General features: G+C 41.6%; 88 protein-coding genes. 75 read left to right on the forward strand and 13 right to left on the reverse strand.

What is annotated here, in order from left to right:
• The 12 genes from EP57_RS16895 to EP57_RS01910 all read left to right on the forward strand — a co-directional run.
• A partial coding sequence (locus EP57_RS16895) for an immunoglobulin-like domain-containing protein (RefSeq protein WP_036083678.1) occupies positions 1-200 on the forward strand: 200 nt, incomplete at its 5' end.
• 720 nt (positions 201-920) lie between these two features.
• Positions 921-1586, forward strand: a complete 666-nt coding sequence (locus EP57_RS01855; RefSeq protein WP_036083680.1) for a YveK family protein — start codon at positions 921-923, stop codon at positions 1584-1586.
• Positions 1583-2266 carry a CpsD/CapB family tyrosine-protein kinase gene (locus tag EP57_RS01860; RefSeq protein WP_036083682.1) on the forward strand — a complete coding sequence of 228 codons (684 nt, stop codon included), beginning with the start codon at positions 1583-1585 and terminating at the stop codon, positions 2264-2266. Before EP57_RS01855 ends, EP57_RS01860 begins: the two co-directional genes overlap by 4 nt.
• 7 nt (positions 2267-2273) lie before the next feature.
• A complete protein-coding gene (locus tag EP57_RS01865) occupies positions 2274-3632 on the forward strand; it encodes an O-antigen ligase family protein (protein ID WP_052167479.1) in 1359 nt (452 codons plus the stop codon).
• Positions 3629-4489, forward strand: a complete 861-nt coding sequence (locus EP57_RS01870) for a hypothetical protein (RefSeq protein WP_036083684.1) — start codon at positions 3629-3631, stop codon at positions 4487-4489. The genes EP57_RS01865 and EP57_RS01870 overlap by 4 nt, the downstream gene beginning before the upstream one ends.
• A 3-nt stretch (positions 4490-4492) precedes the next feature.
• Positions 4493-5245: a glycosyltransferase family 2 protein gene (locus EP57_RS01875; protein WP_036083686.1), complete on the forward strand. Its 753-nt coding sequence runs from the start codon at positions 4493-4495 to the stop codon at positions 5243-5245.
• 12 nt (positions 5246-5257) lie between these two features.
• The gene (locus EP57_RS01880; RefSeq protein ID WP_036083687.1) at positions 5258-5920 is read left to right on the forward strand and encodes a sugar transferase; all 663 of its coding nucleotides are present in this window, start codon (positions 5258-5260) and stop codon (positions 5918-5920) included.
• Positions 5921-5923: 3 nt separating this feature from the next.
• A complete protein-coding gene (locus EP57_RS01885) occupies positions 5924-7066 on the forward strand; it encodes a glycosyltransferase family 4 protein (RefSeq protein ID WP_036083689.1) in 1143 nt (380 codons plus the stop codon).
• Complete coding sequence (locus EP57_RS01890) at positions 7063-8493, forward strand: oligosaccharide flippase family protein (RefSeq protein WP_052167480.1); 1431 nt, start codon at positions 7063-7065, stop codon at positions 8491-8493. Before EP57_RS01885 ends, EP57_RS01890 begins: the two co-directional genes overlap by 4 nt.
• The gene (locus tag EP57_RS01895; RefSeq protein WP_036083691.1) at positions 8480-9421 is read left to right on the forward strand and encodes an NAD-dependent epimerase/dehydratase family protein; all 942 of its coding nucleotides are present in this window, start codon (positions 8480-8482) and stop codon (positions 9419-9421) included. Before EP57_RS01890 ends, EP57_RS01895 begins: the two co-directional genes overlap by 14 nt.
• Positions 9418-10737, forward strand: a complete 1320-nt coding sequence (locus EP57_RS01900) for a nucleotide sugar dehydrogenase (RefSeq protein ID WP_036083693.1) — start codon at positions 9418-9420, stop codon at positions 10735-10737. The genes EP57_RS01895 and EP57_RS01900 overlap by 4 nt, the downstream gene beginning before the upstream one ends.
• A 396-nt stretch (positions 10738-11133) precedes the next feature.
• Positions 11134-11706, forward strand: coding sequence for a helix-turn-helix domain-containing protein (locus tag EP57_RS01910; RefSeq protein WP_036083696.1), 573 nt, complete (start codon positions 11134-11136; stop codon positions 11704-11706).
• Positions 11707-11950: 244 nt separating this feature from the next.
• On the opposite strand, the gene EP57_RS01915 is transcribed toward EP57_RS01910, so the two are convergent.
• Both EP57_RS01915 and EP57_RS01920 read right to left on the reverse strand, forming a co-directional pair.
• Positions 11951-13348 carry an MFS transporter gene (locus EP57_RS01915; protein WP_036083698.1) on the reverse strand — a complete coding sequence of 466 codons (1398 nt, stop codon included), beginning with the start codon at positions 13346-13348 and terminating at the stop codon, positions 11951-11953.
• Positions 13349-13540: 192 nt separating this feature from the next.
• Positions 13541-14956 (reverse strand): MDR family MFS transporter, encoded by a 1416-nt coding sequence (locus EP57_RS01920; RefSeq protein WP_036083700.1) that lies wholly within the window; start codon positions 14954-14956, stop codon positions 13541-13543.
• Between the two features lie 225 nt (positions 14957-15181).
• Between EP57_RS01920 and EP57_RS01925 the strand changes: the two genes are divergently transcribed.
• Positions 15182-16219 carry an Abi family protein gene (locus EP57_RS01925; protein ID WP_036083702.1) on the forward strand — a complete coding sequence of 346 codons (1038 nt, stop codon included), beginning with the start codon at positions 15182-15184 and terminating at the stop codon, positions 16217-16219.
• Here the strand turns inward: EP57_RS01925 and EP57_RS01930 are convergent.
• Together EP57_RS01930 and EP57_RS01935 are read right to left on the reverse strand one after the other, a co-directional pair.
• Entirely contained in the window at positions 16212-16679 is a 468-nt protein-coding gene (locus tag EP57_RS01930) for a MarR family transcriptional regulator (RefSeq protein WP_036083704.1), read from the reverse strand. The two genes, EP57_RS01925 and EP57_RS01930, sit on opposite strands and share 8 nt — an antisense overlap.
• A gap of 14 nt (positions 16680-16693) precedes the next feature.
• Complete coding sequence (locus EP57_RS01935; RefSeq protein ID WP_036083705.1) at positions 16694-17845, reverse strand: ROK family transcriptional regulator; 1152 nt, start codon at positions 17843-17845, stop codon at positions 16694-16696.
• 147 nt (positions 17846-17992) lie between these two features.
• Here EP57_RS01935 and yicI point away from each other — a divergent pair, with 147 nt between their 5' ends.
• Entirely contained in the window at positions 17993-20260 is a 2268-nt protein-coding gene (yicI, locus tag EP57_RS01940) for an alpha-xylosidase (RefSeq protein WP_036083707.1), read from the forward strand.
• Positions 20261-20317: 57 nt separating this feature from the next.
• Entirely contained in the window at positions 20318-21703 is a 1386-nt protein-coding gene (locus EP57_RS01945) for a glycoside-pentoside-hexuronide (GPH):cation symporter (protein WP_036083710.1), read from the forward strand.
• 300 nt (positions 21704-22003) lie between these two features.
• Here the strand turns inward: EP57_RS01945 and EP57_RS01950 are convergent, their stop codons facing one another.
• On the reverse strand, positions 22004-23224 hold the full coding sequence (locus EP57_RS01950; RefSeq protein WP_036083712.1) for a chloride channel protein: 1221 nt from the start codon (positions 23222-23224) through the stop codon (positions 22004-22006).
• A 202-nt stretch (positions 23225-23426) separates the two neighbouring features.
• On the opposite strand from EP57_RS01950, the gene EP57_RS01955 reads away from it, so the two are divergent.
• On the forward strand, positions 23427-23831 hold the full coding sequence (locus EP57_RS01955; protein WP_036083714.1) for an LPXTG cell wall anchor domain-containing protein: 405 nt from the start codon (positions 23427-23429) through the stop codon (positions 23829-23831).
• 203 nt (positions 23832-24034) lie between these two features.
• Here the strand turns inward: EP57_RS01955 and EP57_RS01960 are convergent, their stop codons facing one another.
• Positions 24035-24601: a hypothetical protein gene (locus EP57_RS01960; protein ID WP_036083716.1), complete on the reverse strand. Its 567-nt coding sequence runs from the start codon at positions 24599-24601 to the stop codon at positions 24035-24037.
• Positions 24602-24833: 232 nt separating this feature from the next.
• Between EP57_RS01960 and EP57_RS01965 the strand changes: the two genes are divergently transcribed.
• Positions 24834-25319, forward strand: a complete 486-nt coding sequence (locus EP57_RS01965; RefSeq protein ID WP_036083718.1) for a hypothetical protein — start codon at positions 24834-24836, stop codon at positions 25317-25319.
• An 87-nt stretch (positions 25320-25406) separates the two neighbouring features.
• Here the strand turns inward: EP57_RS01965 and EP57_RS17075 are convergent, their stop codons facing one another.
• Both EP57_RS17075 and EP57_RS01975 read right to left on the reverse strand, forming a co-directional pair.
• Positions 25407-27392, reverse strand: coding sequence for a LapB repeat-containing protein (locus EP57_RS17075; protein WP_052167481.1), 1986 nt, complete (start codon positions 27390-27392; stop codon positions 25407-25409).
• Between the two features lie 199 nt (positions 27393-27591).
• Positions 27592-28029 carry a GNAT family N-acetyltransferase gene (locus EP57_RS01975; RefSeq protein ID WP_036083720.1) on the reverse strand — a complete coding sequence of 146 codons (438 nt, stop codon included), beginning with the start codon at positions 28027-28029 and terminating at the stop codon, positions 27592-27594.
• Positions 28030-28179: 150 nt separating this feature from the next.
• On the opposite strand from EP57_RS01975, the gene EP57_RS01980 reads away from it, so the two are divergent.
• The gene (locus EP57_RS01980) at positions 28180-29493 is read left to right on the forward strand and encodes a right-handed parallel beta-helix repeat-containing protein (protein WP_036083722.1); all 1314 of its coding nucleotides are present in this window, start codon (positions 28180-28182) and stop codon (positions 29491-29493) included.
• 135 nt (positions 29494-29628) lie between these two features.
• Here the strand turns inward: EP57_RS01980 and EP57_RS01985 are convergent, their stop codons facing one another.
• Positions 29629-31209, reverse strand: coding sequence for an acetate--CoA ligase (locus tag EP57_RS01985; protein ID WP_036083724.1), 1581 nt, complete (start codon positions 31207-31209; stop codon positions 29629-29631).
• Between the two features lie 155 nt (positions 31210-31364).
• Here EP57_RS01985 and tadA point away from each other — a divergent pair, with 155 nt between their 5' ends.
• The 19 genes from tadA (at position 31365) to EP57_RS02080 (ending at position 58556) form a co-directional block, all read left to right on the forward strand.
• The gene (gene tadA / locus EP57_RS01990) at positions 31365-31838 is read left to right on the forward strand and encodes a tRNA adenosine(34) deaminase TadA (protein WP_036083726.1); all 474 of its coding nucleotides are present in this window, start codon (positions 31365-31367) and stop codon (positions 31836-31838) included.
• 443 nt (positions 31839-32281) lie between these two features.
• Positions 32282-33706: a cytochrome ubiquinol oxidase subunit I gene (locus EP57_RS01995; RefSeq protein ID WP_036083728.1), complete on the forward strand. Its 1425-nt coding sequence runs from the start codon at positions 32282-32284 to the stop codon at positions 33704-33706.
• Position 33707: 1 nt separating this feature from the next.
• Entirely contained in the window at positions 33708-34721 is a 1014-nt protein-coding gene (gene cydB / locus EP57_RS02000) for a cytochrome d ubiquinol oxidase subunit II (protein ID WP_036083730.1), read from the forward strand.
• Positions 34721-36436 (forward strand): thiol reductant ABC exporter subunit CydD, encoded by a 1716-nt coding sequence (gene cydD / locus EP57_RS02005; protein WP_036083732.1) that lies wholly within the window; start codon positions 34721-34723, stop codon positions 36434-36436. Before cydB ends, cydD begins: the two co-directional genes overlap by 1 nt.
• Positions 36436-38175, forward strand: a complete 1740-nt coding sequence (cydC, locus tag EP57_RS02010) for a thiol reductant ABC exporter subunit CydC (protein WP_036083734.1) — start codon at positions 36436-36438, stop codon at positions 38173-38175. Before cydD ends, cydC begins: the two co-directional genes overlap by 1 nt.
• Before the next feature lie 359 nt (positions 38176-38534).
• Positions 38535-43061 carry an LPXTG cell wall anchor domain-containing protein gene (locus EP57_RS02015; protein WP_036083735.1) on the forward strand — a complete coding sequence of 1509 codons (4527 nt, stop codon included), beginning with the start codon at positions 38535-38537 and terminating at the stop codon, positions 43059-43061.
• A 317-nt stretch (positions 43062-43378) separates the two neighbouring features.
• Positions 43379-47593, forward strand: coding sequence for an immunoglobulin-like domain-containing protein (locus EP57_RS02020; protein WP_052167482.1), 4215 nt, complete (start codon positions 43379-43381; stop codon positions 47591-47593).
• A gap of 121 nt (positions 47594-47714) precedes the next feature.
• On the forward strand, positions 47715-48194 hold the full coding sequence (locus EP57_RS02025) for a DUF4352 domain-containing protein (RefSeq protein ID WP_036083736.1): 480 nt from the start codon (positions 47715-47717) through the stop codon (positions 48192-48194).
• Positions 48195-48221: 27 nt separating this feature from the next.
• On the forward strand, positions 48222-49508 hold the full coding sequence (locus EP57_RS02030; RefSeq protein ID WP_036083737.1) for a nucleotide sugar dehydrogenase: 1287 nt from the start codon (positions 48222-48224) through the stop codon (positions 49506-49508).
• Positions 49509-49522: 14 nt separating this feature from the next.
• Entirely contained in the window at positions 49523-50260 is a 738-nt protein-coding gene (locus tag EP57_RS02035) for a YveK family protein (RefSeq protein WP_036083738.1), read from the forward strand.
• Positions 50257-50934, forward strand: coding sequence for a CpsD/CapB family tyrosine-protein kinase (locus EP57_RS02040; RefSeq protein WP_036083739.1), 678 nt, complete (start codon positions 50257-50259; stop codon positions 50932-50934). Before EP57_RS02035 ends, EP57_RS02040 begins: the two co-directional genes overlap by 4 nt.
• A gap of 11 nt (positions 50935-50945) precedes the next feature.
• Complete coding sequence (locus EP57_RS02045) at positions 50946-51596, forward strand: sugar transferase (RefSeq protein ID WP_052167483.1); 651 nt, start codon at positions 50946-50948, stop codon at positions 51594-51596.
• 17 nt (positions 51597-51613) lie between these two features.
• Positions 51614-52360: a WecB/TagA/CpsF family glycosyltransferase gene (locus EP57_RS02050; protein WP_036083742.1), complete on the forward strand. Its 747-nt coding sequence runs from the start codon at positions 51614-51616 to the stop codon at positions 52358-52360.
• On the forward strand, positions 52350-52862 hold the full coding sequence (locus EP57_RS02055; RefSeq protein WP_036083826.1) for an acyltransferase: 513 nt from the start codon (positions 52350-52352) through the stop codon (positions 52860-52862). Before EP57_RS02050 ends, EP57_RS02055 begins: the two co-directional genes overlap by 11 nt.
• 2 nt (positions 52863-52864) lie before the next feature.
• Positions 52865-54106 (forward strand): O-antigen ligase family protein, encoded by a 1242-nt coding sequence (locus EP57_RS02060; RefSeq protein WP_036083744.1) that lies wholly within the window; start codon positions 52865-52867, stop codon positions 54104-54106.
• A gap of 11 nt (positions 54107-54117) precedes the next feature.
• Positions 54118-55542 (forward strand): lipopolysaccharide biosynthesis protein, encoded by a 1425-nt coding sequence (locus EP57_RS02065; RefSeq protein ID WP_241480693.1) that lies wholly within the window; start codon positions 54118-54120, stop codon positions 55540-55542.
• The gene (locus EP57_RS02070; protein WP_036083748.1) at positions 55539-56615 is read left to right on the forward strand and encodes a glycosyltransferase; all 1077 of its coding nucleotides are present in this window, start codon (positions 55539-55541) and stop codon (positions 56613-56615) included. The genes EP57_RS02065 and EP57_RS02070 overlap by 4 nt, the downstream gene beginning before the upstream one ends.
• 277 nt (positions 56616-56892) lie before the next feature.
• Positions 56893-57294 carry a cyclic nucleotide-binding domain-containing protein gene (locus tag EP57_RS02075; protein WP_036083750.1) on the forward strand — a complete coding sequence of 134 codons (402 nt, stop codon included), beginning with the start codon at positions 56893-56895 and terminating at the stop codon, positions 57292-57294.
• Between the two features lie 86 nt (positions 57295-57380).
• Positions 57381-58556 (forward strand): MFS transporter, encoded by a 1176-nt coding sequence (locus tag EP57_RS02080; RefSeq protein ID WP_036083752.1) that lies wholly within the window; start codon positions 57381-57383, stop codon positions 58554-58556.
• Between the two features lie 42 nt (positions 58557-58598).
• On the opposite strand, the gene EP57_RS02085 is transcribed toward EP57_RS02080, so the two are convergent.
• Together EP57_RS02085 and EP57_RS02090 are read right to left on the reverse strand one after the other, a co-directional pair.
• On the reverse strand, positions 58599-59204 hold the full coding sequence (locus EP57_RS02085; RefSeq protein WP_036083754.1) for a cyclic nucleotide-binding domain-containing protein: 606 nt from the start codon (positions 59202-59204) through the stop codon (positions 58599-58601).
• Positions 59205-59357: 153 nt separating this feature from the next.
• Positions 59358-60797: an AcpB/EbpR/MafR family transcriptional regulator gene (locus tag EP57_RS02090; RefSeq protein WP_036083756.1), complete on the reverse strand. Its 1440-nt coding sequence runs from the start codon at positions 60795-60797 to the stop codon at positions 59358-59360.
• A gap of 358 nt (positions 60798-61155) precedes the next feature.
• Between EP57_RS02090 and EP57_RS02095 the strand changes: the two genes are divergently transcribed.
• From EP57_RS02095 to EP57_RS02250, 33 genes are all read left to right on the forward strand, one after another.
• Positions 61156-61821 carry a cyclic nucleotide-binding domain-containing protein gene (locus EP57_RS02095; RefSeq protein ID WP_036083758.1) on the forward strand — a complete coding sequence of 222 codons (666 nt, stop codon included), beginning with the start codon at positions 61156-61158 and terminating at the stop codon, positions 61819-61821.
• 104 nt (positions 61822-61925) lie between these two features.
• On the forward strand, positions 61926-66377 hold the full coding sequence (locus EP57_RS02100; RefSeq protein ID WP_036083759.1) for a toxin Cry1Ac domain D-VI-related protein: 4452 nt from the start codon (positions 61926-61928) through the stop codon (positions 66375-66377).
• A 75-nt stretch (positions 66378-66452) separates the two neighbouring features.
• Complete coding sequence (locus EP57_RS02105) at positions 66453-66950, forward strand: hypothetical protein (RefSeq protein ID WP_036083761.1); 498 nt, start codon at positions 66453-66455, stop codon at positions 66948-66950.
• Positions 66951-66977: 27 nt separating this feature from the next.
• Positions 66978-68396, forward strand: coding sequence for a polysaccharide biosynthesis protein (locus EP57_RS02110; RefSeq protein ID WP_052167484.1), 1419 nt, complete (start codon positions 66978-66980; stop codon positions 68394-68396).
• Positions 68393-69562, forward strand: a complete 1170-nt coding sequence (locus tag EP57_RS02115; RefSeq protein WP_036083763.1) for a glycosyltransferase — start codon at positions 68393-68395, stop codon at positions 69560-69562. Before EP57_RS02110 ends, EP57_RS02115 begins: the two co-directional genes overlap by 4 nt.
• The gene (locus EP57_RS02120) at positions 69559-70830 is read left to right on the forward strand and encodes a nucleotide sugar dehydrogenase (protein WP_036083765.1); all 1272 of its coding nucleotides are present in this window, start codon (positions 69559-69561) and stop codon (positions 70828-70830) included. Before EP57_RS02115 ends, EP57_RS02120 begins: the two co-directional genes overlap by 4 nt.
• Complete coding sequence (locus EP57_RS02125; RefSeq protein ID WP_143812821.1) at positions 70830-71972, forward strand: glycosyltransferase family 4 protein; 1143 nt, start codon at positions 70830-70832, stop codon at positions 71970-71972. The genes EP57_RS02120 and EP57_RS02125 overlap by 1 nt, the downstream gene beginning before the upstream one ends.
• Positions 71944-72546 carry a sugar transferase gene (locus EP57_RS02130; RefSeq protein WP_036083767.1) on the forward strand — a complete coding sequence of 201 codons (603 nt, stop codon included), beginning with the start codon at positions 71944-71946 and terminating at the stop codon, positions 72544-72546. Before EP57_RS02125 ends, EP57_RS02130 begins: the two co-directional genes overlap by 29 nt.
• 12 nt (positions 72547-72558) lie before the next feature.
• On the forward strand, positions 72559-73728 hold the full coding sequence (locus EP57_RS02135) for an aminotransferase class I/II-fold pyridoxal phosphate-dependent enzyme (RefSeq protein WP_036083769.1): 1170 nt from the start codon (positions 72559-72561) through the stop codon (positions 73726-73728).
• A complete protein-coding gene (locus tag EP57_RS02140; protein ID WP_036083771.1) occupies positions 73725-75155 on the forward strand; it encodes a hypothetical protein in 1431 nt (476 codons plus the stop codon). Before EP57_RS02135 ends, EP57_RS02140 begins: the two co-directional genes overlap by 4 nt.
• On the forward strand, positions 75152-75688 hold the full coding sequence (locus EP57_RS16310) for an acyltransferase (RefSeq protein WP_052167486.1): 537 nt from the start codon (positions 75152-75154) through the stop codon (positions 75686-75688). Before EP57_RS02140 ends, EP57_RS16310 begins: the two co-directional genes overlap by 4 nt.
• Entirely contained in the window at positions 75681-76934 is a 1254-nt protein-coding gene (locus EP57_RS02150; RefSeq protein WP_036083773.1) for an oligosaccharide flippase family protein, read from the forward strand. The genes EP57_RS16310 and EP57_RS02150 overlap by 8 nt, the downstream gene beginning before the upstream one ends.
• 19 nt (positions 76935-76953) lie before the next feature.
• Positions 76954-77622, forward strand: coding sequence for a YveK family protein (locus EP57_RS02155; protein WP_036083775.1), 669 nt, complete (start codon positions 76954-76956; stop codon positions 77620-77622).
• Positions 77619-78323: a CpsD/CapB family tyrosine-protein kinase gene (locus EP57_RS02160; RefSeq protein WP_036083777.1), complete on the forward strand. Its 705-nt coding sequence runs from the start codon at positions 77619-77621 to the stop codon at positions 78321-78323. Before EP57_RS02155 ends, EP57_RS02160 begins: the two co-directional genes overlap by 4 nt.
• Positions 78324-78345: 22 nt before the next feature.
• Entirely contained in the window at positions 78346-79335 is a 990-nt protein-coding gene (locus EP57_RS02165; RefSeq protein WP_036083778.1) for a polysaccharide deacetylase family protein, read from the forward strand.
• Positions 79332-80099, forward strand: coding sequence for a formyl transferase (locus EP57_RS02170; protein WP_036083779.1), 768 nt, complete (start codon positions 79332-79334; stop codon positions 80097-80099). Before EP57_RS02165 ends, EP57_RS02170 begins: the two co-directional genes overlap by 4 nt.
• A 168-nt stretch (positions 80100-80267) precedes the next feature.
• Positions 80268-81731 (forward strand): AcpB/EbpR/MafR family transcriptional regulator, encoded by a 1464-nt coding sequence (locus EP57_RS02175; RefSeq protein ID WP_036083781.1) that lies wholly within the window; start codon positions 80268-80270, stop codon positions 81729-81731.
• A 248-nt stretch (positions 81732-81979) separates the two neighbouring features.
• Positions 81980-82660, forward strand: a complete 681-nt coding sequence (locus tag EP57_RS02180) for a Crp/Fnr family transcriptional regulator (RefSeq protein ID WP_036083783.1) — start codon at positions 81980-81982, stop codon at positions 82658-82660.
• Positions 82661-82713: 53 nt separating this feature from the next.
• Positions 82714-83178 (forward strand): DUF4352 domain-containing protein, encoded by a 465-nt coding sequence (locus EP57_RS16315; RefSeq protein ID WP_052167487.1) that lies wholly within the window; start codon positions 82714-82716, stop codon positions 83176-83178.
• A 33-nt stretch (positions 83179-83211) separates the two neighbouring features.
• A complete protein-coding gene (locus EP57_RS02185) occupies positions 83212-84615 on the forward strand; it encodes a polysaccharide biosynthesis protein (protein WP_052167488.1) in 1404 nt (467 codons plus the stop codon).
• Entirely contained in the window at positions 84612-85958 is a 1347-nt protein-coding gene (locus EP57_RS02190; RefSeq protein ID WP_241480694.1) for a nucleotide sugar dehydrogenase, read from the forward strand. The genes EP57_RS02185 and EP57_RS02190 overlap by 4 nt, the downstream gene beginning before the upstream one ends.
• Before the next feature lie 25 nt (positions 85959-85983).
• A complete protein-coding gene (locus tag EP57_RS02195; RefSeq protein ID WP_036083785.1) occupies positions 85984-86664 on the forward strand; it encodes a YveK family protein in 681 nt (226 codons plus the stop codon).
• An 18-nt stretch (positions 86665-86682) separates the two neighbouring features.
• Positions 86683-87351, forward strand: a complete 669-nt coding sequence (locus tag EP57_RS02200; protein ID WP_036083787.1) for a CpsD/CapB family tyrosine-protein kinase — start codon at positions 86683-86685, stop codon at positions 87349-87351.
• 10 nt (positions 87352-87361) lie between these two features.
• A complete protein-coding gene (locus tag EP57_RS02205; RefSeq protein WP_159106405.1) occupies positions 87362-88738 on the forward strand; it encodes an O-antigen ligase family protein in 1377 nt (458 codons plus the stop codon).
• A complete protein-coding gene (locus EP57_RS02210; RefSeq protein ID WP_036083791.1) occupies positions 88710-89189 on the forward strand; it encodes a DUF4352 domain-containing protein in 480 nt (159 codons plus the stop codon). The genes EP57_RS02205 and EP57_RS02210 overlap by 29 nt, the downstream gene beginning before the upstream one ends.
• Entirely contained in the window at positions 89189-90337 is a 1149-nt protein-coding gene (locus tag EP57_RS02215; RefSeq protein ID WP_036083793.1) for a glycosyltransferase family 4 protein, read from the forward strand. Before EP57_RS02210 ends, EP57_RS02215 begins: the two co-directional genes overlap by 1 nt.
• Positions 90338-90364: 27 nt before the next feature.
• Positions 90365-91855 carry a murein biosynthesis integral membrane protein MurJ gene (murJ, locus tag EP57_RS02220; protein ID WP_036083795.1) on the forward strand — a complete coding sequence of 497 codons (1491 nt, stop codon included), beginning with the start codon at positions 90365-90367 and terminating at the stop codon, positions 91853-91855.
• Positions 91855-92970 carry a glycosyltransferase family 4 protein gene (locus EP57_RS02225; RefSeq protein WP_036083797.1) on the forward strand — a complete coding sequence of 372 codons (1116 nt, stop codon included), beginning with the start codon at positions 91855-91857 and terminating at the stop codon, positions 92968-92970. The genes murJ and EP57_RS02225 overlap by 1 nt, the downstream gene beginning before the upstream one ends.
• Before the next feature lie 14 nt (positions 92971-92984).
• Positions 92985-94175, forward strand: coding sequence for a glycosyltransferase family 4 protein (locus EP57_RS02230; RefSeq protein WP_036083799.1), 1191 nt, complete (start codon positions 92985-92987; stop codon positions 94173-94175).
• Positions 94159-94767, forward strand: a complete 609-nt coding sequence (locus EP57_RS02235) for a sugar transferase (protein ID WP_036083801.1) — start codon at positions 94159-94161, stop codon at positions 94765-94767. Before EP57_RS02230 ends, EP57_RS02235 begins: the two co-directional genes overlap by 17 nt.
• Positions 94768-94807: 40 nt before the next feature.
• On the forward strand, positions 94808-95980 hold the full coding sequence (locus EP57_RS02240) for a DegT/DnrJ/EryC1/StrS family aminotransferase (RefSeq protein WP_036083803.1): 1173 nt from the start codon (positions 94808-94810) through the stop codon (positions 95978-95980).
• Between the two features lie 835 nt (positions 95981-96815).
• Positions 96816-100145: a toxin Cry1Ac domain D-VI-related protein gene (locus EP57_RS02245; protein WP_036083805.1), complete on the forward strand. Its 3330-nt coding sequence runs from the start codon at positions 96816-96818 to the stop codon at positions 100143-100145.
• 94 nt (positions 100146-100239) lie between these two features.
• Entirely contained in the window at positions 100240-102621 is a 2382-nt protein-coding gene (locus EP57_RS02250; protein ID WP_036083807.1) for a toxin Cry1Ac domain D-VI-related protein, read from the forward strand.
• A 122-nt stretch (positions 102622-102743) separates the two neighbouring features.
• Here the strand turns inward: EP57_RS02250 and fghA are convergent, their stop codons facing one another.
• On the reverse strand, positions 102744-103574 hold the full coding sequence (fghA, locus tag EP57_RS02255; protein WP_036083809.1) for an S-formylglutathione hydrolase: 831 nt from the start codon (positions 103572-103574) through the stop codon (positions 102744-102746).
• Entirely contained in the window at positions 103567-104679 is a 1113-nt protein-coding gene (locus tag EP57_RS02260) for an S-(hydroxymethyl)glutathione dehydrogenase/class III alcohol dehydrogenase (protein WP_036083811.1), read from the reverse strand. The genes fghA and EP57_RS02260 overlap by 8 nt, the downstream gene beginning before the upstream one ends.
• A 419-nt stretch (positions 104680-105098) precedes the next feature.
• On the opposite strand from EP57_RS02260, the gene EP57_RS02265 reads away from it, so the two are divergent.
• The 5 genes from EP57_RS02265 to EP57_RS02285 all read left to right on the forward strand — a co-directional run.
• Positions 105099-108992 carry a putative mucin/carbohydrate-binding domain-containing protein gene (locus tag EP57_RS02265; RefSeq protein ID WP_036083813.1) on the forward strand — a complete coding sequence of 1298 codons (3894 nt, stop codon included), beginning with the start codon at positions 105099-105101 and terminating at the stop codon, positions 108990-108992.
• A gap of 147 nt (positions 108993-109139) precedes the next feature.
• Positions 109140-109451 (forward strand): hypothetical protein, encoded by a 312-nt coding sequence (locus EP57_RS02270; RefSeq protein WP_052167489.1) that lies wholly within the window; start codon positions 109140-109142, stop codon positions 109449-109451.
• 91 nt (positions 109452-109542) lie between these two features.
• On the forward strand, positions 109543-111072 hold the full coding sequence (locus EP57_RS02275; RefSeq protein WP_036083815.1) for a gluconokinase: 1530 nt from the start codon (positions 109543-109545) through the stop codon (positions 111070-111072).
• 283 nt (positions 111073-111355) lie between these two features.
• Positions 111356-111727 carry a hypothetical protein gene (locus EP57_RS02280; protein ID WP_052167490.1) on the forward strand — a complete coding sequence of 124 codons (372 nt, stop codon included), beginning with the start codon at positions 111356-111358 and terminating at the stop codon, positions 111725-111727.
• A gap of 205 nt (positions 111728-111932) precedes the next feature.
• Positions 111933-112804 (forward strand): lectin-like domain-containing protein (locus EP57_RS02285; protein WP_036083817.1); only part of this gene is annotated, 872 nt, incomplete at its 3' end.

Raw genomic sequence — 112804 nt, forward strand, 5'->3', positions numbered from 1 at the left:
TCACGGGCACATTTGGTTCGGACATCAAGAAAGTACAATTGTTCGTTGATGGAACTTTCGCTCGTCAAGCAGCAATCTCAGGAAATTCATTCACAGTATACGCTGCAGACAAAGTAACATCGGCATCACAAAAAGTAGAAATGGTAGGCTTTGGTGCCTCAGGCACAGAAATTGCTCGCCAAGCAGTTAACGTAAAATAAAAGCAACGCGCCTCACATGGTGTTCACACCGAGTGAGGCGCATTTTTTAATACTAAGTTACTTAAGAAGCATCTATGAAAATTTTTAAATTAAACAACATAATAAGGCCATAAAGATGAAAAAACAGTAATAAAGTATAGCATGTTCACATATTGTTCGGAAAACCTATTCAGCAAGTTAGCATATTTGTGAAACAGATTTTTTCAAAGGTGTTAAGATAAATATATCGAAAGGGAAGTTACTTGATTGAGAAACGACAGCCGAGATATACAGCGTAGATAAGTATGTTATCACAGAATATAATTTTGATATTTATAGAAAGCAGTGAGTACTCATGAATTCAAGTTGAAATAAATCGAATATCAATTAAATGATAAAAAAGTACCATCCATAGCTAGATGCCACAACATCATCCTCAAGCAACAAAACGGTGTGCTGAAAATGCCCCATTCTCCAACAACTTATAGTATTTTGAAAGTCAAACTTCTTTTTTAGCCTCAAAATTTAGCAACAAACGTACGGACATTCTATGATACAACTTACAATTATCAAGAAAAAGCATAAATAGATACACAAAAATATTTTTTGATAATACGTTTAAATTACAATATTCAATAAAATATAAAAATAACAAATCATATTAGAACTATTCCAATTACGAAAACAAAGAAATAACTTGAAACAATAGTTTTAAAGCATGTAGCCACTGGAGGTGCTATTTTGACAAAGATTTCATTTAGTGATTTGGGAAAGGTAATCAAGAAATACATTGTAATCCTGATGTGTATCCCAATTTTATCAACGGGGCTTGTATATACAACGGAAAAAGTACTCCTGCCACAAGAATATACAGCATCTACCCAATTACTCATTACAGCAGATAATAAATCAGAAGATGGCCAATCATTCGACGATTTACGATCAAGTATTCAACTAATAGGAACATTTTCAACGACGATTCAAAGTGACAAAGTTAAAAAAGAAGTAGCAGAAGACTTAGGCATAGAAAAAATAGACGAGAACATCACTGTCATTACCGATCAGAACTCACTTTATTTCACAGTCAACGTTACTGGGCCGAATGAAGAAGAAGCCGTCGATGTTGCCAATAGCCTCGGCAAAGTAGTTACGAAAGATTTTCCAGAGTTATTTAGTGGTATGAGCGTTCATGTTATGGAAAAAGCATCGGATGCGACGCCAAAGCCAATGACATTCCAATTAATTCTAGGATTTATCTCGGGCTTGATGGCCAGCATTATTCTCGCATTCTCCATTCTGCTCTTTAGTTCCATCATCACGAAGGAATCACAATTACGCGATTTAGGCTTAACAATTCTAGGCGACACACCATTTAAAAACCTACGAAAAGAGGATTTTAAAAAATGAGACATGTAAAAGATAATTTCCTACCAATCATTACAGATAAAATAGATCCATTCATGGCCGAGCGATTTCGAGCGATTATGACAAATCTTCAATTCATGAAAACTGAAACAAACGAACCGTTAAAAAGCATTGTTTTCACATCTGCACATAAGAGTGAAGGGAAGAGTTTCTGCGCACTGAATCTAGCTGTTGCTTATGCTAAACAAAATAAGCGTGTGCTTCTCATTGATGCAGATATGCATAAGCCGAAATTATCCAGCCAATTTAAATTACGATATGCAGAAGGCCTTTCGACATTATTGAGCGATACCGAAGATCCAATGAAATACATTGTTGAAACAGAAGATACGAACTTGAGTGTTTTACCATCGGGTGCGATACCGCCAAATCAGCTAGAACTATTGAATACGGAACGCATGCAAGAAATGATTGCTGTATGGGAAGAAGCATTCGATTTAGTTATTTTTGATACACCACCGGTTCTACTTATGAATGACAGCCGGATTTTAGGTAGTTTTTGCGATGGGGTGGTGCTTGTTGTTCGTAACGGTTCGACAAAGGTGAAAGATGTAGAGACATCGATTGATTTATTAGCACGAGCGGAGGGACGTTTGATTGGGACAATTTTGAACGGGAAAAAATATGCAGCTAAAGAGTTGAAGACTTATTCCTACTACTAGACGTTATGTGCTAATCGGAATCGGTTTAGCGATCCTAGCTGCGCTGGCAACGGTTCTCCCATTTGGATTCTTGCTACCGGTTGTAGCTATTGCTGTCCTTTGCCTTTTCATTGTACCACTGGATAAATTACTGTTCTACATGTGGATTGGTATTTTTATCTCAGCATTTTTTGGAGCGTATCTAGGAATACCAGGAAGTGAGAATATTTTCTTATTCCGAATTTTACTTTTACTTCACTTTATCTTGTTTCTTTTTTTACCAGAAAAACAGATAGCGCATATGAAACCGATGCGATGGTTGTTTTTCCTTCTTGCGGCGTGGCTTATTGGCTTTACGATTACATTATTTTGGAGCGAATCGGTTGCCGCAGGATTACGATACATTTACTACATTTTTGAACTATCCTATTTAATTTTTCTATCCGTCTATTATTTACGAACGAAAGAACAATTTTTTACCTTTTCTAAAATTATTACCGTCATTTATGTGTTACAAATTGTGATTGGCTTGGCTGAAGTATTTACAGGTTGGCATTTGCCTCAATCGGGCGCTTTTGTTTACGACACGACAACGAGTGCTTTTCAACCAACCGGGCTATTGTTTAACACGAATGACTATGCGCTATTCTTAACAATCTTTTTGCCGGTAGTCTTCTGGCGACTGACAAAATTACGACAGCCATATCGCGCAATCACACTCGTATTAGTGAGTTTAGTACCGCTTTACCTAGTCATAACAACATACTCACGACTTGGCTTAATCGCATACGTTGTTGTATTGATTGCCTTACTCATCCCCTACGCAAAAAAAATCAGCATCTTGATAGGGGCTTGGATTATGTTTCTCATCACGAATGTATTGCTCATTTTACCAACAGCATTTTCAAAAGTAAATGAGATTGTCGACTCGTCGTTCACAGAAAAAGGTGCTTCCACATCGGATCGCTTAGAACGATACAACACGTTATGGCAAATGATTAAAGATTCAAAATTACTCGGCGTCGGTGCAGGAAATGCGCCGCTGAAGCTAGAGCAGTATCGCTTAGGGCATGAACAAGTACAAGAATTAATTTTAGCCCCGCATAATTTTTGGCTAGAGTTAATTGCGGATGGGGGTATTTTCAGTATTTTCCCTCTCGTATTCTTTATTCTTTTGCTGGGAATGAGCGTTTATTACTGGTGGACAACGCGGAAACATGGCGATGCGTTATTCATGGTCCTACCGATTCTAATTGTGCTCGTATTCGCTGTAGCAGCTGTTGCCCTGAGTACAGTAATAGATAAACGATATTTATGGATTGCAATTGGCATGGCTGTTGCAGCACTGAATATCACGATAAATAAATGGAAGGAACGAAAACAATGATGTTAGGCTTCTGGCTATGTCTCACCGCTATTCTTTTACTTGGTATGAGTTACTTTTTCTTCTACCAAGCAAAAGGGATTTTGCGAATCAAACAGTTGATGGAGATTAAAAGCACATATGCTACACGAACGACAGGTCCAAAACGGATGGTTGTCGGAGGTAGCGACGTATTATATAGCTTTGATACTGATCGAGTAGGACGCGAAACGTCGATGCCTACTGTAAATTTCGGCGTCAATGTGGGTCTTGGTATGGGTTTTCTACTCGATATGGCGCGAGAACAAGCAGAATCAGGTGATGATATTGTGTTGTGCTTGGCGTACTCGCTGTATCATAAACCAGCATATGACGTATTCGCTTATGAATATTACCGCATGTATGACAAACGCAAGCTAAACCGTTTTACATGGAAACAACAAGCATACTATCTCATCGGAAACGTAAAACTGAATATGGGCTACAAACAAAAACAGTTCGATATTGCAGAAAGTGGCGCTTACATCAATGTTTCCGGAGCATTACTACCAGACGAAAAAAACAAACCGTTACAATTTCCAGCCCATTTCACAAAAACAGAAGCCGTTTTGGCATTAGAGGCTTTTTGTGAAGAATGTAAAAGAAAAAATATCCGCGTTCGAATCACGTATCCAAGCACATTAGGCTTTGATATATATCACGAATCAGCCTATTTAGCGGAATTAACCGCATATCTTCATGAAAATTATGAAGTAATCGGTGAACCAAAAAACTATTTTGTACCAAAAACGGCCATTTTCAACTCAGTATATCATGTGAATAGCATTGGCCAACAGGAACGAACAGAACGATTTATCGAAGAACTAACAGAGAGGAAGTAAGATATGTATGACAAAAAGCAAGTGAGTGTGATTATGCCTTGCTATAACGCAGAAGAAGTAATCGGAAAATCTATCGAAAGCGTACTTGCACAGACCTATGAAGATTTACAACTCATTATTGTGGACGATTGTTCCACAGATCAAACAGCAGCCAAAGTTTTACCTTATTTACAAGATGAACGTATTTTATTCATTCAATTGCCACAAAACGCTGGTGTCGCACAGGCACGAAACGTTGGAATGCAACATAGTTTAGGGCGTTTCATTGCTTTTCTTGACAGCGACGACCTTTGGATGACCGAAAAATTAACACGACAAGTCGAACTGATTCAAAAAAATGATGCTCCACTCGTATATAGCGCGTACCAAACCTTTCAAGAAACAACAGACAAAACGCTAAAAACGATTCAAGTACCAGAAACCATTGACTACCAAGGACTTTTGCGAAATACCATCATTGGTTGTCTTACTGTCCTTGTTGATCGCACGAAGACCGGTGATTTCACAATGCCAAACATTCCAGGCGGTGAAGATACGGCAACATGGTTACACATTTTAAAAGAAAACGGTGTGGCATACGGCATCAATCAACCATTGGCATACTACCGTGTTTCAGGTTCTTCTTTGTCAGGTAACAAGTGGAAAATGGCGCAGCGCACGTGGAAAATGTACCGCGAAACCCAAAATCTATCTTTTGTTGAAACATGTCTTTGTTTCAGCTCTTACGTAAAAAATGCAATCAAGAAGCGAATCTAGGAGGAAAATAAAATGGAAAGAAGTCTCGATAGCCAATCTTATGAACGGAAGGCAGGTGCTCTTACAGGATTCATCAAACGCATCATGGATATTTTGCTGAGCCTTATAGGCATCGTCTTAGCATCACCGATTATGCTTATCGTTGCGATTTGCATCAAATCGGAAGATAAAGGCCCAGCATTATTCATTCAAACACGAACAGGAAAAAATGATCAACCATTTTCAATTTATAAATTCCGTTCTATGAAAACCGCGCCAAATCAAGTAAGACCAGCGCGACAATACGAATGGGAAGGCGGCGTTCCAGATGATTTCGTATTTAAACAAACAGACGAAGTAGACCCGAACGTTACCAAAGTGGGCGCGTTTATTCGGAAAACTAGTCTCGATGAATTGCCACAACTTTTCAATGTGTTGCTAGGAAATATGAGTATGATTGGCCCGCGTCCTGAAATACCAGCCATTACCACGCATTATAACGCCCAACAAAAACAACGGCTGCTCGTCAAGCCAGGCATTACAGGGTGGGCGCAAGTCAATGGCCGGAGTGATGTCACGAACGGGGAAAAAATGGCGATGGACTATTACTATATTCAAAACCAGTCGATGGCCCTTGATATGACGATTCTGTGGAAGACGATACAAGTGGTACTTACATCTAAAGGAGCTGTATGACCGATGAATAAAAAGCACATCCTGATGGTGAGTCACGATTTCCTTCCGAATATTGGCGGTATCGCGGTGTATGTCTACGAATTGAGTAAAGCCCTTATTGCTCGTGGCCATCAATTGACAGTTTTGACGCAGTACGCGTCGTTTTCCACGCAAACTAAAGAAGAAATGATGGACGGTATTCGTGTCATTCGCGTGCCAATAGCGCCAATCAAGAAAATCGAAGATATCCAATACCGCAAACGAATGCGCCAACTCATCCGGAAACTGGAAGCTACCGAAACGGTGGACGTGATTCATTGGCAAACGCTGAATAAAGATGCCCAAATGATGCGCGGGTTACGTGTTCAAGCGCTAGAAGTCTACACGAATCATCTTTCGTGGTTTCGGATGCTATATAACGAAGGGAATACCGCGAAAATCCATCAATTGATGCGGGAACCGGATGTGATTATTTGTCCGAGCCGCGAAGTCGAAACGATGACAGCCGAACTTTTTCAAAAAGCCCAGACGGTTTACTTGCCGAACGGCGTGGATGAGTACGTTTTTTATCCAGATGCAGAAACAAGCCAGCTAGTGCGCGAACAATACGGCATTTCCCCACAAGAAACGGTTATTGTATCGACGAATCGAATGGAACCCGTCAAAGGCATGCGCTATTTGATGGAAGCCATCCCGCCGATGCTACAACAGCATGAGAATCTGACGTTTCTAATCGCCGGGGACGGTAGTCAATATGCGGCATTTGAGGCCATGATCGAAAAACAAACGCAAAACTCGCCCAAAGTTATTTTTACAGGGCGTCTGACGAATCAAGATATTCAGCGTGTCGTCAATGCTGCCGATATCTATGTCCAGCCATCCTTGATGGAAGGGTGCAGCATCGCGATTATTGAAGCCATGGCGTGTGGCAAACCAGTAATCGCAGCTAATGTTGGTGGCAACCCCGATATTATTTCCCAAGAAACAGGTATCCTAGTCCCACCTAAATCGGCACAAGCCTTACAAGAAGCCATGACGTACTGCATCCAAGAAGTAGACGAGAGACATCAGATGGGCAGACGTAGCCGGGAGCGTGTGGAACAAGCACTCAACTGGCGCCAATTAGCACAACAAGTCGACACCATCTACGATACGGCGAAACGATGAAAAAAAATTACCTGTACGTGCTTTTCTACCAGTTTATTATTGTCGTCACGCCACTATTTACCACCCCATATGTATCCCGTGTGCTAGGTGCGACCAATATCGGAATCGACGCCTATGCCAATTCCGTGGTACAAATTTTCCTCGTCTTTATTCTACTCAATGTTGGTGTTTATGGCCGGAAACAAATTGCGGAAGCAGAAAATAGGCACGCATTAAAGACCACGTTCGCAGGCATCTATTTGATGCAATGCCTTTGCGGTTTGCTTGTCAGCAGTGTCTACGTTGTTTTTGTATGGATGGTCGGTAGTTATCAGCTGATTTTCATGATTTATGGGTTGATGTTGCTTGCCTATGCGCTGGATATTTCGTGGTTCTTTATCGGTCGCGAACAAGTCAAGCGGATCATGATGCGAAACACCGTGGTTCGACTGTTGAGTATCGCGTGTATCTTCCTCTTTGTGAACGACGCGAGTGATTTGTGGCTCTACGTTTTGATTAATAGTGCCGCGCTTTTAATTGGTCAACTCGTGACATGGAGTGCACTGTTTGCTGATTTAGGAAAGATTCATTTCTCTTTTCGAGCCATGAAAAAGCATGTTGCTCCAATGTTGCTTTTATCTGTTATTCCATGTGTTTCTTTACTCTACACAGCTGTGAACAAAGTCATTCTTGGCAATGTCGCGGGTGCAACGGAAGTCGGTTACTACAACCAAGCATTTAAGCTTTACACCATTTGTATGGGATTTGTGAGTGCCTTATCTACCGTTATTGTCCCGCGAATGGCGATGCATTTTAAAAAAGGCGATCAAGCAAAATTTCGACAGTTCGTTAATTTCTCGATACGTTATGTTAGCATTTCTACCATCCCGCTCACATTCGGTTTGATTGGAATTGCGACGACTTTTGTCCCGCTATTTTTAGGAGCAGCCTTTGCACCAGCGACACACAACGTGATGCTGTTTGCGCCATGTCTTTTCTTAGCTGGAGTTGCAGACATCTTAGGGTTACAAATTTTACTCATCACAAACCAAAGCAAAAAATATACACTATCCATCATCATCGGCTCCATCGTTAGTTTTGCAACAAATATCTTTGTAGTTGCAGCGTGGGGGAGTGAAGGTACAGTCTTTAGTTTCTTTATCGCGAATCTTGTGATTGTGGCATTGCAACTTTATTTTGCTAGAAAACATTACGAATTTCGATATTTCCTCAAGATTGTCGCTAAATATACGTTTTTTAGCATCATCATGTTATTCGCTATGCTGGGTATCAAGTATTTGCTTCAAGGACAAAGCGACATCCTAATCTTAGCCTATCAGTTGATTACAGGTGTTTATGTCTATCTTCTTTGCCTATTCCTCTCCAAAGATCCATTGTTATTTCAAATTCTATACAGAAAAGTAGGTTGGAAACATGTCAAAAAATAAAATTTTAATTACAGGTGGTTGTGGTTTTATCGGTTCGCGCGTGATTGAGTTGCTCGCAGATAGTCCACATGATCTGTATATCATTGATAATTTAAGCACAGGTAGTAAAGAAAATATTCCATTACACCGCGTGGAGCTTGCCGTTTGCGATATTAGAAGCATGGAAGCATATGATTATGTGCAACAAATACAACCTGATTACGTCATCCATCTAGCAGCCCAAATTGATGTGCAAACGTCTATTCAAGCACAACAACACGATGCAGATATTAATATCATGGGAACGCTAAATATCATCCAAGCATGCGTTAGATTAGCAAGTTTACGACAATTTGTTTTTGCATCTACAGCCGCTGTATACGGTAATAACAAGGACTTACCACTAACAGAACAATCCAGTACAATACCTACCTCGCCATACGGTCAATCAAAGCTTGTTGGTGAACAATATTTAGCGCTTACTAACCATCTTCAAGGACTACCTTACGCAGCACTACGTTTTGCGAATGTGTATGGCAAGAAAAGCTATGCCGCAGGAGACGTGATTACAAGTTTCTGGACCAAATTAAAACAAAACGAAGCCCCAATTATTTTCGGTGACGGGGAACAAACACGAGATTTTATTTACGTAGAAGATATTGCAGAAGCCCTTATCGAAGCAATGTACGTCTCAACTAGCGGGGTTTACAACATCTCGACAAACGAGCAAACATCAATTAATGATGTCCTAAATATCATGAACCACCTATTAGACCAAAATATTTCATCAGAAAATAAAGCGGAGCGGGCCGGCGACATAAGAGATAGCAGACTCGCCAATAATAAATTCGTACATCATACAACATGGACTCCCGAACACACATTGAAAACAGGTTTACAAGCGACAATGCATCATAAAAATAATCAAGTGAAGGTGGAAAACAAATGAACACTGTAGAAACATTAATCACAACATTTAAAAATAAAGAGGCAACGATTGCCGTAATGGGACTAGGTTACGTAGGACTACCACTCGCCGTATTATTTGCAGAACAAGGCATGAATGTTATCGGTTTTGAACTTAGTATGGATAAAGTATGCCTAATCAACACAGGTGTATCCGACATTATGGATATCCCGTCAGAACGACTAAAGAAAGTAACAAGTAATGAGCGATTCGTTGCAACAACAGATGCCACAGAATTAGGCGATGCAGATGCCATCATTATCTGCGTCCCAACACCATTAACAGCATCTTATGAACCAGACATTTCTTACATCAACAACGCCGTCGATATCATTCGTGAAAATATGACACCAAACACACTCATCGTCCTAGAAAGCACAACGTACCCAGGTACATCTCGTGAACTTCTACTAGACCCTATTGAAAAATCTGGTTTCACACTAGGCGAAGACTTCTACATTTGTTATTCCCCAGAACGCGTCGATCCAGGAAACAAAACATACCAAACTGAAAATACACCAAAAGTCGTTGGAGGAATTGGCGAAGCATCAACAAATGCAGGTATTGCCTTGTATGAAACAGTTATTAATCAAGTAGTCCCCGTCGCATCAACAGAAGTTGCCGAAATGAGTAAACTTTTAGAAAATACATTCCGCAGTATCAACATCGCGTTCATTAATGAAATGGCAATGCTATGCGATAAAATGGGAATCGATATTTGGGAAACCATCGAAGCGTCAAGCACGAAACCATTCGGCTTTATGCGTTTCAATCCAGGCCCAGGTATTGGCGGCCACTGCATTCCGCTAGACCCAATCTACCTTTCATGGAAAGCCAAAGAAGCGAACTTTTTCAGCCGTTTCATCGAATTAGCCCAAGAAACCAACAGCCAAATGCCAGAATACATCGTCCAAAAAGCAGGAACTGCACTAAATACCGTGAAAAAATCATTAAACGGATCCAATATTCTACTTGTAGGTATGGCATACAAAGAAGACATCGATGATCTACGCGAATCACCAAGCATTCCAATTTTTGAAAACCTAGTAGAACAGGGCGCAAACGTCTCTTTCTGTGACCCACTAGCCACAACATTCCGCGATAAAGATGGAGAAATCCATACAACAGTCGACGTTGACTACGAAAAAATGAGCGAATACGACCTCGTTATCGTATTAACCTGCCACAAAGCGTTTGACAAAGAAAAAATTGCTAAACACAGTTCTTTAATTTTAGACACAAAAAATGTTTTACCAAAGCAGTACAAAGAAAAAACGATTTGTTTCGGTAATAAATAATTAAAAATATGGGCTACTTTCTCTCTTAGTTTTACGGAAGTAGCCCATGATAGAAAGAGAAAGGTGTAGGATATGTCATCAACAGTATCAAGTATGTGGACCTTACTATATTATTTCCAAAAACATAGGAAACTGGTCATTGATAGGGGTTCAGGAGTGCCAACTTTACTGGGAAAATTCCCTCACAAATACATACAGATAACCATTGAGAAATTACAAAACACCGGTTTTATCTGGGTTGTTTACAACAAATCAGGAGAAGTTGCTTTATATATAACACCCGCAGGAAAAAGACTAGCTGCGAGAATCGGGAAAATACACCGACCAATAGATAACTTAGAATAAAAAACGGTAAACACTATTTTAAAAGTAGGTAACCGGCAAGGAGGAAATAACATGTTAACAAAGGGAAACCAAGAGATTAAAGTTATCTCATTGGAGCGGGGAGAAAAATTACACGTCTGCGGAGAGTATCGAATATTACAAGGATACATCATCTGCCGAACAGGAAATCATTTATTGAAAATCTTAAAAGCAGAATCATTTATTATCCCAGAAAAAGATTTAACAGCTGGATTAGTAGAATACCAAGCACAAAGGACTGCACAAGTAGCTTTTATACCGATTATATCAGCGACCGATTTTTTACGGAAACAAACACAAGCGCAACAAGATATAATCCAGTTATTTGCCAATCAATTAGATCTATATGCGCTACCGATCAAAGAACGAGTGATGGCATTATTATACAAACTAGCATGCGAAATAGGCGAAATCAAAATGGATACTTGCCGTATACCTATGATTTTGACACAAGTAGAAATTGCAAGGTACATACATTGTACAAGAGAATATTTAAACAGTGTGCGCAAGGTATTAGTGAAAGAGGGATGGCTAGATTCCGGAAAGAATTGGGTGCTTTTGGACTGGAAACGCTGGGGAGAGCACATGCCGATTTCAGAACGATAAAAAAAGAGACGAGTCTGGGACAAAACTCAAGATAAAGCAAAACCGTCGAGCCATTTACTTTGGGTAGGACGAAAAATTTTGCTTTACACAAATCGAGCGAAAGCGTTTGTATTCAGGGAGTTTGGTGGAAGCCGGAAGCGGAGCATACTCGTGTATGTGAGAACCGGAAGTCCGCCAAACTCCCTGAATGCGAGCGCTTATCGCCGATTTATTTGGGTTATGTCCCAGACTCGTCTCCACTAAATTATTCCGTCACAACCTCCATAGCCTTCTTCTCCCTCGGCACAGTCACTATAATCGCAATCAACGAAGCCAAACAAAAGCCAACATTCGTCAGTAACCCGATCATCGCCGCCAAATCAATATTCCCGCTCGCTGTAATCACACCATAAACCGTTGCCGAAATCGCAACACCAAACGATCCACCGAGCGAACTCGCCATTTTATAAATCCCAGAAGCAACACCAACGCGATCTTCCGGAGCATTCGATACTGCCGTGTCCGTGGATGGCGTTGCATACATACCTAATCCGATTCCAAATAACGAGAAGCCAATGAAAACAATGACCGTGTAAACCATACCTGGCAAGAAAGTAAGCGACGTCAAGCCAATCCCAATCGCCGTAATCAGCGAACCGAGAATCATTGGTTTGCGCGCACCAATCCGTTGCAGAATTTTTTCACCAACACGAATCATTCCGAGAACGCACACGAGATAGCCGATAGACAAAAGCCCAGATTGAAACGCCGTAAAGCCGCGGCCAACCTGCACATATGTATTAGCCACAAGAAGCGTCCCAGCAGCGGCATTCAACAGAAAGTTCGACAACGTTGCGCCAGTATACGCTTTATTTTTAAACAAAGAAAAATCAATAAAGCCATTCAATTGCTTCAGTTCGATGCGGAAGAAGAACGTTGCCGCAAGCAAGAAAACAACGATGAGCGTAAGCGTCGTAACACTAGCCCAGCCAAAAGTCGAGCCGCGCGTGATGACCAAGTTCAAACTCACCATCGCAATAACAAACGTGATTAAGCCACTCAAATCAAATTTCGCTTTTGCACCTGTTTGAGCAACCTTGCTCTCAGGCGTCCCCTTGATTAGAAAAATTCCCAACACCGCGAAAATAATCGAGAAAACAAAAATCCAGCGCCAGCCCATATACGTCGCAATCGCACCGCCAGCAAAAGAACAAATGCCCGAGCCGCCCCACGAACCAATCGACCAGAAACTAAGCGCCCGTTGCCGATCCTTCCCTTCAAAATACGTTTTCATCAAAGCAAGCGTCGCAGGCATAATACAAGCAGCAGAAAGCCCTTGAATCACGCGCCCAATAATGAGCAACACCGCGCCTTGCGTCAAAACCAAACAAAGCGAACCAATAATGCTGAGACCCAGACCAATATACGTCAGCTTCATCCGGCCGAACTTATCCGCCATACCCCCAGCAACCACAATAAAAATACCAGAAAAAAGTGCTGTTAAACTAATCGCAATGTTTAATAAATCAGAAGAAATACCAATATCTTGTTGAATCGCTGGCACAACATTAACGAGCGACTGCGCGAACAACCAAAATGTAATAACACCAAATACAATCCCTGTGATGAGTTTATTCGTTCCTTTATAAGCCACTTGTTCCATCTTGTTTTCCTCCTTTAATTGAAATAGTGCATAAATTCACAAATGATGTTTTCATAAATCACCGCCTCCTTTTACGTATCATTATAGTGCCAGCTTCCTTTTTAGAGTGTACTTTTTTTGTCTAATATAGATCCTATTTTTGTCCTAGCAAAAAAACTTCAAATGGATAGCGCAAAAAAAGACTCAAGTGACTTACTGAGTCTTGGACTGCTTATTAGTTAAGAAGAAGCTCGGGATGAAGATGAGCGCAAGGACCACGGCGGATACTAGAAAACCAGCCTGGAATCCTTTCAAACTCTCGGCGAAAGAGGGATGCAGGACTTGAACGAAACTGGCGACAACCGTTGCGATAACGGCAGAACCAAAACTAGAACCAAGGTTTTCGATAATGTTAATGCCAATACTTGCTTCGGGGATCTGCTTGTTATCAAGACCTGTATACGCATCGGTCGTCAGTGGCAAATTAATACCTCCGATACTTGTACCGCGGATAAACAAGATGATGGAAATCCAAATCATACTCGTTTTATCCGTAATAAAGACAAGCGGAATCGAGCCGATAAGTGAAAGAACGAGACTGACCATCACGACATATTTGGCGCCGAATTTATCAATCATTTTACCAATCACAGGTCGCGTTACAATCATACCAACACCTTGCGGAATCAGTGCAATCGCAGCTTCGATAGGCGTGAAATGGCGGAAAGTTTGGAAGAACAGCGGCATAATAATCATCGGCCCCATAATGGCAATATTCGCGAGGAAAAGCCCGATACTCGATGCCGCAAAACTCTTATGCACGAACAAGTTTAACGGAAGAACCGTTTGATTTTTGCGAATGTGGTTGTAGATGACATAAACGACCGCCAAAACAAGGCCAACACCAACGCAAAGCAATGTTTCGCTATTGTTGAAAGAAGCGTGGCTGGCGGCTTTTGTGATACCGTAAATCAAGGCAACGCTCATACCTGCCAAAGTAACAATCCCGAAAACATCGAGCTTACTATCTTTGTTGAACGGCTGGAACTCAGGAATCGATTTCATCATTAACGGCACCGCGATAAGAACGATAAACACGTTGATGAAGAAAATCCAGTGCCACGAAGCGAAATGAATAATAAAGCCACCGATAACAGGCCCGAGGATTGGACCAAGAATCATTGGCGTCGTAACAATTGCGATGACTCTACCGAGGTTTTCAGGTCCCGCCGTTTTGACGAGAAGTGTTGACATCAGCGTAGTAATGACACCAGCGCTAAACCCTTGAAGCAGGCGGAAGAAAATGAAACTCGAAACATCCCAGCTAAGCCCAGCAAGAACCGAGGTAATACCAAAAGCAACAACTGCTCCGATAAAAATTTTCTTGCCGTTGAATTTATTCATCAGCCAACCAGATATAGGCACGGCGATTGCGAGAGCTAAAACGTAACCTGTAATGGCCCATTGGATCGTATCTAAAGTTGTGTTGAAGTCTTTATTTAGTTGGTCGATGGCGATATTCACCATAGTTGAGTCAAGCATCGGGGCAATGGCTCCAAGTGCGATAGCCCAAGCAGCGACGAGGATTTCTTTGGATAATCCTGAACCTTTTACTTTGTCTTTAGTCATGTGGAAAACTCCTTGTAGATATATTGATTCCTAGGAAACATAATTATCATACAACTATTTGGTTTCCTTGTCAACAAAAGTATAAAACTTACTTTGCAATCAATAAAATTTATGTTATACTATCTGTAATAAACCAAATGGGCTTCTTTAAGCTAGGAAAAAACCTCCAATTTTCATTGGAGGTTTTTTTCTTTATTTGTTATACTGCTTTTAGAGGTGATAATAGTGGTAAATAATCATAGAAAATACAAAGCGGATAAGCCCTTTTTGCCAGTAGAAGATCAAATTGAAAAACTAATCGGTCGAGGTTTGAGTATCGGTTCCAAAGAAAAAGCTAAGCAATTAATAATGACGCATAATTATTATAATATTATAAATGGATATAAAGATATCTTTTTAAAAAGCCCCTTTGAAGGTGATGATAGATATATAGAAGGTAGCACATTTGAAGATTTATATGAACTATACATGTTCGATAGGGATTTAAGAAAAACTATTCTAGCTGTCACAATAGATGTCGAGTGTACGTTCTATACCAATGTTGCCTACTTCATAGGAAAAGAATACGGGCATGAACCTCAGAAATATTTAGATAAATCAAAGTATAATACCGGTCACAAACAAAATAATGGCAAGACACAACGAGAAAATTTACTAGATATGCTGTGGAAAAATATTCACAAGCCAAGAATTGAACCATTGATATACTATAAAAATAATTATAAAAATATGCCACCTTGGATTCTAACGAAAGGTCTTACCTTTGGGCAAGTGTATACTCTTTTTGAATTATCAAAATCTGAGATAAAAGAAGAAATCATCAAGAGCATATTAGGAATTGATCATATTGATGAAAAACTAAAAGAATTTTTCGCTAAAATGATGTCTATCTTTATCAGATATAGAAACTGGTCTGCTCATGGTGGGCGAATGTATAACCATAGATGCAAGCCAGAACTCACTTTTTGGGAGCCTTTATTTACTATGTTCGGCGTGACAAAATCTGAATTTAATAAAGGTCGAGGGAAAAATGATTTATTAGCATTGACTGCGTCAGTCATGTTTTTCTATCAAAGTAATACGGGCTCTACCATTGATTATTTTGTTTTTCTGAATAGTAACATGGATAAATATAGAGATAAGCGGGTTGCTACATACTCGAAAGTTATCACTGAAACAGGCTTGCCCGAAAATACTCATAAGAAGTTTTTGAATTTTATTAGCGATGCTTTACCAATCTTCTTTTTATACTCAACTACTTAATATCCAACCCTTGCTTCCTAATCTCCTCATCAAGATGCTGATTATACTTCTCCATAAAAGCTAACAACATATCATACTGCTCGTCAGTCACTTGCTCAAACACCGCTTTGTCGCGGTCTTGGAACTGTTTGTGGACTTCTTCGTGGATATTGAAAATCTTTTGGCCGTGCTCGGTAAGACGGAAATAGATTTCTTTTTTATTATCAGGTTTTTGATAGCTTTCGATGTAGCCTTTTTTTAGGAGTTTTTTCGTGATTTTGCTGGCGGCGCCTCGGGTCATGTAGAGGGATTGCGCTAGTTTGGTTACGTTGGGGTCGGTCGTTTTTTCAATGGCTTCGATGCAGTGGACCTCAGATGCTTTGTAGCCGTCAAGCCGGACTTCCATCTCGAACTTGTTCAGCCAACCCATCTTATTTAGCAGGTCTCTCACACCGTCCATCACTTGATCTGCTTTATTCATCGTCCATCCTCCCATCATTTCAATTCGAATTTCGGAACTTCTAAAAAATTAGAAATCGTAACAACCGCTGCACCGAATAAAATGGCTTCTTCGCCAAGTTGGGCGGTTTTTAGTTCGATATTTTGCGCAGTCAGGCGTGGTAATCGTTCTTTGATTTGCTCTGGAAAACTTGGAATAAGTCGGCTGATTTCGCTGTGAATCGCAATGACTTTCGGGTTGTAGAGCGCAATCGTGTTGTGAACGGCGATTGTGAGGTAGTCAATCATGTTGTCGATGAGTTGAATAGCTTGGCGATTTTTTGCGACATATGCGCGATATAAATCTGGAATAATCGCTTCGGGATTGCCCGAAATCTCACGGAATGCTTCTAAAATCACTTTCTCTGAACTATACGTTTCCAAACAACCGTGTCCGCCGCAAGAGCAGGGGTTGCCGTTAATATGAACAATCATGTGACCAATCTCGCCGCTGAGCCCGTTTTCGCCAGTGTAAAGCGTGTCGTTCATAATGATACCAGCGCCAAGACCCGCGTGAATGCTGATGCCGACAAGATTATGGTACGCATTGTTCTTAGCATGTTCACTAAGGGCAAGCAAATTCGCTTCGTTTTCAATCAAAATCGGAAAATCAAAATGTTGCGCCAGTTCAGAAGCCAGCGGGAAATCGGCAAAATCATAGGCCGGTGTGAACGTAATCCAATTATTTTGCACAACACCATGAATCGCGATAGTCATACCGATGACGCCAAAAGGTGATTTTGGAAGCTTGGCGGTGATTTCTTGTATAATCGTGACTAAATCAGCGGTAATCGTGTTTTTTTCGATGGTTCGAAAGGGGAGAAGTTTCCGATTTCGGGTCGAACCGTCGAGATAGTGAATCATTGTATCTATGTAATCGTAGCCGATGTCAACGCTAATTGCGAACCCCGCGGCTTTGTTTAATTCAAGCATGATTGGCTTGCGGCCGCCTTGCGTGGTACTCTCACCGATGCCGACTTCTTGAATTAACTGTTGCTCGATAAGCGTTTTGACAATGGCGGAAACACTAGCTTTATTAAGACCAATTTTTTCAGAGAGGTTGGCGCGTGATAAAGGTCCTTCGTTGACGATAACGCTTAGCACTGTGCGCTCATTTGTTTCTCTAATTCCTGTTCTGTTTGCAAACATGACGACACCTCCTGTTACTCATTGTAGCGGTTAACGATAGCTTTGTCCAATGTGCAAAATAGAAAAGTAAGCGCTTGACAAAACAAAGTTGCCGTATTATTATGATGTTAGTTAGTTTATTATGCTAACGAACTAGGAGGGACGAAAATGAAATTTACTGATGGTATTTGGCTCGTAAAAGAAGGCTTCGAGATTCAAAACCCTAAAGAAGTATTCGATTATGAATTGAAAGCGGATTCACTAAAAATTCACGCACCATTTAAAAAAATTAAAACACGTGGTGACACCTTAAACCTTGGCTTGATGACAACGGAAATCCATTCGCCACGAGAAGATGTGATGACGATTCGTTTAACGCATCACGACGGTAGCACAACGAAGTCACCAGCTTTTCCAGTAGAAGATGAGCACGTTGCTTTGAAATCTAGCGAAACAGCCGGCGACATTACGGTAAGCTCAGGCGATTTGCGCGTCGTTATTAACAAAGAGAATTACGCGTTAACATTTTACGGGAAAGACCAATTTTTGACGAAATCAGACGTGAATGGGCAAGGCTACATCACTTCGTCATCGCAAAATTACATACGGGAACGGCTTGACTTAGGCGTTGGCGAGAACATTTATGGCCTTGGCGAACGCTTCACCAATTTCGTGAAAAATGGACAAACCGTTGACATTTGGAATAAAGACGGCGGCACAAGTAGCGACCAGTCCTACAAAAACGTCCCATTTTTCGTTAGCAATAAAGGGTACGGCGTATTTGTGAATCATCCGGAAAACGTATCGTTTGAAGTCGGCTCCGAGCATGTTTCCAAAAATCAATTTAGCGTAGCGGGCGAAAGACTGGAATACATTCTTATTTACGGTCCAAGCATGGAAGAAATTTTGCGGAAGTATACGGATTTGATGGGTAAACCAGCATTGCCGCCAGCTTGGTCGTTCGGGCTTTGGCTGAGCACATCGTTTTGCACGGACTACGATGAAGAGACGGTGAACAGCTTTATCGATGGCATGAAAGACCGCGATATTCCGCTAGACGTTTTCCATTTTGATTGTTTCTGGATGAAGGATTTCGAATGGTGCAATTTCGAGTGGGACAAGCGCGTGTTCCCCGAGCCTGAAAAAATGTTGGCGAAACTAAAAGCGAAAGGTCTTAAAATTTGCGTGTGGATCAACCCGTACATCGCGCAGAAATCCGCATTGTTCGCGGAAGGTAAAGAACATGGCTACTTCATTAAAAATCGAGACGGCTCCGTGTGGCAATGGGATTTATGGCAAGGCGGCCAGGCCATTGTTGACTTCACCAATCCAGACGCATGTGCTTGGTATCGCGCAAAGTTGAGCGCTTTAATTGATATGGGCGTAGACAGCTTCAAAACCGATTTCGGTGAACGAATCCCGACTGACGTCCAGTATTTCGACGGCTCCGACCCAGAAAAAATGCACAACTATTACGCGTATCAATATAACGAAGTCGTTTTTGACTTATTAAAAGAGAAGAAAGGCGAGCAAGAAGCCGTGCTATTCGCTAGATCCGCAACAGCCGGTTCGCAGAAATTCCCAGTACATTGGGGCGGTGACTGCTTGTCCACGTACAGCTCGATGGCAGAATCATTACGTGGCGGCTTATCGTTCATGCTATCAGGATTCAGCTTCTGGAGCCATGACATCGGCGGATTTGAAGAAGGCGCGACACCAGACATTTACAAACGCTGGACCCAATTCGGCCTACTTTCTTCGCACAGCCGCTACCACGGAAACGTCGAGTACCGCGTACCATGGATTTTCGACGAAGAAGCAGTAGACGTGACCCGCAAATTTACAAAACTAAAAATGCGCCTCATGCCATACCTGTTCAAACAAGCCGTAACGGCGCATAAAGAAGGCGTTCCAGTTATGCGACCAATGGTATTAGCTTACACCGAAGACCCAGCCGCCGCAACGCTAGACCGCCAATACATGCTAGGCGAGAACCTGCTAGTAGCCCCAATTTTTAATGACCAAGGTCAAGCCGAGTTCTACCTTCCAAAAGGAAAATGGACGAACATCCTGACCGAGCAAGTTTACGACGGCGGCCAATGGGTTTCCGAACACCACGACTACATGAGCCTGCCACTTTTAGCAAAAGAAAACAGCATTATCGTTCATGGCGCCGAAGAAAATCACGCCGAATACGACTATGCCGAAAAACCAGCCATTCACATCTACGGCTTCGAAAATGACGGTTCCGAAGCAAACACAAGCATTTATCAAGCAACCGGCCGACAAAAAGCAACCATCCAAGTCCAAAACAAAAACAACGAAGTCACCGTCCAAACAGAAGGCCTAACAGAATACACCATCATTTGGCACAAGCAACACAACCCAGCAACAAAAACCTACGAAACAACCGAAAAAACAATCAAATTATCATAAAAACTAATGTTCCTATTCCAGAGATGAGGATAGGAACATTAGAAAGGTGGAATTTTTATGGAGGCAACAGGAAGAATGACGGCAGAACAACCATTGAAAGCGATGGTGCCGTGGAAAGAAAGAATTAGTTATGGTTTAAGTGATACCGCATGTAATCTCGCATTTCAAGTAATTTCAACCTATTTAATGTTTTTCTACACAGACGTATACGGAATTAGCGCCGCAGCAGTCGGGACCTTATTTCTAGTCGCGCGTGTTATCGATGCTTTTGACGGACCAATCATTGGTATTTTCATCGACCGCACCAACACGCGATGGGGAAAAAGCCGCCCGTTCTTCCTTTGGTTCGCCATTCCTTTTGGCTTAATGTGCGTACTAACTTTCACCACACCAGGCTTTGGCGACGCAGGCAAAATCGCATGGGCATACGTCACCTATATTCTAGTAGGTATTTTATATTCTTGCGTGAACTTGCCAATCACATCGATTTTACCAAGCTTAACCAATAATCCAAAAGAAAGAACCGTCCTTGGAACTGTGCGTCAATTCGGCGGCACACTCGGACAAATTATCGTAACCGTTTTCACATTACCAATCGTAGCAGCACTCGGAAAAGGCAACGACCAAAAAGGCTTTTTCCTAACGATTTTAATATTTTCGATCATCGCGGTCGTATTATTACTTAACACGTTCTTCAACACAAAAGAACGCATCGAAAACGTCCAAAAAGTTGTGCGCGTAAAAGACAGCGTCAAAGCAATGAAGCGCAACTGGCCGTGGATCATCATGATTTTGATGAACTTCATTTATTGGATGGCAATGACGATGAAAAACCAGACAACCGTGTATTTCTTCAAATATAACTTAGGTCGCGAAGACTTAGTACCAATGATTATGGCGCTAGCATTCGGCTCCCTGCTAACCTTACTAATGACCCCAGCCGTAGCCGGAAAACTAGGCAAACGAAACACAATGGTCGGCGGACTTATTTTAGCCATTATCGGACAAGTCATTATGGGCGTTGGTGCACATAGCCTGAGCGTTCCAATCATCATCGTCGGCGTTGTCATTAATGCCTTCGGAACAGGCTTCATCTCAGGACTTCTTTCTGTTATGCTTGCCGACACTGTCGATTACGGCGAATGGAAAAGCGGCGTTCGTGCCCAAGGTTTATTAACATCCGCATCAAGCTTCGGCGCGAAGTTCGGAATGGGAATCGGTGGTGCCATGACAGCAGGAATTTTAGCAGCAGGAGGTTACCAAGCCAATAAAACCCAAACAGCCGCAGCACTTCAATCCATCGAATTCAACTTTATCTGGATACCAATTATCGGTTTCGTCATCGCAGGAATCGCACTGTTCTTCTACAAAGCCGACAAACTCGAAAAAATGTACTTAGTTGAACTAGCAGAACGCAATAAAAAACTAACAAATCAACAATAAAAAGAAGCCGTTCCTCACCAAATCTCGTCCTAATTACCAGGAGGAGATTCGATGAGAAACGGCTCTTGTTTTTAATTATTTTACCTGTGCTTCAATGGATAAAGGAGTTAAGCCAGAATCATTCACTATCCCCTCTCATCTCTACTATGTATGAGCTAAACAAAAGCTGTTAAAAAAAGTATACCACATAATTATATCTAAAATTATGAAGAATTCGACAATTTATTCAGGAAAAATATAAAAAAACTGTACATTTTACACGTTCAATAAAAAAATGGCACCGGAGCACCATTTCTTATTTTATGCAGTTGTTGCTGTCTTTTTAAACCATTGCCGACTAACGAGAAATGCTGTAATGAGAATAAAAGGAAAGAACTGTAATGGGAAGATGAATAGCAAAATCGAACTCGTTAAAAGTGGACTACCAACGATTTTCGTGCAACTAGCTGCGGCAAAAATAGTAATCAAGAAAGCGACTGGCGAATCTAACCACCAAGTAGCCACATAACCCATAGCACAACTCGTGAATAGCGCTGGGAAAATCATTCCGCCTTTCCAGCCACTTTGCATACAAAGCCCAACAAGTACAGGTTTTAGCATACCTAAAGCAAGTAAAAATAATACAGAATAGTCATCGATGTTAGATGTTAATTCGACTAGTTGATGTTCCCCAGAGAATAGGAAAAAGTGTGAGAACATCCCAAACACGCCGATACTAGCACCGCCAATCAACGCTAGTATCCACTTATTAGAAATAGGTTTTAGCAGCTTAGTAATAATTTTTTGAACAAATAGGAAGTACATGCCAAAAAGTAAGCCAACAATTAGTGCCGGAATGTAGAGAGCAGCATCCAGCCAAGACCAATCCGTATCCGGTAAGCGAATCGCAAACACGCTTTTAGGAATAGGAAGTACTCCTTTTATATAAATAAATGTGGCCAATGCAGTAACGGAAATTAAAATAGACAACACTAGTTTTGACCATTTCGGCATTTTTTTTCTATTTATATCTTCATCTAAATTCTCAGCAAGACCGTTAAATGGAGCCAGAAAGATAACGGAAAGTATCGCTCCAACACCGAGACTAATCATTTCTTCTTTTCTTTGCACAGTCAACTTCATATGATCGATAACCCACGTTGTGATACCACCGACAATCCCGATTAAAGCAGCTTCTGGACCTAAACTTGCTCCGAACGAAAGAATAACCCAAGCTGCTAAAATAGTATACAGTAAGCGATTTTTATATTCGATACGACCAGTTTTACGCATTTCTGCCATGTTTTCATGCATCGTGTAGGGGAAAGGACCGAGCTTCGTTTGAATCGCCCCAACAGCAACTCCGCCAATTAACCCTATGATTAATGGATAATAAATGGGCGCATGTATTTGGTCCGGAAATTCTGTCCAAATAAAATCGATTGAAATTTGAATAAGTGCTAAGAACAATGCTGCAATCGCCCCAATGGCAATCCCAAGAATAATTGTATATGTAATAAAAGCGATGGATAGTTTTTTCATGTTTGTCGCTCCCTTTTTTCTATATTGTTTGAATCAGACCGCTATGAAATATTTTACCCTAAAATGTAAGATATAAAACGATTGGCTAATCTGCCTTTAAAAATAATACTGTGAATAGGCTGGGACAAACGGATCATATACAAGCTAGCTCAGCGGCTATAGCCCTTGAAAACGGAGAACTCACGAAATAGTAGATAATCCAGTGAATACGAGCAAATCAGGTACGTATGAGATAACATATGAAGTAACAGATAAAGAAGGAAATAAGGCGACGTTCACTCGCGTAGTTGTAGTAACAGAAGCGCCAGTCATCTCTGAAAAAACAGAAGTAAAAATGGAGCAACATGATGATTTCGATGTACTTGCAGACTTAAGTGTCAATGATAAAGAAGCTGGTAATATTACGAAACAAATCAAAATAGTGAGCAATAATATCCAAATCAGCAAACCAGACACATATAAAGTAATGGATAAGGACGTAAGCAAAACACCAAAAGCAAATAATAAAGAACTGCCAAGAACAGGAGACAAGACGTCTCAAACGCTAAGCTGGTTCGGTTTAGCATGTATTGCTTTAGGAAGCCTATTATTCAGACGAAAAAAATAAACAAATAAAAAATGACTACTATCAGTTTTGGGATAAACGTCCAAATTGATAGTAGTCATTTTTGTTTGATGTATGCGATTTTGAGCTAGAAGTCAAGGCAGATTTAATCAACTGTTGATATTTCCAGTCGCTGATCGGTCCAGTGAATTCTAGCCATTGATTCACTTAGAAACGCAGCTTTTTTATAAGAAATGGTCCATGAGTTATTTACCAGACAATTTTAAATCCACTTGGTATTTTTTCGAATTAGTATCATTCACCTTAGCCTTATCAGCCTCCGTGCTAACCGTCCATTCAAGTTTAGCCGTATCGATATTTTTTGCAGATTTCAGTGTTGGAACATAGAACATTAAAATCGCTTCTACGCTACGCCCTTTATCGATAGCTGGTTCGATGTTTGTACTGCGCTCTTTAGAAATTTTGTATTCAGACTTTCCAATTGTCAATTTCGCCTCATTTAGAAAGGTTTGCATCGTTTGCTCCGACGTATTTTGTGTACGAAGTTTGATTCGAACGATTCCTTCATCTTTGATATCCGACGTTTTTATATTGGCATTATCCCGTTTAACGACAGTCACAAGCAACACTTGCGATTTAAGACCTTTCCATTCGTCGCTCCAGTTTGGCGTGAAATATGCCTTTTCATCTTGAACAGCCGTATCAGCTTTTTTAGTCGTATCCGTTTTATCCGTTGCATTTGAATTACCACAGCCTGCTAATCCTGCTCCCAGAATCGCAAAACATAGTAGTAAAATGACACTTTTTCTCATGTCTAATCTCCTTTAAATTGCTATTTTTTCGTCCTCTAACTTAAGTATAGAAGATACAAAAATAGTTTCAAGAAAGGCAGTTTAGGTTTTTGGAAAGAAGAAACTATTTTTTGTGACAGTTTGTTCACATTCTGATGAACGCGAACTAGAAGTTGAGAAAATGAAATCGAATGCGTTATAATAGTGAAAACATGAGCAAAAATGCATAAGTACATCACTAGAAAGGAGAAACATGCTAAAAAAGACATTACTAACTGTCGGAATCCTCTTCGCAGGCCTCTGCGCTTTTCTAGGAATCACATGGCTAAAAGACACCTGGCCAATAGAAAGTACCTCTCTAAAAAACGAAGGAGTCGGCAAACTAGCTATCGGAATGGACGAATCACAAATAAGGCACTATTATCCTGAAATCAGTGATGCAGGCAATTTTATCGTACATACAAAAACAAAAGAAATAATCTGCTTGGAGTTAAGCGATAAGATAGCCGGACAAAATTTTACAACAAAAAGAGGAATCGGTATTGGCAGTAGCCTTGCAGATGTAAAACGAGAATATGGAACGAACTACAGACAAAAAAACACAGAACGCTACGGCAATCTCATTGAATTCCAAGATGACAAAACAAATCAAAAATTGGCATTCGGAATAGACTTGTCGAATGAGAAAGTAACCGTTGTGGTGTTGTTCGATTATAAGAAGTATAATTATCAATATTAACGTTTAAGTAAAAAAATCCAATAGAACCAAAACAAAAAGGCTGGAACAAGGAGCCATGCCACTCCAAACGTTCCAGCCTTTCCTATCCTATCGTTGCATTAATTTCTTTCTACGCAAGAACAGGAACGAAGCACCAATAAACAAGCCACCCAAAATAATATTTTCAAATGGTAAAGAATCTCCCGTTTTCGGCAATTGCGTTTTACTAGATGTTGCGTTTTGTTGCGCGATTGGATCAGTCACATTCAACCCAGCAGGTACCACAAACATAGGGTCAGAGCCTGAACCAATAATGACATCATCAAATGTCGGCACTGAATCGACAGGAATCACTGGATTAGTCGGGTTAATTGGATCAACCGGGTCAACAGGATTCATAGGAACGACTGGATCAACTGGATCGATTGGGTCAACAGGATTCACAGGATCAACTGGATTGATTGGATCAACCGGGTCAACAGGATTCACAGGATCAACTGGATTGATTGGATCAACCGGGTCAACAGGATTTACAGGATCAACTGGATCTGGATCGGGAACCACTGGCTCTTCAGCCGCCTCGACGGTCACCACAATTTGCAAAGCCTCAGCCTTAACGCCATCAGCACTTTCTGCATGCAGCGTAACCGTGTAATCTCCAGGTGTCGTAAAATCAACAGCATCCGCAAAATCACTCGTAATGGCGCTACCATCAGTCGTTGCTGCAGCAATATCTGCTAAGAATTCAGTCTCCGTTTTACTTGCGTCTTTCGCATAACTAATTTTATCCGTAGCTGTAATCACTGGTTTCTGGAGAATTGTGACCTCCACCTGAACCGGTGTTGCTTTCAGACCAACGCTATTTTCCGCATTTAATGTCACCACATAAACACCAGGCGTACCAAAATCAACAACATCCGCGAAATCACTCGAAATCGCAGTGCCATCATCTGTCACTGCTCCAATATCTTGCAAAAACTGTTCTTCCGTCAGCGGTTCGTTTTGAATATATTTAATCGCGTCGTCGGCAGTAATCGTAAGCGAATGCTCAACAGTAAACGAATGCTTATACATAGGCACCGAAATTTTATAATTCGTCGCTGTCATGTGAGCGGGTGCAGCATAAGAACCAGCTGGCATATTAATTCGCGCATTATATGTCATGTCAGTAAGGTTTGCAAAATCAGCTTTAGCAACACCACTCACCGTTAAGCCTTCCGTACTAACTGTCAATCTACTACCATCTATTTGCGTATTATTCAGTGTAAAAAAAGTATCTGTTGCTGTAGTTGAAGTCGTGAAATTAGGAACAAAATCATCAAAATTAACCGTTCTTCCCGTCATAAGCGAAAAAGGAATATACAATGTTTGACCTTCCTCATCATAATTCAGCGCTGAACTTTTGATTCTAGAATTAATCGGAACACCGTAACCAACATTTTGCCCAGTGGCAGTAAAGTATTTTAGCGTCGAGAAAGTCTCGATTCCGTGAAAATCAGCTACACCACAAAATTGGATATTAAGGTCACTAAGCTTAGGCAGCACTTGTAAAGGCATAAAATCCGTTATCATCGAGTTATAGCTAAGATTAATAGTCGACAAATTCGGCAAATTATTAATTTTCGTTAAAATTTCATTGGAATTTCTGCTGCGTGATAAGTCAAGCGTAGTTAAATTAGTAAGGGGGCTAAGATCAGGAATCATTTCTGAGGTAACTTGGCTACCAGAAATCGATAGATAGTCTAGTTTTGTTAATTTCGTGAGGACATCGAAATTGGTGAATTTAGGAGCTGTGCATGAAAATCGAGTGACATTGTGTGCATATTCAAGACCGGTTAAATCCGTCACTGCTAGATTTTGTAAAGAAATAGTAGTAAGGCTATCCATTTGGGCTTCTGTAATCGTTGCGTCACTTGCTTGACCGAGGCGACCATTTAAATAAGCTCTTAGGGCATCATCAGGAATGGCTACATTGTCTTGTGAGGCTGTGACTGAGGCGGTAGCTATAACATTCGTGTGTTGCTGAGCAAAGGGAACAGTAAGAACTGCTAAACAAATCGTGGTCTTAATAATTTTTGGTATTACTGGTGTCAAAAAATCATCTCCATTTCGTATTTTACTTGATTCATTATACACCCAAAATAAGTATTTTACTGTGACAAAAAAGAGAATTTTTTACCTAAAAACCGAGTTATTTATACCAATTTTGCGATTTTAGTACAATAGTATGAGGCGGCTGTAGGCTCCAAAAAAAGAAACGAATCCTAAAAAATTAGAACACGTTTCTTCTTGTTTATAGTATTTTCCCCATCTTGTAATGCCCACCGATTTTAGGTATAACGAACTCCGAGCCAACCGAATGAAATCCCATTTTCTCATAAAAACCAGTCGCAATGACACGAGCATTACACCAAAGCAAATCGGCATCGCGTCGCACGAGTTCTTCTTCTGCAAACACAATCACCGCTTTTCCAAGCCCTTGCAATCGCGCACTCGGATCACTCGCCATCCCGCGTAACCTATACTGCTTCTTACCATCAAACTGGCTATCCGCCTCTTCATAAAAACTCCCAATCGCCACTAAGCATTCCTCATCATCAAAAACACCTACATGAAACGTTGTCGCGTCGTCATCACCAGGGTACACAAGCGCCTCCACTGGATGATCTGGAATCAACACACGGTGGCGCAAATCATGCGTTTGATTAGCCTCTATAAATCGAGTTTCCATCTACACCATCCCTTTCTCTTTGGAATGATTGTACCCAATTTCGCGTGATTTAGCAACGATTAGCGAGTGGTTTCCAGAAGTAATTTTTGGGGAAAGTAATAATAATTACAATCATGGGACTCATAGAATTATGTAAGGGGGAAAGCCACATTGAAAAAATTATATGTATTAAGTATCACTTCACTAATTGTTGTATTTTGTATAATTATTTTAGAAAATTCCATAAAAACGAAAGCTGCTACAGTAGTCGATCTCAAACCACTCATCGAACAAGCTGAATCTGGGAATCTCATTTTAAGAGATAAGAAAGAAGTCACCTACATCGTCAATGAGCCAATCAAAAACATCAAATGTAGCATCCAAGGCGCACCTGGTGGCTCTATCATCAAGGCAAATTTCAAAGGCGCAGGAAACTCAGAAACCCCGTCATTACTCCAATATCAAGCTGGGGCCAACAATATCTCGATTAAAAATGTTCGCTTCGATTTAGCGCTAATCGGTCGAGGCGCAGTAAGCTTCCGCCAAAATACAAACCTCATTATCGAGAACTGCTTTTTCACAGGTTACTCTAAAAAATATGGTTGGCGCGCAGTCGACAGTTCGATTTCCTTCACTGACAGCAAGAATATCACTATCCGCAATAACCATTTCATCAACAACGGCTATCAATATGGTCGGGCGCTCAACGAACTAAACCGATGTATTACAATCCAAGGCAATACAAGCGATAATATTACTATTTACAATAACGAATTCACTAAAGTAAACCAAGCCATCGTAGCCCAGGGCAATAAAATCAACAAGCTCAACATCTATAGTAATGCTTTCAACGCAGTCATTGATAACAGCCTCTACCTAATCAATATCCCCAGCGCGAATATCCACAATAATGATTTCAATAAAAGTAAAACCACCAATTCCCCAGACGAAGGCATTGTTCTTTCAGGAGGCGACTTCAAAATCGCAAACAACAGAGCATACAATGTCCTAAATAAATTCATCGCAATCAATGGTGCTACAAAAAACCTCGAAGTCACCAATAACACAATCAAAAATGAAAAAACAAAACAACGCCCAGCTGTCATTTCTTGGCGTAACAACACAGCTTACATCGTCCAACAACTCAAATTTTCGAACAATAAAATCGATACCGATACCGCGCCAGCCAACTACGATACCATACCGATTGGCAGGGTAAAGAAGCTGATTATTCAAGATAACCAATTTATCGTAAAAGGGCTAGCGAACAATCAGAACTTGTTTAGCTTGCTAGGTCAAGCAGAAATCGTCTCGGTACAAATCACAGGAAACACCGTAAAGCCGCGAGCTGGAAGCATAATTTCTAAAAAAGCTAACTTTTTCCGTGAAAAAACCCCGATCATCCCCCAAATTAGGGTTTTGAAAATTAAAAGTAATCAATTTAACGGGAAATATCCAGCAGTTTTAACAAAGAGGGCATCCTGAATCTAATAATAGCTAACAAACAACTAGAAATAGTATTAAATGAGTAGCTCATACTGTAGAAAACTAGCAACTCCAGTGTGTCAACACAAAAAAGCCATTCAGCAAGGAGTGGCTTTTTGTGTTGCACTTAGTAGCTTAAAATTGAGAAATTTGTGCGAACTCGGCTTCACGTAAAGCGACACGTCGAACTTTACCTGAATCGGTTTTCGGCAAGCTTTCCACAAACGCAATCCGTCGCGGATATTTATAAGGCGCAGTGCGGTTTTTCGTAAAGTTTTGCAACTCGCGTATTAACGAATTGTCTCCGTCATATCCTTCCTTCAATACAATAAAGGCCTTCACGACAGTCCCACGAATCTCATCTGGACTCGCTACAACAGCAACTTCCTTCACGGCAGGGTGGTGCGTCAGGGCATCTTCCACCTCAAACGGTCCAATCGTATAACCCGAACTAATAATAATATCGTCATTCCGACCTTGGAACCAATAATAATCGTCCTCATCACGATACGCGCGGTCGCCCGACACGAAATAATCGCCACGAATCGCTTTTTCCAAACGTTCAGGTTCTTTATAATACTCTTGGAACAGGGCAGGAAAATCTTTGCGCATCGCAATATCGCCAATTTCACCGACACCAACAGGCTCGCCATTTTCATCAATAATCGCCATGTATTCTGGCATAATCGGCTTGCCCATCGAACCCGGACGAATCGGAAAATCAACCAGCGTTCCAATCAGCAGCGTGCTTTCCGTTTGCCCATAACCATCACGAACTTTAATATCAAAATTATCTTGGAAAACACTGATAACTTCACGGTTCAGCGGCTCACCGGCAGACACCGCGCTACGCAAATGACTCAAATCATAGGTGTTCAAATGATCCGCTTTCGCCATCAATCGGTATTCCGTCGGCGTACAGCAAAGCACATTCACTTGCCGATCTTGCAAAAGCTTCAATTGTTTCGCAGGGTGGAAGCGACCATTATAAATGAATCCCGTCGCGCCTTTTCCAAGCACAGACAAGAACGGCGACCACACCCATTTCTGCCATCCAGGACCAGCCGTTGCCCACACCGTATCACTCTCACGAATATCCAACCAATGGTCCGCAGCAATCCGAATATGCGCATAACCCCAGCCATGCACGTGCACCACACCTTTCGGATTTCCCGTCGTACCAGACGTAAACGCCAGCAAACAAGGATCATCCTTACGCGTTGTCACCTTCTCAAAAGTCACCGCAGCACTCTCCATCAACTGCTCATAACTTTGCCAACCGTCAAGCGCACCACCAACCACAATCCGCGTCACAACACTCGGCGCATCCGCAATCTTATCGAACTCCGCCGTACAACTCGCATCCGCAATGACCGCCTTCACGTTCGCATGATGAATCCGATACTCCAAATCATGCGCCTTCAAAAGTTCTGAGGCAGGAATAATAATCGCGCCAGTCAGCCAAATTCCCATATAAACCGCATACGTTTCCAGCAAGCGCGGCATCATCACAATCACATGATCCCCTTTGCCAATCCCAGCATCCGTCATCACATTCGCAAACCGGTTCGCCGTCTCAAGCAACCGATGATACGACCATTCCCGCACTTCGCCAGCCTCATTTTCCCAAACCAAAGCCGTCTTCTCCGAGTCAAACTGCGCGATTTCATCCGTAATATTATAAAATTCAGGTGCAATCAAATTTTCAGACTTCATTTCCTAATCTCTCCTTGATATATCAATTTTTTCAAAGTTTCCGCATAATTAGTACCTAGTATTAATACATGGTACTATATCAAACTAACCAAAGCAAATAAAAGGCATCCATCCCGCCCCTATGCTAAAATAAAGAAGAATTGGGAGGTAACGCGATGAACAAAGAACAATACATGCGCGAGGCGCTACAAGAAGCAGAAAAAGCACGCGAAAAAGGGGAAGTCCCGATTGGCGCAGTCGTCGTGCTAAACGGCGAAATCATCGGCAGGGCACACAACCTCCGCGAAACAACGAACAACGCCATCACGCACGCCGAAATTTTAGCTATCCAAGACGCCTGCCACAACCAAAATGCTTGGCGTTTAGAAGGCGCAGAATTATACGTCACCCTAGAACCATGCCCAATGTGTAGCGGTGCCATCCTATTATCCCGCATCGAAACGGTCTACTACGGAGCCGCCGACCCGAAAGCCGGAACAGCAGGGACATTAATGAACCTACTCCAAGACTCGCGCTTCAATCACGAATGCAACGTCGAATCCGGCATACTAGCCGAAGAATGCGGCGCCATCCTAACCAACTTCTTCCGAGACTTGCGCGCACGGAAAAAGCAACAAAAAGAGTCTTAATACCTATTTTACTTCAAAATATGTCCACTCTATCACTTTATGTGAAAAAATGCGCATTTAGCTGATGCCACTGAATCGAGCCGCCCGTCTCATTTCGCGTCTCCACGTTTTCCCTTAAGAAAATAGAACCAAAAGAACTAAACAAATTTAGGCGGAAATAGGATAGAATAAAGATTAAGTAAGACTTATTTTAATTTGGTCTCGCTGTACATATTTATGTGAAGAAATAGGCATAATTAGAAAATGCGAAAAAAACAAAGCGAAATCAGGGGATTCCGATTTGTTTTTCTTAGCGGCTTTATTTGTGAATTTTAACACAAGTAAACATCTTTATATTCGCAGTTTTTCACAATCATTTAACGTGTATAGTATATAGATGCCAAATTATTGTAACGCTAACAAAACGGGTTAAACGCCCAATATGATCAAAAGGAGGAAAAAAGGTGGATAAACTTTTCTTAGCTAGACTTCAATTCGGATCAACAACCGTGTTCCATTTCTTATTTGTACCACTTTCTATTGGACTTGTATTTATGGTTGCTCTTATGGAAACGTTGTATGTTGTGAAGAAAAAAGAAATCTACAAAAAAATGTCGAAGTTCTGGGGACACTTGTTCTTAATTAACTTCGCAGTAGGGGTAGTAACAGGGATTATTCAAGAATTCCAATTCGGGATGAACTGGTCGGATTACTCGCGATTCGTAGGGGATGTATTTGGTGCGCCGCTTGCTATTGAAGCGCTACTAGCCTTCTTCATGGAATCAACATTTATCGGACTATGGATTTTCGGTTGGGATCGTTTAAACAAGAAGCTGCATTTAATGTGCATTTGGCTCGTTGCAATCGGAACGGTATTCTCTTCGTTCTGGATTTTAGCAGCGAACTCCTTCATGCAACATCCAGTCGGTTTCCAAGAAATCAACGGACGCGCAGAAATGAACGACTTCTGGGCACTTATTACAAACGGGCAACTGCTTGTCGAGTTCCCACACGTTATTTTCGGGGCTTTTGCAACTGGGGCATTCTTTGTCGCGGGTGTCAGTGCCTACAAATTACTTAAAAAACAAGATGTGGACTTCTTCCGTAAGTCATTCCAAATCGCACTTGTTCTCGTTATTATCGGTGGTTTCGGTACGGCCTTCAGTGGTCACCAACAAGCGCAATACCTTGTTAAAACACAACCGATGAAAATGGCAGCAACAGAAGGGATATGGGACGACACGGCTGACCCTGCGCCTTGGACGATGATCGCGGGTATTGATGTGGCTAACCAGAAAAACACCTGGGAAGTCAACATTCCGTACGCGCTAAGTTTCCTTTCCTATTCGACATTCTCTGGTAGTGTACAAGGTATGAAATCACTACAAGCAGAATATCAAGAGAAGTATAAAGATCGCTTCGGGGAAGATATGAACTACATTCCACCAGTAAAAACATCATTCTGGAGTTTCCGTATCATGGTACTTTCCGGAATGCTGATGATTCTTTTCGGCTTGTGGGGAGCTTTCCTTGCTTGGCGTAAGAAATTGACAACATCTAAATGGTATTTACGTTTAATGATTCCAATGATTGGCTTCCCGTTCTTGGCGAACTCGATGGGTTGGATTATGACAGAAGTAGGGCGTCAACCGTGGGTAGTGTTTGGCTATATGTCAACGGCAGACGGGGTCTCACCGAATGTCTCGGCAGGCTCGATATTGTTCTCACTGATTGCCTTCTCGACGATTTACCTAGCGCTTGCAATTGTTCTCGTATGGTTGTTCGTTCGCGAAATCAAAAAAGGGCCAAATGGGCATGATCACGACGATAAAAAAGGCAAAAAAGAAGTCGTGTCTGTCGATCCATTTGATCTAAAGGGGGCGCAGTAAAATGGATTTGAATGAACTATGGTTCCTTTTAGTTGCTGTGTTATTTATCGGTTTCTTCTTCTTAGAAGGATTTGACTTTGGTGTTGGTATGTCCACGCGTTTTGTCGCGCGCAATGACTTGGAACGTCGTGTTTTAATCAATACTATTGGACCTTTCTGGGATGCCAATGAAGTTTGGTTGCTAACAGCTGGGGGCGCGATTTTTGCGGCGTTTCCGAACTGGTATGCGACAATGTTTAGTGGCTATTATATTCCACTTGTGTTCTTCTTGCTGGCGCTTATTGGACGCGGTGTTTCGTTTGAATTCCGCGGCAAACATGAGTCAAAAGCTTGGGTGAAAACGTGGGATTGGGTTATTTTTATCGGTAGTATTTTACCGCCGTTCTTGCTTGGCGTATTGTTCTCCTCACTTGTTGCGGGGATGCCGATTAATAGCGAGATGAATATGAACGCAGGATTCTTTGATTACATTACGCCGTTCTCACTTATGGGTGGTGTGACAGTGACACTTATTTGTTACTTCCACGGCTTGCTTTTCATTACGCTTCGTACGCATGATGAAATTCGTGAACGCGCGAATCGTATTGCAAAACGGATGTGGTTCGTAACGGTTCCTGTACTTGCAATTTTCGTTGTGATGGCGATTTTCTACACAGATATTTTCGAAGCTCGTCCAGTGTTATTGCCAATTATGATTGGTTTGACAGTCGTGTTTTACGTGCTTTCTGCGCTTTCCCTATGGAAGGGCCGCGAAGGTTGGGCGTTTACATTTAGTGGACTTGGTATTGTTGGAACGATTGGTTCGATTTTTGCGGGGCTATTCCCTCGTGTGATGATCAGTTCCACAGATACGCTTTACAATTTAACGATTCACAATGCAGCATCCGGCGATTATTCGCTAAAAGTAATGACGATTGTGGCGCTGACGTTGCTTCCGTTCGTACTTGGTTACCAAGTTTGGAGTTATTACGTGTTCCGCAAACGTGTATCTAGTAAGGAGAAAATGACGTACTAATGGGTAGAGATTTGTTAAAATATCAAGGTATAAAACCAATCCTTGCAATGCTAGCCGTCCTGACAGTGATTCAGGGCGCGGCTATCATTGCGATGGCTCGATATTTAGCGACTGCGATTACGACATTGTTTCACGGTGATCCGTGGGGCGACGCGCTGTTCGATTTAGGTCTCTTTGCGGGGGCTTATCTCGTGCGGCATTTTTTGAATGTATGGAAGCGGAAAATTGTCTATGACTATGCTGCAAAAACGGGAACGTTGATGCGGGAACAATTGCTTTCCAAACTGTTTCTACTTGGGCCGCGTTTTACAAGTGCGGAAGGAACGGGGAAAGTGGTGACGATGGTCATGGAAGGCGTCGCGGATTTCAGACGTTATTTGGAGCTGTTTTTGCCAAAACTGATGAACATGTCGATTATTCCAGTGATGATTTTAATCTACGTATTTATAGAAGATCGGACGTCGGGCACGATTCTAATTTTGACGTTGCCGATATTGATTTTGTTTTTAATTATGATTGGGCTGGCGACGAAGAAGCAGGCGGATCGGCAGTTTGAGACGCATCGCGTGTTGTCGAACCATTTTGTGGATTCGTTGAAGGGCCTGGAGACGTTGAAGTATCTTGGGATTAGTCGCTCGCATGAACGCAATATTGCGAAGGTGAGTACGGATTATCGCAAGGCGACGATGGGGACATTGCGGATGGCGTTTTTGTCTTCGTTTGCGCTGGACTTCTTTACGATGCTGTCGGTGGCGACGGTGGCGGTGTTTCTTGGGCTAGGCTTGATTGAAATGACGATGAATTTACCAATTGCACTTGGCATTTTGATTTTGGCGCCGGAGTACTTTTTGCCAGTTCGGGAGGTCGGCTCGGATTATCATGCGACGCTTGACGGGCAAGAGGCTGGGCGCGTGATTCAAGAGATTATTGATAAAGATGTGACGGAAGTTGCGACGGATCAGACGCTAGATTATGATGCGAATACGCGATTTGCTTTGCAAAATATTACGGTGCAGCATCAAGAGAATGCGCCGACATCGCTTGAAGCGGCGAATTTTTCTGTTTCTGGTTTTGAGAAAATCGGAATTATTGGGGCAACCGGGGCAGGGAAATCGACGATGATTGATGTTTTGAGTGGCTTTTTGGAGCCGACGAATGGGGAATTTATTTGGAATGATGAGGAACGTGTGCAGTTGCGCGATGCGGCTTGGCAGAGTCAGGTGACGTATATTCCGCAACACCCTTATCTTTTTCATGAAACGGTGCGCGAGAATATTCGTTTTTATGCGCCGGAAAGTGATGATGCGGCTGTGGAACGTGCGGCGAATGCGGCGGGCTTGCGTGATCTTGTGACGGAGCTTGATGCGGGATATGATACGCTTGTTGGTGAGGCTGGACGCGTACTTAGTGGTGGTCAGGAACAGCGGATTGCGATTGCGCGTGCGTTCTTGAGTGATCGCCGAATTGTGTTGATGGATGAACCGACGGCGCATTTGGATATTGAGACGGAGTATGAATTGAAGCAGCCAATGCTTGATTTGTTTGAGAATCGCCTTGTTTTTTTTGCGACCCATCGCTTGCACTGGATGCTTGAAATGGACCGGATTATCGTGTTGGATCATGGCGCGATTGTCGAAGTTGGCACACATGCGGAATTGCTTGCAAAAGAAGGCTTTTACGCGAAATTAATTAAAGCGCAATTGGAGGAGATCTGATGAGAAAAAGTAGTTGGATTAGACCGTACTTGAAACAAAATCGGATGCTCTTCCTTTGGGTTATTTTTCTAGGGTTGCTGACGGTATTCTCGACTGGTGCGCTCATGTTCACGTCGGGTTACTTGATCTCAACGGCGGCAACGATTCCTGAGACGATTTTGCTGATTTATGTGCCGATTGTTGGGGTTCGAGCATTTGGAATTATGCGGGCCGTTTCGCGTTACGTGGAGCGCCTTGCGAGCCATTCGCTCGTGCTACGAATTTTGGAGAAAATGCGTGTGCGTTTGTACCGAATTATTGAGCCGCAAGCATTGTTACTACGTTCGCGTTACCGGACGGGCGACATTCTGGGCTTGCTTTCGGATGACATCGAGCATTTGCAAAATTATTATTTGACGACGTTATTACCAAACATAGTGGCGATGGTGCTTTATGGCGGCATTGTGATCTCGCTAGGCGTCTTTTCGATACCGTTTGCGATTCTGTTTTTCGCCTACATTGCGCTACTCGTGCTGGTGATGCCTTGGGTGTCATTGCTTTACGCGCGCGGCAAGAATGCGTACATGAAACAAGAACGTAACAAGCTATATCAGAAATTCACCGACGCGGTATTTGGCATTAGCGACTGGATGTTCAGCGGTCGTGAAAAAAGCTTTATCGCGGGATATGAGGCGGACGAGAAAGAACTGCTTGCGATTGAAACGAAACAAGCCCGTTTTGCGACATTGCGTGATTTTGTTGGGCAATTAATCATCGGCGTGATGGTCGTTTCGATGGTGTACTGGACGAATGAGCAAGTCGTGGACGGCGTGTTCGCTCCGACTTTCATTGCAGCCTTTGTCTTGGCGATTTTGGCATTATCGGAAAGCTTTATTCCGGTCAGCAATGCGGTGAGTGACGGTTCGCTGTATAAAGATTCACTGGCGCGACTGGAACAAATCGAAGACGCGGAACTTCTAACTTGGGAAGAAGAAGGCGCGCTTGAAAAAATCACGATCGATAACGAAAATGTAACACTACGCACGGAAAACTTGACATTCGGCTATGCCGACGCAAAACCGGTCTTGCAAAACTTGGATTTCGAGTTGAAACAAGGCGATAAAATTGCGATTTTAGGACGAAGCGGTACTGGGAAATCGACGTTTTTGAAATTAGTGCAAGGGGCTTTGGCGCTGACATCTGGGACGATTACGTTGAATGGTGAGCCAGTGAATAAGTTGCGGCCACAAATTGCGGAAACGATTGCGATGCTGAATCAGAAGGCGCATTTGTTTAACACGACGGTATTGAATAATATTCGAATGGGTAATCAGAATGCGACTGATGAGCAGGTGGAAGAGGTGGCGCGGCAAGTGAAGCTGCACGATTTCATTATGAGCATGCCGGATGGTTATAAGACGCAAATGACAGAAATGGGTGCGCGTTTTTCAGGTGGAGAACGGCAACGGATTGCTTTGGCGCGAATTTTACTGCAAGATACGCCGATTGTTGTTTTGGACGAGCCGACAGTTGGCCTTGACCCAATCACTGAAAAAGCGTTACTTGCGACAATTTTTGAGACATTGCAAGGGAAATCGTTGCTTTGGGTAACGCATCATCTTGTTGGTGTGGAGAAAATGGACCGAGTATTGTTCTTAGAAAATGGCACTATGATTATGAATGGCACGCATCAAGAACTGCTTGGGCGTGAAGAACGCTATCGCCATTTATATGAATTAGATCGACCAATCAAATTGTGAAAAACGTCATATAAAGTAACAATAACCACAAACTAAAGACCTGTTTTTGTTAAAATTCTTAACAAATTACAGGTCTTTTCTGGTTTAATGAGATAATATGTGCTAATATTTAGGTGTGAATAGGAATAAATGCAATGAAAATAGTATAAAACATAACTTTTCGTCACAATTTCTACATATTTTCGGAAATCACGTTGTTTAGTTTCATGCTAAACACGATTATATATACGACATCTTGTAAATACGCACGATTTGACTCATCCAAGAACCGCGATGAAAGCACTTTGGGCGACCCGAGATTCAGCATGAGATTGCACGCAGCCTAATTGTGCAAATGAATGAAGAAGGGGAATTAAGAGATGAAAAAATTAATGAGTTTGACATTGTTGGCAATGTTGGTGGTTTTCCAATTTGTATCGGTTATTCCAGCGAATGCCAGTGATGCCAGCGGAGATTTTGTTCGGGATGTTAGGATGAAGACGCAGCAGGGGAATTTGGTAGATGAGAACTCGCCGCCAGTCGATGCGAAGGAAGCAGTGACTTTGGTTTACACTTGGGGAAATTTGGCGAATACGACGCCCGAAAAGGATATTACACTTAATATTCCGAATACATTAAAGGTCGAAAAGCAGCAGATAGACCTTGTGAGCTTGACGAAAGAGCATTACGGGAGCGTAACTGTGAATCCTGACAAGCAAGAAATCAACATACGGATAGACAAAGAGATACCTAGTTTTGAAACGGGCACTTTTGAAATTCTGGCTAAATTAAATAATGAGAAAAAGCAAGATGAGATGCTAGTAACGTTGAACACGGGAAAGAACTCCGAGCAAGTGAGAGTTTCGATGAAAGCGCAAACAAAATTAACGACGTTGAAATCAGCAATTACTACCAATATTTTAACTAGTGTAGAATTGACAGACATAAATGGCAAGACATTTACGGAGGAGAATCGACCGAGCGTGGATAGTGCGGCGCGCATTGCGTTTGAATGGGCATTGCCGGACGCGCTGAATGTGAAGGCTGGGGACACGTATTCGTTTCAATTACCGGAGATTTTCACGCTGTACTCGAAAGTGACGGGGACGCTTGGGGATTACGGGACGTTTGTGGCGGAGATGGACGGGACGGTGACGATGACGTTTAATGAGAACGTGGAACTGGACTCGAACGTGGCTGGAACGCTGCAATTTAATACGGGTTTTAATGTGAACAAGAAGGATACGCCAACGACGCAGACGGTGAACTTCCCTGTCGCGGAACAGGACGGATACGAGTTGCATTTCGTGCCGAAGAACGGTGCGGCTGTGACGAAATCGGGGGCGGCGAATCAGACGTATAGCCCGGATGGGGTGAACTGGACGGTGCGCGTGAATGGGAAGGAGAATCTGCTGCGTAACGCGGTGCTGAAAGATACGCTGCCGGCTGGTTTGACGCTTGACGCGGACAGCATTGAGGTGTATCGCCTGAACGTGTTTATGGACGGCTCGGCGCAACTGGATGGCTTGGCGGACGCGACGGAGTACACGGTTGTGAGCGGTGCTGGACGGACGCTGGAAATTCAGTTCGCAGATGGGAATAGCACGGCTTACGAAGTGCGTTACAAAACAGCGATTGAAGATGTGACAAAAACGAGTTTCAAAAATGCGGCGGAGTTCACGAATAATGACGTGAAAGCGACCACTTCTGCCACGATTGCGATTAAACGCGGCGATCATTTAAAGAAACGCGGAACGTTTGATCCGAAAACGGAACGCGTGAAATGGACGGTCTCGTATAATTTCGACGGCAAAACGGTGGCGCAACAAGACGCAATCCTGCATGATTTGTTCGACAATGAGCATCAATTGGTGGACGAATCGATTGTTGTGCGGCACGTGACGGTGGACAAAGACGGCAAAGCCATCATCGGCGCTATTGTCCCAACGACAGACTATCAAGTAACGCCAACTAGCACGGCGACACAAAATGGCTTCGACCTGCAATTTACAGACGGCATTTCGACGGCATACGAAGTCACCTACGAAACCAAACTGTCAGACACGACTGCCAACCCAACAACAGTCACAAACAATGTCGAAACGCCAAACACACCGAAAGAAAGCGCGACGGTCAGCGTCGATTCCCAAAACATCACGAAACGCCTAGTCGACTCAGACTACAGCACAAAAACAATGAACTGGGCGCAACAAATCAACACCAACCAATACAGCCTTGACAACGCAGTCATACGAGACACTTTTGCATCTGGCGGTCTTACTTTACTGCCCGAAACATTGAAACTCATCGACCAAGACGATAGCAACAAAACACTAATCGAAGGCACCGACTACAGCATCACATCAGACACGAACGGCTTTGTCATCACCTTGCTAAACGATTACGCGGTCGACATGACCCACACCCTCAACCTAACCTATAGCACCCACTTCCAATTCGAAGACATCAAAAGCGGCACAGCCATCAAAAACGACACCCGCCTCGAATGGGGAGCCACCGACGAAAAACGCACCAGCACCGATACTACAGACACCGATCTCGACTACTACACTCAGAAAAACGGCTTCAAACTAGGAACCTACAACGCGCAAAGCAAAGAAATTACGTGGACCATCGGCTTCAACTACAACCTCCTAACCATCAACGAGCCAATTTTAAAAGACGCCATTCCTTCCAACCAGAGCTTGCTCCCAGACACGATTGAAGTCCACAAAATGAAGCTCGGCAAAGAAGCCTATAACTATTCCGATGGCGGCATCGTCGACCCAGCGAACTACACACTAGACACAAGCAACAACACCGTCCGCGTCGCCTTCAACGAGCCAATCACAGAAGCCTACTACATCACATTCAAAACGAGCATCGCAGACAAACTCGTAGTCCCAACCTATCTCAATGCAGCCACACTATACGACGGCACCACCGCACAAACCACCGTCACAGGCTTCGTCAACATCCCAAGCGGCGGCAGTTACGTAAACAAAACCGGCGTCCAAAACGGCGACAACATCAACTGGGAAGTCACCATCAACGCAGGCCAATCCACCATCGCCAACGCCAAAATCACTGACACACCACAGTCCAACCAAATCCTGCTATCCGACACAATCAAACTCTACAACACAAAAATCCAAAAAAACGGCGCAATCACACAAGGCCAACAGCTCGTTCCAGATAAAGACTACACACTCACCATCCATACAGACGGCGAAACCGGCAACCAGTCCTTTGAAATCGCCTTCACAGACACGATTCATTCCGCCTACATCCTAAAATACGACACCTACATCGACGCAGGCGACAAAGAAACCGTCCGCAACAACGTCAAACTAACCGGAGACAACCTAACAAACGAACAAACATCCACAAGCTCTGACGTCATCGTCCGCTTCTCCGAAGGTTCCGGCGGCGCCTCAGCAGAACGCGGCACACTCACCATCCGCAAAATCGACCACAAAACAACCAAGAGCTTGCAGGGCGCAGAATTCGGCCTCTACAACAAAGACGGCACAGTCCTCCTGCGCACATCCACAACAAACGAATCCGGCGACATCACGTTCCCAACCATCCGCTACGGCGACTACCTAGTAAAAGAACTCACTGCCCCAACCGGCTACTTCAAATCCGACAGCTCAGAATCCGGCATCACTTTTAAAATGGACCAAAAAGAAGCCTTACTAATAGTAGAAAACGATCAATTCGTAGGCGAAGCCACACTCACCAAAACCGAAACAGGAACCACCAACCGCTTAGCCGGAGCCATCTTTGACCTCGTCCAAGGCGACCAAATCATCCAGACGGGTCTCACCACCGACGAAAACGGCGAAATCAAAGTCATCGATCTAACCCCAGGCGACTACGCATTCATCGAGACCAGCGCCCCAACCGGCTACCAACTAGACCCTACACCACACACTTTCACCATCACAGAAAAACAAACCGAGCCCGCCCAAGTCACCGCCGAGAACAACCTCATCCTAGGCACCCTAATCATCACGAAACAAGACACCACAACAAAACAACCACTATCCGGCGCAACCTTCGAACTCCAAGACACAAACGGCAACACCATCCAATCAGACCTCACCACTGATTTCGAAGGAAAAATCACCATCACGGACCTACCACTTGGCGACTACAACCTAATCGAAACAACCGCACCAACCGACTATCAACTAGACAGCACACCAATCCCAGTCACCATTACCAAAGCAACAACCACCGAGAACATCCACTACCAAACCGTGGACAATACCCTAATCAAAGGCAGCGTCACCCTAACAAAACTCGACAGCGAGAACCCAGAAATCACCCTCCAAGGCGCAACCTTCGACCTCCAAGACAACGAAGGCAACACCATCGCCACCAACCTAACAACCGACACAACCGGTCAAATCATCATCACCGACCTACTCCCAGGCGACTACACCTTCACCGAAACCAGCGCCCCAACAGGCTATCAACTAGACCCGACCCCAATCCTATTCACCATCGAGAAATCCCAAACCGAACCCCTCCACCTAGAAGTCACCAACACAAAAACCAAAACACCAGACCCAATCCCAGACAACCCGACAACACCAGATATTCCAACCAATCCAACGACACCATCGAATCCAACACCAACAAACCCAATCCCATCAAGCGAACCAAACACACCGACCATCCCAACCCAACTAGAACCAGAAACCCCAACCACAGTCCCAACACCACTCCAAATCACAGCATCAACACTGCCAACAAACAAGCCAGTAGCATCTAAGACAAAACCAACCACCCCAGAGTCCAACCTCCCAGAAACCGGCGACAATAACCCAAGCCTTCCAATCTGGTTAGGCACTACCCTCATCATAACCGCACTCTACCTAAGCAGACGCAAGAAATAACACAAAGTACCTATAAAATGCACTTCTTCAGAGAAGTAGTAATTTTATAGGTACTTTTCACATTTTCAATCCCATTACGTAACAAAACGTTCAAATAAAGCCTTCAAAAAATCCCATTCATACCCAAAAGCCCTTTAGAAAAGTAAGATAAGAGGTGTTATACTAGTTTAAGTAAATGACAAAACAAGAAAAGGAGTTGTTTCATGCAGAAATAGGCGCTCTAATTTAATCGGAATACTATAAATAGACACAATTATCTGTCTTTAATTCCGTAATCCCCACATAGAAAAATTCATTTATCAAAGGAGATAATAAAATTGATTAACAAAAAAAGGGTTAACAAAGTAACCAAACTAACAGTAGCAAGTGCTATCGCATTATCAGCCTTAGCACAGCCACTAGGAAACGTAATTACAGTAAAAGCAGCAGCAGAAGCACCAATTGCAACAAAAGCGGAACAGAAGTTATTGACAGCTACACAAGATATACAATTTAAAAATACTCAATTTACGAGCACAGCTACGTCAATTCCAGACTGGAGACCAGTACTAATAAATTCAGGTTCTAATGTTTCAAATTATACCATGTCAGTAGAGAGCTGGGTTAAAAGTGGAAGTTATTTTTTGATTAACCGAGGTTCTGGATGGGTTAAACCAGACGGAAATGGTGGATTTGAAATTCAACATACTGCTGGACCTAGCAGTGAGGGTGTGCAACAGGTAATTGATACAGTACCTGGCGAGCGGTATACAGTAGGTTTTACTAATTCAGAAGTACGGGTGACTGGTGAAATAACAATTTCGTCTGTAAAATTATTTCTAACTGATGAAGATGGTGTATCGAATTCTAAGCTTTTAATCAATAAAGGAGCTACAAATGCAGGGCCTATAAATAACACAGCGACGTTTACAGCAACTTCTACCAAAACAGCTTTGACTTTTGCTTTAGGAAGCGGTCCTAGAGGAGAGATTATGGCAACGGATGTATACCGCTTTTCTAACTTTTCGATAACAAAATCATCAGCAGTATCGATAGCTGCTCCAACAATAAATAAAGTAACTGATAAGGATGAAGTGGTAACAGGTACAGGGACAGCAGGTAAACACATAAGGATTGAATTAGCAGATGGAACATTCCTTACAGGAGAAGTTGGGGCAGATGGTAAATATTCAGTTACGATTCCAAAACAAGCAGCTGGAACAGTTGTCAAGGCTGCGCTCTATGATGGAGAAGGTAATGTAAGTCCTGATGCCTCTACAACAGTAACGGCTAGTACAGTAGCAGCCCCGACAATTAATGCCGTAACAACAGATGATACAGTAGTCAAAGGAACAGGCATTCCCGGCCAACGCGTATATTATAAAGTCGGTAATGCTAACTGGTATGAATATAGCTACGCAACGGTAGCAACTGATGGAACCTACATGTTTTACATTTCGCAACAACAAGTTGGTACACCTATCTCAGTAAAACATACTGTCGGCGGTGTGGATAGCGCCGTAACAACAACAACAGTAACACAAGGAACAGTAGCCGCTCCAACAATTTACGGCGTAAAATCCGATGACACAACCGTCAAAGGAACAGGTATCCCAGGAGCAACCGTAACCGTCACAATCGCAGGCCAAGATCGAACAGCAACAGTAGGCCAAGACGGCAACTACTCCGTTACCATCCCAGCACAAGCCGTAGGAACAGAAATCACAGCGAAACAAACCTTAAATGGCGTAACGAGTAATCCTGTATCAACAACAGTAACCCAAGGAACAGTAGCAGTGCCAACAATCAAAACAGTAACAACGGACGACACAACCGTCAAAGGAACAGGAATTGCTGGAGCAACAGTAACCGTAACAATCGCAGGTCAAGACAAAACAGCGACAGTAGACCAAGACGGCAACTATTCGGTAACGATTCCAAAACAAGCCTTTGGAACAGAAATTTCTGTAAAACAAACACTAAACGGCCAAACAAGTTCTAATGCAAATACAACCGTAACACAAGGCGCAGTAGCCGCTCCAACAGTTAACACGGTTACAGCCGATGACGAAGCGGTCAAAGGAACAGGTATTCCAGGAGCGACAGTGACGGTAACAATTGGAGGTCAAGACAGAACAGCAACAGTAGGCCAAGATGGCAATTACTCGGTGACCATTCCAAAACAACCAAAAGACACAGTCATCTCAGTAACACAAACAGTAAATGGTACAACATCTAGCCCTGGCACAACAACAGTGCAAGCTGGTATGGCAGCAACGACGATTAACTCACTAACAACTGATTCTACAATAGCATCAGGAACAGCCGAGCCAAATGCAACTATCGTTATTAAAAATCAAGCAGGTACGGAACTAGCAACAGGCCGTGTCGGCTCTGATGGCGTGTACAGCGTAACGATTGCTAAACAAGCGAATGGCGCAGTTGTAACAGCAACAGCCACAAAAGATGGTAAAACATCAAGTGCAAGCACAACTGTAACACGTGACAGCATTGACCCAACAACCATCGATACACTAACAGCTGATTCCACAACAGCAACAGGGACAGCCGAACCAAATGCAACAATTGTCATCAAAAACGCAGCAGGAACAACACTAGGAACTGGAACAGTAGGTTCAGATGGTAAATACAGCATTACGATTCCAAAACAAGCCCAAGGCACAGTCGTAACAGCAACAGCTACAAAAGACGGTAAATCAGCGAATGCTTCTACAACCGTAGCAGCTGGACAAGGCATTGCCGCAACAACACTTGGTGCCTTAACAAATGAGTCTACGATTGCTTCAGGAACTGGGGAACCAAATGCAACCATCGTTATTAAAGCAGGTTCCACAACGCTTGCTACAGGAACAATCGGATCAGACGGTAAATATAGTCTAACGATTCCAAAACAAGCAGCAGGAACAGTCGTAACGGCAACCGCAACTAAAGATGGCAAAACATCTAGCGCTTCGGTAACTGTTTCGAAACAAGCATCAGGAACCATCGTTGTTACAGCGCCATACTATGTTGGCTATGACGCAGGAATTAAAGCAACGGTTTCTGGCGACGCAACCAAAGTATACCTTCTTGTAGGCGATACAAAATATACAACTGTTCCAGTAGAAGGAAGTTTCCAATACTATGCGAAAGACAAAATCACAAGCACATCACAAAACGCATACTTGGTAGCCCTAGACGCCTCTGGAAAAGAATTATCACGCGCTAAAGTAACATTAAAAGATGGTAACTTACTACGCGGTACAGTAACACCACAAGATTATATTATCGGTGGCGGCAACTATGTAACAGGTTCATATACAGGTTCTGTAACCAAAGTAGCGATTTCTGTGAATGGAACAGTATACCCATCCGTACCAGTTACAGGAGCAAGCGCTCTACAATACTACGCGAAAGATAAAATCACAAACGAATCCGATGTAGTGAAACTAATCGGTTACAACTCAGAAGGCACACAAATTGCCATCACACCAGTTACCGTTTATGGCTCGGACGCTTTAAAAGGTACTATCGTAGCGAATCCATCAAACTTTGTTATTTCTACAGATTCTTACGTCAAAGGAACATACACTGGAAACGTGAAAACAGTAGCACTTGTTGTCAACGGTGTAGAATTCGCGAAAGTAGGCGTAGTCGACGGTTCAACATGGCAATACTATGCCAAAGGTAAGATTCTAAACCCTTCCGATACCGTTTCTGTCAAAGGATACAACGTTGCCGGAACACTCGTAAGCACTGTAGATTTAACAGTATCTCAAAACCCAGTAGGACAAAGCACACTAACACCAGAAGCATTCAAACTAAAAACAGACAGCTTTGTGAAAGGAACATTCACAGGTAGCGTACGTTATGTAGCTCTTAAAGTAGGCGATGTCACTTATCCTAAAGTTGGAGTTGTAGATGCTACGAACTGGCAATACTATGCAAAAGACAAGATTACAAACACAACAGCAGCCGTTTCTATCCTAGGCTATGACAGCACAGGAACGAAAATTGCAGAATCAGCTGTAACAGTCAACCCAGAAAACGCGTCTAGCTTAACAGCAGATACGTATAAACTAGGCGATGGCAATGTGACAGGAGCATATACAGGCGAAGTCAAGTATGTTGCAGTTAAAGTCAATACCAATTCATATGGTAAAGTCCCTGTAGCAGACGATGGCACATACAAATACTACATCAAAGATAAAGTATCTAGTAAAGATGACGTAGTAACTGTTTATGGTTATGACGCAACAGGTGCAGTAGTTGCACAAAAAGTCGTAACAATCGACCCAGGCGTGGCTCCAACTATGACAGTAAATGACTTTGTTATCGGCACATCAAAAGAAGTAACCGGAACATACACTGGTGGCATCAAATATGTTGCTATTAAAGTAGGCGATTCAAGCTACAGTAAAGTCCCAGTTGCAGATGATGGCACATACAAATATTACGCTAAAGATAAAATCACAAACGCAGCAACAAAAGTAATCGTTCAAGGCTATAATGCAGTTGGCTTAGCCCTAGAAAAAGAAGTAACCGTACGATAAAAACACACGTGTGATGACTAAATCTCATTTAGTCATCACACACTTTTAAAAAATAACCTTGAAAAATAGCTGTTCCAACAAGCAGTTTTATATAAAAAATGAATCACAAAGGAGAAATACAATGCTAAAAAAACTTCTTATCACCGCCATGTTAGGCGCATCAATCCTATCTTTAGGTGCATGTTCATCTACACCATCCAATGAAGAAACACCAAAGACAAAACAAACAACAACATACACTACAAAGACAGTGAACAATATCGAAATGGCGATTAAAAATATCGAAACAACCGAAAACGGCAAAGGTGACAAAAACATCGTCCAATTAACAATGGATTTCAAGAATAAAACCGACAGCAAATACGGCATCGGCGGCAATGATTTCATCTTAAAATCAGGTGACAAAACCTACACAGTAAAAACCGACGCCAATAACATCGGCACCGAAATCGAACCAAATAAAAACGTAACTGGCACAGTCAACTTCGAGTTACCAAAAGACGTCAAATCCGGCGAATTCTCATATCAACCCGTAACATTCGGAAAAGAAAAACCAAAAGTGCTTGCCACATGGAAAATTTCGATTCCAAATAATAAATAATTTTTGCAGTTAGGAGGAGATGATTGTTTGAAAATAGCAGTAATTGGATTGGGATACATCGGTTTACCGACAGCGATTATGTTCGCCAATCACGAGCAACAGGTGGTAGGCATTGACTTGAAGGAAAACGTGGTAAATATGCTAAACACCGGACGTATTCATATTGAAGAGCCAGGGCTTCAAGCAGAATTACACCGCGCACTACAAGCTGGCAATTTCCAAGCGCAGTTAGATGTAGAAGCAGCAGACGTATTCATTATCGCTGTCCCGACTCCCAACCGACCAGATATTTACTTATCGTGCGATTTAACACATGTCAAAGACGCTGTCCGCAAAACGATACCATTCTTGAAACCAGGCAATGTCCTGATTTTAGAATCCACCATCGCACCGCGTACGACAGAAGATGTTGTGAAGCCGATGCTAGAAGAAGCAGGCTTTATCGTTGGCGAAGATATTTTCTTGGTCCACTGTCCAGAACGCGTACTACCAGGCAAAATCATTCATGAGCTGGTGTATAACAACCGCATTATCGGTGGACTCACGCCAAATTGTGTCGAAGCTGGAAAAAAAGTCTACGGCGTGTTTGTACAAGGCGAACTCATCGAAACAACAGCAGGCGCTGCTGAATTATCGAAGCTGATGGAAAACACATATCGCGACGTCAACATCGCACTTGCGAACGAACTAGCCAAAATCGGCGATACGCTTGGCATTAATGCACTAGAAGTCATCGAGATGGCCAACAAACATCCCCGCGTGAATTTACACGCACCAGGACCAGGCGTTGGCGGTCATTGCTTGGCAGTGGATCCTTACTTCATCGTCGCAGCAACCCCAGAAAACACACCACTCATCCAGCAAGCACGCGCAATTAACAACTCGATGCCGCATTTTATTTTAGAAAAAGTAAAAGACTTCATGACAACCATCGATGGCAAAAAAATAACGGTGTGTGGCGTAACCTATAAAGGCAATGTGGACGATATACGGGAAAGTCCAGCCATCGAAATCATACATCTATTAGAACAAGAAGCAGCACTAGAAGTCACAGTATTTGATCCACACGTGAAGGCATCTTGGATTGAACCGGTATTGGAAGAGGCCGTAGCAAACGCAGATTTACTACTCATTTTAACAGATCACAGCGAATTCAAAACATGGACAGCAACACAATTAGCGGGAATGAAACAGAAAAATATATTGGATACAAAAAATGTTATTCCGGAGTTAGAAAAAGTGGCGATTTACAATATGGGAAACTTACACGAGATGCACAGGGGCAATAAGAAGTTAGTTTCAACAACGGAATGAGCCAGGAGGAAACGATGGAAGAAAGTTTAAATGTAAAACAAATATGGGACCTTTTGAAGAAAAATAAATGGGTCATCGCGCTTAGTATGTTCGTATGCGCCATACTCATGAGTGGTTATCTTTTTATCTTCGCTACACCGATTTACCAAAGCGAAACACAAGTATTAATTAATCAATCGGTTCCACAAAATACGATTGTACAATCCCAAGACGTGCAGGCGAACTTACAACTTGTTAATACGTACGCCTCAATTATCACAAGCCCTCGAATTTTATCACAAGTATCAAGCAAAATGGACGAAGCCTACTCCACCAAAGAGCTAGAACAAATGATTACAATCAACAGCACTTCCGATTCACAAGTAATTAAAATCCACGTTGAAAGTGCCAATGCCACGGACGCCGTTAAAATCGCCAATGCAACAGTCGATATATTCAGTAAAGACATATCTAAAATCATGAAAATTGATAATATTTATGTTCTATCAGAAGCCACCTTAGACGCAAACGCAGCACCAGTAAAGCCACATAAAGCATTACTGATGGTCGTATCAATTCTACTAGGCTTGTTTCTGGGCATCGTTATCATGTTTGTCCGAGACCTATTCGACCGTTCCATAAAAACAGCAGATGACGTAGAAAAAACGCTAGGCTTACCAGTTTTAGCATTGATTAGCGAAATAAAAGACGAAGATTTAGTGGATAGCAGAGCCAAAAGAACCAAATCTAATAGAAAGGATAGTGCCCAATGAATAAACAAGATTTCAGTAAAAGAAAGTTAATTGCGGCAACCAATCCCAGCTCTCCAATCGCAGAACAATTCAAAACACTCCGAGCGGGCATCCATTTTTCTTCTGTAGATAAAGACTACCAAACGATTTTAGTCACCTCACCAGAACCAGAAAGCGGCAAATCAACCGTATCAGCGAACCTCGCGATTTGTTATGCCAAACAAGGCAAAAAGACATTATTAATCGATGCAGATATGCGCAAACCAACGAGTCATCGAACATTTGGCATTCATTATAACGTCGGCTTATCTCATTTACTAGCAGACAGTGGAATAGAGCTCGAGGATGTATGCCATCAAACCGAAATCGACAACTTAATGGTATTAACAAGCGGTGCCTTAGTACCCAACCCCAATGAATTACTTGCCTCGAAAAAAATGGAACAGTTAATCCAACAATTTGCGGAACAATTCGATCAAATCATTATTGATACACCGCCAATTTTAGCTTCATCGGATGCACTTGTTCTAACCCCCTATGTCGAAGGTGCAATCGTCGTCCTTCGCAGTGAAAAAACATTAAAAGATCGCGCGAAAACAGCAGTGAAACTACTTCAAAAAACGCATGTTCCAATTATCGGAACCGTTTTAAATCGCGTGAAGAATCATTCCAATAGTTATTATTATTATCAATGAGGGAGATAGCGATGGAGTCAACAAAAACAGTGGTTAAGTCCACAAAAACAACAACGAAAATATATCCGCTAGTCAAGCGAAGCATGGATGTCTTAGGTGCCAGTGTCGGATTACTTCTCTTATCACCGCTCTTTATCTTGTTATTCATGATGATTAAAATCAGTGACTTTCGTGCACCTGTTTTCTTTAAGCAAGAACGGATTGGGAAAAACGGCACACGGTTTATGATGTATAAATTCCGTACCATGATTCCAAATGCGGAGGAAAAACTCGCGGAATTGCTTCAGTTCAATGAAGTAGAGGGCGCGATGTTCAAGATGAAACATGATCCGCGGATTACGAAACTAGGTCGTTTTTTAAGAAAGACGAGTATTGATGAATTACCACAACTAGTTAATGTCCTAAAAGGCGATATGTCTCTTGTTGGACCGCGACCACCATTGGAACGTGAAGTCGCCGTGTATTCGGTTCGCGATTACCGCAGGCTATCGATTACACCAGGATGTACTGGATTATGGCAAGTGAGCGGGCGCAACGATGTAAGCTTTGCCGAAATGGTTGATTTAGATTTGGAGTATATTCAGAAGGTTAGCTTTTCGCTAGATATCCGGATATTACTCAAAACGGTGCGGGTTATTTTTATCCCAAATAGCGCCTATTAAGCAAGAGGAGAAATGCAATGACACGTCAGTTTTTATTAGGTAGTTATGTGGATTCTCTCACAATGGAGGAGACGCTAGATGAAGTGGAGGCGATTATTTGTGCTGGAAAACCAGTACAACATGTCGTGATTAATGCAAGCAAAATTAATTTAATGGCAGAAAACAAGGATTTTGCGGCAATTATTAATCGTTCGCCGCTTATTAATGCAGATGGTCAGTCGATTGTGTGGGCCGCGAGATTTCTCGGTCATCACATACCCGAGCGGATAACAGGTATCGATCTATTCGAAAATCTAGTTCAAAAAAGCGCCGAGAAAGGCTACCGTGTGTATTATTTTGGCGCTGAGGAAAAGACTGTTCAAGAAGTCGTTCGCTTGCATCAGCAGGCGTATCCAGAGCTGGAGATCGCGGGCTACCGAAATGGTTTTTTCGAAGATACAGAATCAGAAGAAATAGCTTTAGCGATTCGAGAATCAAAAGCGGATATTGTTTTCGTCGCCTTTTCTAGTCCGAAAAAAGAGGAGTGGGTTCATGCGTATAAAGAAACGATGGATGTTCCTTTTGTGATGGGTGTTGGTGGAAGCTTCGATGTGATTGCAGGTGTGACGAAGCGCGCGCCGAAATGGATGCAAAAGTCGGGGCTCGAGTGGTTTTATCGATTTATGCAAGAGCCAAAGCGGATGTTCCGACGTTATTTTGTAGGGAATCTGAGCTTTGTATGGAAAGTTGTGAAGGAAAGGTGGCGGAAACAAGATGCTAGCTAAGTGGACATTTTCTATTTTCAATCTGCTTCCAATGCCGAATCGACTCGTTTTTGGTCGGATAATTCGCCAACTCAAGAACCAGATGGCGCGGGTCTTTTTTGGGAGTTGTGCAAAAACGAGTAATTTACGTCCAAAGTTGAAATTACGCCATCCGAAAAATATTCATTTGGGCGATCGTTCGTCGATTGGTGATCACGCGCGGATTATTGCGGCGGCGCCAGTGCATATTGGGAATGATGTGTTGATTGCGCCGGAAGTGGTGATTTTGACAGAAACGCATTGTATTAATGGGAGAGAGAAGATTTTAGATAGCGGGACAATGAAAAAGCCTGTATGGATTGGCAATGATGTTTGGATTGGAACGCGTGTGACGATTTTAGCGGGTGCGGAGATTCCAGATGGTTGTGTCGTTGCAGCGGGTGCAGTTGTGCCAGCTAAAAAATATCCGCCATATAGTGTAATTGGTGGGGTACCGGCGAGAGTGATTAAACAAGAGAGGTAAGGATGACTTTGCTGAAAGAAACCAAAAGTTTTATTTTATTATTTGCGATTTTTCCTGTGATGGATGCGCTAAACGGCTTTGTGCTATCGGCAGGGATTAATCTTCCTATTGGAGTGGCTTATCGACTTATTTGTGTGGCCTTTCTGGTTTTTCAAATTGCGAGGAAGGGATTTCAGAAAAACATCTATACGATTCTGTCGGTCATTCTTGTTTTTAGTGGGATTATGTCGCTTTTTATTCAGACGATTGTGCTGCAAAATGATGCTTCGGCGCTGTTTAATGATGTGACCAATATGATTAAGTTTTTTCTGTGGGTATTGATTCCATATTATATGTATCAGCGTGCCGATCAGTGGAGAGCCGCGAGTTATGAAAAGATATTTTTGGTGATTAGTACTTTTTTTACGTTTGGGTTGCTTATTCCGTATGTGCTGGGGATTGGGAATCAGACGTATGAGGCGGCTGGGTATAAGGCGTTCTTTTTTGCGAATAATGATACAACGATTGGTTTTATTGTTTCTGCGACATTTACAGGTTGGTATTTGTTTAAGCAGGTGAAACAGACGAAGTTATGGACACGGATCTTCCTGGCATTGCTTTATTTAGGGAATTTGCTGGGCTTATTACTTTTAGGAACGAAGACGGGGATTGTGTATGGTGCTTTGTTAACGATTGTGTTATTGATTCGCTTTTTCTTCTTTCAAAGAAGCGTTGGGCTGGTGGCGAAGTGGGGGATTGGTGTTGCTGTTATAGGGATACTGTCGTTTATTTTGCTTCAAGGTCGGGCGTTTATTTTAGAGGCTGTTTCGGGATTACTTCAACGATTAATCTATTTTTATAATTTGTATAGCGGTGATTTAGTGCGGTTTATTACGAGTTCGCGAAGTACCTTTTTGGATACTGCTTTTGATACGTTTACTGGTGGTAATTTGATGACACTGCTTTTCGGATATGGATTCGATTATCGCATGGCAACATGGGGAGTGGGCGGATTAGTGGAAATGGATTTCTTCGATGTGTTGTTCTCACTGGGCTTTGTTGGACTTCTAGTCACATTAGGGCTTTTAATATTCTTCTTTCTATTAGCCTGCAAAAAACGCAATATTTACAGTGCGCTCTTTGTCATCCTCATTGTCTACGGGGCTTTCGCGGGGCACGTCTTATTTTCAGCGCTGTCTTCTACGTTATTTGGGCTTGTTTGTGGCGGTCTATTCTTACAAAAAGAAAGTTTGTGTGAAAAATAATGAGAGCACTTATGAAACGGCTGATGCAATTTGCGATTGGTGCATTCGGGTCAGCCTTTTTGAATTTATTGACCATTCCGATTGTTACCTTCTTTATTTCGCCAGCAGAATACGGAAAAACAAGTATGTTTATGCTGGCGCAGACTTTGTTAATTTGCGTTATTTATTTAGGTTTTGATCAAGCCTTTGCGCGTGAGTTTTATGAATATCCGAATAAGAAAAAGTTGTTTCATACGGCTATTGTTGTGCCGCTTGCGTTTTCTGGTGTTGTGATTGCGCTCATGTGTGGATTTGCGAAGCCGATTGCTACGTTCTTATTTGGGAACGAGATATATTATCAAGTCGTTTATTTTATTGCGGTGTCCATTGTATTTCTAATATTTGAACGGTTTATTTTCTTATATATTCGAATGCAGAATAAGGCGCTTGAATTTTCGTTTTTCAATATTTTGGTGAAGTTCAGTATTCTGATTTATACGGTGCTTTTCCTTTGTTTGTTTTCGCATACGTTTATTACGGTGATTTATGCCACGATTATCGGTCAAATTATTGGTGATGTGATGCTGATTATTCGGAATTTCCCGTTGTTGCGCATTAATCCGATGAAGGTAGACCCGGATTTACTGCCCAAACTCGCTAAATTTGGTTTGCCCGTTGTCATTGCGACGGTGATTTATAGCATGTTTGTTGTTATTGATAAGCTATTTATTCGCTATTTTTGTGACTTTGAACAGTTAGGATTGTACACGGCAGCTTTTAAAATTGCGAGCGCATTGTTGATTTTGCAGACGACTTTTTCGAACTTTTGGGTTCCAACCGCATATGAATGGTATAAAAAGCAAAAACCGATGCGCTATTTTAAGTTGGTGAGTGACAGTATCATGTTTCTGATTGCGGTTTTGTTTATGGGATTGTTGTTGTTTAAAGGGCTTATTATGCTGATTTTGTCACCAGATTATAGTGAGGCGCAGTATATTTTTCCGTTTTTATGTTTTTATCCGTTGATGATGACAGTGAGTGAGACGACGAATTTGGGGATTGTTTTTTTGAAGCGGAGTTCGTTGAATATTTTGGTGTCGATTATTGCGCTCGTGGTATCGATTGGGCTTAATTTTTTGCTTGTGCCGACGTATGGGGCGATTGGGGCTTCGATTGCGACGGGATCAGCGTATATTGCTTTTTTCTTAGCGCGGACGTATTTTTCGATGCGGATTTGGCAAGGATTTTCTGTGAAGCGCCATTTGTTAACGACATTGTTGCTTCTTGTGGCGGCTAGTTTTAATGTTTTAATCCACACAATTTGGGTTATTTCTCTTGTTAATATAGCTGTATTGGGATGTATTATTGCTATTTATATGCCGCTACTTGCTAATTTGTATCGCACTTTTTATATGAAACGGCGTGCTACTACGCAAAAGAAAGGAATAGAACTATGAAAATATTAGTTATCGCGAATATGTTTCCGTCGAAAGAATATCCCTCGTACGGTATTTTTGTGAAAAACCATGTGCATTTGTTGGAAAGCGCAACGGAAGACATTGATACCATCACGATGAAAAAAGAAGTAAGCAGGGTAAAGAAATTATGGCGTTATTTGATTTTTTATTGTCGCATTTTTTTTACGTTAGTATTTCGAAAATATGATTTGGTGTATTTACATTACGCTTCGCATAGCGCGTTACCGATTATTTGGGCTAAATTTTTGAATCGAGACATAAATTTGGTTGTTAATTTGCATGGCAGCGATGTGTTCCCGGAAAACGCCTTCCAAGAGCGTTTGCAAAAATGGGTGACGCATCTGTTAAAACAAGCGAATCATGTAGTTGTGCCATCGGATTATTTTAAGCAGACTGTCGTGGAACGGTATCATCTTGCTTCGGAGCGCGTGCTGATTTCTCCATCTGGTGGTGTAAATCGTGATTTATTTGCACCGCGGGAAATAGACAAAGATGAGGCTGTTTTTCGTGTTGGCTATGTAGGTCGGATTGATGTTGACAAGGGCTGGGACGATGCACTTCGTGGTTTTGCCGAATTTAAGCAACAATCAAATCGGGCGGTAGAGTTGCTGATGATTGGGAGTGGAAAGGAAAATCAGCAGAAAGAAGCACTTATTCAAATATTGGGAATTCAAGCGGATGTCCGTTGTTATGATTTGTTACCACAGGAAGAACTTGTTGGGCTGTACAATGAAATGGACGTCTTTGTTTTTCCAAGTAGGAGAAAAGGGGAGAGTTTAGGGCTTGTTGGCATTGAAGCCATGGCTTGTGGCGTTCCTGTTATTGGCAGTGAGATTGCGGGGATTAAAGGCTACCTCGTCGAAGGGGAGAATGGTTATTTTACGGAGGTGGGAAACGCCCATTCTATCGCAGAAAAATTACGCCAATTCCAAGCGCATAGTGAGGCAGAAAAACAACAATTTAAGCGCAATGCATTTTATTCTGCAATTCCGTATGACAAGTTGCAAGTGCAGGCGGATATGCTAAACATGTTAGCGGTGTTGGTCAAATGACAATAGTCCACCACTAGACGAAACACCCCCAAAATAGGAACACCCAGCCCCATTTCTCGCTTGCCTACTTCATTCCAAAAATATCATCATTTTGACACATTCACCTGCCGAAAAAGCAAGAATAAGGTGAAGAATAGTCCACAAAAACACCATTTCGAGTCCTAATTTTCCATCCAAATTGGTTCATCCGACGCATCTACCACAGCGTCATTCCAAACAAAAAGGACAATTCGTTGTATAATAGAGCCATCAATTAAAGAGATGGAGTGTGGTTAAGATGAAAACCAAAGAAGACTTGTTTGATAATCAAATATTTCAAGAATATTTATTTAATCCTCTCACAAACCCTGTAAAAAGCGAAGTTCGGACATTTCTAAGTGGCGAATGCATCACAGAAGATGACGAATTATATATAATTATTAACGGTAAAATCGCAGAACAACAAAACAGCAAAGATATCCGTTACTACGAACAAGGCGATTTCGTCGGAATAGACCGCTTAGTGTATTACAAACCAGATCCTAAAGTATGTATTGCGGACGGAGACACAACCGTGTATGTGATTAAAAAAATCGATGTGATGCACAAACTAGAATCTGAAACAGTGGGCATTCAACTTGCTATCAAAATCTTAGGTCAACACATTCATGTACTGCAAAATAAACTCACAAAGGATTGACGAATGCGCATTTTTACCTTTACTTTCATGATTACTAACCGCTATACTTAAATAAAGAAACTATACGCGGTGAAAAGGGAGTTTTTATGGAGAAGAAATGGTATTATGCGATTCTGATTATTTTTACGACATGTGGTTTTAGTTTTTCAAGTTGGATTTCGAGGACGCCGGAGTTGCGGGATGCGCTTCATGCGTCCGCGGGGACAATGGGTGTTATTTTATTAGGTTTGTCGATGGGCTCGATTTTAGGATTGGTGCTCTCGAACGTGTTTGTACGGGCGCGCGGTGGACGATTTGCGATTATGACGAGCGCCTTCTTTATGTTTGGCGGGTTTTTGACGCTGGCGACGGGAGCAATGGTGGCTAGCCAAATCGTGGTTTTTGTGGCGCTTTTTATTTTTGGGATGGGCGCTGGGATGTGCAATGTTGCGATGAATCTGGAAGGAACCGAGATTGAATACCGCATCAAAAAGACAATTTTGCCAGTGTTGCATGCGGCGTTTAGTATCGGAACGCTTGTCGGCGCGGGAGTCGGGGTACTTTTTATAAAATTAGGTGTCTCGGTTAGTGTGCATTTAGTGATTGTGGCGTGTTTGTTGTTTGCGATTCTGATGGTTTCGACGCGCTTTGTGCCGGCTGGAATCGGGAAGGAATCGGCGGCGGATAAGAAAGCAAATGCGGAAGAGTCGGCTGCTGATAAGCGATTATGGCTGAATAAACGGACGGTGGCCTTAGCGATTATGGGGCTATGTTTGGCGTTTGTGGAAGGCTCGGCGAATGACTGGATTCCGCTTGCGATGGTGGACGGTTATGATGTGTCGCATAGTTTGAGCACGGTGATTTATGGTGTATTCCTGGCGGGCATGATTAGCGGACGTTTGGTGAGTGGGCGATTGATTGATACATACGGTCGTGTGTTGTTGCTTCGCGTAGCGGTTGCCTTTGCGGCGATTGGCTTGCTACTCGTTATTTTGAAAATTTCGGTCGTTGTTTGTGTCATTGCGATTTTCCTGTGGGGCGCAGGCGCTTCACTTGGCTTCCCAATGGCGATTTCAGCTGCGGGCGATGAGAGCCAGTACGCGGTGAAACGGGTGAGTTTGGTGACGCTGGCAGGATATAGTGCTTCCCTTGCAGGCCCACCAATTCTAGGTTTCCTCGCAAATTCGTTCGGCTTACTAAATGCGTTCATCTTCGTATTAGTAGCGATTTGTGTGGCTGGTATATTTACTGGAAACGTTGCAAAAATCAAGAAAACAGCGTGAAAAAAATGCTAGGCTATCTACTATTAGACGGCCTAGCGTTTTTTAAATATGAACGAGAATAACGCGGCGGCTATGAACAATTTTGCCGTCATCATGCAAGTTGTTTAGAACTTTCGTCAAGCTCGATAATTTAATTCCTGTGTAATTAGATAAAACTTTTTTTGTGAAGCATTCTGGAAGTCGGCAGCTTTCTAAATCTGTAGCACTTTCTCCAAATCTTGATGCTAATGATCGTAAAGACAAGATTAGTTTATTTGTGTTGTTTAATTTTAAAATGCTTATTTTTTTCATGAGACTATCGTGCATGTGCGAGGCGTGTTTGCTATATAATAAGAATCCGTCGTTATTTAATCCGATTTTTGTTAATATATCGCGAAGTTCAAATTTCCAAACGATGGCTGATTTTGTTAAAACTTCTCCTTCGAGGCGTGAATTGCCGTCTGCGTAAAATCCGACAAACTGGCCTATTGATGAAAAGTCGAGGATCATTTCCTCTTTTTGCACTGCGATGATTCCTTCAGAAATTCCATATACATAACGATTCCCAGCATCTTCTAATGGTAGTTTGTCCCCTTTAGTAAGAAGTAGCTGCTCGCTTTTAATCGGCATTATGGCATTATCCAATAAAAATGTTAAAAACTCTAGCATGTATTTCCTCCTTTATTGCATTCCGTTTCTTCATATCTAATGTACCACGGAAAGAAGCAATAATTAGGGTTTTCCAAAAAAATATACAAAAATAAAAAAAATATGTGCAATAAAGCCCCAGCCTCGGTATAGGAGACTGGGGTTTTATTTGCGTTATTTTATAAACTCACGCAGCATCTCAAAATCTAATTCTGTCGGTGGCGAGTTCCAAGTAAGAATATCAATCGAATGCTCTCCAACCATGGGGAAATCCGTAATAATCAAGTCACATTCTACATTACTCGTCGAATAATCATTATTCGAAAACGCCAAAACTTCCTCTGAAAAATGTTGCCGAATTCGGTATTTCAGAAATTCCTCCCACGTATAGCCGTTTTTAGAAATGACTTTTACGTGTAATTTTTCGTGTGATTGGCTTAGTATTGTCGATATGTTAAGCAGTTCGTGAACATAAGGCAGGATTGCTTCCATATTGGCGCGAATGAACTCCAAATCTGCCGCGTAACCACTTACTTCTATTAGTTTGTCTTCGATAATCTGTTTATCAATCCGATTTATTTTATTTTGATTTTCATGTTCCTCAATTTCGATAATATACGCCGACTTCCCAAGAAACGTATACTTCCCAAAGAAACCAAGTAAACTCACCATCACAAAATTCAAATCTTTTGCATCAATAGTAGCGAGTGCCACAAGTTCCTGCGCAGCTTTATACCGCATCGGACGCGACTTCTCATAGTAGGCTAGCACTTTATTCAGCGACTCTTTTTTCGTATACGTAAAGGAAGTCAAAAACAGCGATAAGAAAATAATCGACTTCTCATTTAACGGCAGTTTTTTCGAGAAAATAGCTTCCAAATCAGAGAAATCCATTTGTTCAATATTAAATACCTCGACGGTTTCCTGCCAATACAGCAGTTGTTTTTCTGTTAAATTCAAGGGATAGCCGTTTTTCGCACGTCTTAGTTGCACACTTATCGCAATCGCATAATCCGTTTTTGCAATAGGAGACAGGCGGATGTCCATGAACTGCTCCATTTTATAAATATACGTATGAATCGCTTCGAGCGGAATCTCATCGAATAGCCAACCAGAACGCGGATAAACCCGATCTAATATATGAAAATAAAAGAAACTAATATCGACTTCATTACCTAGAATCTCAATCGGTGTCTTATTTAAAATCAATCGGTTCTCAGCTAACAAATTATCTAATTCATCGAGCTTATTATAAAGTTGCGACTTACTAATGAACTCACTTTGCGCAAAACTAGTCGGCGTTCGCTTTTCATCTCGTAATGTCGATAATATAATTCGAAAAGCCTGGCTATTATAAATCATATCAGCAGTAATAGATGCAAAGTTCGTCTGATTATCGCGCACTAAGAAAATCCATTTTGTTTTGAGCACTTTGATCTCCAGCATGTCTTTAGAAAACAGATTGTTGATGGCGTCAATGTCTTTATTCAGCGTCACTTTATTAATATCAAGATAATCCGCAGCATATTGTTTAGAAACAATTTTATTCCGGAAAAACAGCAAGCTCAGTAAACGCATTTGCCGATAATCCGATTTCGTCAAAATCTTTTCCATTAGACACGCTCCCCTTCATACATAGGTCAATCTATTATAAATCTTATCGAAACCGAAAAGCAAAGTACGTGTTTTCTATAGAAATTACCAAAATAATAGTTTTTCTGGAATATACAGTGTTTTGGTGCATCGTGATGCTATCATAAGGTATAACGTACAAAAGAAAATTCACTGTTTAGACAAAAGTATACCAGACAATGCCGTATTTAGATACATCTAGGTCTAGCTCCCCATGCGACGGAAATTTCCTTTCTAAAAAGTAATGTTTTGTATGAAAAAAGCACTTTTACAGCGCTATTAGTTCATATTTTGAAACTATATACTAAAGAAGGAGTTAAACCAAAAGGAGGTAACAAGGATGGATTTCCTTACAGTCCACGGGCTATTACTAAGAGAACCTAATTTATTAGTATCCCTACTGCAGAAGAATAACTGGAAAAGAAGACATAAATCCTACCATTATATAGAAGTGTTAGAAAACGGGCAGAAAGCATTGTTGGACGAGCCAGGAAGCATCATTCACATCATCGAAGGACAACTGCTTCAACAATTTAGCAACGCCCAATCAGAAAAAAATATGATTAACGCCATCTGGACAAAAGATGATTGCGTCTTCCACAATGTTTTCCAACCAGGAAATTATGAATATATTGCGCTCGGAGATGTCAAACTAGAAATCTACGATGCCAAAGCCGTTTTACAAGAAATCTCGCAACACCCATTTTTTCCAGATTTATTAGTCGATGCAATGAAAAAGCTAGAAGAAAACTTTTTTCAATATTCAAAAATGTTGACGAAAGGAACTGACGAAAGAATTACCGACATGATTCGCAAACTATCCAAAAAAGGAAAAGAAGGCTATCACATTCCGAAATTTGTGAATTATGTCTTGCTTGCGAAATGTTGCCAAATCACACCACGAACCGTAAAAGGTAAGCTGAAAGATTTAGAGAAGTCCAACCAAATTATAAAAATAGAAAACAATCGTGTTCTGCGTTTTGAAACAATTACTTCGGGTTTATAAGTTCCCCCACCCCATAAAAAAACTTAAATTTTGCCGCGGAGGAGACATCGCAGTAATACCATGGGTTTTTAGATACAGAACAGTTTGAAGGGAGAAAAAGAAAAATGTCGAAGAAAACAAAAATGTTTAATAAGTCACTGAAATTATTTTTAGCAAGCGCTATGTTGCTAACAAGTGTTAGTACTTTGCCTATCAATACACTAGCCAATGAGGGGATTACCAATCCAAGCGTAGATGCAGTAGGTGTCTATGTAAGCGACTGGGCTACATTCAAAGCAGAGCTACAAAATGCAACAACAACTGATATTTATTTGCAAGCAGATTTAAGAATGACGGACGCAGATTTCAGCATATCTGTTGATGAGAAGAACATTCACGGTGAAGGCTACACAATTGATATGAATACTAGAAATATCCGTGTTACAAAAGCAAATGCAGTTACTTCTATCAACAATATCACAATCAAAAATAGTGGGACTAACGGTTTCTTATGGAGTACAGTAGCTGCCAAACATACTGTAAACAACGTAACTGGTGATGGAAACAGATCATTTGCACGTTTAGAAGCAGGTACGCTAGTTTTCCAAGGAACGAACAATATTACACAACTTAACGGCAACAATAACTACAACGTTTGGGCAAAAAATATTGAAATCCAAAGTAATGCAGAAGTAAACATCACTGGTGGAGGATATTCCCGTGATCGCGGAGCGCTTCATACTACTAGAGGCAGTGTGTTAACAGTCGCTGAAGGCGCAAAACTTAACGTTACTTCTACTACAGGGCAAGCGATCAGACTAGATGAAGTCAATTTTACAAATAACGGTTTTGTGAAAGCAACTTCATCACGTGACGGTATTGCAACATACAATGCAAGTACTACAACCGTTAATTCAGGCGCGACACTAGATATTAAATCTACAGCAACAGACGTTCAAGGAGCTATGTTTAACAACAGTTCCCTTTTTGTAAAAAGTGGTGCAACGCTAATCGCGGTATCACAAGGTAGTTCCTCTACTCTAACAACAGGTAAAGAGTTAGTTATTGAAGAAGGCGCTAACTTCTCTATCACGAATACAAGAAATGGCGCGTTAGGAAGTGAATCTAATGCGACAACAATGGTTATTAACTCAACAATCGGAATTAGCACATGGGAACGTAACAAAACAACACTAGAAGAGGCAACATTCTCCTATCAAGGCCCTCTAAATATGAGATTCTCACTTAGTGGTTATGCTGGACCGAAACAGACAAGCCTAGTAACAGACAATGCTGACATTACAAAAAACTTTGATACAAGCAAAATCGGTCGTATCGAAGGTGGTTATTTTGTAAAAGATCCTAAACAAATCGAAGCAGAAGACAAAGCACGTGTTGCTGTAAACAACTTGTTCACAAGCCAAAATCCAGCAAACGATGCCAAAGCAGGTCTAACACAAGCAGAAATCGACGCAGCGCAAGCTTTAGTAAATGAAGTAACAGATGCGAAGAACAAAGCGGCATTACAAGCAGACTTAGACAAAGCACAACTACAAGTAAATGCCATTTTAGCAGCTGAGCTAGAAGCACAAAATAAAGCCCGCGCAGCAGTAAACGACTTGTTCGCGAGCAAAGATCCGACTGGTGATGTAAAAACAGGATTAACACAAGCCGAAATCGACGCAGCGCAAGTTTTAGTCGATAAAGTAACAGATCCAGCGAAAAAAGCAGAATTACAAGCAGATTTAGATAAAGCACAACAAAAATTAGACGCACAAGCAGCGGCAGAACTAGCAGCACAAAACAAAGCGCGCGAAGCTGTTAATAACTTGTTCGCGAATCAAAATCCAACAGGCGATACAAAAGCAGGTCTAACACAAGCCGAAATCGATGCGGCGCAAGCACTAATCGACCAAGTAACAGACCCAGCGAAAAAAGCAGCCTTGCAAGCAGACCTAAACAAAGCACAAACACAACTAGACGCACAAAAAGCAGCAGAATTAGCAGCACAAAACAAAGCACGTGAAGCAGTAAACAGCTTATTCGCAAGTCAAAATCCAGCAAACGATGCAAAAGCAGGGTTAACACAAGCCGAAATCGATGCGGCACAAGCACTAATCGACCAAGTAACAGACCCAGCGAAGAAAGCAGAACTACAAGCAGACTTAAACAAAGCACAAGAACAAATTGATGCAGACAAGGCCGCAGAAAAAGCAGCACAAGACAAAGCACGCGCAGCAGTCAACAACCTATTTGCTAATCAAAACCCAACAGGCGACACAAAAACAGGTCTAACACAAGCCGAAATCGACGCGGCGCAAGCTCTAATCGATCAAGTAACAGACCCAGCGAAAAAAGCAGAACTACAAGCTGACCTGAACAAAGCGCAAACACAACTAGACGCACAAAAAGCAGCAGAATTAGCAGCACAAAACAAAGCACAAGAAGCAGTAAATAACTTGTTCGCAAGTCAAAATCCAGCAAACGACGCAAAAGCAGGATTAACACAAGCAGAAATCGATGCGGCGCAAGCTTTAATCAATCAAGTAACAGATCCAGCGAAAAAGGCTGAACTACAAGCGAGCCTAGACAAAGCGCAACAACAACTAGATGCAGATAAAGCAGCAGAACTAGCAGCACAAGCAAAAGCACGTGAAGCAGTCAATAACTTATTCGCTAGCCAAAATCCAAATGGCGATCTAAAAACTGGTCTAACACAAGCCGAAATCGATGCAGCGCAAGCTCTAATCGACCAAGTAACGGACCCAGCGAAAAAAGCAGAACTACAAGCAGATCTAAACAAAGCACAACAACAACTAAATGCTAATCTAGTAGCTCCAAACGCACCACAAGTCAACAACATAACAGACGTTGACACAAAAATTACCGGTAAAGGACAAGCAGGCACGACAGCTGTTGTCAAATTAGCAGACGGAACAGAGAAAACAGGTTTAGTGAACGCGAGCGGAGATTTCTCTATCGTCATCCCTAAACAAGTAGCAGCTTCCACAATTTCAGTCACACTTAAAAACGCATATGGCGTAGTAAGTGAAGCAACAACAGTAACCGTTTCTGGTCTACCACAACCAGTCATTAATCCAATAACAATTTCTGACGTAACGGTTTCGGGAACAATCGACGTGTCACAATATCCAGTGACGAAAGTAAGACTATCTATTAACGGCGCTCCAAAAACAATTCTTACAGTAGGTGCAGACGGTTCATTCTCATACTACACAGGTAACCTAGCTGTAGGAACAACAATCGAAGTACAATACATCGGCCCATCAGGCGCTTATTTAACAGATAGCCTGTATACAGGAACAGCAGTAGTAACAGAACAAGAAGTTTCTCTAGTTTTAAATGACATGACAGTTGCCGATCTTTATATTACAGGAACAACATTAGCTAACCACCGAGTTCGCGTAAGCATTAATGGCTTACTAAAAGCAACTGTAACAGCAGACGCAAGCGGTAATTTTAGCTATCTAAGTAGTTATCTTGTAAAAGGTGACGTTGTCAAAGCAGAAGTTCTACTCGGTGCCAATGTTGCTAAGACAGCAAGTACTACAGTAGCAGAAGCAGCAGCAACAGAACTAGTCGTAAACGAAATGACAATTGCTGATAACACAGTAAAAGGAACAGCAACACCAAACGCGAAACTACGTATCAACATTAACGGCGTAGCAAAAGCAGTTGTAACAGCTGACGCATCAGGAAACTACTCTTACGTAACAGGAAGCCTAGTTTCAGGCACAGAAGTGAAAGTAGAACAGCGCAACGCATTTACAGGCGCATATGACACATCAAAAACAGTTATCGTATCCGGTGAAATCCCAGGTTTACTATTAACACTAAATGACTTGAAAGCACCAGAAGGCATTGTTTCAGGAGAAGCTACAGTAGGTTATACAGTTCGTATCAGCGTAAACGGTACAGTAAGAGCGAACACAGTAGCTGACGCATCAGGAAACTACACGTACAATGTTGGCGTTCTAACTGGCGGCGACGTAGTGAAAGCTGAAATACGCGTAGGAAGCGAATACCTTCTTCCAACAGAAAAAATCGTCAAAGCAGAATTTTCACTGAACCCAATTTTAGATACAGATCGTACAATCACAGGTAAAGCACCAGCAGGTAAAACAGTTCGTATTAGTATCAATGGCGTTCCAAAATCAATCACAGTGGTTGATGCAGCAGGTAATTACACATACCTTATCGGTCTTGTAGCAACAGGCGACGTGATTAAAATCGAACTAAGAAATACAGAAACAGGTAAATATGAAGAATTCGTTGAAAGAACAGTTACAGCAGAATCAGAAGCAGGCCAAGTCACAATTAATGCTCTAACTGACGCAGACACAACGATTTCTGGTAAAACAGTACCATCCGGTAAATTGAGAGTTAGCGTTGACGGCAGAGCTAAAACAGTCATCACAGCCGATGCTGACGGAAATTACAGCTACTTCATCAGCGGTATTAAAGCAGACGAAGTTATCAAAGTAGAATTGAAAGAAAACGGCGTATACGGTCCATTTGCAGAAACAACAGTCACAGCAGCACCAGTAGCCGAATAAAGAAGTAGATGGGAAGAGGTGGACCAAAGTCTGGCTCACCTCGCCCATTCTTATAACTAAAGGAGATACACCAATATGAAAAAAATAGCTACACTTATAGGCACAATCATGGTTACCAGTATCGCCTTACTAGGATGCGCGAATTTAGATGACACCAAAACAAGCGAAGAAACGAAGCAAACAACGCCAAAGAAAGCCGAACTAAAAGCAGACAGCAAAGCCACATACGGTTTTCATGACGTCGTCGATGCCAACGGTTTACGCATCGAATTTACGAAAGCCCAACTACTAGAAGCCGACAACAAAAAAGATGCCATTTTAAAACTTTCCTTCCAATTAGCCAATCCAACCGCAGAGAAGAAAGGCTTCACCGCAATCAACCTAGAAGTAAAGAATAAAGAAGGCGAATCCCTAGACGTCTATCCAGGTGAAAATTACGGAAAAGAACTCGAAACAGGCACAACAGACAAAGGCGATGGCTATTTTATGGTCAAAGGCTCAGGACCGTACAAAGTGACCTACACCGATCCTGACCACAAAGAAGTAACCGCAACATGGGAAATAGCGATCTAAAAATAACATGGGAAAGGTGCAAATCGAATGAAAAACATTCCTAGCACACGAAAAAAAATCCTGATTGTTGGCGCAGGCGAATTAGGCATGAATGTCCTCGCTTCCTTTATTAAAGATTATCCAGAAAGCTACGCACTTGTCGGTTTTTTGGACGATGATAAAGCAAAATGGAATGCAGTTTTTCACAGCTATCCCGTCCTAGGCGGATTAGACGCATTAGACGACATGATTACACAGCTAGACATCCAAATGGTCGTCATCGCAATCTCTGATATGGATATAAAAAAGCGCGACAAAATAGTCCAAACAGGCATGGCAAAACAAATCCTCGTGAAATCAATACCAGGCATCCGCGAACTAATCACACAAAACGATTCTTTCAAAGCACTAGAAGAAGTCACGATGCAAAAGTTGCTAGGCCGTTCCCAAGTAAAGCTAGACGAAGCCCTCCTCGTATCCCAAATCACCGGGAAGAAAGTGTTAGTAACAGGAGCAGGCGGTTCGATCGGTTCGGAGCTTTGCAAACAATTACTAAAACTCGCACCAAAAAAACTAATCGCGCTCGGGCATGGCGAAAACAGTATTTATCAATTGTTAATGGACTTAGAAAGCGACCGTGTAGAACCAGTTATTGCGGACATTCAAGACAGCGACGAACTCTACGACGTTTTCGCAAAGCATAAACCTGATATTGTGTATCACGCCGCCGCCCATAAACACGTCCCACTCATGGAACGCTCATTACGCAGCGCCTTCAAAAACAATTTCCTCGGAACGAAAAACGTGGCAGATATGGCAGAAATTTTTCAAGCTGAAACGTGTGTGATGGTATCTACCGATAAAGCAGTTAATCCTGTCAACAATATGGGGCGCACCAAGCGTTTAGCAGAGATGTATATCCAAACAAAAGCAGAAGATGCAAGCTGTAACTTCTCGGTTGTGCGATTTGGAAATGTACTCGGCAGCCGCGGCAGTGTCATCCCACTTTTCAAAAAGCAGATTAAAGCTGGTGGTCCAGTGACGGTGACCCATTGCGAAATGACGCGCTACTTCATGACAATTCCAGAAGCCGCATCGCTCGTTTTACAAGCCGGTTCGCTCGCCAAAAGCGGTGACATCTATGTTTTAGACATGGGCGAATCCGTCAAAATTATCGACTTAGCGCAGAATCTGATCGCACTCTCCGGCTATTCAGCACAAGACATCGCCATCGTAGAATCAGGAATTAGACCTGGCGAGAAGCTGCATGAAGAACTACTAGACGCCGACGAAATCTACCAAGAACAAATATCCGCAAAAATCCATGTCGGCAAAACCGTACAATTCGACGCCAAAAAGCTTCTTTGCTTATCGGAAAAATACCGCGAGCTAACAGAAACAGAATTATTGAACGAAATATGTATCCTAACTAGCAAACAAGGCATGAAGGAGAGGATGACAAAGTGAATTGGTTATTCGCATATGATCATAAGTTTTACGAAAGTGACGAGAAAGTATTCTCAAAAACAGCTTTTCCGTATGAAACTTGGCAACGTTATTTAACGCATTGCGATACGTTGACGGTAGCTTGTAGGTTATACCCATTTACAAAGTCCAAACAAGCATATAGCGTGTCGAGCGGTGAACGCGTATCGTTTACGGCGATTCCTAATCCGAGTAGTTACGCCTACTTTATGCCGTATAATCCAGCCATTCAAGCGATGCGAAAAGCAGTGAGTCAAGCAGATGCCGTGATTGCGCGCTTGCCTTCTCAGATTGGATTTTTAGCTGTAAAGGTAGCGAGAGAACTTGGGAAACCGTATGCCGTAGAAGTCGTTGGCGATCCGAAAGAGACGTACCGATTGCATGGCAGTTTAAAAGCGAAACTATACGCTCCTGTCGCGGAACGAACGATGCTAAAAACGGTAGCACAAGCCCCATTCGCGCTATACATCACCGAAAAAGAACTACAAACGCTATACCCGACAAAAGGTGTTCAAGTAAGCTGCTCCAATACGGAACTACCAGATTTTGTAGATGACGTATTAATCGAAGAAAGAAAACAAAGAGATTTAAACCAGAAAATCGTGTTTGGGATGATGGGATCGCTGGATTCGCAGTATAAAGGACTCGATGTGGCTATAAAAGCACTAGCACGACTCCAAACAGAACTACCCCCATTTGAATTTCGCATTCTTGGAAGTGGCGTTAGTGGTAAATGGAAACAACTTGCAACAGAAAGCGGCCTGAAAGAAAGCGTCATTTTTTGTGGCACAAAGCCGGCGCATGAGGTGTTTGACTGGCTGCCAGATATCGATATTTACCTCCAACCGAGCCGAACAGAAGGACAAGGACGTTCCGTAATTGAGGCGATGGCGATGGGATGCCCGGTCATTACTTCGAACGTAGGCGGAATGAAAGAATTAGCAGAAACAAACATGCGTTTTGAAAGCGAAAACGATGCGGAATTAGCAGCTATCATTGTGAAACTAACTGAAAATCATGCGCTATATATCGAACAAATAGAGCGCAATTATATAAAAGCACAACAATTCTCCAAAGAAGTATTAATTAAAAAACGCAAAAACCATTACCAAAAATTTATGAATTGGATTGAGGGACAAAATAAATGAATGAATTAAAACTTGGTGTTTTAGGACTTGGCTATGTAGGACTTCCCGTCGCAGTTGCTTTTGGTAAAGAAATGCCTGTCATTGGCGTAGATATTAACGAAAAACGTATCGCCGAACTGCAAAACAAAATAGACGATACAGGAGAAGTAACACAAGAGGATTTATTTCTTACCGCAATCGAATTCACGAGTCAAGCGAAGCGTTTAGGCGACTGTAATTTCATCATTGTTGCTGTGCCAACACCAATCAACGAAAGCAACCAACCAGACATGACTATTTTGCATAAAGCATCGCAAATGATTGGCGAACATATGCAAAAAGGAACCATCGTGGTTTTCGAATCGACGGTATATCCAGGCGCGACCGAAGAAGAATGTGTCCCGATTATGGAGCACTACTCAGGGCTTGTATGCGGCGAGGACTTCTTTGTCGGCTACTCTCCCGAACGAATTAATCCAGGCGATAAAATCCACACATTCACCACCGTTCAAAAAGTAGTCGCAGGTCAAACCGAAGAAATCACGAATATAATCGCGGATGTTTATGCATCTGTAGTAACGGCTGGCGTGTATAAAGCCTCATCAATCCGCGTCGCAGAAGCCGCAAAAGTCATTGAAAATACACAACGCGATCTTAATATCGCATTAATGAACGAACTATCTCGCATTTTCCACGCGCTAGATATTGATACACACGAAGTTCTCCAAGCCGCAGGGACGAAATGGAACTTTCTCAAATTTGAACCAGGTTTAGTAGGCGGACATTGCATCGGCGTTGACCCGTACTACTTGGCGCACAAAGCCGAATCCGTAGGCTACCATCCAGAAGTAATTTTGGCAGGGCGTCGCGTGAATGACAGTATGGCAAGCTTTGTCGGGCAAGAAATCGTGAAAGAACTTTTGCAACAACAAAAACATATTTGTGAGTTAAAAGTGAGCGTTCTAGGTTTGACGTTTAAAGAAAATGTGCCGGATATTCGTAACTCGAAAGTCATTGATCTAATCGCGGAATTAAAAGCGTTCGGGATGCAGGTGCAAGTGCATGATCCGCTAGTAAACGAGCAAGATGTGGCGCATGAATACGGGCTTGAAATGGCGAGTTATCAAGAATTGGAAGACTCCGATGTTGTCATTTTGGCAGTACCGCACGAGCAATTTATCGCTGAAAATGGGAAGCTGGCACGTGCCATTTTGAAAGATGAATCAAGTATGTTAGTGGACTTAAAGAAGGCTTTGAAAAAATCACGATCATATAGTTGGAACTTGTGATGACAAAACTACTCATCGCAGTCACGGCAGACATTAGCGTACGGCTGTTAAACGGTCAGCTAGAATACTTGGCACAGCAAGGTTTTGACGTCCATTTAGTCGTATCTAAAGGACCGAGCTCAGAGGAACTTAAGAAAAATCGTCGAATTACGGTGCATCACGTGGAAATGGCGCGCGAAATCTCGGTTTTAAAAGACATAAAAGCATTAATACAAATGATTCTCGTTTTCCGAAAAGTCCGGCCAGACATTGCTAATGTCGGCACACCGAAAGCCGCACTATTAGGCAGTATCGCCGCATTTCTCATGAAAACAAAAACACGCATCTACACATTGCGCGGCTTGCGAATGGAAACGGCAACAGGCAACTTGCGAAAAATACTTTGGCTGATGGAACAACTCATCATCGGGCTTTCCACGCAAGTCATCGCCATCAGTCCGAGCTTGATTACGAAATGCAAAGAATTGCGAATCCAAGGCACATCCAAAATGCGCGTTTTAGGAAAAGGAAGCAGTAACGGAATACATTTGGGAGATTTCGCGGCAAAAAGTCAAGAAACAATCGCGTATCCTTTCAATAATCAGCAATTTGTCATCGGTTTTACAGGCAGGATTACAAAAGACAAAGGCATCGAAGAATTAATCACGGCTTTCCTCCAATCTGAAAATCTGAATCTCCTGCTCGTCGGTGATTTCGAGGAACAACATGGCTTGAAAAAAACAACCGTCGACACGATTCGAAACCACCCAAATATCCGCGTCACAGGCTTCATTCCAAACCCGGCGCCATATTATAAAATGATGGACGTATTCGTTATCCCATCGTATCGCGAAGGCTTTTCTAATGTATGTCTAGAAGCAGCGGTCGCGGGACTTCCGGTAATTGGAACGGATGTAACGGGAATCAAAGATGCAATCGTTGACGGGGTGACAGGGATTCTTATTCCGGCTAAATCCGCAACGGCAATCCAAACGGCAATCCAGACATTGCAACAAGATCAAGTTTTGCGAGAGGCGTATGCTTTTAACGGGAAGAAGCGGGTCATTCTGGACTTCCAATCAGAACACATGTGGCAGCGGATGAAAGAAACATATCTAGAAAGGGGAGAAAAACATGTATCGGCTTATAAAACCAATTCTTGATATTCTCGGAGCGTGTCTCTTTCTCCTCCTATTCTTAATCCCGATTTTGTGGATTAGCCTGCTACTTTATGCAACACAAGGCCGTGTTCTCTACAAACAACAACGCGTAGGTAAAGCCGAGCGGATTTTCTGGATTTACAAATTCCAAACAATGACCGATGCGCGGGATGAACATGGCGAATTATTGCCAGATGAGCAGCGGATTACAAAGCTAGGGAATTTTTTGCGGAAGACAAGTTTGGATGAATTGCCGCAATGCTGGAATGTTTTAAAAGGAGATATGAGCTTCATTGGGCCGCGGCCGTTACTTGTGGCGTATTTAGAACTCTACTCCGAAGAAGAACGCAAACGACATCACGTTAAACCAGGCTTGACGGGACTTGCGCAAATGAATGGACGAAATGCTATCAGTTGGCAAGAAAAATTTGCTTGGGATATCCGCTACGTCAATCGTTTATCGATGCGCCAAGATGTGCATATTTTAATCCGAACGGTAAAAAAAGTGCTGTTGAGCGAAGATATTGCGCGGGATGGCTATGCGACAACACCACCATTTGAAGGCAGTAAAAAGTAAGGAGAAGACGCAATGAATAGAATTCCACTAGCCGTTCCCCATATGAGCGGGAAAGAAATGGCGTATATTGAACAAGCATTTGCGGAAAATTGGATTGCCCCAGTTGGTCCGAATGTCGATTTATTTGAAAAAAAAGTGCGCGATTATACGAAAGCAGCCTTTGCGACAGCGACGAACTCAGGCACTGCGGCGATTCACTTAGCTTTACGACTACTAGGTGTGACGCAAGGGGATACTGTTTTTTGCCCGAGTTTCACATTTGCAGCCTCGGCCAATCCGATTCAGTATCAAGGCGCTGAGGCCATTTTTATCGATTCGGAGTTAGACACATGGAATATGTCGCCAATCGCGCTAGAACGAGCACTCGAAGACGCCAAGCAGCAAGGGAAGCTCCCAAAAGCAATTATCGTCGTGCATATTTACGGTCAACCAGCCAAAATGACGGAAATTCTAGCATTAGCGAAAAGCTTTCAAGTGGCTGTCATTGAAGACGCCGCAGAGTCATTAGGTTCGCTATATGAAGGCGTGCAGACGGGGACTATCGGCGATATCGGCATCTATTCTTTCAACGGGAATAAAATAATCACGACTTCTGGTGGCGGGATGCTAGTCTCGGCGAACGAAGCTTGGACAAAAGAAGCGAAATTCTTATCAGAGCAAGCCAAAGAAACCGCGCCGTATTACCAACATGAAAAAATAGGCTACAACTACCGCCTAAGCAACGTTTCAGCTGGCATCGGTTGCGGACAAATGGAAGTTTTGCAAGAGCGGGTTAATCAGAAACGGGAGATTTTTGCGCAGTATGAAGCGGGTTTTGCGAAGTATGCGGATACGTTTAGTAATTTTCCGCGTATCACGTATCAGAATGAAATCGCGGGAACCTTCTCGAATCGGTGGTTGTCGACAATAAGAGTGGACGGCATTCATCCGTTGCAATTAAAAGAAGCGCTAGATGCGAGTGGTATTGAAGGACGTTTATTGTGGAAGCCGCTCCATCTGCAACCTGTTTTCCGAAATCATCGCTTTTTCGCAGAAGATGCAAACAGTAAAATCAGCAATGCTCAGCGTTTGTTTGAAAGTGGTCTTTGTTTACCATCTGCCACGCAAATGACGCCTACAGAACAACATTATGTTATTCAAGCCATTGCCAAATTCTTAATTCAAGCAGGTGAATCCATGTGACGTCACTTTCTAAAAAGCGGCTCATTGAATTTTCAGGTGTGGCAATCATTGCCCTTCTCTCGCTTTTTAGTTTTATCTTTATCAGCTTGCACGACAGAGAGCCAGGATATGAATTATTACCACTCTTGCCGTTGCTCTATCTTTTTGCAGCCAGTTTTGTCTACGTTCGCTCGCTAGTCTATGATTTTAAAATGTTCAACCTCGTGTTTATAGCCCTTAGTTTTATGCGCTATGTCGTGCTTCCATTTTTCATCGTGTATGCGGGTTATTATGGCGGCAGATCCCCAGTACCACCGACTGCGCACAGCTATAACTTGGCTTTGCAACTCATGTTGTATGAACTTGTCATCGTTACGATTGCTATTGCGATATTTGACGCGATACGCAAAAAACGAAAAAAACAACATCCACTATCCGAAAAATCGTTGACACGAAGTCCATCTACCTTTTTCTATGTACTGTTTGCGATTGTAGCTATACTCGGCGTCGTTATTATGCCGGGAGCTTTGAATAGTGTATCGTTTCTTGTACCTTCTGATCGTGTTGTTGGCGTTCTCCAGACGTTATCTCTTCCATCATACTTCGCACTATACATGTTTATGATTGCCAAACAACTGGTCGCACTCTTGCTGATCTGGCTATGTTTTGAAAAATATAAATCGCAAGGGCAAGTGTATTATGTTTACGCGGCAATCGCTGTGATGGTGCTGAATATTAGTATTTTTGCAGGGACGAACCGAACAGACATCATCCTTTGTACGATTACCTCTTTATTCGTCTTTAAAAAGTTGTTTCCCGACCATTTCAAAAAAGCAGCCATCCTGATCGTGTCCATCGTGACATTTGTTGTTGTCCTAATTGCTTCGGTGCGACAAATCGTTTCTGTATCAGGTGATTTGAGTCAGTTAGTCGATTTTACGGATACGATGCAAGTATATCTTGGCGGACCGTACAACGTAGCAATGGCCATTGAAATGAAAAACATGTTCCCAGAGGCGGGCCATTTATCCGTTTTGTTTTACGATATTTTCCGGCCGATGATTGGCGTTAATATTTTCATCAAAGATTTGCCAATCGATTTCTCCGTCCTGTATTTCAATGAACGTTATTTCTTTAAGGATAATGTTTCGCAAATTCTGCCGATGATTGGGCAAGGAAATCTGTATTTTGGTTACTTGTTTGCACCGCTACTTTCGGTTAGCTTCGTTGCTTTGGCGTACTTTTTCCAAGCGCAAATGGAGCGGGTGGGGAACATCGAACTGGTGTATTTCCTAACGATTTCAACGGCGCGTATCGGTTTTCTGATGGGGCAAAACACGATGAATTTAGTGAACGATATTAGTTACAATCTTGTGTTGTTCTTGATTATCTACTTTTTGAATCAAAAAATTATTTATAAACGCAGACAAAGGAGCACCATACTATGAATAAAAAATTAGATCAAGCAGGGCGTTTTCTTCGCTATTCTGTGCCGATTCACTTGATTAACCTACTCACAGCAATCTTGCCAAACTGTACACCGACTGTTGCGATTCGTGGCTTTCTGATGCGGCCATTTTTTAAGAAATGTGGTAAAGGGTTTCGGATTGCGAGTGGCGTCATCATCAACAATCCCGAACGCATTGAAATCGGCGATAACGTCTACATTGCGCACAACAACTGGATGAACGGCGTCGGTGGCTTAAAAATTGACTCCAATGTCCGAATTGGCCCGATGAGCGTTATTGTAACATCACAACACACTTTCGAAAATGGCAAAATGACGAGTGGCTACACGCCGGCCCCAGTCCGAATTGGTTCTGGTTGCTGGATTGCGAGTAAAGCCGTCATCACGGATGGCGTCGAAATTGGCTCAGATTCATTGATAGCAGCAGGAGCCGTCGTTACGAAATCATTTCCGGCACAAAGCAAAATAGGCGGCGTTCCAGCGAAACTCATTGGAAAACCAGGGCATGATTAAAGCCCTCCACAATATCGCCAAAAACGCGTATGGCATCACGATTATCAAAAAAGGCATTGTCATTATCACAGGTTTGCTAACAATGATTCTCCTCACACGTTTTCTAGGACCTGAACTAAAAGGTGAGTACAGTTATTTATTCAACTTGGTGACTATCGGAACAACAATATTGAATCTAGGCATCTCGCTCGTCTACCCAGAATACAAACGAAAAGGGCGCGATTACCGAAATGTATTCATTACGTTATCCTTGCTCCAGTTTATTATATATATCGCACTGTCGTTGCTATTTTTCTTCCTGTCTGGCATGGGAAATTACGGCTTCGTCGCGATACTTATCTCCGTCAGCATTTTAAATCTACAGCTCTCCCAATTAAATTTGGTAGAAGATATTCGTTCACATAGCGTCATTACAATCATCGGCGCCGTGTCTAATCTACTTTTCACCATTGTTTTGTTTTACTTTTTCAGCAGCAATGTGAGCCTTGTCTTACTCGTTTTCTTACTCAAAAATGTGATTTTGATTGGTTGCACACTCCGAATTCTCGCAAAGAACTTTCATTTTGGCGGTTCGAAAAAGGCATTTCAAGCCATCTTAGTAGCAGGTATGTTACCAATGTTGACGACTTTTCTAATCTCGATTAACTACCGAATCGATATCGTGTTACTTGGCTGGATGAATGTTTCCTTTTACGACATCGGGCTTTACAGTACCGGTGTTCAGCTCGCCGAATACGCGTGGATGATCCCAGATATTTTTAAAGAAGTCATGCTGCATAAAAATGCAAGACGCGACGACATCAGAAGCCTGCTTTTCTCACTGCGGATGGCGACAACTTCGGTCATTTTCTTCGGAATACTAATGATTATCGGCGGTAAGTGGTTGATTGGCTTCATGTTTGGCGCAAGTTTCATCGGCGCATACAGCATCACGGTTCTCATGTTCCTAGCAGTGCCAGCGATGGTATATACAAAAATCATCGGAACATTATTCATTGCTAACGGAAAATGGCGTTTTTACTTCGTGACGCTACTCATCACAGTTCTCTTAAACATAGCACTCAATTTTGCACTCGTGCCTTTCTTTGGAACAATTGGTTCCGCGCTTGCGTCCATCGTTTCCTACAGCCTCTCCGGCGGGATTTTCCTCATCTGGCTCATCCGAAACACAGACGCGAAATGGCATGACGCACTATTTATAAAAAAACAAGATGTCGTGCAAATACGGCAAATTATCAAGAGATAAAGGAGAACAAATCGATTCTATGGATATAAAACTTATTTTCCAAACGATAAAAAGAAATAGTCGACTTATCATTGGCCTAGCAATCATCGGAATTTTAGCAGCAGGAGCCGTGACATTTTTCGTCATCCCCAAAGGCTACAGCGCCACAACCCAAATTCTAGTCACACAAGCAAAAGAAACAGACAACGCGCAAAGCTCCGAAGTCCAAGCTAACATTCAAATGGTAAACACCTACTCGGTCATTTTAAAAAGCAAACAGCTCTTAAAAGAAGTCGCGAAAGAATACCCACAATATACATCCAACGATATTGAAAAAATGATGATGGTCACTAGTGATTCCAATTCTCAAGTCATCAATCTCAAAGTGCGCAACAAAGACCCTCACGTCGCAGTAGACATTGCCAATACAGTAACAAATCAGTTCGTAGACTACACAAGCAATCTCATCAAATCGAACAATGTTTCCATTCTATCAAAAGCCTACATCGAGGATAGCCAAAAACCGTCCAGCCCAAACCACAACATGCATCTAGCCATCGGACTACTTGTAGCCTTATTCCTAAGCTTTGTTATCATCGTGCTTAAAGAAGTGTTCGACAACACCATTAAAACACAAGATGAAATTGAAGAACTGTTAAAACTACCAATTTTAGGAACAGTCAATCAAATAGAGAAAGGGAATAAATGATGCGATTTAAAATAAAACCAAAAAAGAAACCAAATATCTCGATCATGCAAAAAGAATCCAACTCGATATCATCCGAACAACTGCGAACCATCCGAACGAGCATCCAATTCGCCTCCACCGAAAAACTGAGCACAATGGTTGTCACATCACCAGAACCAGGCGCAGGAAAATCGTTCATCTCGATGAATTTGGCCATCTCATTTGCCGAACAAGGAAACAAAGTTTTGCTAATCGACGCTGATTTAAGAAGACCAACCGTACACACAACACTACGCTTATCAAACGAACTCGGACTCAGCAACTATTTGGCAGGGCAAGGCAAACTAGAAGACTGCCTCCAAGAAATCACGATGCATGAAAACCTATTCGTTATCACAAGCGGCATTATTCCGCCAAACCCCGCCGAATTACTATCTTCAACCAAAATGAAAGAATTCACGAAAATCGTTTCGGACATGTTTGATATCGTCATCTTTGACGCACCGCCAGTTTTGCCAGTTGTAGATCCACTTATTATCGGCAACATCGTCGACGGACTAATCCTCGTTTTGCGCAGTGAACATACCGATCAAAGCGACGCAGTACAAACCTTAGATAAAATCAAACAATCCAAAATTAAAATGATCGGCGCCGTGCTAAATGGCAGAAAGAACCGAGGCGACAGCTACAAAACGGTATATTACACAAAAAATCAAAAGTAAATGAAAAGGTAGGTTACGCCAAGTGAAAAACGGTTATTTCGTCATCTCGCTCGACTTTGAATTACGCTGGGGAAGCTATTCTTGGGATGCGAATCACACATACGATCCACACATTGTAGGCGCCAGAAAAGCGATTCCAGACATCTTAAAAACATTCGCCTCTTATCAAGTACATGCAACTTGGGCAACAGTAGGCGCCTTATTCGCCCCGTCCAAAACCGCGATTTTAGACGCCAATAAACAATATTTTAACAACACATCCACACCTCAAATAGAAAGTTTCCTAAAAGAATGCACAACGCTCGGCGAAAACGAGTCCGAAGATCCCGCTCACTACGCGCTTTCTTTAATCGAAAAAATCAGCGCAACAGAACATCAAGAAATAGGCCTGCACACCTATTCCCACTTTTACTGCCTTGATAATAAAGACGCCGAGCAAGCTTTCCAAAACGATACCCGCGCCGCATTAACGATGATGAACGCACAAAATATCGAGCCAAAAAGCTTTGTTTTTCCGCGGAATCAATTTAATCCAGCGCTGTTAAACACATTGAAAGAACACGGAATGCACATAGTTCGCGGCAACGAGAAACACAGCCTATATCGCGAACGAGAAGGACGAGAACGCAAGCTACATCGCGCACTAAGACTTATGGACGCCTATGTCAATATTTCAGGCCAGCACACATTCGCACCAGATACGTGCATAGAACAAGACATGATCAACATTCCTTCCAGTCGTTTCCTAAGACCATACGCCAAACAAGCCCGCTTTTTAGAACCACTCAAGCTATACCGTATCAAAAAAGCGATGCGCCACGCCAGCCAACGCGGGGAAGTATTCCATCTCTGGTTTCACCCACATAATTTTGGCACGAACATCAAAGAAAACATCGCGATGCTACAAGAAATCTGCCAGTATTACGAAGATTTGCAAAACGAATTCGGTTTCGAAAGCGTAACAATGCAGGAGCTAGCGCAAAAACTAGCGAGAAAGGAAGCCCCCCTATGAAAATCATGATGCTTGCAGGTGAAAAAGCGAGTTCACATACCGTATACCAAAAAATAAACACAACATTCCCAATCAGCACCGTCGTGATGGAAGCCCCGCTATCCAAAAAAGGCATGCTCCAAAAACGAGCAAGGCGACTCGGAACTAGAACGGTCATCGGCCAAGTCCTGTTTCAACTTTTCTGCCTACCGATTTTAAAATATGAGGCACGAGACCGCATCCAACAAATCATCGCCAAAGAAGGCACCGAGAAGGCAAACATACCAGATTCGAAAATCCAGCGAGTGGCGTCTATCAATGACGAAGAAACCATTGTAGCGATTCAATCAGAATCCCCAGATTTAGTCATTGTTTGCGGAACAAGAATCATCAGCAAACAAGTTCTAGAATCAACAAAAGCCCCATTCGTCAATATCCACGCAGGAATCACGCCCTATTACAGGGGCAGCCACGGCGGCTATTGGGCACTCGCAAAACAAGACAAAAGAAACTGCGGCGTAACATTGCATTATATCGACACCGGCATCGATACCGGCAACATCATAGCGCAAACAAAAATCAATATCACACCAAAAGACAATTTCGTAACCTATCCATATTTGCAACTCACACAAGGAATCCAACTACTACACCAGTTCCTCTCCGGCGAAAAAGCAGAGCTAGCACCGCCAAAAATAGCAGACAAACACCGCAAAGGCAACGTGTTTTACCAGCCGACACTGTTTCAATATATTTTCTTTAGAAAGCAATTGAAAGTGAAATAATGATGCTAAAATAAATACCCCAATTTTTCGATAATTTATGAAGAATTGGGTATTTTCCTGTCTTAAATTGGATGTTGTAGTTGCAGGAAATGAAAGATTGCGTTTATAATGATTGCAAGGATGGGTAGAATACATATGGAGAGACTCAGATATAAGGGAGAGCATGCTATGAATCATTTTTTTTCACAGCTAGTCGCTGATAAAAAGATAAAGCGTCAAATCAAGTTGTTGCAAGCAATATACGAGGCAAATTACCCAATAACGCTTGATGAAATTGCAGATGACTTCGGGACTTCTAAACGAACGCTATTTCGTGATATGAAGGATTTGGAGCATGTGTTACCCGAAGATAATATTGTGGAGTTTAGTACGGTTTCTGGGTATACGATTAATCATGCACATTTGATTGAAGACCTAGTGGCTCAAGTTTCAGAGCAATCACCGCTGTATACGATTGTTAATAACGTATATGAGGAAATCTTTTTGACCATTGATGAATGGGCGGACGACTTATTTTTATCAACATCGACATTGTATCGCTATCTAGGTTATCTGAAAAAAGTATTAAAAGAGTTTAAGCTAGATTTGACATTAACTCCCGTTGCCATTGTTGGTGAGGAGGTAAATATCCGTCATTTTTACTTTCACTTCTTCTACAATACGAATGATATTTCTTCTATGAATCGACCGACAGAAAAACATCAAAAGATTTTTCGCGAATCGTACCGCTTTTTTTCAGAGGTCACGAATCATAGGGTAGCAACGTTGCATAGGAGCTCGTTATATTGGATTATGGTTACAACGAAGCGTTTAGAGCAAGGGCATACGATTACTTTAGATAGTAGTTTAAAAAGTATAGTGAGGCATTTGAGGGCGTATGAGTTTACGCCACAGTTTGGACCAATATATTTTCCGGATATTGAGAAACAATATGTGACGGAGGACGAGATTTTGTATGCCACTTTGTTGACGTTAGACAATTATGTATATGAAAAAGGCGAGCTGTATGAAACAGAGGATTTGCTCGATAAAGAAAATTTAGAGGTCATTCATCGATTTTTAGTTCGCGCGTTTGCTGCTTTAGAGAAAGAATTACCTGAAAAAGAAACACTGTCACTCTATGTGTTGTATTTGCGTAATCTTTTCTTTCTTACTAAATTAACACCGTTATTTCAAAAAAATAGTATGGAAGTTAACAAACTAATCAAACACCGACATCCAGTTATTTATATGAAATGGTTAGAAATATTGAATGATGATCCGATTAAGAAAAAATTTGGGATAGAGTATGCAGAGGATGTTGCAATCAACCTTGCGATGTTTACATACTTTTCGCAACATGGTAAATCGGATAAGAAAAAGCATGTGTTATTTACTTTTGATGGGAAGAAGGCATACACTAATTATTTGGAAATCTTGGTGAATAGTTTTGTAAATCAAAATGTGAAAGTTACGTTTCTGGTAAATCAGCATATAACGAGCAAAATTATAGAGGATTTAGACGTGGATATCGTGATTTATAATTATAAAGAAGATAGTGAGAAGCTCGATTGCGTTAAATACAGAACGGAGCGAATGCCTACAGAACATGACTGGGAAAGGATAAATAATTTAATTTTTGATGAGCAATAAAGGAATGAGCGAGGAAACATGGTTTAGCGACTGTGCTTTCTTCGCTTATTTTTTTGTTTTTCAGAATTGACATTAGTTGTTGACAATTGTGATTACCTTAAAATGGATTGAGATGGTTAAATAGAGTTAACAGCAAAACAATTATGCGAAATGAATTTCACGAAATAGACATAAATTTTTGAAATGAGCTATGTTTTTAAAAAAAAAAAGATAATTAGACCTGTTAGTATGATTTTGGAGGTGATGAGATGGGGTTAATGGAGCTTTACAATCAAGACACGATTGGACAAGACTTTCATCCACGGAAATTAGTAGCGTTGTTACTCAATGATAATACTTTTCCAATCTATAAAGAGCGCATTGTATACGGGAAAGGTGATCATATTACTTTAGAATCGAATAAAGTGGAATCTCCATATATGTACATTGTAGAAAGTGGCATTGGCGCTATCTACATCGGCAAACAAATTATTGACTTTGTTGGTGAAGGAGACTTTATCGGATTACATCATAGTCGCGCAGTTCCCAACATGCAAATACACGGTGTGGCTCTAACCGGCAAAATGACAGTTTGGCGACTACTGCTAAGTGATGTTATCGCAAAAATCATGAGTATTCAAGAAGGCTATTTATATCATTATAACTATATGCGCATGACATACGAGCGCTACGCCTTAAAAATTGTAACAAGTAGTGATATGAATCAGAAGCGAGTAGAGAATATGCTTCAATTTATTGTCAAACGTTTTGGGTCAGAACAATCAGAAGATTATGTGAAAATACCAAGATGCTTTACACGAGATGTGATGGCTAATTACGCAGGTGTCAGTAAAACAACATTGAGCGGTATTTTGACACAGCTGGAAGAAGAAGAATATATTACTTTCCAATTACGGAATATATTCGTTTTAAATGAGTTTTGTATGTAGTTCTACGAATATAAAAAAAGATAACAACAATCAGTACATTAGGAGGAATAATCGTGTTAAAAAAATTACTAGCTATTACGGGCCTCGTTCTAGCAACCATGGTCATCGCTGCATGTACTGGGAACGAAACGCCTAAGAAAACAGAGGCTCCGAATCATCAAACACAAGAAAAAGTAGATGCAAAAGGTTTAGAAATAAATATCGAACAAGCAAATTATACGGATGAACGGGATCGTGATGCTGAGAAGGTGAAGCAAGTTTTACGATTGAAGATGACGGTGAAAAACACATCGATTGAGGAAATATTTTTCGATAGCACAGAACTTCAAGTGAAGGACAGCAAAGGGAAGAAGCTTGCTATATATCCATTTGAAAATATGATGGGAAATGTTATACCAAAGAAAACGATGACCGGATATGCTTACTTTAAGGCAACTGACAACGGGCCGTATACAGTAGTATACACACATCCAATTACGAAGAAAAAATATGAATGGCAAGTGAATCCCGAAAAATGAACAATAGCGATAAATAAGTGTGAGGTGTAATAAATGGTTTTGAAAAGAACGTTAATTATCGGTGGTGGAGAAGCAGCTCACTATGTTTTCCATACATTGACAAGTAGGGCAACCTCAGAATACCAAATCATTGGTCTGCTAGATGATTGTTCAGACGTGAAGTTGAATAAAATACCGCGATTTGGTGGGCTGAATCAATTAGAAGAGGTTGTTCGAACGGAAAATATCGCGTGTGTACTACTTGCGATACCATCATTAGAGCACACGAAGCGCAAACAAATTTTAGATACTTGTATCTCGCTACAAATAGAGACACAAGTTTTACCGATATTACAAGATATTTTTGCTGGAAAAGAGAAAATTGCGATGCGCCCTGTTGCCTATCAGGATATTATCGAGCGCGATGAATTCGAGCTGGATTATCAGAAGGTCGCACGAATGGTGAAGAGTAAGACGATTTTAGTAACGGGTGCTGGAGGCTCTATCGGTTCGGAAATCACGCGTCAAATTATGCGTGGAAATCCCCAAAAACTGATTTTGCTTGGGCATGGTGAGGCAAGTATTTATAACATTCACCGCGAACTAAAGAAAGCTCATCCAGATGTAGAGTTGGTCCCATGTATTGCGGATATCCAAAATAAAGAAAGACTAACAGCAGTTTTTGAAACGCATCGTCCAGATATTGTTTACCATGCCGCGGCACATAAACATGTTCCGTTGATGGAGGAAAATAGTTCGGAAGCCATTGCAAATAATGCGCGAGGAACTTGGAATTTAGCGGAAGTTGCCAATAAATTCAATGTAGACAAGTTTGTCATGATTTCAACAGATAAAGCGGTGAAGCCAACAACTGTGATGGGTGCTTCCAAACGCGTTGCAGAAAAAATTGTCCAGTTATTCAACCAGATGTCACAAACCCACTTTTGTGTCGTACGCTTTGGAAATGTACTTGGTAGTCGAGGCAGTGTCGTTCCATTATTTCACGATCAGATATGCAACGGTGAGCCAGTCACATTGACGCATCCCGATATGGAACGTTATTTCATGACAATTCCAGAAGCGAGCAAACTAGTGATACAGGCGAGTATGCTAACAGTCGGTGGCGAGATATTTGTTTTAGACATGGGCGAGCCAATTAAGATTTTAGATGTGATTCACAAATTAATCGACCTGACTGGGCAGAAACGTGAAACAGTTTCCATTGAATTCATCGGTATTCGTAAAGGTGAAAAAGTACAAGAAGAACTATTTGAAAATCATGAGGAGAAACCCGTCTTAATTTTCGATAAGATTTTTGTTGGCGAGGATAATCCTCACCCAGCCGAATTAGTGGACATCCAGCTGTTGTTGGATAACTATATGGGCTTCACGGAACAAGAACGTAAAGAACAATTATTTAGGTTAGTAGAATTAGATTGGAGATATGAAAAAATATGACATATACGCAATCAGAAACTATGGCGGCAGTTAACAACTATGAAATATTAAAGCATAAAATTGTGCAAAAAGAAGCAGTGGTTGGTGTCATCGGTATGGGCTATGTTGGTCTGCCGCTCGCGATGGAATTTGCATCGGAAGGCTTTCAGGTCATCGGCGTGGATTTGGATGCTGGCAAAGTAGAAACATTATCACTCGGCAAATCGCATATTATCGATATTCCAGAAGCAGTGATTGGCGAGGCATTGCAAAATCAGCGCTTCCAAGCAACAACAGATTATCAGGAACTAGCAAAAGCAAACATCATTAGTATCTGTGTTCCGACCCCACTTACGAAATCGCATGAACCAGATATGAGTTATATCAATGACACAGTTTCCCGTCTAAAACCAGTCATTCAAAAAGGCACACTACTTGTTTTGGAGAGCACGACATATCCAGGTACAACGCGCGATTTGATTTATGCCGAGTTTGAAAAAGAAGGCTGGACAACAGGTGAAGACTTATTTATCTGTTTCTCTCCTGAACGAATCGATCCCGGAAACAAACAATTCAAACCGAAAGAAGTTCCTAAAGTAGTCGGTGGAATGACAGAGAAGTGTTCTGCACTTGGCCAGCTATATTACGAAAATGCGTTTGACACGGTTGTTCCAGTATCCACACCAGAAATTGCCGAAATGACGAAACTGCTGGAAAACACATTCCGTAGTATTAACATCGCATTTATCAATGAAATGTCACTACTAGCAGAAGAGCTTGGTATTGATTTATGGGAAGCAATTGACGCTGCGAAAACAAAACCATTTGGATTTATGCCATTTTATCCAGGTCCAGGCGTTGGTGGACATTGTATTCCGCTTGACCCGATGTACCTGTATTGGAAAGGCAAAGAGAAGAATTTCTTCAGCAGATTTATTGATTTAGCGCAACAAGTGAACACTTCTATGCCAAAACATGTCGTGGAAATCGCTAGCAAAGCGCTCAATAAACAAGGTAAATCACTTAGCCAGTCACGTATTCTACTTGTCGGTATGGCGTATAAGAACGATATTGACGACGTGCGCGAATCCCCAGCGCTACACGTATACGAGCATTTGAAAGAAGCTAATGCAAAACTCACTGTACTTGATCCTTTTGTGTCCTCATTCCGAGATGCTTCAGGTGAAATCGTTCGCCCCGAAAATGAAATAGCAGATCTTGCAACGTATGATGGCGTTATTATTATGACGAAACATTCCACGATTGATTACAATCAAATTTTGGAAAACAGTTCTTGCATTATCGATACTAGAAACGTTTGGACAAAGTCATATGACCATGTATACAAGATAGGGCAAGCATGAATAGAAAAAGTAGAGGTGAACAGAGATGAGTGCAAAAACAATGGAGCTCGGCGTCGCCTTAAAGATTATAAAAAATAATCTGATATGGTTAATCGCCTTGCCATTGATCGCCATGGTCATTGCATTTGGTATTAGTAAGTACTACCTCGTGCCACAATATACATCATCTGCACAGATTTTTATAACGACTAACGTAGAATCTGGCTCAGAAAAAGAGACCACCGTATATTCAGAGCAGCTAAGAACAAATATGCAGATGGCAAACACGTTCAATACGATATTAAAAAGCTCAAGAATGATGGAAACAGTGAGGTCAGAGCTGAATCTCGCTGAAACCAATGAGGCATTAGCAAAAAAAATAAGTATTCAATCAGATAAAGATTCCCTCGTTTTCACAGTATCCGTAGAGGATGCTAGCCCCAAAAGAGCGCAAAAAATCGTCAATACGATTACAAAAACGTATCAAAAAGACCTGCCAAAGCTGATTTCTAATAATAAAGTTATTATATTAGAACCAGCAAGTCTCCCCTTAGAATCAAGCTCTCCGAATGTTATTATCAACACGATGATTGCCTTTGTACTTGGAATCATTGGAAGTGTCCTCTTAGTCTCACTTATTTATCTGTTCCGAAATGTGATTGAGGGTGAGGATGATTTGGAAGAACTGTCCCTGAAATTTATTGGTGATATACCGCTCATTAAGTAACGCAGAAAGGAGAAAAACATGAAGACATATCGCGATTTTGAACAAACGAAAGAGATTCAGTTTTACAAAGAAAAGTTTCATAGCATCCAGACAAGTTTACAATTCATGTTACAAAAACAAGGTATCCGTAATTTCATGGTGACTTCTGCGAACATGAGTGAAGGCAAGAGTTTTACTAGTGCCAATATTGCTACTGTTTTTGCGGAAAAAGGAAATAGCACATTGCTAATTGATGCGGATTTTCACAGACCATCTTTACGAAAATATATGCAAATATCGGAGAACATAGGGCTAATTGACTGCTTGACGGGTGATAAAACATTGATGGAATGTACGCAAGAGACACACCATCCTAATTTAAGATTGATGCCGACCGGGATTGCACCGCTAAACCCGAATGAATGGATAGATTCTTTAGAGATGAAGCAGCTTATTGAAGAGGCGAAACAACAATTTGATTATGTCATTATTGATGCGCCACCGCTTTTGCCTATTACAGATAGTCGTATTCTTAGTTCCTTATGTGACGGTGTACTTTTTGTCACTTTTGCTAAAAAGACGAAGCGCAGTGATATTAAACAAGCGATGCGTTATCTGGAGATTGCAGATGCAAATGTGATTGGTAGTGTAGTGAATGGTGTCGCAATTTCTAAGAGTGATATGAAAGGTTATCACTACAAATACTGAGGTGGAAATGGTGTATAAAGCGTTAACCTTAAAAGCGATTTTTGTACTGAGCTTCCTAGCATTACTTGCAGCGGGAGTGGTATTTAAAGAAGTACTAGTTATCCCATTTTTTATCGGTATTGTGGTATTCAGTTTCTTTTTCACACTGAAACAACTAGCAGAGATGACCTGGATAATCCTTGTAGTCGCTTCTTTCTTTGGCTCCATTCTATCTGTTCCAGGTTATGAGAGCTTGTTCTTATATCGAGTTTTGCTACCAGTTCAAGCACTATTATTTTTGCTCACTTGGAAAGACTGGTCATGGCTGGATAGGCGTGTTCGAGTTTTGCTACTATTACTGATCGGCTGGCTAGTTACAGCAGCAATTACGCTTATTTGGGCCCAATATCAGGTCGCAGGATTCCGAAATCTGTATTACATCATCGAAGCTATCTACCTTATCGGCACCGGCGTTTATTACTTGGATAGTAAAAAGAAACTAGAACGACTAGCACTACTAGTGTGTGGCGTGATTATCATCAATATTGGTATCGGTGTCTATGAGATTACAACTGGACTTCATTTGAAAAAATCAGCCCTCGTAGGTGCAATTGGGAACGTCCAATTCTTGCCTAGTGGAACGTTTTTTAACCCCAACGATCTCGCCTCCTTTCTCGTTTTGTTTTTACCATTCGTCCTCGTATACATGCGTTCTGAGACAATCTTTGGAAAAACAATGAAAATCGTACTCTCGCTCATGAGTGTTTATATCATTGTTGCAACACAATCACGCATCGCGCTCGTTTTAATTGCTGGAATTTTACTTCTCCTGATTTTGAAAAAATCATGGAAATGGGGGCTTATGATTCTACTAACCATCCCGCTTTTCTTGCAATTACCAGCGATGCAGGAGATTACAGCACAGGTAAATAGAACTTACACGGAAAAAAATAATTCGACCGACTTTCGCTTAGAAATAACGAATTATACGTGGCAAACGGTTCTGGATTCCCATTTTGTGGGGGTTGGTCCAGGGAACGTACAGATGAAATTAGCACAATATTTTCCCGCTGACGAGCAAAATGAAGAAGGTAACGTATCCGTGCACAATTTTTTACTAGAAGTTTTGGCTAATTATGGATTGCTATCGGCGCTATGCCTGTTCCTTTTTCTCTACCTCATCTGGTACTTTAGCTTCCGACTATGGAGAGCGAACAAAACGAAAGAATCATGGTACATGTTGCCCCTGATTATTAGTGTCGCGTTTCCATTTATCTCTTTTGCATCGAGTACGACACTTGAAAAAAGTTATGTGTGGATTAGCTTTGGCATTATTTTGGCGGTATTGAACCATTACTTTAAACGAACGGAGCTTAAAAATGAAAAAAATTATACTCTTAATATGTAGCCTATTTGCAGTAAGTATACTCGTTTCGTGCCAACAGAACGAGGAACCAAAGAAAGCAGAATTGAAACCAACGCAACACGCTTTTCCAAAAAATAATACAGCAACAGTAGCAAGTTTAAAAATGGAGATGTTAGAAATCAAAGATGCTGAAAAAAGTATCCCAAAACATGAGAAATTAGAAGGTAAGAAGCTTGTGAAAGTGGATATGAAAATAAACAACATGACAGAATATAAGATTCCGATGGCTGCGAGCCTTTTCAAAGTTTTGGATTCGAATGGAAAATATCAGCCGAATTACCCGATGGTAGATGAACTGGGTCAAACAATCGCTGGTAATAAAGAGATTCGAGGTGTCGTATATTTCGCCATTCCAAAAAACAGTGTCGTTGACAAAATCGTGTATGAAGATCCAAAGAGAGACGCATTTCACGAGTGGACGGTGGAGAAATAATGACCGAAAGACTAAATGTTTTGATGGTGTCTGATGATTTTTATCCAAAGGTTGGAGGAATTGCAGCCCATGTATTAGAAATCAGTCGCTCCATTAGTGAACTGGGCCATCAGGTAGTATTGCTTACAAAAATATATGATCCCAAGAATGAACTACCAGAAGAAGAATACATTGGAAACATTCGTGTTGTACGAGTAAAAGTAAGCGATAGACGAAAAATTCGTGCATTGGAATTTATGTATAAAGGCAGACGTAAAATCAAGGAACTACTGAAAGAAAATACATTTCAAGTGATTCATTGGCATAAACTCATTGCGGATTCTGTCATCACAAAAATTCCGTTCGATGGTGTAAAAATTTTTACGAATCATTCATCTACTTTCTTGAATTGGTATGAGCAAAAGAAGTTTGTGCGGTGTCGGATGTTGCTAGGTCATATGGACGGTGTTATTGCACCGAGTTCGGAGCTGACGAGTAAAATTAAAGCCATTTTACCCAAGAAACCAGCGCTTAATATTTCGAACGGTGTGGACATTTCTAAATTTTATCCAGATACGACAATGCGTCATATAATGCGCCTGCAACTTGGTTATAAATTTTCTGATAAAGTTGTCATGATTGCGAGGCGATTAGAAGAAAAGAATGGTGTCTTGTATTTTACACAATCTATTCCGAAGATAGTGGAAAATGACCCGACAATTCAAATATTGATTGTTGGCAGTGGAAGTCAGGAAGCCGCGATACGAACCTTTATTAAAGAAAAGAATTTAGAGGATCGCGTAACCATTGTGACTGGTGTAACGAATCCTGAAATGCCATATTACTTTAATGTAGCCGATGTTGTCGTGTTACCGTCCTTGATGGAAGCAACGAGTATTGCAGGGCTTGAAGCGATGGCATGTGGCAAACCTCTTGTTGGAACAAATGTTGGTGGCATTCCTGAAATTATTACTCCGCATGAAACAGGTTTGCTCGTCCCCGCTAAATCTGCTGAAGCATTGGCTGATGGTGTTTTGGAGATGTTTGCCGACGAAAGTAAGCGGATAGAAATGGGTGAAAAAGCGCTGCAATCTGTACGAGAAAACTTCGCTTGGCCAGAAATTGCAAGAAAAACAGTGGCTTTTTATCAACAGAATTTAAATGCCTAAAAATTAGCTAGAAAAGGTGATTGACTAGTGACTTCCAAATTAATAAAACCATTCCTGCTCATGATCCTATTGACGATTGCCACCCAGTTTGTCGGACTGATAAAAAACGCTTTTATCGCAAAAATTTTCGGTATGGGTGCAGAAGTCGATGCATACAATTTAGCGAACACGTATACAGTATCGATTACGAATTTGGCGATACCCGCTATTATTACGGTACTCATTCCGTTTCTGACGAAGCGTGGCGATAGTGTGGCCGAGCGGGCGGCAATAAATACGTATGTTAGCTTTCTGTTGCTGGGAATCGCAGTGGCAGTAGGAATAAGCATTGGAAGTGTATCTTGGATATTGAAAAATCAATCTGGCTTATCAGAAACATTAACATTGACATTATCGGTCATTATGATTTTGAGTGTTGCGCAAATTTATCGTGTTCTGACTACCGTTTTAACAGCATTCAGGCAGGTGAAGAACGACTTTCTAACTGCTAAAATAGCGACTTTTTGTAGCACCATTTTTAGCGGAGTCTACATTGTCACTGCGAAAAATCCATCTATTTTGCTAGTCAGTTTATTTTTGACAATTTCCTTTATGGTCGAAGCTACGATACTACTCATCAAAAACCGGGGTTTCTCATTTCGCATCCAATTTAAATGGGGAAACCGAATTTTTCACAAGTTGGTACGCCAAACAGGGCCGGTTGTTTTTAACTCGATTGTATTTCAAATCTCACTGCTTTTCTCAACGACTCTCGCTAGCTTTTTAGGTCAGGGTTATGTTGCAACGCTAGGCTATGCTAACCAGATTTTGAGTATAATTCAGGCGCTAGTTCTCGTTAATATTTTGACACTTGTTTATCCATCGATGTCTCGGGTTTTTGCTAAAACAGTGGAAGTTGGAAAAGAACTGTTCATCAAGTACACCATCGTTACGAACATGCTAGTCATTCCGCTCGTCGTTGGGATTATGACTATCGGGGACTTGCTTACGGCATTACTTTTTGAACGAGGCGCATTTACCGCAGCAGACACGCAACAAGTAACGCTATTTATGACGATGCTAGGCATTGGCTTACCAGGTTTAGTACTACGAGATTTTATTTACCGAGTTTACTTTAGCCTTGGTGATACTAAAATGCCCTCGCGAATTTCTATTTTTACAATCTTCGGAAATGTTTTGTTGCTCCTAGCTTTAACCCCGATTTTTAATATCTATGCGGTACTTGTTATCCCCGGATTTATGAATTTTGCATCGGCTTGGTTTGCTTATCGATTACTTGAAAAACGGATTGGGCGAATCGATGGGCAACATAGACTGATAAAGCAACATCTACTCATCGTCTTCAATGCTAGCGTGATGGGAATCGTGCTCTACTACGTGAAACCAGAATTGAGTTTCTCGCCGCTAGTGGCATTTCTGTTACTTGTTGGAATCGGGATTGTAGTATATGGCGTTTTAGTTGCCCTTACGCAACGCAGTTTTATTCGAACATTGAGGATGAAAGGAGCAAGCGAATAATGAAAAAAGTGTTAATAATGAGTTCAGTTCATCCATGGAATGATACGCGTGTTTTCCATAAAGAGGCTGTGAGTTTGGCTCGTTTAGGCTATGACGTAACGCTTTATGCGGTGGCCAGTAATCATGTGTATGAAGGCGATATTCCGAATTTACGCGTGGTTACATTTGCACCAAAAAGTATACCTCAGAGGTGGAAAACATGGCTTCAACTTTATAAAATCGCTAAACGTTCTAACGCAGAAATAATTCACATACACGATCCAGAATTATTACCACTCGGCTATTTGCTAAAAAGAAAACACCGAAAAAAAGTAATTTTCGATATGCATGAAGATTTTCCGGCAGTTTTGAAAGGAAAAAAGATTGGCAAGATGAGAATGCCAAAATGGTTACTTCGAGTTGTTTCTACTACGGAAAAAAAGATGCTCCAAAAAATGAATGCAGTGATTTATGCAGAGAAGTATTATAAGGAAAATTACGAATCATTGACGACGAAACAGATGGACATTTACAATTATCCATTTTTGCAAGAGCCAACTGACATGTTGAAGTATGAGAAGCAAACGCTGATTTATGCAGGAGCAATTCACGAGATACGTGGTTTTAAAGAGATGCTAGCAGTCGCGAAACTTTTAAAAAAAGCAAATAATGATTTTCAGTTATTGATTATTGGAAAAGTACCGCAACGATTGGAAATATACGCAGAACAATTTATTCAAAAGCATGATTTAGAAGACGAAGTAAAGCTACTTGGACGCTTGGACTTGCACAAGTTGATGACCTATTATGCGAAATCTCATATTGGTTTGGCAATACTTCATCCAGAAGCAAATTATTTACGATCACTACCAACAAAAGTTTTTGAATATATGTCGGTTTCTCTGCCTTATGTCCTGTCTAATTTTGAGTCGTATGGACGATTAGTGGAGGAAACGAAAAGTGGATATGTAGTAGACCCGTTGTCTCCAAATGAGATAGCATCACAAATTCAGGTGTTGCTAGATAATCCATCAACGCAAGCAGAACTCGGCGCGAATGGCTATAAACAGCATGTCGCTAACTTCAATTGGTCGGTTGAGGAACGCAAATTAGGCGAATTATATGACGGAATTTAAAGGAGTAAGTCATTTTGAAGATATTGTATCTACATCAACATTTTCAGAAAGAAAAAGGCGCGACAAGGTCCTATGAGTTTTCGAAATTCTTCTTGAAACAAGGCGATAGCGTTACGCTCATCACCGGTACAGGAACGAGTGAAACAACGGCAGAAGGACTCGAAGTCGTGTCTACCGCAACAAAATACGACCAAAAAATGAGCAAGTGGCGCCGAATTCAAGCATTTGTGCAATTCATGACAGGAAGTTTCAAATTAGGTATGAAGCAAAAACATGTTGATGTGATTTATGCAACATCAACGCCACTCACAGTAGGCTTGGTTGGGTTAGCGCTCAGCAAAATGAAGAGAGTCCCGTTTGTATTTGAAGTTCGCGACGTTTGGCCAGATGTCCCCGTGAAATTAGGTTATTTAAAAAATCGCTTTTTAATAGGCATACTGTCTTATTTAGAGAAACAACTGTATAAACATGCAGCAGAAGTTGTAGCATTATCGCCCGCCATGAAGGAAAATATCGTCGCAAAAGGTGTGGTCAGTGAGAAAGTACATGTCGTGGAAAACCTTGCAAATAATGAGTCTATGAAACAAATTGTTGCAAAAACACCAACTGCTCTCAAAGTGAAATCGTGGGTAAGAGATCGTTTTGTCGTCATACATCCAGGCACGATGGGTGAAGTGAACGGATTACAACACTTGCTTAATGCAGCCTGCGAATTGAAAGATAAATCGCATATTGGTTTTGTACTCATCGGTGAAGGCTCAGAAAAAGCGGCATTGCAACATCAGGTCGTGGAACAGGGCTTGGAAAATGTGCTAATCCTTGATGAAATGCCGAAGAAAGAAGTGCAGAGTTTTATGAAATGTTGCGATCTGGGCGCGATGACAGTGAAGGACGCGCGAATTCTTTGGGACAATAGCGCCAATAAGTTTTTCGACTTTTTAGCAGCGGGGTTGCCGGTGATTTTGAATTATCAAGGTTGGCAACATGATGTTTTAGTGAAAAGCGGCGCGGGAGAAGGCTTTTTATACGCAGATCAGGCAGGATATTGTCGCTTTATTGAAGAGATGGCGCAGGACAAAGTGCTTTATCAAAAAGCGCAGCAAGCAAGTAAGCGACTAAGTGAAGCGTATGATGCTGAGCGTTTGGCAGGTCGCATGCATGATATTTTAGTGAAAGGAGCAGGCGGATATGAAGCGTCTCGTTGATATTGTGATTGCTTTTGGTATAGGTATTATCGCGATTTTACCAGTGCTAAGTTGTGCGTTGATTTTCTATCTTTTATATAAAGAAGCACCGTTTTATGTAAGTGAACGAGCTGGAAAGAATCAGAAGGCATTTCGAATTTACAAACTGAAATCGATGCGACAATTGTTTGATTCGTGGGGCGAACCGTTACCAGATGAAGCGCGATTGACCTCGTTTGGGCTATTTTTAAGGAAATACAGTCTAGATGAGTTACCGCAATTATGGAATGTGTTAAAAGGTGATATGAGTCTGATTGGTCCGCGCCCACTTCCAATGGAGTATAACGATCTGTACAACGAAGAACAGCGCAAAAGAAACGACGTAAGACCAGGGCTTACTGGCCTCGCACAAGTAAATGGTCGCAATGCCATCAGTTGGGAAGCCAAATTTGCTTGGGACATCTATTATGTAGAACACTATTCGGCGAAGCTTGATGTGAAAATCTTTATTCAAACGATTGGCAAAGTGCTTGGTAGTGCGGATATTAGTCAAGATGACCACGTGACTACAGAGAAGTTTCAAGGAACGAGAATAGAAACTCAGACGGATTGAGCTAGTGGCAATGAATTTAACAAAGGAAGAGGTTAAAGCGATGAATAAAGCAATTTTACTATCAACACCCCACATGAGTGGCAAGGAACAGGATTATATTCAAGAAGCGTTTGATACTAATTGGATCGCACCACTGGGACCCAATGTAACAGAATTCGAACAGAAAATTAAACAGTACACAGGCGCATCAGCAGTTTGTGCAACGAGTTCTGGTACAGCGGCCATTCATCTGGCTCTGCGTTTACTGGAAGTCGGTCAGAGTGACATGGTTTTCTGCTCTTCCTTCACATTTATTGCGAGCGCCAACCCAATCAAATATTTAGGGGCGGACGTGACATTTATTGACTCCGAGCCAGAAACATGGAATATGTCACCTCAAGCATTAGAACGTGCGTTAGCTGATGCCAAAAAAGAACATCGACTGCCAAAAGCCGTTATCATTGTGCATCTATATGGACAGAGCGCCAAAATGGACGAACTAGTCACTATTTGCGAATCCTACGGTGTTCCAATCATTGAAGACGCAGCAGAATCATTGGGCTCTACTTATAAAGGACAACAAAGCGGCACATTCGGTGACTTCGGTATTTATTCTTTCAATGGTAACAAAATTATTACCACATCTGGCGGCGGCGCTCTTGTAGCTAAAGACCCTAAGATGATTGAAAAAGCAGTATTCTTAGCAACACAAGCCAAAGAAAAAGCGCTGCATTACGAGCATGAACAGATTGGTTATAACTACAGAATGAGTAATATTTTAGCTGGAATTGGTCGGGCTCAAATGGAAGTTTTGGACGATCGCATTGCAGCTAGACAAAATAATTTCCGATTTTATGCAGACCAATGGAAACATATACAAGAAGTAGAAATGATGCCAGAACTTCCGAATTCAGTCTCTAATCATTGGCTTAGCACTATCACATTAGACATCGACAAAACAGATATGACCCCGTATGATGTGATGGACAAAATGCAAAAATTAGGCATAGAAACACGCGTACTATGGAAACCACTACATTCACAGCCAGTTTTTGCAGCAACACCATTTTATGAACATGTTCAAGGAGAAGAAGCAGTCTGTGAGCAGCTGTTTCGTAAAGGACTATGCTTACCATCAGGATCAAATTTAACGCAAGAGGAATTAGAATATGTAAGCAAGGCCCTGGAAACTGTTTTAAAAACCAATAAAGGAGGTGTTGTCAGCGCAATATAGTTGAAGCAAGAGCCATGGAACACTTCTAAAAACTGCAATGTGCAAGAAATAGGAATGTTCGATGGCAGAATAACTGATACCAAAAGCAAACAAATCTTCATTGGCTTTTCTCAGACCAGCATTTATTAAAAGAAACGAGAACGCTGCAATTAGCTATAAAAAAACATTATTCTCATGATAGCATCAATTTTCAATAATCATATTATCCAATCACCCTAAATGACGATTTAACATGTATGAGGGTACTCACAACTATCTGCGTCTACTTGTAATAAAAATTGAAAATAGTATGAAAAAAATCATATATTTTTCATGAAAAACAGCGAAAGTTCATGAAATTGTCATAAAAGAAAAATGTGAGAATAAAAACCAGAAAAAAACTGACAATTAGATTTGTTAAACTTAAGTCAAGGAGGTGAGGGAGAGAAACAACTTAGAAAGGCAGCGTTCAGACCTCCGGATTAAGGTGTAAAAGCCTTAGTAGTATAAGAAACAAAATTTGAAAAATGAAAGAGGTCATGAAATCAATATGAAAAACTTGTAAGTGTATTTACAACCGTATCGATTTTGGAAAAATAATTGCCACATCATTTTGAAGATTCAGTGAAAATTCTGTATTAGTAACAAAACCAATATGTAAGACCCAGTTTTAACAAGCGTTCAAGTGTGAGTTGGAAATAGCAACTAACATCCGAACGGTAATTTATCGGTAACATTCACGAAGTAATTTTTCCACGTAGCGATGTGTAAAGCATTGTTGCACTAATTTCTGAGAGTAACAACATGCACCTAATAATGAAGGTGTAAATTAAACTATAGGAGTGTTTTATAAAACATGAAAAAACAAGATTTATTGAAAAAAGGAACAAGTATCGCCCTAGTAGCAACTATTGTAGGAAGTCAATTATTAGCCACTGTACCATATAATGTATTTGCAGCAGAGAACACAGTAGGTATACAAGCTGTTCCTACTAACAGTGTAACAGTTAGTACTTGGCCTGAACTACAAGCTGCCCTTACCAGCGTGGCTGTTACAGATATCTATCTCAATGCGGATATTACAATCGGAGCAACAACAAATATAACGATGACAACAAAAAATATTCACGGTAATAATCATATATTAAATGCTAATAGCAAACAGCTTAGACTTACTACGGCAGGTACTGTAGCGTTAATGGAAGATGTAAGAATAACGAATACAGATGCTTACGGGCTGTTCTGGGGTGATGTTAACAACTTAGAAGTTACCTATAAGAATGTAGATCACAGTGGTTTACAGATGATTTATTTACCAACTGGACATCTAATTATTGATGGAACTGTCACCAGTAATTCGACAACACAAGAAGTTTATCAAGGAAAAGACTTAACAATCAAGGATAATGCAACGGCATATTTTAATGCGATTGCTGGAATACCTATCCATCTGTTAACGGCATCAGGATCATTAAATGTAGGAAAAAATGCAACTTTAACAACTCGGTCAAAAGGAATATCCATTTATGGAGCTGCTAATACTAAGCTTATCAATGAGGGGAACATGGATTTGAAATCTGATCTAAATCAAGCTATCCTTCTACTTGATAATAGTTCCATGTATTTCCAACCTGGTAGTGTTCTAAAAGCTATTGCAGGTGACACAGTGGAAGAAGCGATATTAACAGTTGGTGGTGGTATTTATGTGGAATCAGGAGCAACATTTGAAGTAGAAAGTAAGGGGACTCAAGGTACGATAAATGCAGGTAGTACGATTAAGCTAGCGCAAGGATCTAATTTCTCGCTAACAAACTTTAATCCCGAAGGTTCGGTACTGGGCTCGTACCCTACACCAGCAAATGTCATTTTGCAATCAAGTCAAGGTGTTAGTACGTGGGATCGTGGAACGGTTATGAACCCTAAACCAACTGCAACTTACCCAGGGATGTTCGATGCTCAGTTTACGCTATCAGGTTATTTAAAAGGCGTGACTCAAACGAATTTGACATCAAATAATATGCAATTCATTAATTCATATAAGACAGGAGCAACTGGTAAAATCGTTGGCGGAAGTTTTGCTTCAGACGAACAAGATGTAGCAAAAAGTGCAGTAGATGCATTATTCACAGATTCAACAAAAACAGGTATCAAAACAACAACAGACCAAGCAGCTATTGATGCAGCGAAAGATTTAGTAAACAAAGTGAGCGATCCAACAGTAAAAGCTGACTTACAAAAAGACATAGACAAAGCACAAAGCCTACTAGACGCAAAAAATGCAGCAGCGGCAGCAGAAAAAGCGAAACAAGATGCAGCGCTAAAAGCAGTAAATGAACTATTTAACAGTAACACACCATTAACCGATGCAATTAAACCAACAACAGACCAAGCCGCGATTGATGCAGCGAAAGCCTTAGTAAACGCAGTAACAGATCCAACAGTAAAAGCAGCATTACAAAAAGATTTAAATCGAGCTCAAGAATTACTAGATGCAAAAAATGCGGCAGCAGCGGCAGCAGAAAAAGCGAAACAAGATGCAGCGCTAAAAGCAGTGAATGAACTATTTAACAACAATACACCATCAACAGACGCAATCAAAGGCACCACAGACCAAGCGGCAATTAATGCAGCAAAAGCATTAGTAGACGCAGTAACAGACCCAACAGTAAAAGCAGCATTACAAAAAGATTTAAACCGCGCGCAAGAATTACTAGACGCAAAAACTGCAGCGGCGGCAGCAGAAAAAGCGAAACAAGATGCGGCGCTAAAAGCAGTGAATGAACTATTTAACAACAATACACCAGCAACAGACGCAATCAAAGGCACCACAGACCAAGCAGCAATTAATGCAGCAAAAGCATTAGTAGACGCAGTAATAGATCCAACAGTAAAAGCAGCATTACAAAAAGATTTAAACCGCGCGCAAGAATTACTAGACGCAAAAACTGCAGCGGCGGCAGCAGAAAAAGCGAAACAAGATGCGGCGCTAAAAGCAGTGAATGAACTATTTAACAACAATACACCAGCAACAGACGCAATCAAAGGCACTACAGACCAAGCGGCAATTAATGCAGCAAAAGCATTAGTAGACGCAGTAACAGATCCAACAGTAAAAGCAGCATTACAAAAAGACTTAAACCGTGCGCAAGAGTTACTAGATGCTAAAAACACAGCGTTGACAAAACCAGTCTTGGATGCATACCACATTACAGATGAGTACGTTACAGGTAAAGTAGATGCAAACACAGCAACAGTAGAGCTTTATATCAACGGCGTTCGCTCAAAAATCTCCACTCCAACAAATGGCGAGTTCAAACTTTACGCACAAGGTTTTGGCTTGAAAGTTGGCGACACATTTGAAGTTCGTCCTGTCGATGCTAAAGGAAATAAAGGTCCAATAGCTACAGGAACAGTACTAGGCGCAGCGTTGAACCTAACAACAAATGATGTAGGCCTAAGCGCAACGACAGTAACAGGAACAGTTGGAGCTGGAATCACATCAGTACGTCTATCAATCGACGGTACAATTGTAAAAGTTGGTCAAATTAACGCAGATGGCACATACAGCATTGCAACTAACAACCTTATCAAACCTAGCTCAAAAGTGGAAGTTGTAGGCTATGTAGATAAAACAGAAATGGTTCGCAAAGCAGTTAATATTGTCAATGATGAAAAACCAGTATTGAGCGCTTTAACAGTTGATGATGATACAGTTAAAGGATCTGTCACAGCAGGATCAGCAGTAGGTTTCCGCGTAAGCATCAATGGTGTTGCAACGAAAACAGGAACTATTGCAGCAGACGGAACTTTCCAATCTAGCATTGGTAAACAACCACTAGGAACTGTAGTTAAAATTGAAGTTAGAGACAGCGCAGGTTACAACTCATACCGTACAGCAAGTGTTACAGTAACTCCATCAGCGGTTGCTAAATTAGCAGCACCAACACTAACTAACATGGACGGTAGTTACATCGTTGGAACAGCACCAAAAGGAACAGAATCCATCGTAGTTTATGAAGATGGTGTAGCGGTAAGAACACAAAACATTAGCACAATGACTGTAAATCCAGACGGTAGCTTCACATTCAAAGCGTATGTAGCAGCAAGTGCATCACAAGTACAAGTACAAGCAAAAAATAGCGACAAACGCATGAATAGTGATCTATCAGCAACATTCACAAAATAAACTAGTTACAGCGGCCTTCTCAAGTTAGAAGAGAAGGCCGCTGTAAAAGTTTTGTATAAAAAACGAACCGATAGTCGAAAGGGGAACACATCACATGAAGAAACAAGTCGTAAGCTCATTAACAATTATATCTATTTTAGGAGCAAGTATCGCAATGCCATTCAATGTACTTTCAGAAGTACCAGTAGAAGCAGCAGTATTAGCCATAGCGCCGAAGTACACTGCGCCAACAACACAAATGCCCTATTTGACGTTTACAAAAACGAATGTTTCTAATTATTTGCCAACGATTAGCTTTAATGGTGTTTATTTAGTGGTTGATATAACTAAACTACCTAAAGGATATGGTTTGCAAACCACTCTTCCAGATGGCACGATTGACAAGCAATATTCAACGACAGCCGCTGGAGTAGCGCAGAGTATATCTATCTATATGACCTACCAAGAATTTAGTAAAAATTCGACGATGAATATCAATGTAATCTTGCCAGACGGAAAAATAGTAGAACAAAATAATGCTGTTTTGACTGCTACGGATTTTGTAGGTACTTTTGGAACAGGTCTTCAGGATTTTGGACAAAAAGTTTATAACCTGTATGAGAATACATTGTTTCTCCATCTAGCTTCTGGAATCACACAAGCTGACATAGATGTAGCGTATGCCGCTGCGCAGAATGTAGCTCCATCTTACGAACGAGACCGTCTAATGGATCTTTTAGATGCGATGCAATGGGAGTTCGATGATAACAACGCTAGAGCATTACAAAAAGAATTTAATACTGCGAATGGGGCTGTTAGTGATTTATTTGTTAATAACCTACAGACAAGTGGGGCAATTAAATCTACGGTAACACAAAGTGCGATTGATGCGGCCAAAGCGTTAGTAAATCAGTTAACAGATTCTCCGCAAAAAACAGCGCTGCTAGCAAATGTACAACTGGCACAAAACCTTTTAACCAGCACATCGACACCAGCGCCGACGACACCAGCACCAACGACACCGGCTCCAGCTCCATCCGCAACGCCAACATCTAATTTTGTCGCAAGCAATGCAGTGTTAGGACTATTTGAAAATAATAATCCAAGTACCAATACGCTTAAATCGACAACGGATCAACAAGCGATTGATGCGGTGCAAAAACTAGTAGATGGAGTGGTGGATGCAACTGTAAGAGCCAACATGCAAGTAGATATCGAGCGCGCCAAAGACTTATTGAAATTAAAAGATACGGTGGCTGATTACAGTTTAGTACCGAACGATGCGGACATCACATCAACAGCAATCACAGGAAAAGTAGGCAAAGGTGTTACAACGGTCCGCTTAGCAATTGATGGCGTTGTGAAGAAAACTGGAACAGTAAATACAGATGGCACTTTTAGCGTTGCAACAGAGAATTTTATCACGCAAGGATCGACAGTAGAGGTGGTAGGCTACAATGGTACATCTGAGGTCGTGAGAAAAACAGTGAAGGTTAGTCATAATTTGAAGCCACTTGTCCCAGGAGCAAACGAGGCACTGGCAAAACAAATGGCAACAAATGCAGTATTAGATCTCTTTAAAGACAATGAGCCAAATACGAATACACTCAAACCAACAACTACTCAAAAAACGATTGATTACGTTCAAAGTCTGATTAACGTAGTTCAAGATGCAACGGTAAAAGCCAATATGCAAAAAGAATTAGATAAGGCCGAAAGTATATTGAATGCTTCATATAATCTTACAGCGAACGATACAACATTAAAAACGGCAAACATAACTGGAACCGTGGGAAGTGGAATTACGATTGTGCGCTTAGCAGTGGACGGTATCGTGAAGAAAACTGGGAAAGTTAACGCAGACGGGACTTATACCATTGCAACAGATAGTCTCCTCACAGCAGGAGCAAAAATCGAAGTGATAGGCTATGAGAGTACAACTGAAATGGTACGAAAAACAGTCACTATTACTAACGATGAAAAACCAGTTCTTGAAGGAATGACTGTAGATAGCGATTCTATCAAAGGTTCTGTAACAGCAGGATCAGCGACAATTTTCCGTGTTAGCGTTAATGGTGTAGCTAGTAAAACCGGTACGATTGCAGCAGATGGCAAATTCCAATCAAGTATCGGCAAACAGGTAGCAGGAACCGTTGTTAAGATTGAAATTAAAGATAGTACTGGTGGTTATAGTACATCACGTGTAGCAAGCACAGTTGTTACAGGAGCAGCGACAGTGAAACTAACAGCTCCAAAATTAAATAAAATAGAGGGCAACTATATCACTGGAACTGCACCAAAAGGAACAGAAAGTATTACAGTTTATGAAGATGGTGCAGCAGTCAGAGCGATGAATATTAGTTCTATGACTAGCAATCAAGATGGAAGCTTCACATTCAAGGTTTACGTCGCACCAAACGCTTCAAGCGTCCAAGTTCAAGCGAAAAATAGTAACAAACTCATGACAAGTGACCTATCGGCAGCGTTTAGCAAATAACAAATAGCAAGCAATGGGAGTTAATATACGCTCCTTATTGCTTGCTATTCATTTGAAAACTGGAAGTCATAAAGAACCGCTAAAGTTAGATTAGAAGTCTAGCTTCAGCGGTTCTTTTTGTATTATAAATGTTTCTGATGAAATTCCAAATGTTCGTCGATAAAACTCGCGATAAAATAATAGCTGTGGTCATAACCATCTTGCATGCGAATTTTTAGTGGATAACCTTCCGGTGCAATCAAATTTTCAGGTTGCAATTGCACATGTAGGAAATTATCAGCAGTACCTTGATCGAGCAAAATTGGTACAGGTTTACCGTCATGACTCGCCAACAACTTCGAAGCATCCCACGAAGCCCAAGCTTGCTTATCCGCGCCAAGATACGCGTCAAAAGCTTTTATACCCCACGGAACATCACTCGGATTCACAATTGGCGAAAACGCTGAAATTGCGTGGAAACGATCTGGGTTTCGCAAGCCAATCACAAGCGCACCATGGCCTCCCATCGAATGCCCCATAATCGATTCCGAACCAGTCAAACCAAGCGTCTCGCGCACAATCGCCGTTAATTCCGTCACGATATAATCATACATCTGATAGTTTGCATCCCAAGGTTGCTGCGTCGCATTCACATAAAATCCAGCGCCTTGCCCTAAATCCCAATCCGCATCATCGGCCACCGTCTCACCACGCGGACTCGTATCAGGCATTATCAACGCCAAACCAAGCTCCGCCGCTTTTTTCTGAGCTCCAGCTTTATGCGTGAAATTGTCATCCGTACACGTCAAGCCGGAAAGCCACCAAATCAGCGACGGGTTCGGAAATTTTTCCACATTTGGCAAAAACAGACTAAACGTCATCGCGCAATGTAGCGTCTCGGAATGATGTTGATATTTCCGTTGCGTCCCATCAAATACACGATGTTCCTCCAGCAATTCCAGTTTTTCAGTCATAGGAAAGCACCGTCCGAATCGATTCCCCTTTGTGCAATAAGTCGAACGCTTCGTTAATACTTGTAAACGGCAAATTATGCGTAATGAACGGATCGAGTTTAATCTCGCCCTTCATCGCTTGCTCCACCATGCCTGGCAATTCACTGCGCCCTTTCACGCCACCAAAAGCAGAACCGCGCCACACACGACCAGTCACAAGTTGGAAAGGACGCGTACTAATTTCTTTTCCAGCCGCGGCAACACCAATAATCACGCTCTCGCCCCAGCCTTTATGGCAACATTCCAGCGCTGAACGCATCACATCGGTATTTCCGATACACTCAAAACTAAAATCCACGCCACCATTCGTCATCTCCACAATCACTTCTTGAATCGGCCGCGCGTGATCTTTCGGATTCACAAATTCCGTCGCGCCCATCTCTTTAGCTAGCGTGAACTTATCTGGATTCGTATCGATTGCGATAATTCGTCCGGCATGAGCTTGCACAGCGCCTTGAATCACCGCAAGACCAATCGCGCCAAGTCCAAAAACAGCGACTGTATCCCCAGCTTGTACTTTCGCGGTGTTATGTACCGCTCCAATTCCAGTTGTTACGCCGCAACCGAGCAGACAAGCCTTCTCAAGAGGAGCCTCTGGATTGATTTTGGCAAGTGAAATTTCAGGAATCACTGTGTATTCGCTGAACGTGCTTGTGCCCATGTAATGATAAATCGGTTCTCCGTTGTAAGAAAAACGCGTTGTCCCGTCTGGCATTAAGCCCTTTCCTTGCGTTTCGCGAACCGCCTGACAAAGATTCGTTTTGCCTGAAGTACAATACTCACACTCACCACATTCGGCCGTGTAAAGCGGAATAACGTGGTCGCCGACAGCAACACTCGTCACGCCTTCCCCAACTTCGATGACAATACCGCCACCTTCATGTCCTAAAACCGCTGGGAAAACGCCTTCAGGGTCATCACCGGACAAGGTGTACGCATCCGTATGACAAACCGCCGTATCTGTAATTTTAACTAAAACTTCTCCTTTTTTCGGAGCCTCTACGTCAATTTCAACGATTTCAAGAGGTTTTCCAGGCGCAAAGGCCACTGCTGCACGTGATTTCATATATTATCTTCCTTTCGCAATTGCTATTTTTAGCATACAGGTTAAGTATACTACAAGGCGCGGCGGGATAACAAAGATGTGGTTTGATAGGAATTGTTAAAAATTTCAATTGTAGTCTGAGACTAGTAATCGCAAATCGATTATAATTAAATCAAGAAACTACGCCAAGTCAGGTTTGGTGTGTTAAATTTACATTTGTTCACAAAATTGTTGAAAAATAATAGATTTAATTAATAAAAATGCTAAAACAGTGGGGATTAAAATAAGCAAAAAAGTATGCTACGATAGTTCGGTAAGTTAAGATCTCAGTATTTTTTTGCGAATCAATAAAACTGGATAATAAATCTTCGTTATTTAGATTGAAAATTCTGTTTTATTTTAAAGGAGCACAAAAATATTAGAAAAGAGGAAAAAAGGAAATGGAAAAAATGAAGAAGAACAAGATTGGAAAAATTGTAGCATTTGTTTTCATGGTGGCGGTGTTAAGCATCGTTACGACATTAGGATTAAAAGTAGATGCCGCGACGGTGGTGGAGAAGAAACTGTACACGTTGGAAAACCCAACATGGATGCGAACGCAAGGACTATCGAAAGGGATAGACCATGATCGCCAGAATCTAGGAGTGATACTTCCTAAAAACGCGACTATCGAGATTAGACAGACGAATGTAGCCTACACAGGAAATGTATCATTAGAATTATTAAATGATGATAGTAAAACGGAAAGCTATTCTACAGTCGGCAGTTCATGGGTGAAGGTAACGGCGAATAGCGAATCGGTACCATTCATCAGAACTACTTTCACAAAAGATGCGCCAGTTATAGAGTACAAAGTAAGCGATACGGCGATTGATTTGCCGATTTACAATCAAGGTGATAACGAGACAGCATTTTTTAGTAAATGGGATCAATCAAATGCTGGATTTGGCTTAGTAGGCAATAAATATATCCAAATCCTTGTTCCTATGAAAGATAAAGCCTATCTGAAAAAAATGGATGACTTTACGTCGATAAATGGGCTACTAGCTTATTACGATACACTTTTTGAAACATACAATAAACTCGAGGGACTTTCGTTCACTCCAGAAAAAGCGACGGACAAAAATATAACTAACCGTTACTTTGCTAAAGCAGACAAACATGGAGCAGGAGCAGCATACTATGGCGGTTCTTATACGGCGGAGACAAGCGATTCTGTTATTGGCTTCTGGCTTAAACCTGGTTGGGGCGGCCTCCATGAGATTGGACATGGCTACCAAGGAAACTTTATGAATGATGCAACGTTTGGAACAGGGGAAGTATGGAATAATCTTTATGCAGATAGTATGCAGAAAAAGATGCTCGGAACCGATTACTATAGCGGTTGGCTTTATACAGGGAATGTGGCTGGGATAGAAACCAATTTTGAGAAAAATGTATTTACGACCAAGACACCGGTGAACAATTGGGATTTACGTAGCAAGTTATACATGTTAACACTGATGAAGGATAAGGCGGGGGATGATGCATTTGCGCATTTCAATCAAGCATACCGTGCAGCTTCCAACGCGAAAACAGTTCCGGACAACGCTCAATTGTTAGATTTAATGAGTAAGTATTTCGGGGAAACGAGTCACTATGATTTCACGCCATACTTGGAACTCGTTCAAGGATCATTGTCGGTGAAACAAAAAGCAGAGAATCTATATTCTGGTAACAAAGCCGTTTATCCGATAGCTGCTCTACTTTCAGGTGATAATTTGAAAAAAGCGCGCAAAGACATTAACCTAGACAGCAAATGGGGATTAGTGAGCAACAGCCAACTTGAGAAATACAAGTGGAATAACACTGCCACTATCCAATTTACAATCAATGATTTCACCCAATTGAAAGGGAAAACGTTACGTATTAAAGATGGTGCGGACGTACTACGCGAAATTAAGATTACAACACCAAAGGTAACGATTAAAAATATGCCAGTCGGAATTTATTCATTAGATATACCAACAGGAGTTAATCGTTTTTATGAGCCATCAACGAATTATTTAGCTGTTTCCGATTTTGAAAATACGACAACGATTGCGATGAACGAACTTCAAACATCAGGAATTGCAGCACAAAAAATGATTTTTAAAGGACTAAGCGATGGTGTTTTTGCGATTGCGACAGTTGATCCTGAAAAAGGAAGTCTGAATTTTAGTGTTACAAGCAGTGCGCCCCATTCTTACTTCACGAGTGAATACGCATCGATTGAAGTACTAAATGAACAAAACCAATCGGTATTCAAGAAAGTGATGAACGGCGATAAAACCGAAACAGGGAACTTCGAAACGACAATCAAACCTGGCTATACAATCAAAATCATGCATAAAGAACCAGATCGTTTTAGCATTCAAGGTGCTCCTTCCAGACTAGTAAATACGTCAATGATCCAGACTTTTAAAGTGACGAAATATGGTTTGGTAAGTAATGTGACCGGCGTAACAGACCAGGATGCATTAGCGAATTACAAAGCAAAGTTAGTCGCAGCAGCAGAACTCATTCGTAATGACAGCAACATCAAGAATGAAGATAACGCTGGTCTGAAAACGAATCTGAAAAAAGCGATTAGTTATTTACCCGATACAGACACAGATAAAATCAAATATCAAAAAAACTACGCAGATATATTGACGATTAAAAATGACAGTTCACAAACGATTCTGAGTGGAGATCGTTTCAGGTTCCAAATGAATGGTTTAGGTGATTGGAATTTTGCGAACCTCCGTGTTAATTTAGAGACTAACAAAGCAACAATAACGCAAAATGCTGGCGAACCACATTGGTATTTTGCAGGAACATACGCAACGGTGAAAATTACAAATAGCAAGGGCAAAGAAGTTTTTGCGAAGAACTTTAACGGTCGTGGAAATGTTGCGGCATCAGAAAATAATGTAAACATTGCGGTTGGCGATTTCATTACAATAACGCACCAAGAATCTGCGGGACGCTTGATTGCAACGAATGAACAAACTGGTGAACGATACGAAACATATCAGGAAGCGACGTATCTTGTTACAGCTGATGGGCTTAAAAAAGTAGCTACGACAACGATACCAAAACCAAATCCAAATGAACTTACCGGACAAAATTTTGAATTTAAATTTAATGGTTTAGGCGATTGGCATTTTGCGTCAATGTTTTTAGATTTAACGAACAAGAAGATGCAAGTGAAGCAAAATGCTGGTGAGCCACACTGGTACATTGACGACACGTACGCATCAATTAAACTATATGATTCTCGTGGAAAACTTGTGTACACGAAAGACTTCAAAGGTCGCGGAAATGTAGCGAGTTCTCTGGATAATTTGAAAATCGACCAAGGTTATTACATCACGATTATGCATTGGGAAAATCAAGGCAGATTGTTATTTAGTAATCTAGATACGAAAGAAGCATATGTAACGAGCAAACAGGCAACGTATAAAGTCACATCAGACGGCTTGCTAAAAGTAGCAGAGGACAGTATTCCAAAGCTAAGTTTAGCTGATATTGATGGCAATTTGTTCACGTATAAATTTCTTGGCTTAGGCGATTGGAATTTTGCGAATCTGTCCGTTGACTTGTCGCAGATGGAATTAACGTTTGCGAAGAACGCTGGACAGCCACACGTGTATTTTGACAAAACGGCTCCATATGCGTCGATTCAAGTGAAAGACCAAGATGGTAGCGATGTTTATAGCTATACAATGATTGGTAATGAAGATCTTGGAACGGTGCTCAAGAAAATTAAATTGGAGCAAGGCTATTACTTGATTATTAATCACCGTGAAGCTAATGGACGCTTGAAAATGACGGTGGATAACGTGGAAAAAGCTGGATTACCGAATCGAAATGTGTATCAAATCAGTGAAAATGGTTTGGTGAAGAAGGAATTGACGGATATTCCGATGCCATCTCGTTTTACAAAATCTAAGATATACAGCGAAAATATTGATTTTGTATTTAAGGGCTTGAGTGACAATCAATTTGCCACACTTCAACTAGATAAAGAGAACAATGTGATGCATGTAGATATCAAAGCAACGACACCACATTATTATTTCTCAACGGTTTATGCGAGTATAGAAGTGAGCGATGCTTCGGGGAAAGTCGTATATGCGAAGGAGTTTATTGGAGATGTAACGCAGAAAGCAGAAACGTTGGATATTCCAGTTAAGGATAGTTATACAATCAAGATTACGCATCAAGAGCCAGGTCGTCTTGTTGTAACAGATAGTAAGACAAAAGCAAATTATAGTATGGTATCGCAGAATGAATACCTTGTAGTTGCTAACGGTTTGATAGTGCAATAAATAGAGAATGGCGGGAAGTGATGATGCTTCCTGCCATTTTTTAGTTCACAAAATCGTAACATATGCAGCAGTAAATCTAACGGATTTTGAAGAAAAGATGTTGCCTAACAAGATATAATAAATAAAAAAGAAATGGAGGCAAAGATATTGAAGGCAATAACTTGGCGAACAAAAATAGGTTTTCGTTTTACAATCAGCGGTATACTTTTATTAATGCTATTTTTAGTAGTAGGAGCATTTTTTAATAGTAATTCAGATGCATTTTTATTATTATTGCAAATTGGTGCAGGAATTTGCATCGTGCTATTTTTGATAGGCTACATTAGTAGTTTTTTGAGTATTATTTCAAGGCAAGAGAAGCGTTCGACGGGATTGATTGTGCTTTTTGTGATTGCGTCGTTGCTTATTTTGTGGATAGGCAGTGTGCTTTATTTGGGAACGATTGGCCTTTATGATTAAATGGGAAGCGGGATTCGAGGGGTAAACCTTGACTCCGCTTTTTTTATCGTTATAATTGGGGACAAATGAGGAAAAATTGAGGGTGACGTGGATGGACAATGCGGTGTTTGTAATGGGAGTGGATATCGGAACGACGAGTACGAAAGCGGTGATTTTTGACGGGAACGGCGAGGTTATAGCGCGGGAATCGCGAGGCTATCCGCTTTTAACGGACGATTCTGGGATGGCAGAACAGGATCCGGAGGCGATTTTGGATGCGGTCGTGACGGCGATGAATGTGGTGATGGCAAGTTCAGGGCTGGATGCAGAATCGGTGAAAGCAGTGGCTTTTAGCGCGGCGATGCATAGTTTGATTGCGGTGGATGCTGACGGCAAACCGTTGACGAATTGCATTACCTGGGCGGATAACCGAAGTAGCGAGGCTTTGGAACGGCGGAAACGTGATTTTTACCTACATCAAGTGTACGAAAAAACAGGGACGCCGATTCATCCGATGAGCCCGTTCGCCAAGATTTGCTGGTTACAAGACGATTTTCCCGATATTGTGGCTAAAACGGCACATTTTATTGGTATTAAAAGCTATGTTTTGCACGCGTTGTTTGGGGAATATGTTATTGATGAGGCGTTGGCGTCAGCATCAGGCTTGTACAATATTGTCGAACATCAATGGGAACCGTTAGCCCTTGATATCACAGGCATTACAACCACTCAGTTGCCAAATGTAGTGACGGAAACAAAGACGTTTCAAAAAGTACTGCCTAGATGGCAAAACAAGTTACATATGGCGGAAAACACGATTTTCGTCGTTGGGAGTAGCGATGGGGCGCTAGCCAATGTGGGTATAGGCTCTGTCGGCGAACACGATGTCACATTAACCGTTGGCACAAGCGGTGCTGTTCGCAAGCTCACGAAAAAATTTCACGTCGATGATTGGCAACGCACCTTTTGCTATGGAGTCGCGGACGGTTATTTTGTCCAAGGTGGTGCGGTAAACAATGGCGGCGCAGTCATCGCATGGGGACTCGAACAGTTTGGCACGAAATCCGAACGCGAAAATCATGATTTTACAAGTTTTATCAATGCTTTAAAAACAACAAGTCCTGGCGCAAACGGTTTGCTTTTCCAGCCATATTTGCTAGGCGAGCGCGCACCGTACTGGACAGATCAGATTCGTGGCAGTTTCATCGGCGTAACGATCAATCATAAACGCGAGCATTTTATCCGTGCAATTTTGGAAGGCATCGCGTTTAATCTCGCCCATGTATACGAAGTAATCAGCGATCCGCACGACAAAATTTACGTTACAGGCGGCATTTCGCAAAATCCGATTTGGTGCCAACTCATCGCTGACGTCTTTCGCCGCGAAGTCATTGTCCCGCATACGATTGAAGGCTCCAGCCTAGGCGCCGCAATTCTCGCCATGCAAGCCTTAAACAAGCAAACCACATTCGCATTACCGAACAAATTACCACCAAGCCAAATCTACCAGCCAAATCCGGAAAATGTCGTCATGTATGAGGAACTAAAAGCCATTTTCAAACAAATGACCGAACAGTTAATGAGTAGTTACGAACGCCTAATTGATTGGCAAAAAAGCCATTTAAATGGTAAGATAGAGTGAAATAACAGATAAAAATTGCATCGGTAACAAATAAATCGTGGGGTGATATAAATGAACCGTAAGTTAGTTTGGACGTTAATCGTATTAGTCGGAATTTGTCTTTTAGGAACAGTAATCGCAATGTTAGTAAATTTGTTTTACTTTAGCGCATAAAGAAATCCGAAGAACTGGCCGTGTGCTGGTTCTTTTTTTGTTTAAATTTTGCAATGTATGGAAATCGTGGTACTATAAATTGGTATTGGTTTGTTAAAAATTATACTTAATAAAGAGGGGAATCACGTCAATGAAGAATAAAATAGCTTTATTTCTAATGGCCGTTCTAGTCGTATTTTCACCAGTTTCAGCGGGAATTACTGGCGTTTCAGCAATCCAAGCCGAAGCCGCAGTAAAGAATCCGGTCAAAGTATCCTTAAGCACAACAACACCAAAACAACGCACTTGGGTAACGCTAAACGTATCAGGCGTACCGAAAAACACTGCGTACACAGGCACGATTTACTATAAGTCAACGAAAACAAAAATTTCCGGAAAAGTTGGCGTAGCAAACAAATTCTATATCAGTTCAGCAACGAAAGGCTACCGCGTGAAAGTAGAAATCATCGTGAAACATAACAAACAAACGTACAAACAATACGCCTATTTCACGCCGCGCTGATAATCTAAAAACCAATACAAAAAGAGGAGTTGGCACTTGTCAGCTCCTTTTTCATGTGCCTAAATAGCTTCCTAATTATGTCCAAAAATACACAAAGATTCGCTAAAAAATCACAATTCTATAAATGAATCCTATTCATTTCCCAAAAATATTTTGATAGGCTAGATAAAGGTCTTACACTAAAATATTGGGAGGCAATTCAAGAATGAATATTAAAAAAATCGGCATCGCAACAACAGCTTTGTTATTATGCGCCAACTTACCGATGCAAACACACGCGATGGCAGCAGAAAGTAAGCAAGTGTATGCAACAAAAGCAGAAAGTAAATTGAAAAGTAGTCAAGAAGAAGGTCAGGGGTCTTTTTCGGATGTTACGGATTATTTTTCTGTGGTACCTGGGAAATCATCGAGTATTGACAAGAATATGGTTACAATTACTCCGAATAGCCCTAGACAAGCAGGTGGGTTATGGTCAGATGCTTCTAACAAAGTGGATTTGACAAAGAACTTCCATTTGAAAGCAGACTTATTTATGGGGACAGACCCTAATGGTGCCGATGGAATGGCCTTTGTCATGCAAAACGACCCTAGAGGAAATACAGCAATTTCAGCGAATGGTGGAGCTTTAGGTTTATACGGAGGATCATACATTAAGAATGCACTTGCTGTGGAGATTGATACGTATATAAATGACGGCTCAGAATATGGGGAAACATGGGATAGAGACGTAACACCTAAGAACGAGCATATCGCAATTACAGTGCCAGGAGTAGGCCCAGTCATTGAACATAAAGCACTCAACGTTTTACCGAATGGCGCCTATTTTGAAGACGGTGAATTTCACGAGGTAACATTCGATTGGAATGCTTCAACAAAAACACTAAGTTATAACTATCGTGGCTATACTGGAAGTTACCAAGTCCAAAGCCTGGAAGATACGTTTGGCGGTAGCGAAGTATTCTTTGGTTTTGTTGGAACTACAGGAGATAGAAACAACCTCCAACAACTTAAAATCACAGAACTCCAAATCAACGGCATTTCTCCAGAACTAGCACTAGAAATCAACGACACAAAAGG

Source organism: Listeria booriae (genome assembly GCF_000766865.1).
GTDB lineage: Bacteria > Bacillota > Bacilli > Lactobacillales > Listeriaceae > Listeria_A > Listeria_A booriae.

Bases quoted from the DNA above. Each gene is read 5' to 3' on its own strand.
- EP57_RS16310 (WP_052167486.1), top strand. From the start codon at position 75,152: ATGAATAAAAAATTAGATCAAGCAGGGCGTTTTCTTCGCTATTCTGTG.
- EP57_RS02175 (WP_036083781.1), top strand. From the start codon at position 80,268: ATGAATCATTTTTTTTCACAGCTAGTCGCTGATAAAAAGATAAAGCGT.
- EP57_RS01920 (WP_036083700.1), bottom strand. From the start codon at position 14,956: ATGACTAAAGACAAAGTAAAAGGTTCAGGATTATCCAAAGAAATCCTC.
- EP57_RS02055 (WP_036083826.1), top strand. From the start codon at position 52,350: ATGCTAGCTAAGTGGACATTTTCTATTTTCAATCTGCTTCCAATGCCG.
- EP57_RS02195 (WP_036083785.1), top strand. From the start codon at position 85,984: ATGAGTGCAAAAACAATGGAGCTCGGCGTCGCCTTAAAGATTATAAAA.
- EP57_RS01860 (WP_036083682.1), top strand. From the start codon at position 1,583: ATGAGACATGTAAAAGATAATTTCCTACCAATCATTACAGATAAAATA.
- EP57_RS01885 (WP_036083689.1), top strand. From the start codon at position 5,924: ATGAATAAAAAGCACATCCTGATGGTGAGTCACGATTTCCTTCCGAAT.
- EP57_RS02130 (WP_036083767.1), top strand. From the start codon at position 71,944: ATGTATCGGCTTATAAAACCAATTCTTGATATTCTCGGAGCGTGTCTC.
- fghA (WP_036083809.1), bottom strand. From the start codon at position 103,574: ATGACTGAAAAACTGGAATTGCTGGAGGAACATCGTGTATTTGATGGG.
- yicI (WP_036083707.1), top strand. From the start codon at position 17,993: ATGAAATTTACTGATGGTATTTGGCTCGTAAAAGAAGGCTTCGAGATT.
- EP57_RS01880 (WP_036083687.1), top strand. From the start codon at position 5,258: ATGGAAAGAAGTCTCGATAGCCAATCTTATGAACGGAAGGCAGGTGCT.
- EP57_RS02050 (WP_036083742.1), top strand. From the start codon at position 51,614: ATGACACGTCAGTTTTTATTAGGTAGTTATGTGGATTCTCTCACAATG.
- EP57_RS01960 (WP_036083716.1), bottom strand. From the start codon at position 24,601: ATGAGAAAAAGTGTCATTTTACTACTATGTTTTGCGATTCTGGGAGCA.
- EP57_RS01945 (WP_036083710.1), top strand. From the start codon at position 20,318: ATGGAGGCAACAGGAAGAATGACGGCAGAACAACCATTGAAAGCGATG.
- EP57_RS02260 (WP_036083811.1), bottom strand. From the start codon at position 104,679: ATGAAATCACGTGCAGCAGTGGCCTTTGCGCCTGGAAAACCTCTTGAA.
- EP57_RS02280 (WP_052167490.1), top strand. From the start codon at position 111,356: ATGAAGAATAAAATAGCTTTATTTCTAATGGCCGTTCTAGTCGTATTT.
- EP57_RS02120 (WP_036083765.1), top strand. From the start codon at position 69,559: ATGAATGAATTAAAACTTGGTGTTTTAGGACTTGGCTATGTAGGACTT.
- EP57_RS02160 (WP_036083777.1), top strand. From the start codon at position 77,619: ATGATGCGATTTAAAATAAAACCAAAAAAGAAACCAAATATCTCGATC.
- EP57_RS01890 (WP_052167480.1), top strand. From the start codon at position 7,063: ATGAAAAAAAATTACCTGTACGTGCTTTTCTACCAGTTTATTATTGTC.
- EP57_RS02190 (WP_241480694.1), top strand. From the start codon at position 84,612: ATGACATATACGCAATCAGAAACTATGGCGGCAGTTAACAACTATGAA.
- EP57_RS01975 (WP_036083720.1), bottom strand. From the start codon at position 28,029: ATGGAAACTCGATTTATAGAGGCTAATCAAACGCATGATTTGCGCCAC.
- EP57_RS02085 (WP_036083754.1), bottom strand. From the start codon at position 59,204: ATGCTAGAGTTTTTAACATTTTTATTGGATAATGCCATAATGCCGATT.
- EP57_RS02105 (WP_036083761.1), top strand. From the start codon at position 66,453: ATGAAAAAAATAGCTACACTTATAGGCACAATCATGGTTACCAGTATC.
- EP57_RS02110 (WP_052167484.1), top strand. From the start codon at position 66,978: ATGAAAAACATTCCTAGCACACGAAAAAAAATCCTGATTGTTGGCGCA.
- EP57_RS02185 (WP_052167488.1), top strand. From the start codon at position 83,212: ATGGTTTTGAAAAGAACGTTAATTATCGGTGGTGGAGAAGCAGCTCAC.
- EP57_RS02090 (WP_036083756.1), bottom strand. From the start codon at position 60,797: ATGGAAAAGATTTTGACGAAATCGGATTATCGGCAAATGCGTTTACTG.
- EP57_RS01935 (WP_036083705.1), bottom strand. From the start codon at position 17,845: ATGTTTGCAAACAGAACAGGAATTAGAGAAACAAATGAGCGCACAGTG.
- EP57_RS02095 (WP_036083758.1), top strand. From the start codon at position 61,156: ATGGATTTCCTTACAGTCCACGGGCTATTACTAAGAGAACCTAATTTA.
- EP57_RS02075 (WP_036083750.1), top strand. From the start codon at position 56,893: ATGAAAACCAAAGAAGACTTGTTTGATAATCAAATATTTCAAGAATAT.
- EP57_RS02035 (WP_036083738.1), top strand. From the start codon at position 49,523: ATGGAAGAAAGTTTAAATGTAAAACAAATATGGGACCTTTTGAAGAAA.
- EP57_RS02200 (WP_036083787.1), top strand. From the start codon at position 86,683: ATGAAGACATATCGCGATTTTGAACAAACGAAAGAGATTCAGTTTTAC.
- EP57_RS01870 (WP_036083684.1), top strand. From the start codon at position 3,629: ATGATGTTAGGCTTCTGGCTATGTCTCACCGCTATTCTTTTACTTGGT.
- EP57_RS01895 (WP_036083691.1), top strand. From the start codon at position 8,480: ATGTCAAAAAATAAAATTTTAATTACAGGTGGTTGTGGTTTTATCGGT.
- EP57_RS01910 (WP_036083696.1), top strand. From the start codon at position 11,134: ATGTTAACAAAGGGAAACCAAGAGATTAAAGTTATCTCATTGGAGCGG.
- EP57_RS01915 (WP_036083698.1), bottom strand. From the start codon at position 13,348: ATGGAACAAGTGGCTTATAAAGGAACGAATAAACTCATCACAGGGATT.
- EP57_RS02125 (WP_143812821.1), top strand. From the start codon at position 70,830: ATGACAAAACTACTCATCGCAGTCACGGCAGACATTAGCGTACGGCTG.
- EP57_RS01875 (WP_036083686.1), top strand. From the start codon at position 4,493: ATGTATGACAAAAAGCAAGTGAGTGTGATTATGCCTTGCTATAACGCA.
- cydB (WP_036083730.1), top strand. From the start codon at position 33,708: ATGGATTTGAATGAACTATGGTTCCTTTTAGTTGCTGTGTTATTTATC.
- EP57_RS02080 (WP_036083752.1), top strand. From the start codon at position 57,381: ATGGAGAAGAAATGGTATTATGCGATTCTGATTATTTTTACGACATGT.
- EP57_RS02215 (WP_036083793.1), top strand. From the start codon at position 89,189: ATGACCGAAAGACTAAATGTTTTGATGGTGTCTGATGATTTTTATCCA.
- EP57_RS02070 (WP_036083748.1), top strand. From the start codon at position 55,539: ATGAAAATATTAGTTATCGCGAATATGTTTCCGTCGAAAGAATATCCC.
- EP57_RS02065 (WP_241480693.1), top strand. From the start codon at position 54,118: ATGAAACGGCTGATGCAATTTGCGATTGGTGCATTCGGGTCAGCCTTT.
- EP57_RS02045 (WP_052167483.1), top strand. From the start codon at position 50,946: ATGGAGTCAACAAAAACAGTGGTTAAGTCCACAAAAACAACAACGAAA.
- cydC (WP_036083734.1), top strand. From the start codon at position 36,436: ATGAGAAAAAGTAGTTGGATTAGACCGTACTTGAAACAAAATCGGATG.
- EP57_RS02155 (WP_036083775.1), top strand. From the start codon at position 76,954: ATGGATATAAAACTTATTTTCCAAACGATAAAAAGAAATAGTCGACTT.
- EP57_RS02135 (WP_036083769.1), top strand. From the start codon at position 72,559: ATGAATAGAATTCCACTAGCCGTTCCCCATATGAGCGGGAAAGAAATG.
- tadA (WP_036083726.1), top strand. From the start codon at position 31,365: ATGAACAAAGAACAATACATGCGCGAGGCGCTACAAGAAGCAGAAAAA.
- EP57_RS02040 (WP_036083739.1), top strand. From the start codon at position 50,257: ATGAATAAACAAGATTTCAGTAAAAGAAAGTTAATTGCGGCAACCAAT.
- EP57_RS02150 (WP_036083773.1), top strand. From the start codon at position 75,681: ATGATTAAAGCCCTCCACAATATCGCCAAAAACGCGTATGGCATCACG.
- EP57_RS02235 (WP_036083801.1), top strand. From the start codon at position 94,159: ATGAAGCGTCTCGTTGATATTGTGATTGCTTTTGGTATAGGTATTATC.
- EP57_RS02100 (WP_036083759.1), top strand. From the start codon at position 61,926: ATGTCGAAGAAAACAAAAATGTTTAATAAGTCACTGAAATTATTTTTA.
- EP57_RS01965 (WP_036083718.1), top strand. From the start codon at position 24,834: ATGCTAAAAAAGACATTACTAACTGTCGGAATCCTCTTCGCAGGCCTC.
- EP57_RS02180 (WP_036083783.1), top strand. From the start codon at position 81,980: ATGGGGTTAATGGAGCTTTACAATCAAGACACGATTGGACAAGACTTT.
- EP57_RS02210 (WP_036083791.1), top strand. From the start codon at position 88,710: ATGAAAAAAATTATACTCTTAATATGTAGCCTATTTGCAGTAAGTATA.
- EP57_RS02015 (WP_036083735.1), top strand. From the start codon at position 38,535: ATGAAAAAATTAATGAGTTTGACATTGTTGGCAATGTTGGTGGTTTTC.
- EP57_RS02245 (WP_036083805.1), top strand. From the start codon at position 96,816: ATGAAAAAACAAGATTTATTGAAAAAAGGAACAAGTATCGCCCTAGTA.
- EP57_RS01900 (WP_036083693.1), top strand. From the start codon at position 9,418: ATGAACACTGTAGAAACATTAATCACAACATTTAAAAATAAAGAGGCA.
- EP57_RS01985 (WP_036083724.1), bottom strand. From the start codon at position 31,209: ATGAAGTCTGAAAATTTGATTGCACCTGAATTTTATAATATTACGGAT.
- EP57_RS02225 (WP_036083797.1), top strand. From the start codon at position 91,855: ATGAAAAAAGTGTTAATAATGAGTTCAGTTCATCCATGGAATGATACG.
- EP57_RS01930 (WP_036083704.1), bottom strand. From the start codon at position 16,679: ATGAATAAAGCAGATCAAGTGATGGACGGTGTGAGAGACCTGCTAAAT.
- EP57_RS02060 (WP_036083744.1), top strand. From the start codon at position 52,865: ATGACTTTGCTGAAAGAAACCAAAAGTTTTATTTTATTATTTGCGATT.
- EP57_RS02250 (WP_036083807.1), top strand. From the start codon at position 100,240: ATGAAGAAACAAGTCGTAAGCTCATTAACAATTATATCTATTTTAGGA.
- EP57_RS02240 (WP_036083803.1), top strand. From the start codon at position 94,808: ATGAATAAAGCAATTTTACTATCAACACCCCACATGAGTGGCAAGGAA.
- EP57_RS02265 (WP_036083813.1), top strand. From the start codon at position 105,099: ATGGAAAAAATGAAGAAGAACAAGATTGGAAAAATTGTAGCATTTGTT.
- cydD (WP_036083732.1), top strand. From the start codon at position 34,721: ATGGGTAGAGATTTGTTAAAATATCAAGGTATAAAACCAATCCTTGCA.
- EP57_RS02025 (WP_036083736.1), top strand. From the start codon at position 47,715: ATGCTAAAAAAACTTCTTATCACCGCCATGTTAGGCGCATCAATCCTA.
- EP57_RS01950 (WP_036083712.1), bottom strand. From the start codon at position 23,224: ATGAAAAAACTATCCATCGCTTTTATTACATATACAATTATTCTTGGG.
- EP57_RS02275 (WP_036083815.1), top strand. From the start codon at position 109,543: ATGGACAATGCGGTGTTTGTAATGGGAGTGGATATCGGAACGACGAGT.
- EP57_RS02170 (WP_036083779.1), top strand. From the start codon at position 79,332: ATGAAAATCATGATGCTTGCAGGTGAAAAAGCGAGTTCACATACCGTA.